The sequence below is a fragment of the Sphingobacterium populi genome (genome assembly GCF_001586775.1).
Taxonomy (GTDB): domain Bacteria; phylum Bacteroidota; class Bacteroidia; order Sphingobacteriales; family Sphingobacteriaceae; genus Sphingobacterium; species Sphingobacterium populi.
Genome location: NZ_LQXS01000004.1, coordinates 171,190 through 286,532, shown reverse-complemented (window position 1 = coordinate 286,532; position 115,343 = coordinate 171,190). Strand labels below are relative to the sequence as shown.

The window sequence follows — 115,343 nt, the reverse complement described above, 5'->3', positions numbered from 1 at the left end:
AAACGCCACGCTATAGACAATAACGTTTTGCTGGCCTGAATAGTTGGTGCAGGGCGACCCATTAGCACACTGATATCGGTTAGCAGATCGCGCGACGATACATTTTCACTGTTTAAAATGAAACGCTCGCCCGAGATATCGGAATTCATCAGCCAGATCATCAGGCTAGCGACATCTTCGACATCGACGATACCAACGGAGCCGAGTGGATAGATTTTAAGTCCTTTTTTCACTTGGTCGAATAAGGCGTTGGCAGCAACTTTACCTTTCCCCAATCCGACGCCCATGATGATTGACGGATTGACAATCACGGCGTCTAGTCCTTCTACAATACCGCGCCACACTTCCATCTCTGCATCGTGCTTTGCGCGTGAATACAAGGAAGTTTTTCGCGTCATCTCCCATTTGGCCTCTTCATTAAGCGGTTGCCCATTTTTGTTGGGCCCCAAAGCGGCAATCGAACTCACGTGTACCAAACGCGCTTGATGCTCTAGACATAGGTTGACGATATGTGCGGTGCCTTCGACATTGACTTGAGCGATCTGCATGGCGTCACCGGATTGATTCGAAATCAGTGCTGCACAGTGATACACCGATTTGATGTCCAGAAATATTTCTTTCAATGCGAAATAATCGGTAATATCGGCATCCACCCATTGGATCAATGAGGAGGCCTTTAGTGCATCGGGTATAATGGAATGCGCGCGCTTCACGGCGATTACACTATGACCTGCATCGATCAAGTTTTTGATCAGTACGGATCCCAAAAAACCGGTTCCTCCAGTTACTAAAATCATCTTCTAATTAGGTGTTTGACATTGCGATTTTCAAAAGTATAGTAATTATACATAGTATGCAAATGCTTATAAGGCGCACTAAAAGCGAAGGAATAAATGCATCTTTGTGGTAAACAAAAGCTATTTATTCACGTAAGGCACTTTTAGCGATATTACATTCATGACTCTAGCAGATTTTTTTCAACCGATAATCTTGACTGAAATTACGTCTAAACCAGATTTTCTTAATTCACAATTGGGCAAAACCATGCTCCGCTACGAAGATCGTTTCCCAGATTTGGATGATGCTGAAACTAGACCGCATCTCGCGATTCTTGGTGTTGAAGAAGATCGGGCTTCGGTAAATAATCGCGGAGCAGCCAAAGCACCTAATGAAGTGCGCAAGCATTTGTACGAGCTGTATGAAGGAGATTATGCATTACGCGTTGCCGACTTAGGAAATATCAAGGCAGGTGCGCGCATCGAAGATACTTATGTTGCGCTGCGCCAAGTGGTGGAAGAGTTGGTGAAATTGGAAATCGTACCAGTCATTATCGGTGGCGGACAAGATCTTACTTACGCGCAATATACTGGCTATGAAAACCTGGAGCAAAAGGTAGAAGTAGCCGTCATCGATGCTCGATTTGATCTGGATCAGGAAAGTGATGAAAACACGACGTTAAACTCGACGACTTTTCTGAATCACATCATCTTGCATCAGCCAGATTATCTGTTTAGCTTGAGCAATATCGCGTATCAGACATATTTGGTAAGCAAAGAGTCGATCAACATGTACAATAAGCTGTTTTTCAATACGATGCGCCTAGGAGCTATCACTGGAAAACTAGATCAGTCCGAACCACTGATCCGCGCAGCGGATATGGTGAGTTTTGATATGGGCGCGATTCGCGCTTCCGAAGCGGGCGGCAATGCCAATGCTACGCCAAATGGATTGTATGGCGACGAAGCTTGTCAGTTAGCGCGTTATGCGGGCATGTCCGACAAATGTTCATCCGTAGGATTCTACGAATTCAACCCGACGTTTGATCCGATGGGACACAGTGCGATGCTGGTAGCACAAATGATCTGGTGCTTTATTGACGGCTTCTACTCGCGCAAAGGCGATGCGCCGATGTATCCTAAATCCAATTACATCATCTACCGTACGACTTTGGAAAGCGATGACTACGAATTGGTGTTTGTGAAGAGTAAAAAATCGGATCGCTGGTGGATGCAAGTGCCATATTTCGGCACCAAATCGGTGAACGAACGATTTTTCTTAGTTCCGTGCCGTTATGAGGATTATCAATTGGCCGTAGATGGCGAAATGCCGGATTTGTGGTGGCGTACGCATCAGAAGTTGCAGTAGGTGTTTTTATTCAAACTTTTTCTTGATAAAAAGTTTGGCAAAAATCAAGACTGCGTCCCTTACTGCGATCCATCCTCAGAAATCCTGAACAAAAAATAAACTCGCTGCGCTCAAACAGATTTTTGTTCTTCACGGATTTACTTTCGGACAGCTTCACGCAGTCGGAACGCTAGGTCGGTTTAATCTAACTGCTCAAATATAACTACTAATTAATACCCTCTCGCTACATCATCACCGCGTGGATCTGCACCGGTTTGCAATTTGCCGTTCGGCAATACAACAATATTCTCGACACGGCCGATGTTTCCACGTGCGTGGAAATGGTAACCGGCTTTTTCCAAACTTTGACGCGTTGCTGCATCAATAGCAGCATCTTCTACATCAATCTGATCGGGTAGCCATTGATGATGAAACCGCGATGCGGAAACCGATTCTTGCGCATCCATACCATAATCGATCACGTTGGTAATCGTCTGGAATACCGATGTAATAATAGTAGAGCCTCCCGGCGTACCGACGACCATATATAATTTACCGTCTTTCTCAACAATGGTTGGCGTCATCGAACTCAGCATCCGTTTGTTTGGCGCAATGGAATTGGCTTTACCACCAACTAAACCATATAAATTAGGCACGCCCGGCTTCACCGAGAAATCATCCATCTCATTGTTTAATAAGAAACCGGCACCTTTCACCCACACGCCCGCACCGTAAGCGCCATTCAACGTCGTGGTCAACGAAACCGCATTACCATCTTTATCCACGATGCAATAATGTGTGGTTTCTTCTGATTCATAACCGGCGAATTTGGAAGCCAATACTTCACTGCTTGGTGTCGCTTTGGCGAAATCAATTGCTTTCATGCGCGCTTTATTGCGGTCGTTGTCCATCAATTCTTTGAGAGGCACACGGTGAAAGTCGGGATCGCCCATATGCGTAGCGCGGTCGGCATAAATACGACGTTCGGCTTCAACAATCACGCGTACTGCAGAATCACTTTGAAATCCCCAATCGGTCAATGGGTACAACTCCACCGATTGCAATAAAGCGATGAGCGCAGCACCTCCGCTCGATGGTGGCGGCATAGAGATCACACGATGACCGCGATACATTCCTTCTACTGGTTTGCGCCACACGGCTTCATAATTCTCCAGATCACCTTTGCTCATAATACCGTTGCCGCGCTGCATTTCTTTCACAATATGATCGGCTGTTTCGCCTTTGTAAAAACCATTACGGCCTTCATTCGCTATGCGCTCCAAGGTGCTAGCGAGTTCTGGTTGTTGAAATATATCACCCTCTTTCCATGCTTCGCTGCGGATAATCGCGGCACCTTGCGCATTAAGTTTCGAAAAAAGCTCCTGATGCTCGTTGAATTCCTTTGCCTGCATGCTCGTGATCTGGAAACCCTCTTTGGCGAGTTTGATAGCTGGCGCCACGAGCGCTTTCCAATCCACCGAGCCATATTTCTCATGTGCGGCAACCATGCCAGCCACGGTGCCCGGCACTCCTGCTGCCAACTGCCCATAAAGACTTAAGTCGGTAATCGCATTGCCTTCGGCATCCAAATACATATCCTTATCAGATTTTAGCGGTGCTTTTTCGCGAAAATCCAAGGCATCTACGTTGCCGTCGTGACTTCTATACAGCATAAAACCGCCGCCACCAATATTTCCGGCATTTGGATACACAACGGCCAAAGCAAATTGTACTGCAATGGCTGCATCGACAGCATTTCCTCCATCTTTCAGTATTTGCACGCCCACATCGGACGCCAAGGGATGAGCGGCAACAACAGCTCCATGCTCGAATTCGTTGCTTTTTGTGGTGTGTTGATCGTTGCTCGAGTTCTGACATGAACTGAACAGCAAAAACACAATTATTAAGTGTGATAGTATTTTCATATACGTTGACTTCGTGCTAGTGTTTCGTTATTTAAGCTTCTCATTATTGGCATGCCGATCGGCATCCCGTATGGTTTTCTTTTCCAAGTTCTTTTGTAGCGCTTCTGTGAGATTAATGCCTGTTTGATTGGCCAAGCAGATTAAGACAAAAAGCACATCGGCCATCTCGTCGGCCAAGTTCACGTCTTTGTCCGAGGCTTTAAAAGATTGTTCTCCGTACTGCCGTGCCATAATACGTGCTACTTCGCCCACCTCTTCCATCAACATAGCGGTGTTCGTTAACTCATTGAAATAACGAATGCCTGTGGTATTGATCCACTCATCTACCTTTATTTGTGCCTGCTCGATCGTCATAGTTCTTGTGTTCTTATTTTTAAAAGTTCTCTTTGTCTTTGGTATTCATCATAATCGTTACCGGTCCATCATTCTCCAGACTGACTTTCATGTCAGCACCAAAAATTCCGGTCTGTATGGGCTGTCCTAGTAGGTCGCTAAACCGTTGAATCATATTTTCGTACATAGGCTTCGCCTTATCCGGCTTGGCCGCTCGAATAAAAGATGGCCGATTACCTTTCTTCGTCTGCGCATACAAAGTGAATTGTGATATAAGTAATAAGCCACCACCCACATCTTGTAGGGAGCGATTCATCAACCCTTGCTCGTCGGAAAAAATACGCATGCTGCAAATTTTGGCAGCCAGCCAGGCGGCATCTTCTTCATCATCTGCATCTTCCACCCCGAGCAATACCAATAACCCTTGTTCAATCGCTCCCGTTTGCTCACCATCTACATGGCATGCCGCGTGATTGACCCGTTGAATAACTGCTCTCATGAGTTAAAATTAGACAAATTTGCTCAAATGACACAGTGGTATGTCCTGACAGCTTGACACGCAACTTTTGCAGAAATCTGCCAGTACCGTAAGCTGCTTATGCAAAAATGTCTCCTAAATATGTAAATCATGCTTTGGCATAATTGGTGATACGACAAAAGTATAAACGTAAATAAAACATAAATAAATAGAATAATTATGGCATTAAGTATCAAACCTATCGGCGACAGAGTCGTAGTTGAGGCGGCTCCAGCAGAAGAGAAAACAGCATCAGGAATTTATATTCCAGATACAGCGAAAGAAAAACCTTCTCAAGGAACAGTGGTAGCAGTAGGAACTGGTAAACCAGATGAACCATTGACTGTACAAGTAGGCGATAAAGTGTTGTATGGTAAATATGCAGGTACAGAGATCACGTACGAAGGAAAAGAGTATTTGATCATGCGTGAATCAGACATTTACGCGGTACTGTAAGTTAAGTTTAAATCGATTATTAGTTTTAAAGTAATAGTAAGCAAGCAATGGCAAAACAAGTAAAATATAATGTAGAAGCGCGTGAAGCTCTGAAAAAAGGAGTAGATACGTTAGCAAATGCAGTAAAAGTAACTTTAGGACCTAAAGGTCGTAACGTAATTATCGAGAAAAAATTTGGATCACCAGCTATCACCAAAGATGGTGTAACGGTAGCCAAAGAAATTGAATTGAAAGACGCCCTAGAAAACATGGGTGCACAAATGGTCAAAGAAGTAGCGTCTAAAACTGCTGACCAAGCAGGTGACGGAACAACTACTGCAACCGTATTAGCTCAGGCAATCGTAGCGCCAGGTATCAAGTCGGTAGCTGCTGGTGCAAATCCTATGGATTTAAAACGCGGTATCGACAAAGCGGTAGCTGCAGTAGTGGGCAACTTGAAATCTCAATCTCAAGTCGTTGGCCAAGACAACAATAAAATCAAACAAGTAGCGTCTATCTCTGCTAACAATGACGATGTGATCGGTTCCTTGATCGCTGAAGCAATGCAAAAAGTAGGTAATGACGGTGTGATCACGGTAGAAGAAGCAAAAGGTACTGAAACTGAAGTAAAAACGGTAGAAGGTATGCAATTTGACCGTGGGTATTTGTCTCCATATTTCGTGACTAACTCCGAAAAAATGGAAGCCGACTTAGAAAATCCATACATCTTGATCTACGACAAGAAAATCAGCAACATGAAAGAATTGTTGCCAATCTTGGAGAAACAAGTACAAACAGGTAAACCATTGTTGATCATCGCAGAAGACCTAGATGGCGAAGCGTTAGCAACATTGGTAGTAAATAAAATCCGTGGCTCATTGAAAGTGGCTGCTGTAAAAGCACCAGGTTTCGGTGACCGCCGTAAAGCGATGTTAGAAGATATCGCAATCTTGACTGGCGGTACCGTGATTTCTGAAGAAAGAGGTTACAAATTAGAGAATGCTGAACTAGATATGCTAGGTCAAGCAGAGAAAGTGGTAATCGACAAAGATAACACGACTGTCATCAACGGATCTGGAAACGGTGAAGAAATCAAAGCACGTGTTGGACAAATTCGTTCACAAATCGAAACAACTACTTCTGACTACGATCGCGAGAAATTGCAAGAGCGCTTAGCGAAACTTTCTGGTGGTGTAGCTGTACTTTACGTAGGTGCTACTACCGAGGTTGAGATGAAAGAGAAGAAAGATCGTGTAGACGATGCATTGCACGCAACTCGCGCCGCGGTAGAAGAAGGTATCGTAGCTGGTGGTGGTGTTGCTTTCATTCGTGCAACAGAAGCTTTGGCTAACTTAAAAGGTGACAACGAAGATGAAAATATCGGTATCGATATCATCCGTCGTGCGATCGAAGAGCCACTTCGTCAGATCTGCTTCAATGCAGGTATTGAAGGTGCGGTAATCGTACAAAAAGTAAAAGAAGGATCTGGTGACTTCGGTTACAATGCGCGTACAGATGTATTCGAGAACCTAATTGGTGCTGGTGTTATCGATCCAACTAAAGTATCTCGTGTAGCGTTAGAAAACGCAGCTTCTGTAGCTTCTATGTTATTGACTACAGAGTGTGTATTGGCAGACGAGCCTGAAGAAGCTGGTGCTGCTGGTGGCGGCGCTCCTGCGGGCATGCCAGGCGGCATGGGCGGCATGATGTAAGCCAACAATTTAGGTTAATTATAATAGTGCAAAAGCCGGATATCTATATAGATATCCGGCTTTTTGCTTATGGTAGCATTCGTAAGGATTGCTTATTCCAACTTCATGGGATAATCATCCAAAGTATCTTTACCCTGATTATTAAAAACAGCTTTCATCATTGGAAAACCTAAAGACCAGTCACCAGCGATTTGGTAGATACCAAAGTTTATTGGCAGCTCCTGACCAGGTAATTTGATTTTAGAGAATTCGTCTGCTATTGATGCCGCTCTTGCATAGTTCCCATATTCGGTAAATCCATTTCTGACATAATCTCTACTTTCATCATATCCATTTATGGCACGTTGTCCATTGAGTGTGAAGTACATCTGCGAAGGTTGGAAGTAGTCTTTATTTAGCTCATAAGCTTGTAAGATCATTGCCTGATTCCAATTATACGCTTGAAAGAAAATATAATCAAAATACTCATGAGCGGCCGGAATGATCTCCATTGGACGCCGACCTCTGTCTACGATTAAAAGCTTATCCGTGCCCGATTTAGGACCAAAATATTTGGACAATGCCTTAAACACCGCAAGACTATTAGATATATTACCACGGTCATATCTTATGGATCTTCTATCCTCAGATATTGTCGCATTGTATACTCCAAAAGCACCTATTTCCTCTTCAAGATCAAAATCAATCCCATCTAAACCCCATTCGTCAATTACTCTTCTTTTTACCGTAGCGGCAAATATCTCTGGTTCCGTTATTGCACCTAAAGCAAATGCTTCATTAATCACTTTGCCCGGAAAACCATATTGAACTGGCAGCGAATTCGGATCACTTCTATCGAGATAAGGTGTTGAATCCATAATCGTCGCCACAACTTTAATACCTCTCGCTTGCAATCGTTTTGCTCCAGCTAAGATATCAGCCCACGTAAAATCTTGCATCGTAATGTGTGAAGTATCAAGCGCCACTTCTGGCCTCGGATCCAACTCTAGCAAAAATAAGTTCACAATATTAACACCATCAGGCACCGAATCTAAAGGCATATGGATGGTATTAAATCCTCCCCACCATGCCATGTACTGTGGCAAGCTTCTGTCGAGATTAATGTTGCTACTATCGTCAGGATTTGGTTGCGAATCAATCGTATTCTTATTGCACGATTGAGCAAATAACATCATCATACTTCCTGCTAAAAGCAGAAGTCGGCTTTTGAATTGTCTTTCCATGGTTCATTGAATTAGGTTTAAATAATGTTAATTTAAATAAATTATTTTAAGAATAATTTATTTCTATTTGTTAAATATTATTATTCATAGAGAAACAATTCAAACATTTCACTCTTCTGAACGTGCCATTCTGCAACAAGGATCATCACTTGGTAATAGATCATTTTTAGGCCAATGATCTAGAATAAAGTTAGGTGCGAGAAAGCTACTATTGGTATCATCGCAAGCTTTATACATAGTAATCCTTCGTCCAGAAGCATTGGCTTTTGGTAAGCAGGCTTCCAAACGAAGGATTATTCATTTTGAATCGTATCAGAATCGTATCACACTAATACAATTATTTAATCTAGTAATCAGGATTTTGAACCAATACTCCCATGCTACGATCGATCTGACTTTGTGGTATAGGCCACAAGTAGAATCGGTCTTGAAAATTGTACCGGATGATCCCGTCTTCTACCGCATTCAATACTTCGCCAGCAATTCGCCATCTCTTTAGATCAAAGTACCGCGTGCCTTCGAAGGCAAGTTCTAAACGACGCTCCAGGCGAAGCCATGTTCTGAATTCATCTTTTGAAGACGTCGATTCTAGATTGGCTAATCCAGCTCTCGTTCTTATCGCATTTATTGCAGCATAGCATTCTGGTGTAGGGCCACTAATTTCATTTTCCGCTTCTGCGAAGCTGAGTAAAATATCTGCATAACGAAACATCACCCAATCCTGAGCACTTCTGGTCGAATAATCGTACGGAATATTCTCGGGTGTTAAGAACTTCTTGACGCCATAGCCTGTCGGCATATTGTTCGATGGTAAATGCGTCCTACCTGTTCCAAAATCTACTACATTTTGAAAAATAGAAGCTTCTTTACGCTCATCTCCTTCTTCAAATAAAGCCACAAAACTAGGTAATGGACTTACTGCAACCCAATCTCCATACCACTGATCCATTGCAGTAGCGTTATTAGGAGCTAAAAACTTTACAGAAAAGATGATTTCCGGATTTCCCTCCTGCCGATTATCACGAAATACATCGTGAAATACGGGCGATAATTGATATCCGGCAGACATTATTTCTCTTGCCAAATCACGCGCTTGCGTCAAGACAGCGACTTTTGGTGAGCCATCACTATTATAAGCGGTGTACATCAACACCCGCAGCTTCAGTGCCTGAGCAGAAGACTTTACCACCCGACCATTTCCCTCGGCATAGGTAACTCCTGGCAGTAACTCTATAGCGCGATCCAAATCTTGGTAAATGAAGTTTAAAATCTCTTCTGCACTTGCTTTTGGTTGCACAAAATTGTTGAGGTCTAGCGCTTGCTCTACCAATGGTACATCGCCATAGCATGCATACAGCATATAGTAATAATATGCACGCATGAATTTGGCTTCTGCCTCGTATGAGATAATCAGATCTGCTGGTAGGAAATCACCATCATATTCATTCAACTTGCCCAAGAAAATGTTTACTCGCGCAATTCCAGCATACGCGTTAGAATACACGTCTGATATAAAACCTCCTAATGATGGTGCTATCTCGCCAGCAGCGATATCCCGAGCTCGGTTAGAATTGTGCTGACCATATGCGTTATCGGTGATCAGATCCCAATCAGGCGATCCGTAAGAGAATACCGGTGTTTGTAATCTGCCATAAATAGCCGTCATAGCCATATCAAAATCATTTCGGGTATTCCAAAACTGACTAGCCGAATATTTATCCAATGGCTCGCGATCAATGCTACAACTCGCAAGGAGTAGTCCAATAACTACGAATACTATATATTTAAATTGATACATGGTTTGCTTTTTTAGAATTGTACATTAACACCAAATGAATAGATTTTATTTTGTGGATACGTCAAAAATGTGCCGCTGCCACCGCGCTCTGGATCCAATCCCGGATAGTTGGTCCAAGTAATTAGATTATCTCCTGACACAAAGATCCTCAAGTTTTTAAGACCGATAGTAGCAAGTGACTCTTTCTTAAATGTATAACCCAAACTCAAATTCTTCAAACGTAGATAACTAGCGTTGCGCAAGAAATAGGACGATGGGCGAGAGAACTTTTGCGGCGAATCCCACCCAAAATATATCCGAGGCATCGTGGTCGATGGATTATCCTCTGTCCAACGGTCTCTAATATCAGTTGTCGGTGCAGATCCTTGTACAAAAGGCATGATGCCCCAATTGTTTATAAAAATATTGCGCCCTTGCACTCCCTGAAAAAGCACATTCAAATCAAAGTTTTTCCACGAAACACTACCATTTAATGCGTACTGGAACCGTGGGAATGCGCCGTCCATATGCACCCGGTCATTGTCATCAATTTTGCCGTCTCCGTTTTGATCACGGTAAATTAAGTCGCCCGGCAGCGTATTGTCATTATACTGCTTTGGTGCGGCAGCGATTTCGTCTGCATTTTGAAATATGCCTACAACCTCCAACATATAGAATGTGTCCCATGGTCTGCCGTTTTCCTTAATCGTCCAATTTCCAATCTCTGGAGCGCCAAAATTCATTACAGTATTTTTGAAGTGATCGATGTTTCCTCCAAACGAATAGCGCATTCCATTGAATAGACCAGACCTAACTTCGTCTGATAGTTAACCGCAACTTCAAATCCCCTGTTACGAACGGTACCTGAATTGACAAATGGAGCACCAAGACCCACAAGATCAGTGAATTGAATATTTCTTAAAATATCTCGCGTATCTTTCTGATACCAATCAAAAGTGACATCCAGACGATTAAAGAGTCGCAGATCTACACCAACGTCATAAATGGCGGTTTTTTCCCATGAGATTGCTCGATTAGGTAGGTTGCCTTGAGCCACTCCCGGTGACAGTTCTGCATTGTTAAAGGAATAATCTCCTGTAAAGTCATAAAGATCCTGATACGGATAAGGGTAATCGCCATTTATGTTGATGTTCTGATTCCCGAGCAATCCATAAGAACCGCGTATTTTCAGTTCATTTAGCCAATTAAAACTGGCATTGTCACGTATAAAGGATTCTTGCGAAACTCGCCACGCACCCGAGAAAGATGGAAAAATACCCCATCGTTGATCAGAACTAAATCTTGAGGATCCATCGTACCTAAAATTTGCCTCAAATAAGTATTTGTCGTCGAAACTATAATTGAGTCGGCCAAACAAAGATTGTAAAGCCCATTCGTAGGTAGAACCATCATTTCTTAAGACCGAAATTCCTCCGGCATTGAGTTCCCTCAAAGCACCACCATAAAAGTTTTGTCTATAACCACCGAGAAATTGATTTTGGTTGGCTTCGTAACTATAACCTACCTGTGCTGCGAGTGTGTGCACATCATTGAATCGGTCTTCATATCTCAGGTATGAGAATAAATTGGTATATCTATTTTCACGCCGTCTTTTCTGCAATCCGAGCTCTCCTACATCTAAGTTGGTGGCGAATTCTCCTGACTGGAAGTTGTACAATGGCACAGTTGGTCGCCAATCCGACTCATTATCAAAATCGCCTACAATCGCCGCCTTTCCATACCAATTTATGTTTTTAGCAATCTTGGCATCGAACCATCCTTGAATGTTTACTGAATAATCTCGGTTCTTGTAAAAGACTTCATTATCTATGATCGCTAACATGTTTTTATTGTTCACCTCAAAGTCATAAGCTTTATGCACGTATCTGCCATCTGGCAGTTGTGGTGCGTATGTAGGTGCTTGCGACATCGCACCTACGAATGCATCCTCACCTCCTTGTCTTGGCCTTTCCGTATTACCTTGCTTAGCACTAATATTACTTCCTATCTTTAGCCAATCATTTACTGATGATGTCAAATTTAGGCGCATATTATATCTTTCATAGTTAAAACCCATAAAGACTCCTGGCTGATTGACGTATCCCATTGATAGATTGTATTGTGTTTTCTCTCCGCCGCCATTGACACTCAAGTTGTGCTGCTGCACAAATGCGGGGTTAAAAAATATATCCAACCAATCTGTATTTGGATATTTATTAAAGTCAGTTGCGTTTCGGTATAGGTCGATATCCTCCTGAGAGTACAAGCCCCTAGTGATGCCGGTGTTGAGTTTGGCCTCATTGAAAAGTTCCATGTATTCGGCAGAATTAGTAATCAAGTCGAACAGCTTTGTTGGCGTATGCACAGCTAGATTATTGCTGTATTCTACAAATGTGCGGCCAGCAACACCACTCTTTGTAGTGACCAAGATGACTCCATTAGCGGCACGAGAGCCGTATATAGAAGCTGAAGCAGCGTCCTTTAATACCGATACGTTATCGATATCGTTCGGGTTTAGGTCTGTCAGGCTACCTTCTACGCCATCAATTAGCACCAATGGATTGTTCCCCGCTCCACTAAAAGTTCCTTGGCCACGCATGCGAATGGTTAGATTTTCGTTGCCTGGCTCTCCGCCACCTTGTACAATGCTTAGTCCTGGAACCTGGCCTTGTAGCATGGCACCAGCATTGGTAACAGGACGACGAACCATGTCTTCGCCATTGACTGTTGCTACTGATCCTGTCAAATTGGCTTTCTTCTGTGTACCAAAACCGACCACAACAACCTGATCTAATGTTTCGGAAGATGCTTCCAGTACGATAGTAAGGAAGGATTCTTCGGATATGGTGATCTGCCTATCTTGATATCCTACTGATTTAAAAGTCAGCACATCACCTATGCTAGCATTAATCGAGAACGAACCTTCTCCGTCGGTAGCAGTAGCGACTGTGTTACTTGAGGACGTCACAGATACACCTTGAATGCCTACACCATCCGCGTTGGTCACTCTACCGCGAATGTTTTGTTGTACTACATCTTCATAGATAGCATCTGACGATGCGTGCTTAAGGTGAGACAAATCATACCCAAATACCACACTATACGGTGTGCTGATGGATAAGAAAGCCACGGCAATACCGCGTAGGATTGCCTGCCCCCTTTTCAGGGAGTATTTTGTACTCGTCATAATATTAATTGTTTAGGTTTATTTCGTTTGTTTTCTTATAAGGTTCAATCGATCATTAGTTCGTGCTTTTTAATTTGGTTTTAGAGATGTGGTAGACTTTATTGGTTTTTGTTGGGAATTCGTAGACAAAGTACTCGTCCTCTTGGCGCATTACAGGGCGCGCTCCTTTGATCCTGATTGGTGTTTTGGTACGCAGTATGCAAGTTTCTCCAGCCAGAGATTTCACTTTACCACTTACGAGCTGAGCATCTGCCCATATGATATCTAACTCAAAATTTCCTCGTGCTTTGATGCCACTTATTTGCCCAGCATTCCAAGCTGTAGGTAAGGCTGGCAGGAGATGTATTTCCCCCAAATGGCTTTGGACCAACATTTCCATCATTCCGGCGGAAGCACCAAAATTCCCATCAATTTGAAACGGCGGATGGGCGTCAAAGAAGTTGGGATACGTGCCGCCAGTTCCACGATCATTCGGGTCGCAGTAACGCAGAATCTCGCGCACCATTTTGTATGCGTGATCTCCTTCGTGCAATCGGGCCGCGAAGTTGATTTTCCACGCTTTGCTCCATCCAGTTCCTTCATCGCCACGAATGGCAAATGACTTGGAAGCAGCAGCAGCCAATGCTGGAGTTTTCAATGGAGAAATATCGATCCCTGGATGCACACCATACAGGTGCGACAAATGACGATGATGCGGATCTTCTTCAACATACTCCTCGCTCCATTCTAATAACTGGCCTTGGCTACCAATTTTGTATGGAGATAGTAGACTCATTTTTTTTGATAGCGTATCTCTAAATTGCTCATCTACGTCTAGAATTTCGGCAGCCGTTATTACATGGTGGAATAAATCTCGTATGATAGCCATATCCATCGTGGTGCCCTCAGACACGGCCACGCGCTTCCCTTCGTAGATGAATAGATTTTCTGGCGTGGTGGAGGGCGATGTGACCAACAAACCGTCTCTCTCGATCAGCCAGTCTACACAAAAAAGTGCCGCTTCTTTCATAACAGGATATGCTCGATCTTTCAGATAGCTCTTATCCATGGAAAAGGCATATCGCTCCCAAAGATGCCGAGATAGCCAAGCGCCACCCATATACCAATTGGCCCACAATGGATCTCCACCACCGATATCTCCAACGGCATTACTCAAAGCCCATATATCAGAATTGTGATGTGCTACCCAACCTCTTGTCCGGTAATATTCTTCGGCAGTTGACTTACCCGTAACGGATAGATTTTCTATAAACTGTAGCAGAGGCGTATGCAATTCCGATAAATTGCCCATCTCGGCTGGCCAATAGTTCATCTGCGTGTTAATATTAATGGTATAATTAGAACTCCATGGCGCTCTTAGCTCCTTATTCCATATTCCTTGTAGATTGGCCGGAGCTCCGCCAGCTCTCGAAGAAGAGATCAATAAATAACGACCATATTGCAGAAAAAAGCGCTCTAATTCCAGATCCTTATTTCCTTGACTATATCGCTTAAGCCTATCGTTTGAAGCGATCAATGACAGGTCCTTTTCACTCTTGTCTGATACAAGATCAAAAGTCAGACGGTCAAATAAACTGCGATAATCCTTTACATGTGCCTCTTTTAATTTCTTATACCGCAGCTTTTGTGCGCTACTTAGGTACTTTGATGTTAATTCTTTCTCATTCTTCCCATCCCGATCTGGGCACTTATCAAATCCGTTGAAACTCGTTGCTGCCGTAAAATATAGCACGACCTCAGATGCTTCTTTTACCTCTATGCCTTCGCTCGTTGCGGTTACTTTGCCATCTGTAGAAGCGATGCTGAGCCGACTATTGAAGCGCATGCCATTACATCCGGTGGTATCGTCCCAAAGGATAGGATTTCTTCCTTCTTGGTTATAATAGGATGGATCCACTCTTGCTGGAGCTTTTCCCGAAAAAGATAGGTTATGGCTATCATCAGCAGCTGTTTGGCCTCTCAGCTGACTGGATAATGCGAAGTGTAAGTTCAGCATTCTTGCTTTGTCGGATTTGATACGTACCGCCATGACGTTGGCTGGGTTGGAAACAAAAATCTCTCGTTCGTACTGCACTCCATCTTTTCGGTATTTTACCGTAGATAAGGCGCTGCCGATATCCAATTTTCGAGAATAATCCTCCACCTCACCGTCTCCTACAAAATGTTGCTTGATGTGCAGATCTCCTAATGGCAAAAAAGACTCAGAGTAATGTCCTTGCATTTTGCGCGTCAGATCATTTGCCAAAGAATAATTCTTGGCCGCTAGTGCCTCGCGGATGGGGTGCAAATATTGATAGGCACCTGGATTCACTCCACTTTTTCTTGGACCACCCGACCAAAGTGTACTTTCGTTGAGCTGTATGAGTTCATCTTGTACCTTTCCAAACACCATAGCGCCTATTTTGCCATTTCCTACTGGCAGCGCTTCTACCCAATGTTCGGCAGGCGCATCATACCATAGCGTATTAGAGGTTTGGGAAATGCCCGATAAGCTATTCATCATAAATGCTATCGTACACACGATGCATTTGATCATATTGGCTGTTGAATGGTAGGTATATCTCATATTTCAGATGTGGATAGTTTCCGTAGATCTTGCAGAACGCCGGACAAGGTTTTTAATGATTAGTGGAATCGGTTGGTAGATGGATAATTATTGCAGATACGCTTTTTGGTATTGCACAGGTGTTTTGCCTTTTATGTTTTTGAAAAATAAATGAAAACTCACAAAATTGTTGAAGCCAACCTCATAACAGATCTCTTTAACGCTTAAATGCCCTTCAATAAGTAGTCGACAGGCGTTACCAATACGTATTTCATTGATAAATCTAGAATAGGTCTTACCAGTCTTTGCTTTAAAAAACTTACAGAAAGCACCTCGACTCATTTTAGCGACCTCAGAAATATCATCTAAGTTTACCCGACTGTGATAATGGTTTAAGGTAAAATTAAAAATGGCTTGCATGCGATCCATTTCAGATTTTACCAATTGATTATTGAATCCCTCAGAGGCAAGGATCTGTTGATCGCTACTTTCGGAAATTAGCAGCAGCGCGTCCATCAAATTGAAAATCTTACGACTATCGGATCCTTGCGCAATAGCTTCTATAACGCTAGTAATGCGCTCGTCGCTGGCCGTTTCAATTTGTATTCCTCGTTTTGCTTTATCAATGATCTGTTGCAGCGCTCTGTTTTCGGGCAATGCCAAAAAATCCTCCCCCCAGATATTATTAAAATGTACTACGTAAACTTCTAATGGTTGGTTATCAATATCCTTAAAATACTGCTCAGCATACTGCCAATAATGGGGTAGATTACTTCCTACCAAAATGACGTTACCAGCTTTGAATGGTCGCACATCGTCGCCAATGAATTGCGTTCCACTGCCCTTTTTTACGTAAATTAATTCTAATTCCGCGTGGTAATGCCATATGTTATTTACATCTGGTGTCTTATCGATCCTAACACTAAAGGAACGCTCAGGAGTAGACGCTAATTTTAAAAGAAATGGCTTCATTAGGTTTATAGCATTTTACCAAAAATAATTTATTCGCCCATAATAAGAATAGACATAGGCATAAATGATAATATCATTTAATAATAGGACAATTTCGTGAAATTTTATCGCTAAGGATTGCCATTATTTTGTGTCAGCTATCTTACCTATGTATAGCAATAACTAATCAGTGTGCTCAATTTTTTAATCATGAAATACCTAATCTGCGAAAAACCTTATAAACTGTCGATATCTGAGCAAACTATACCTCCACTTGAAAAGGGCGAATCCTTGCTAAAAATAAAACTAGCGGGCATCTGCGGTACCGATATTCATGCGTATGAAGGCACGCAGCCTTTTTTTGACTATCCTCGAATTTTAGGGCATGAGCTATCCGCAGAATATGTACGCGGATCAAAAGCCAATGTAGTCGCTGGCGATCATGTCACTGTGATTCCATACTTTCATTGTGGTGAATGCATCGCGTGCTTGCATGGTCGTACGAATTGTTGTGCGAACATTCGTGTATTTGGCGTACATATCGATGGCGGATATTGTGAATACATTGCGATAAAAGACGAATATATCGTCGAAGGCAAAGGCCTTCCTTTGGACAAATTGGTATTGGTTGAACCTTTGGCTATTGCTGCTCATGCCATTAAGCGAGCCCATGTCACGAATCAAGATACGGTACTAATTATTGGCGTTGGACCGATCGGTGCAGGATTACTTAATTTCGCCCAAATTGCCGGCGCACAAAAGGTAATTGCAATGGATACCAATACCAAAAGACTTAAATACGCCAAAGATAACCTACAAGTCGATGCCATTATCAACCCGAAGGAGGAAGATGTGATGGCGGCACTTAAGAACATCACCAATGGAAATATGCCAACAGTAGTCATCGATGCGACAGGGAACCACAGCGTACTGCAAGATGCATTCGCATATATCGCACATGGAGGTCGATATGTAATGGTTGGTATTCAGAAAAATAATTTGACTTTCAGCCATCCTGAATTCCATAAGCGCGAGGCTACATTGATGAGCAGTCGCAATGCCACATTGCAGGATTTCAATTATGTAATAACCTGTCTAAAAGAGGATAAAGTTAATGTGCAGAATTATATCACCCATTACCTACCATTTGAAACCGTAACTTCCGATTTTGAGTCTCTTCTGCGTGCCGACACCGATGTACTCAAGGCTGTGATAGAATTTGATCGTAATAATTAAAGAAAAAAAAACATGCAAGACCTCTCTCGCCAAGTCGTAAATAAGGCCAAGTTGCCTATCAAAGTTGTACAGTTTGGTTCAGGCAATTTTCTGCGTGGATTTGCAGATTATATCATCGATGCATTGAACGACGACGGATACCAAGCGGGGATCGCCGTCGTGAAGAATCGCCCTGGCTTGAGCATGCTAGATTTGCAGCAGCAAGATGGTATTTTTACCTTATTCACAGAAGGAATCAAAGATGGGGAAGTTTTTAGCGATCAGCGCGTAATAAGCGCTATCAGCACGGTGGTAAACCCGTATGATGATTATACTGAATACCTCAATCTTGCGACCGAACCTGCCTTAAAGTTAATTGTTTCGAATACCACAGAAGCAGGTATTTATTTTGACCCAGCAGACAGCGCTTTGGACAATACTCCGCATCAATGTTTTGCCGCAAAGCTGACCGCTTTGTTGCATAAAAGATATATCTGGTGTAATGGTGCCACTGACAAAGGCTTGTATATTCTTCCGTGCGAATTAATAGAAAACAACGGGACGGTGTTGCGTGACCTTGTACTGCAATATGCCACACTATGGCACTTAGGTGAAGATTTCCATAGTTGGGTGGCACAACATTCAAAGTTCTACAATACGTTGGTAGATCGCATTGTATCGGGCTATCCCAAAGAAAATGAAATGCAATATCGCGCAAAACTGGACTATAGCGATAAGCTGATCACGATCTGTGAGCCGTACCTTTTCTGGGGTATTGAAGGCGATGCATCACTTGCCACTCATTTTCCGTTTCGCCAGTTCGGAGATCAGATTGCTTTAGTAGATGACCTCTCTCCCTATCGCATTCGCAAAGTACGTATCCTCAATGGGGCACATACATTGATGGCACAGATAGGACGATTGCGAGATCTCGAAACAGTTGGGCAGTGTATGGAAGATTCTTTTACGCGGCATTTTATCACGCACGCCATTGAAAGAGAGATTCTACCTACAATAGCGCTTCCAAAAGAGGCTCTTCAGCAATATACCGATGAAGTGATTGACCGTTTTAAAAATCCTTTCCTTCGGCATTATCTTGCAGATATCGCGCAAAATACGATCTTGAAATTCAAGACCCGATTATTGCCTACGATCATCGACTACATAGAGATACATACCGCGTATCCCAAGCATCTTCTTTTTGCTTTAGCCGCATTAATACATCTGAGTACACAGAATGAGAATAGCGTAGCAGACTCTGGTTCTACAAATTCGGAAAAGAATTATGAGGATATTGTTTCCTGTTTTATTTTGGAGCATGATTTCTCCGGGCGCCGCCTCGAGCAAAATAATTTTTTAACGCCATTGGCTCATGCACTGATGCTGATCGGCACGGTTGGCCTGCAAGATGGCTATCAGCGCTTTTGCCGATAGATCATTATTTATCTGGATAAAATGGTCTATAAATCAGAACAATCGGTGACGTTTGAATCGTATCTTGGCTGTGATTTAATAAAGAGAGCTGAAAAGTAATTTCTTTGCCCGCCGGAAGAGTCAAGATGCGATCAATATCTTCTTCCAAAATAATGTCGCGAAAATAACCTCTTGAATTCCAATTGGTAGGTCGGGAGATGTTTTCTTCTGTTTGCACAATAGCAGATAGTGGGCTGTATTGCGCAGACCCATATAGCAATGCTGTTTTTTCACAGACACCGAGTGGCATAGCGTTATCTAACTTATACTTTATTTCCGTACCGCTCGCGTTGTACATTTCGCGCTTGCTGTTCAGCACCAAGGTGTCAAAAAGAAGTTTATAGATATCGTCATCATTTGCACATTGGTTATAAACAATTGGAAATGGCTCGGGCGGTTCTGGTATAATCTCTGGGTTATTTGTACTACAAGATGCTATTAGGCATAGCAATACACTACAAACATTCAAAGTCAGCTTTAAGGCTGATATATTGTATTTCATGGCTTTCATAATCAGTAAGACTGAAGTTATCATATAAAATGATTCTTCGAAAATAGCTTAAAATGTGTTTAAACTAGCAAACTAAGCACATTAGTTACACAAATCTAGCTGCACGTAGCTCTTATACGTACCTATTCACCCAAAGATTCACTACAGTGGCGAGTCCAATAAAGAGAAGTAATCAGTTTGGAAAAATTTGTAGCCCCGAGCAGAATTCACTTTGCTATAATGGTTTTTTGCTAGCAGTAGAGTATTAGGAAATGCAAAAATTTTATTAAAGCATAAAATTTTAAGATTTCCAATTGAACACCCGTCAGCACTCGGTGATAAAAGAAAAGTTTGTATGAGATTTTGTATGTAAATTTAAACATCTAAAACTCTAACCAATTATGATGGATTTCATTAATCGCTTATTAAAAAATCTGAAATCAGGAAAACAAGAAGATAAAATTATTGAAGAAGACAAGCTGTTTCCCTTATCCGCTATTGATAATGCCGAAAATATCGATTTCTATCAGAAATTTCTTGACCAAGCAATAGTATCTAAACAGAAAAATAAAATTAAAAATATCGCACTTTCCGGTATTTACGGAGCAGGAAAATCCACTATAATCGACACATATTTAAAAAACAGACCAAATTTAATTCCACTACGAATTTCAATCTCAAATTTTAATGGTACACCTGAGATTAACCAGATTGAACAGGAAATATTAAATCAAATATTCTATCAAAATAGTTTTGAAACGCTTGCGCAAGATTTTAAGAATTTTAAACCTATTAATAAATGGTATATACTTTTCATTTCCACCCTGTTTTTAATATATCTAATTAGCATTTTCATTATCACTGAGGTCAAAAAAACTTTTGTTATTGAAAGTATTTCAAACACGATCCAAGAAAAATTTATACCTTATATATATTTTACATCAATAACTATAGCAACATTAGGATCCATAATCATAATATATCATTTAATCATTTTCTTGAAGAAAAGATCTATTAGCAAAATTGGTTTTCAGGGACATCAGTTAGAGATTAAGGACACAAACAACTCCATATTAAATCGCAACCTAAATGAAATAACTTACTTCTTCAATAACAACAATTATGATCTAGTAATATTCGAGGATTTAGATAGGCTTAATCAAACTGAAATTTTTGACATTTTAAGAAATCTTAATTTTATTATTAATAGCACACCAGATAGGAAAAATAATTTTGTAATATTTCTATATGCCATAAGAGAAGATATCTTCAAGCCAGAGGAGAGAGTCAAATTCTTTGAATTGATTATACCTGTAAAACCATATTCCAACATAAACAATTCTAGACAAAGGCTAGTTGAGTGGAATGAAAATTTAAAACTTAACCTTAGTAAAAAAACTATCAATAGTATTTCTCCATTTCTTACAGACACACGATTAATTAAAAATATAATTAACGAATTTCTAATTCTAAAGAATGGAATTTCTAATTCTGTGTCTGATAAGGAAAATAAAATTTTCGCACTAGCTTTTTATAAAAATTTAAATCCTGGTGATTTCAACCTATTAGCCAAAAGAACTGGTCTACTCAACTTCATATTATCATTAAAAAGCACAATAATTGATTCGTTAGTTGAAAACTATGAAGAAAGTCTTAATAAGAAACAAAAAGACATAGAAGATTTTAAACTTAAAGGTTTCTATTCTTTAAAAGAATATAGACAATCTATTCTCTTCGAACACTTTCTTGAAAATGGCATTGCTTTACAACAAAATTTTGTAAACAGAAAAAATAAGCAGCCAATAAAAACAGACGAAATTATTTCAGAAACTTTTCTATATCTACTTTCAGAAGGCAATATTCTTGGCAATTCCTTTCCTGTGGTTAAAATTAGTAACGAAATAATTCAGGACTACGAATTAGCTAAGAAAATATTGAATGAAAACTCTCAAAAAGTAATTTCTGATTTAACATTAGAGATGAACGAATTGAACGCGGAAATTAACAAAATTCGTACACGGACATTTTCCGAACTTTTAAAAACACAACAACTGGACTGTACACATCTAATACACATAAAAATAGACGAAACAACAAAAGATAATGAGCCTAAGTACACAAGTGACGAAATTAACCTGTGTATATATTTATTGAGAGAAGGGTTGATTAATGAATTTTATAGAGAATATTTAACCAATTATAATGTTAACAATGATAATGAATTTAGGATTAGTCTATTAACACATTCCGATACAAATCAGTTTTTGTCACTAAATGATCCCAAGGATTTAATAGCAGAAATAGATTTAGAACATTTTGGTTCAATATATATATTGAATGCTAGCATTATTAATTACTTGCTTTCTAATGAAAAATTATACTCAAGGCAATTAAATCTAATGGCAAGTGTATTCGACGACAAGCAATGGAAAAAAACATCACCTTTTGTTTATAACTATCTTGAAAATCAAGAAAATGAAGTTGGATTATTTCTGAACTACTTACTCTACAATAACACAAATTTGTATGAAGAAATTATTCGAAATAAAAATTTGAAATCAATTAAGCAAACTGTTTTAAACTCATGTAGAAGAGAAACATTCGAAAAATTGACCTCTTCCGACGTCTTTAATAATGAATTCAATAGCGACACAATATTTAAAGAAAGTGCTATAAATAAAAGTCAATTAGAAATTTTACATGAGGTAGTTGAATTTAAATTAAAAAATGTTGATGAATCTTTTTCACCAACATTTTTAGAGACTATAAAAACCATATCTGCATATGAAATAAATATAAATAATATTAGAGGTTTTTTAGGTCATAGAATCGATGAATATGAATTTCATAACTCAAATTATGAATTTATAAAGCAGAATGATCAACAAATCTTCAATCATATAACCAAATATATTGACACATATATATGTGAGGTTTTCACAAAATTAGATAGTAAACAGATGTTCAATAATGAGCACAATTTTATTGAACTTATTAATAGTACTGAAAATAATATTGATGAAATACTAGCGCAGTCAGAAATAAGGATTTCGGATATAAACCTCATTAGCTCAATTAGTAAAGCTGAAAAAATAATTTTGGCAAACAAAGTAATTCCAACATTAAAACAATTATACTACCTATACTTTAATAGCGAATCTTTTGAAGATTTATCATGTGAGTTTATTAATCAAAACATGGAGAGCATCAAAGATTTAACTATAGAATTAATTAAATCAAAAGATGAAAATAAAAATGAAATTTTGAACATAATATTAAATTCAAATGAGTTGAATATAGCATCATATCAAAAATTTTTAACGAACCGCACTATAAAGTCATTACAATTGAGTCAAATAATAGATCACTCAAAAATTGAAGATGTCGATAAATTAAAGTTATTAATCCGCAAAAACCTCATACCTTATAGTATAGAAAATATTGAAAATCTATTAAGGAAAAAAGACGAGTTATTAATTTTCTATCTAGAAAAAAATCATAAAAAAATAATCATTCAAGGTAAGTTAGATTCACTTTTTGAGAAAATCAATGATGAAAATTTGGTGTTTAAAATTTTAGAATCAACTATACCAAATAATTTTAAACAAACATTCTTTATTGACTACTTCGAGACGTACAATATCCAAGGCTCTAAATTAATGAATAAAATTATAACTATGCTTATAAATGCAGAAACCAATGAGCATAGGGTAGATCAAGTTTTTGAAATTATTAAGTATAAGGTCGGATTTATATATCTAAGAATAGAATTGATAATGAAATATTGGAATCACCTATCAAAACAAAATATAGTTGATGGCTTCAACTCATTTAATGATGATTATGCGCGCATAGTAGATAATTTAGTTAAGAAGGGAAGCGTTGATAACAACATTCATAACAGTAAGTTGATTAATTTTTTGGACTCAAAGAATTTTTTAAAAATACGATCTACAATTAATAGAATCACTTGGACAAAAAATAAGAATACTATAAAATTTTAATATTGGACAGTATTCAATATTAGAATTAGATCAACCTCATTACTTAAAAACAAATTATTAAAATTGATTCAATAGGTAAGTCTACAATTAGAAATCCTGAAGCTTAACCAACACCATCATGCTATGCATGAGTATCGAAATAGAGAGCAACTACTTCTCAATCCTTCATCTCATTATTTACCAAATGAAGGATGTCTATGAAATTCCTTTTAGAAAAAACAAAATAGTATCTAGCAAATATTTCATTTCACCTTATCACAATAGAGCCCCTCTCCTTTCTCAATAGCATTGAATCATTCGATTACAATAATTCCTTTTTCACCTCTATCTCTCATTTACTTCTTTTATAATGGTGTAAACACCAATGAAGCTTTGAAATTAACTTATTAAATAAATACAATTTTATATAAATAACGACTATTTATAAAGAACAATTTTCACGACTAATTTTGAGATCTCATACAAGGTTATTATCATTGTAACGTATTGAAAAACAAATAAATATATAATTATTTATTATAAAATGTATTACAAATTAATAACTAAAAAATGGCTAAAGTAACACCAAAACTAGAGCAAAGGAAAGATCCTAAAACAGGGCAATTGCGGAGAAACGATGTTCTCATAATCTTAGATGTTGTATTTAACGCAAAAAGGCTATGGGTACAGACAGGCGTTAAAACAGATAGGGTTAATTGGGACTGTAAGAATAACAGAATCAAGTCTTCCGTTATCGATAGCGTAGAATCAAATGCTATCATTCAAAATAAAGCCAGGGAAGTTGAAAAGATAATTCTAGACGCTCAACTTAACAATACTGAATTATCAGTCGCATACATTCGGAATAGTCTTAACAAAATCAAAATAAGTATTAACAAGTCCTTCCATGAATTTTATGAAGAGTATCTAAGAAACCTTGAGATGAAGTGTGCGAAGAACACCTTAAAAAAGCACAGGACTTCGAGAGATCTACTCAACCAATTTTCCAAGTACTCTAAAATCCGCATACAATTTGAAGTTATTGATACGGAGTTCTATCAAAAATATGTTGATTTCCTTCTCAATCAAATGAAACACTCCAACGTCACTATTGCGAAATATACGCAGACCTTTAAGCAGTTTTTAAACTACTGCAGTGTTCGCGGATACAACAAGAACATGGTTTATAAGACTTTTACCTTCTCAGCTCGAGAACCAGAGATAATAGCCTTAAAAAAGGAAGAAATTATCGCAATCAAGAACTTAAACCTTGAATATAATAAAGCCTTAGATCAAGTTCGCGACTGTATGCTGTTTCTTTGCTTAACTGGTTTGAGATACTCTGATGCTTATAATTTGAAACGGAGCAACGTAGCGGACGGATTTCTCAAATACGTTTCTATAAAGACGAAAACTCCATCTAGCATCCCCTTGAATCCATCTGCTTTAAAGATAATCGCAAAATACAGCAACACCTTGTCTGATAAACTGTTGCCATTCATATCAAATCAAAAGATGAATGGACATCTAAAAGAGATCGGGATGCTTGCGGAATTGGATAGAGAAGTCATAAAAGTAAAATACTACGGATCTGAACGTAGAGAATTTCCTCGAAAACTATACGAAGTCCTGACGACACATATTGGAAGAAAGTCCTTTATCTCTTACCTCTTCAATCAAGGTATGGATTCAGAGCTTATTCGCTCCTTAAGTAATCATAAAAGTATATCATCATTTGCAAGATACAATAAGATCGAACCCAGCTTCCAAATGTCTCAATTAGTGGAGAAACTAGACCTCTAAAAAAATTTGATCATGTTGTTAACTATTAATTATATAAATAAATATTATAGAAATTTTAACTAAATTATTATGAACCAAAATATATCAGTTATTGAGGACTTCAAGGAAGTAACCCTAACAATCAAGTTTCCGATAGATGAAATGCTAAACACCTTATGTCGGATGTTTTACCATAAACTCAATGAATCCAATAAAGAAATTATGGAGGTCGTTAATGAGGCGGACGAAACGCTTTGTCGGCTTGCTGTATGCGAACTTTTAAATATATCGGAAACGACGATGACTAAGCGATTGAAGGACGGAAGCATTCCTTATTCTAGAGTTGGACGCAAGCTAGTATTTTCTAAAAAAGAGGTGTTGTCAGCTATTAAAAAGGAAATATAACTATGGATTACACGAACATGTTCCTTAAGAACTATACGAATTTAGAATTTGTGAGCCTGACCGACCGATTGAATCTAAAAATTGGTATAGATCAAGAAATTATAACGTTCTTTTATCAAAATCTGAAGTTCCAATATTTCCCAAACAGCAATTTATTAAGGATGAAAAATTCACTTCATAAGTTTTTTAACTCAATTGATGGTGATGGAAGTAAAAATAACTTAAATGATTTTACACTTTCGAATGCTAGATGCGTAGCGGAAATATTATCTGTGGTATATATAAATAGAGATATCGACGACTTCAACATTTCAGCGACATTTGAGTTCGGACTTAATGTTCAAGCTCCTACTACACCATTCTCCATAATTGAGAGGTATATGGCTTATCAAGTTCACAATTCGATAAATGACTTCACAACTTGCGAACCACGTAAGGGAAAGCCAATAATGCGTAAGTCACATTTATCTGATTATGACCTCAAGTTTTACGATAAGGGAAAAGCGAGCGATTTAGGAGGCTTGGATATATTACGCTATGAGGTTGTATTCAAGCAAATACGCAAGTTGAGATCGGTATTAGATGAACAGGATATAACCTTAACTACCATCTTGGAAGATCACAACTGGAAGAAACTTTGCGATTATATGATTGATGTATATAGAAACATAAAAAAGTCTCCTTTATTACTTGATGGCAGTTTAAACCTCATTGAGGTCATGAACCTACACATGTTTGGAAATAAAACTTTGAAGCAGGACCTAGCAAGACATTTATCCAAATCTCAATTTAACGCATTAATGAAAGCCTCTAAAGGGAATTATAATGAAGTCAGCGATTTAGAAGGCAATCTCCACAACGTTGTTGAGCGAAGAATTATTGAAAAATTAAACTATATATCAAGGTAAAAATACCGATTTCACCGTTCATCCGGATGGGTGAAACGAGAATTAATAACTTAAAAATAATTAAATATGAATATTGAATATAACAATGAATATATCGAAGAATGTGTAAATGATGTCCTAATTAAGAACAGAGTATATCTAAATAAAGAATTAAAAAGTAGTCGATCTAATTTTAATAAAATAATAGAGAAAGTAATTAAAATAATATTGCAAGAAAAAAAAGATGATGAGAGAATTTGTGAACCCGTACATCATTTAATGAAACAGAATGAATTATTAATAGCTGAATTTATAAAAAATGCGAAGGAGTAGAATTACATACGACCATATTAGCGACACGCCTTAATGTGCGGCACGTACGGCAGAATTCTTAAAAGATCGATAAAGATAGCGTCCGAAAAGAATTCTGCCGTATATAGTCTTTGTGACACATGAATTAGGCAGTTAGGCATCATTAAAAGAAAAAAGATCTTTTATGCTGATGTTGAAAGCTTGTGCAAAAAGATGGAGAGTAGTGACTGTTGGATTTCCTTCTCCTCTCTCTATCCTACCGACTTGAGATATCGGTATATCAATCAAATTGGCAAGTTCCTCCTGTGATAATTTTCGATCAGCGCGTAACTTGCTAAGATGCTTACCTAGGGCTTTATTAATTTCAACATTCTTACTTTTTACCACAATTGCAATGTGGCTTATTTTAAAATTTTGAATAAACGCATATATGCGCTATTTTTATAAATTATTCTTAACCTTTGATGAAAAAAATTCAAATACTTATATTATTCTCATTCTCTTTTGTGAGCTTTTCGTTTGCTAACCATTACAGAGTTACAAGTGAGAGAATTTCAATATATCATAAACCTAGTATCAGTGGGGAACTCGGATACCTTACAAAAGGATATGTTATAAAGCACTTGGAAAAATATGATGATAATTGGTCTTACGTTAGTGAAGATATAGTTCAGGGGTATATCAGTAATAACGGAATAGAAGAGATTCAACCTACTGAAGGTCAGCAACCCCAATATAGTAGCTTTATCCTCATTGCTTTATCTATTGCTTGCGCAGTATGGATATTAAGGCTACTATATGCAAGTGATCAGGGAAAAGAAATACAAAATCACAATGATTATATTGTGGAAAATAATACAAGATTCATATATAAATCAAAGAGTATAACAATTGCAATTATATTAACAACGCTATTCGGGCCTTTTGGAATGCTTTACTCGACATTAAGGGGAGCGATAACAATGATCTTATTACCGATCATATTAATAATCGCTACGGTTTTTGCCTTTGGTTTTGATAATGCATTTTTAAAAATAGTTCTAGCATCTAGTTCCATAATATTTTTTATTCTGTACTGGTTTATTTGTGTCATTTGGGGTGCTGTTGCGGCTTCAAATTCAATTAAGATTAAAAGAATGTAACATGAAGTGTATATCTTTTATTTTACTGATCCTTTTATTGAGCTGTTGCCAACAAATTGATAAATACAAAGAGGATAAAGCGATTCAGTTTGTTCAAGAAGCAAAATTTGGACAGCATAATCTTGCGAAATTTGGTCTTATTGGACTTTTTATTAATCCCAATTATACAAATTTAGACATGGCAAATTTGATCGCCGATCAAGACTCTGGCAATGATTATAAGTGGATTGCAAAAAAATCTAATGACAACAACAGCTATGACGTTTGCTTTTGTGAAATCGTAACTTCTAAGGGGCTAACTTGGAATGTAAATTTAGAAAGTAGAATAACCAAATTTACTTCAATATTAAAAAAGTAAATTTTGTCTTCGCGAAAGCCCTTCATACGTTCGCAAAATTAGGATAAAACTTTTATGTATGCATTGCGATTTCGATAAGGTAAACAATATAATTCTAGCATATCCAAGATCATTCAAAAACGACTTCAACAAGGTCTCTACAGTCATTGAAGAACTTATTTGTAAAATACCAAAAGAGATAAATATTCAATTGATCTTATCTTCAGATAAGGATTTGGATTTTATACATCAAAGAATAGACACTGACAGAAAGATTGAAACAATTATTATTAAAGATTGGGATGAAATTTGGCTAAGGGATTGCTTAGGCTTTATCAATGGTAATAAATTGGTAAAGCCTATTTACTTTCCAATGTATTGCGATTATCGGTATAGATGGAACTACTTCAAGAAAATAAATGTGCTGTCAAAGGAAGTTATAACCACATTGATGGGTAATGCTATAATTGATATTCCATTGATATGGGATGGTGGAAATTTAGTTAGCAATGGGGAGTATGGGCTATTAACATCCAAGGTTATTGAAGATAATCCAACATTTAATCGCTACTACATTGAAAGAATTATTGAAGATTATCTCGAAGTGAAACCTATGATTATACCACGCCAAAAAGATGATGTAATTGGGCATGTAGATGGGTATGCGTCATTTATTAACAAGAAAACATTAGCAATAAGTAAATATCCCAATATGCGGTTTATTCAAGAAGACAATGTCTATTTGGAAGAGTTCGTCTCTCAAGCTCAAAATCGTGGACTAAAAACAATACGGGTTTTTGACAGACCAGTAGATCAAAGCATTAGATGTAACTGTAAAAAGAAAAAAAGAAGCGGTTGCTATTCAGTATCGAAAGGGATATACATTAATAATTTAATACTGAATGATACTGTTATACTTCCCCAATATAGTTTGCCCACTAAAAGAGAAACAATTTTCTATAACCAAGCTAACAAGGAAATCTACGAGCAGGCAGGATATAAGGTTGAATCTGTCAATTGTGATCTGCTATCTCAATTTGGCGGTTCATTGCATTGCTTAAGCTTTGTATATTAGCTATTATGAAAATTAAACATACATGAACAAGTTTCTACTCGAATTCGAAAGGTTCACTAATGGTATACATAAACGCCTGGAAAAAAGGGAATACGACCAAAAAGCAGAATTTGATTTAGAAGATGAGCTTAAAAGAAGTTCTAAAAAGCATCATTATATTCCACGCTACTTTATAAATGGATTTACTGATAATGAAAATCTACTGTATATCTATGACAAACAAAGAGATGCAATTAAAAAAAATAAAATAGGTAGCGGAGGGATTTTTTACGAAGAGTATAGAAATAGCTTAGATTTAGGTAATAATAAATATATATCGATCTTCGAAGACATGTATTGCTTTTTTGACAATGAACTACCATCTGTTATAAAATTATTGAGATCAAATGTTGACTCATTTGATTATAAAACTGGAAGTGAAATAATAGCTTACATGAACATATTTATTCTTGATTTATTTTTAAGAAATAAAAATAATGATGCATTTTTCGACCAAGTCTTTGAAACAAGTACATTTGAATTCAGAAATAATGATTTAAATCAATACCACAAGGAGTTTAAGGAGATGTCTGGTATCAAAAAGTTGTTTCGATTAAAATTATTCACTACTTATTTAAACGAGATATTCAAGTATGATCCTAGACAAATTACAAACACTAAAGTCTTATCATTCGAAAGGGATCAAATCTGTATTGGCGATCAACCAATGCTATTTTTGAGTAATTCAGGAACACCGCATGACTTGTTTCATTCGCCACTAATTCTCCCAATTTCAAAATCCAAAATTTATTTAAGGAATGTATCAAGAAACATAAAATATGGTTATGAACAAACATCTGCTATAAATGGATTGATAATTGACCAATCATCTAATATCATAGCATGCTCTAATAGAGTGACCTTAGAAGACGGAATTAAGGCCTATAAATTCATGAAAAATAACTCAGAAGTTAGTGATTTGGTAAAATTGGGATTATTTAGTGATTTTAAAACTAGTTAGAGAAGAATTTCAACAATCTAAAATCACGAGAAAAAGCTTTAAATTCTCTATCTCCTATAACCTATTACGAATTATAACCACAAGATGTATGAGAATTTGTATGAGATCTTTTCGAGATCGCGCTCAAACCGAAGTAAATCGCGATTCTTCGAAAAATTTGTAGCCCCGAGCAGAATCGAACTGCTATCTAATGTTTAGGAAACACCTATTCTATCCGTTGAACTACGGGGCCAGTAGGCATTACAAAGATTTGAAAAATTAAGCCTATAAGCAAGTCAAACCGTCAATAAGTTATTTTAACTCACGATATCACTGCATTCAATGCTATTGTTTGCTAATTATAGATTATGTTGATATGTTATTGATAATTTCGATGGTGAAAGACTCCGATTTATGCCTACTTTTGTACATCGAAATTAAAACGAAAAAATTAATATTTTAACTATGAGCTTTACAGGCAAAAACTTCCCTAACATTACCGTAGACGCAATCGATTACATGGGAGATTATATCTCTTTGAATATTTTTGAAAAAGCACAGCAAGAGAACAAAAAAATTCTTTTATTCTGGTATCCAAAAGATTTCACTTTCGTATGCCCTACTGAATTGCATGCTTTTCAAGCGGAGGTTGCCGAGTTAGAAAAACGTAATACCATCGTGATTGGCGCATCTTGCGACTCCAACGAGGTGCACTTCGCTTGGTTGAATACTGCAAAAGACAATGGCGGCATCGAAGGTGTGGAGTATCCAATCATTGCAGATACTAACCGCAACTTATCAAGCGTATTAGGCATCTTAGAGATGAAAGAAGTGGAGCACCCAGAATACGGCACCTTAGTTGAAGGATCTGCTGTAACCTACCGTGCAACTTATCTGATCGACGAGACTGGTAAAGTATTCCACGAGTCAGTAAATGATATGCCTTTAGGTCGTAACGTGAAAGAATACATCCGCCTAATTGATGCATACACACACGTACAAAAACACGGTGAAGTATGCCCGGCAAACTGGGAAGAAGGAAAAGAAGCCATGAGCGCGACTCGCGATGGCGTTGCTTCTTACCTAGCAAGTAACTAAATAACAAAGCCCGCATTCGGCCTTTGAGTAGATTTTTCGGGCTGACTAGAAAGCGTTTCTGCAACAGTGACATTTTTAGTTGGCCCTTATTGTACACCATTAAGTGATAAAAGTATGTTACAAGAATTAGATACAGATAACCTGCAGGAGATCGTAAACAACCATGATACCGTCTTGGTTCAATTCTCTGCCTCTTGGTGTGGCAATTGCCGCATCATGAAACCAAAGTTCAAAAAACTATCTGGTGAGAATGAAAATGTGGCATTTGTGATCGTTGATGCAGAAAAGTTTCCGGAGTCAAGAAAACTGGCTAATGTAGACAACCTGCCGACTTTTGCTGCTTTTAGCGATGGTAAGTTGGTAAATCAAGTACAAACAAACAAGATTGATGGCCTAGTAGATTTATTACATGAAGTTACCAGTAATTAAGCACCTGACCAATTTCATCGCCGAGAATGATGTAGATTTCGTCTTGGAGACCATCGAAACGTTGGAATCACTGACAGAGGTATCTACGCTGAAAGACGAAGAATTAGATGTTATTGGTGAGTTGATCTCCAATATGTATGGCGCAGTAGAAGTAAATAAATTGATCAAAGAAGGTCAAGCTCCTAAAGACGCGATCAATTCATTCATGCAGCGTGTGATGGGTTCAATAGATCGTTAGTCCAGTTTTCCACAAATAACTGTGCATAACTAATTTTTTGTGGAAAAGTTTTTTCGCAGTATTTGCGTATAAATAACACATAATATCCTACTTTTATAGAAATGAAATTAATGCCTGATCCCGCTTTCATTCTATTATGCAAGAAGTATCAGGTTTAGTATCAAGGGTTTTAAAAGGATTTTTAATTGTTGGTAAAAGGAATCAAATAGCTATTTGATTCCTTTTATTGTTAATACACTTATTCATGCTGCGCACGTTTCTTGCCTTTCTACTGTTCATAATATGTGGCACTATTTTCAGCCAGACTATTACACCAAAAAATACGGCTCAGATCAAATCAGGATTAGAGAAACTAAATGTGTTAGGCTCGGTGCTCTATTTTGCGGCACATCCCGACGATGAAAACACCAAACTAATCGCTTGGCTAGCCAACGAAAAGAAATACCAAACGGCTTATCTATCCTTAACCAGAGGAGATGGCGGCCAAAACTTGATCGGGACAGAAATGGGTATCGAGCTCGGTCTGATTCGTACACAGGAGCTGTTGGCCGCTCGCCGTATTGATGGCGGGAACCAATATTTTAGCTCTGCTTATGATTTTGGATTTTCTAAAACGCACGAGGAAACATTTGATTTTTGGAATAAAGAGGAAACGCTGCGCGAAAGTGTATGGCTGATTCGCAAGCTTCGCCCAGATGTCATCATCATGCGTTTTCCGCCAGATCCTCGAGGCGGTCACGGTCACCATCAAGCATCTGCCATTCTTGCTCATGAAGCGTTCATTGCGGCAGCAGATCCTACTCGTTTTCCAGAACAGCTTGAAGCGTTGGAAGTGTGGCAAGCCAAACGCCTACTGTGGAATACAGCTAACTTTGGCGGACAAAACAACACTTCTGAAGATCAATTAAAAGTTCAAACCGGCGAATTCAATCCGTTACTGGGCGCTTCGTACGGCGAGATCTCTGCCCGCAGCCGCTCGCAGCACAAAAGCCAAGGCTTTGGCTCGGCATCCACGCGCGGCCAGAGCGTGGAGTATTTCGAACATGTAGCTGGAGCCCAAGCAAAGGAAACATTAATGGAAGGCGTAACCACAGATTGGTCGCGTGTGGCGAATGCTGGGTCGATCGGGCAGCAGATTGCCGATTTAAACAAGCACTTTGATATCAACGCACCACAGGCATCGCTGCCTGCATTGATTGCCGTGCACAAAAGCGTGCAAAAAATAGCAGACAAGCACTGGCGCACCACAAAAACGCAAGAAATTGAAGAACTAATCTTGGCATGTGCTGGCTTTCATTTCGATAATTATACCGTAAAACCAGTCGGTATCGTAGGCGAATTTGTAGACGTATTTCAAGAAATTATTGTGCGAAACCCAAATGTCACTGCCAGCATAGAGCGTATTGGCACGCAATCCATTCGCCAAGCGCTAAAAAATAACGTTGCCTTTCGCCATCAGTATCAAATTACACCGTCGGCTATTACGCAACCTTACTGGCTACGTAAACCTTACACGCTAGGCAAATTTGATGTGGAAGAGGCCGATTTCGGTGCAGCCGAAAGTAGCGATCGCCCACAAACGGAGATCGTGATTACGATTGACGGACTGCCTATCACGATCCAGCAGCCGATCAGACATCGTTTTGTTGATCCTGTTCGTGGCGAAATCCACAATCCGCTGCATATCCTTCCCAAGATAACGGCATCGGCAGCGCAGAGCGCGATACTATTGACCGATACAGCGCAACCGCAGAAAATACAAGTCACCTTTACAAGAAATGGTGGTGACGATCATACGAAGATCACGGCCAACGCACCTCCGGGCTTTCAAATATCGCCATCTACAACTGTATTAGAATTTGGCAAGGCCAGATCGGTCACGCAATCCTTTGATGTAATAGCTGCTAGCGGAAGATCCGCAAGTCCTTCCGATGCGAGGGCAAAAGAAATTAGCTTTGCGGTAGGAAAAGATACGATACGCCAGTATCGACTGATCGAATACAATCATATTCCTTCGCAAGCTTGGTTTCCTAAACTAACAATCAAAGCCGAAAAAGTAGATTTGAATGTCCCGGTGAAACGCGTAGCGTATGTAACTGGCGCTGGCGATCGTGTTCCCGAATCCCTGAGAGCAGTAGGCATAGTTGTCGATGTCATTCGCCCGGCAGAAATTTCTACGGTAAGTGCCGCGCAATACGATGCATTGATTGTGGGAATACGTGCTTATAATGTGCATGGAGATCTCACACAATACACACCGGCACTATTGCGCTATGCAGAGGCAGGCGGAACGGTGTTGATACAATATCAAGTTAGTGGCGGCGTAGTCGGAGCGGATATCGGCCCATTTCCTATCGCAGTTACACGCACACGCGTCACGGAAGAAGATGCCACGGTGAAATTCCTCTTACCCGACGACCCTTCCTTGCAAAAACCCAACAAAATTAGTGACATGGATTTTGCGAATTGGGTGCAAGAGCGTGGCTTGTATTTCGTAGAAGGTAGTGAAGATATGTATCGCAAACCGCTATCTATGCACGACAAAAACGAAGCGGCACACGATGGCTCATTACTGATCGCTCGACATGGAAAAGGTAAATTTGTATACACATCTCTGGCATTTTATGCAATTGCCTGCCGGAGTTCCGGGAGCTTACAGATTATTTGTAAATTTACTGGCGAAAGAAGAAGAATAACTCGCTATACAACGTACAATATCAACATGGAAAATACGAAAAACGAAAAAACAACCTTGCACAATTCTCTTTACTTAATCGGTGCCGTTATGGGCGCTATTATTGCTTTTGCATCGTCTGGAGCTCCTTTGAGCCTGGTTACAGGTGCGATCGGTGGATTGATCTTTGCGAGCATCTTTGTCAAATTTGTCATCCCGCACAAACCTAGTGATCGATAAGGGCCTACCTTCCTTTATTGGTAGTTGGCGTCGATTTTATTGGCTCGTGTGTATCTGGCTCATGATCAATATCGCATTGATGTACTGGTTTACCATCTATTTTGAATGAGTGCTCTCGATTGGATAGTGCTCATTCTTACGTTGCTGGGTATTGTAGCGTACGGAATCTACAAAAGTAGAAATGTTCAGAACATTGACGGCTACATGCTGGGCGATCGCGAATTGCGTGGTACAATGTAGGTTTCTCGGTAATGGCCACTCAGGCCAGCGCGATTACATTTCTGTCGGCTCCTGGCTTGGCGTATAGCTCGGGCATGAGCTTTGTACAATTTTATTTTGGCTTACCACTGGCCATGATCGTGCTGTGTGTCACGTTTGTTCCGATATTTCACCGGCTCAAGGTTTATACCGCATACGAATTTCTCGAGAAGCGCTTTGATGTGAATACACGTGTGCTTACCGCGTTGTTATTTCTTGTCCAGCGCGGCATTTCTACGGGCATTACAATCTTTGCTCCTGCAGTAATCTTATCAACCATTTTTGAGATTGATCTTACGCTAACCACATTGGGTATCGGTATTATGGTGATCTCGTACACCGTATACGGCGGCACTAAAGCTGTATCGTACACGCAGCTACTGCAAATGTCCATTATTTTTGGTGGTTTGCTACTTGCAGGAGTTTTGGTGGTGCATTTCTTGCCAGAAGAAATTGGCTTTGCCGAGGCACTGCATATTGCCGGCAAATCTGGCAAAACGAATGCGATCGACTTCAGCTTTGATCTCGACAACCAATACACCGTATGGACCGGATTGATTGGGGGATTCTTCTTGCAACTCTCTTATTTTGGTACAGATCAAAGTCAGGTCGGCCGTTATCTGACTGGATCTTCGATCCGCGAAAGCCGCATGGGGCTGCTAATGAATGGCGTTTTGAAAATACCGATGCAATTCTGTATTCTGTTGATTGGCGTTTTGGTATTTGCCTATTATCAGTATAACACGCCGCCTTTATTCTTCAACCAGGCTGAAGCCAAGAAACTGGAGAACAGTAGCTATTCTGCGGAATACCAATCCTTGATCACACAACACGAGCAAACAAAAGCCGCTAAGGCTGCTGATGTAGAAGGACTAGTAAAAGCGATGAAAGCGGGTGATATGAGGGCGGAAGAAGACTTTACTGCAGCGCTGGCTATACACAATCAATCGACCGATTCGCTTCGCGCACAAATGATCGATTTGCTACAGCAAAATGATGCCGCAGCAGACACCAATGACAATAACTACGTATTCTTATCTTTCGTCAGCGACGTATTTCCAAAAGGCCTTGTTGGATTGCTGATTGCCATTATCTTTTTAGCTTCGATGGGCGCTACGGCAAGTGCCATTAACTCTCTGTCCTCAACTACGGTAATCGATATCATCAAGCGATTTGTCCGCAAAACAGGCGATGATAAAACCTATCTGCGTATATCTAGATTCACGACGCTATTTTGGGGAATTTTCACGGTGATTATTGCCCTATACGCCAATCGAGTGGGTAATCTCCTCGAAGCGGTAAACATCCTCGGCTCGCTATTCTACGGCACGATTTTAGGCATCTTTCTAGTGGCCTTTTACCTCAAAAATATTGGCGGAAAAGCGGTCTTCATCGCGGCTCTACTTACAGAAGTACTAGTGATTGTTATTTGGAGACAAGATATCATCGCATTTCTATGGCTCAATTTAATTGGCTGTATCGGTGTGATTTTATTTGGCTACATCACCCAACTCTTCTTACCGGCACACAAAAATGTCGCGCAGTAGCTGATATACCCTTCTTTAAATATCATCTTTTTCTAACCATTTTGGTACGTTAGGTGCTTCGTAGTGTTGCATTTTGTGCAGCAGATCAGCAATATTATCCGACACGAGCAACATTTCTCGATTCTCTGGCTTTAGCAATCCTGCTATAACCATTTGCTCGATAAATGTGATCAGATGATCGTAAAAGCCATTTACATTCAGTATAGCGACCGGCTTACTGTGCAAACCAAGCTGTGCCCAAGTAATCATTTCGAAAAGCTCTTCTAAGGTGCCAAATCCGCCCGGCAAAGCGATGACGCCATCACACAGTGTGCTCATCTTCATCTTACGCTCATACATGGTCTCGACCACGATAAGCTCTGTAACACCGTGATGGCTAATCTCTTTGGCGTCGAGAAACTCGGGAATTACGCCAATCACTTTACCCTTCGCAGCCAATGCAGCATCGGCAACGGCACCCATAAGCCCAACTTTACCACCACCGTATACTAGAGTTATATTTTCTTTCGCCAAATACGCGCCAACCTGACGCGCACTCTCCGCCCACACCGCATCAAAACCAGGACTAGATGCACAAAAAACCGCAACACTTGTTATCTTCATAACTCAAATATAGATCTTTTTGGAAAGCCTCAAAAACAAAGAAGTCCTCCTTTATGAAGAGGGAGGATTTCTATTGTTTATAAGATACATTATGCCTATTGTGCGCGATCTCTTTCGTCGTTTCCTCCATCCGATTTGCGGATATTCTGTTTCAGATTTCCGAAGCGGAATGTGTACGTTAAACGTACCGTCTGCGTATCATTATATTGGCGGATATCGGCAAGGAAGGCGCCAAAGTTAGTGCTAATATTATTTCTGCTGGTACGAAAAATATCTGTGGCAGCCAGCTTAAGCGTGCTGCGAGGATCTTTGAAGGTATAGTTGACGCCTACATCCAAATTCCAACGACTATGAATTTTGTAGATATTGTACACAAATGGAGATGTATAGGCCAATGATGTTTCTGCCGATAACGACTTATTGATCTTAAAATTGTTCATATTATTTAGCTGAAACATAAAACCACCTTGATCTACAAATGATCCGGCAATAGGCCCTTTGAAATACATGTGTACCAACGTCATATTGTTATTGATGCTCCAAAAATTGCCCACCTTATATGGCGTATTGATATTCAAGTAGCTATTTACCTGGCGGCCAAGATTCTCTCGGATTACCCAAGATTGTTTCGTTTCTTCATCCTGCCCCATACTTTCGGTAATGGCATCGTTGGTAATATCACTACCCAAGGTGAAATTAAACATTTTCATCCACGTATAGTTCAAGGAGAAGCCATGCGTATATTGCGGCTGCAAGTAAGGGTTACCTCGCATGAAGGTGAAACGATCTATAAAGTATTCGAACGGATTAAGGAATCGGTAGTTTGGTCTAGAGATCTTCTTCGCATAGCTTAGAGAGATAATATTATTCTCGTTTAGCGTGCGTGTAACACTGGCAGATGGAAAAAGGTCAAAATAACGACGCTTCACATTGCTTTCCATGGTGCGAGATTCACCATTAGACATGGTCAATTCACCTCTAAGACCAGCTTTGATCGACCATTTGTTGATCTCTCTGCTATAATCTGCGTAGGCTGCAGCAACTTGTTCGGTATAAATAAAGTGATTCGGACGGCCGGCGTATTCCTGCCATACGCCATCTACACGATGTTCAAACTGCATATTGTTGTCCGAGCGCACATTACTATATTTTAATCCGGTTTCAAACTTATCTTGATTCTTAAACGGCTTGCTATAATCCACTCGCCCTACATAAATGTCAATATCTACTGGCATGGCGCTACGCTCAAACTCTGGATCATATAATAATGATCCTTGCGCATCGCTCATCAAATATTCATAGTTGATGGTATTGGTATTTCTAAAACGAGTCAAATCAGCATCCACGACCAGCTTTCCGCCAGAAGTATCTGTCAAAAAGGTATTGTTTAGGTTTAAGGAATAGCGATTAAATCCGGCACGCCCATAGGTATTAGAATTTAGCATAGAATCGATCGGTCCACTAGGGCGGCTCATCTCCGTGAAGCTGACGTTGTCCTCTGTTTCTCGCGAATTATTTGCAGAAAACTGCGCAAGTAAAGTGTTGCGTTCGGAGGTTTTTTGTTCAATACCAAATCGATAGGTATGTGCCTTGTCCGTCTGATATAAATCGGATGTTTGGTCGAATGCCGTTGGCTCTTCTAGCCCTACAATTCGGTAAATATCTAAATCAAATCGACGCTTATTGTGTAGGTAGGAATATGTACCGAATAAGGTAGTATTGTTTTTCTTGTAGTTCAAACTAGCTGAAGTATTTCCTCGGGCATAATTACCTTGCGCCAAACTTCCGATCAACGTACCATTGAAACCTTCGATCTTATTCTTTTTCAGCACAATGTTGATACTACCGGAAGAACCTTCGGCGTCATCCTTAGCACTACGGGTAGTCGCTACTTCGATATTTTTAATTTGCCCGCCATCCACTGATTTTAGAAATGAAGCCAACTGATCGCCAGTCATAAAAGTTTGTCGCCCGTCGATTGTCACGTTGATCCCCTCACGGCCCATCAAAAGAATATTTTCGTCTTTGTCGATGGTCACGCCAGGTGCACGTTGCAATACTTCTAGCGCGTTGTTTCCTGCTGCCAAAGTTGAATTCTCCACATCCATTATCAGTTTTCCATTACTACTTCTGATTAATGGCTGTTGGCCTGTCACAGCGACCGCTTCGATCGTTTGGCTTTCAGTCGTTAAGATAAAGGATGGCATTTCTACTGGCTTTCCCGCAAATTCAAAAGGTGCAGATTGTGCAGAAGCGTAGCCGATAGATCCTACTTCCAAATAATAGTTGCCATTCGGTACGTGGCTAATCTTAAAATGACCCTGAGCGTCTGTCAGCGCACTTTTTAGCAAAACTTTGGAATTGGTGGTCATCAGATAAACTGTTGCTCCCTCCAGCGCTTCCTCCGCCTCATTGAGCACCGCTCCTTGTATATGTATAGTTGTTTGTTGGGCAAATGCTTGATTCAATAGCGCAATAAGCGTACATGCCACTATAAATAGTATTCTAATCATTGGTGTTAGTATGTATAAATTGTATATTTCTATGCGTTAGACGCCAGCTAGGACTCGGATGTTACACCTTCTTCCTCATTTTTTTCATCTTTTTGCTCTTCGGGATTTGCGGTAGCACATTTCAAACCATTTTTAGTCATGATCCATTCGGTAGATTTGTGATTAATTCCCGGATAACAATCGTGTATCCACACGCTATTGCGCACTTTATAGTCCATATTATTCATAATGGTAACAGATGTGCCCACCGGCAAAAATACCTTCACGTCAATACGCTGATCGCGATAAACTTTTTTGTCGGTACTGAATAGAAAATGGCTGTCAAAAATCAAATTTCGGCCATCTTGCTTTACTTTGTACGCAATGTCGGAGGCATTATCCGAAGCCTGCTTGAAGGTGCGCCCTTTCGCTGTATAATTATATTGAATGAATGGCTTTTCTAAGGAATCAATGCTTTCGATCGTGATTGCTAGATCGTCACGCAAGCTGTAGCCTTCATCTATAGCTTTTATACGCCCTTTGCTGCGGTCTTCGTCCGAAGCATCAATCACACGTACATCACGCTCGGACAGTACAAAGCTTGTTGCTGGCTGGAGTGGTTTTTCGACTTTGATGGTACTTGTCTCTCTAAAATCGTGAGACGTGGATATGCTAAAGTAAATGACTGCAATAATAGACAGACACCACATGGTGAGTAGCGTGAGCGAGGCATAGTTATTCATCTTCGGCGCATTGAATAGCACGCGCAACAGAAGGTAGAATAAAGACATAAAAGGAATTGAAATCGCCAAAAAACCGGCCATTAGTGCAAAATATGCCTCTCTTGTCTCCATATTCAACAGCGGTGGAAACATGATGTCAGTATGAAAACCTGATAGATTTAACCAGCTAAATACGAATACGATAAAGAAACCGATCAGCGATATGCTAATAATAGACAATGCAAAAACACCTAAAATACGACCTATGACTCGAAGAATACGGCCGATCACACTTTCGACAGTGTGCTTGGCGCGCCCACCTGTATCGCGAGAATTAAGTGCTGGAAACTCATCTATCTCCTTCTCAAAGGATTTCTTAAAATTCTCTAAATTAGGCGCTTCTCCGCGCATCGCCATGCGATCTGCCCGACTACTGGCTAATGGCATTACCATCCAAAGTACGACATATAGCATAGCACCCGAACCAGCAAATAAGAAGAAAGCGAGGAAGATCACACGAACCCATTTCGACTCTATCCCGAAATAGTGACCCAATCCGCTAGCGACTCCGCCCAGCATTTTGTCGTCGGGATCACGCATCAATTTTTTAGCAAAATAAGAGGCATTCGCAGCAGAGATTTTTGGTTCAGCAGCTTGATCGACATGTTCGCTCGACGCTTTTTCTGCGGAATAATCGATCGGATCCTTCGTCGTCGTTGATTCATCTTCCAAAATACCTGCTTCAAAATCGCTCACGCGACCCATTTGTGCAATGACCTGATTGACATCGACAATACCAATCACTTCTTTCTTGCCAGAATGAATGCGTTCAGAAAACATTTCCGCAATGCGATTCTCAATATCTTCTAATATTTCTTTGCTATCTTCCGATCGGCCAAAGTGCCTTTTGATATCGATCATGTAAGAGCGAAGTATTTCATAGGCATCCTCCTCGATGTGGAAAACGATGCTGTTTATGTTAATGATTATAGTCTTATTCATGGTTTTAGGGTTTTTAAATCTTTATGTCACTTAAATTGTGCGGTGTTCTAACGAGGTTTCGACTGCAAAGAGCAGTTCCTTCCAGGTTACGTCTAGCTTCTTGAGTACGTCCTGACCTTCTTCTGTAATCTCATAATATTTTCTCGGCGGGCCAGAAGTTGATTCTTTCCAATTGTAGCTCAATAGTCCATTGTTCTTGAGCCTGGTGAGCAAAGGATATAAGGTTCCTTCTACGATCAAGAGCTCCGCTTTCTTCAACTCCGCTATTATATCTGATGCGTATATTTCTTTGCGAGATATAATCGAAAGAATACAGTATTCCAGTATTCCTTTTCGCATCTGTACTTGTGTGTTTTCAGCTACCATAACAATACAAAGATATATCTTTAAAACAGTACTTTGCAATACATAGTACTGTATAGATTGAAAAATAATTTATAAAACACTGAAGATCAGTTAAATAATTTTTTAAACAAATTTCTAGGCGAGGGTAGAATGTAGTTCTAAACCGATAAAAATCGTTAAAGAGCTTTTATCTTTACCAGATAAAGCCGACTTTTACAGCTATGCGTTTTATTCTAAGTTATTCTTGGGCATTCCTATGGAGCATCTGCATGCTTTACCTTATGTTAAAATCGCCAGGAGATTCGCTTCCAATACCTCTGTATGAGGGTTTTGACAAAATCGCGCATTGCGGTAGTTTTTTTCTTTTGGCTGCGCTGTTCCTATATGGTGCAGTAGCGCACACCAAGGGCATGGCTAGAAAATATGTCACGGCGTTTTGGGTGTTTTTGGGAACTGGTACTTTTGCTTTTTTTACCGAGTTTGCTCAATACTATTTTACCACCTATCGGCAGGCCGACTGGTGGGATATTTTTGCGGATGCCGTCGGAATTGGTATGGCATTATTTGCCTATTTATTATTTTATCGTAAGCGATTTTAGAAGATTCGCACCTGCCTTACAACAGTAATAACCATCTCGTAATACTAATCCGTTGTGATTAGATATCTTAAGCTCGTGCAATTGTTAGTACGGATACGGTGCAATGTAAACCATCAATAAGCACCTGAGCCGCAAAAGAGATAGTGGCACCCGTAGTGATTACATCATCAACTAATAAGATGTGTTTCCCGGTGTGTAGGCCGCTCCTGCCGGGCGGAATAGCAAACACATGCTCTACATTATTGTATCGATCTATCCGCGAATTGCGCGTCTGTGAGGCAGAGTTCACTGTACGAATTAATAAAGATGCATCGTATGGTATGCCTAACGATTCGCTCAAACCCTGTGCAAAGCTTTCGGACTGGTTGTATCCTCTTTTTCTCTTTTTGACTGGATGAATAGGAATCGGTACAATAAGGTCGATGTCTTTTAAAAATAGGCTATCCTTCAGTACAGCTCCATACATTTTGCCAAGATAAATGCCAATTTCTGGCTGATGCCCATATTTCAGATTGTGAATGATATGCTGTACGCGAGATGATTTGGAAAGTGTGAGCATGGAAGCAGCGTATTGGAATGTCACTTTCCCCCATAATTGTTTAGCTGTTTCATTGACCCGATCTACATGATGATTGGTCCTCGGCAGGTGGTAAAGACAGCTGCTACACAAAATATGCTCTTGATGGTATAATGCCGCATCGCAGCCAGCACATCGTTGTGGAAAGAATATGTGGAGCAAGCCATTCCAATATTTATCCAAATTGTGCATAAGAAATAAACAAATATGGCCTCGAAATACGATCTATTCTACTTCCTCGGCAGTTTTATCTTTAATAGCCAACTGACCGCAGGCTGCGTCGATATCTTTTCCGCGACTCCGTCTTACATTGGTGACAACCCCCTGGCTACGTAAGTAATCGGCAAATAAATCAATCTTATCAGCCTCGGCATTTACAAAGTCGGCCAACGCTATTGGATTATACTCGATGATATTGACCTTACATGGAATGTGTTTACAAAATTTTGCCAGATCCTTAGCGTCTTCTAACTCATCGTTGAAATTATGAAACACGATGTATTCGAATGTGACTGCGTTCTTGGTTTTGGCGTAATAATATTTGAGTGCTTCGGCCAATGCTTTCAGCGTATTCTGCTCGTTGATCGGCATAATTTCATTTCGCTTCTCGTCATTAGCCGCGTGCAGTGAAAGTGCTAGATTAAATCGCACCTCGTCGTCACCCAGTTTCTTAATCATCTTAGCGATCCCCGCAGTACTAACCGTTATCCGCTTGGCTGCCATATTCAGACCCGTCGGTGAAGTAATTCGCTCGATGGACTTCATCATGTTGGCATAATTAAGCAAAGGCTCGCCCATGCCCATATATACAATATTGGATAAGGGTTGCTGATAGTGATCTTCGGCTTGTTTGGCGATTAGCACCACTTGATCGTAGATTTCGTCTGCGTTCAGGTTGCGCTTGCGATCCATATAGCCAGTTGCGCAAAATTTACACGTCAAACTGCAGCCTACCTGTGAACTCACACAGGCTGTCATGCGCGAATCTGCCGGAATTAGCACGCCCTCAATCACGTTGCCATCATATAGCGTAAAGGTGCTTTTAATGGTCTTATCATTACTGATCTGTGATTGGCGTACCTGCGCTGCATTGATCGTAAAATGGTTTTTGAGATTCTCGCGTAGCGCCTTACTCAGGTTGCTCATCTCGTCAAAAGAGGTACACGATTTTTGCCATAGCCATTCATATATCTGCTTTGCACGAAACGCCTGCTCTCCCATCTCCGTGAGCTTAACCTTCAGTTGATCTACACTCAAACTTCTGATATCCACCAATTTTACATTATCCTTCACAAGGACAAAGATACAGAAAGCCTGCTAAACCTTTGACATTCTTCGCTAATTTTGATAAATTAGGACATTCACAAAACACACTACCATGAAAAATACATTGGCTTTACTCGCTCTTTCTGCACTGACCTATTCGGCTCAGGCTCAGCACAAACTAGAAAAATTGTGGGAATCCACCGAACAATTACCTGTCCCAGAGTCGGTGTTGCCGAATGCGCAACAATCCACTCTTTTGGTTTCGCTGATCGATGGAGGCGGCAGTGAAAAAGACGGCAAAGGCGGCGTAGCTGTATTGCATGCCAATGGCAAGATGAAAGATGCAACTTGGGTATCTGGCCTTCACGCGCCAAAAGGAATGGCCATGCACGGCAATCGCTTGTATATCGCTGATATTACAGATGTGGTCGTGGTGGATATGGACAGCGGAAACGTGCTTAAGAAAATCCCGGTTGCAGGCGCCACATTTTTAAATGATGTAACCGCTGATGCAGAAGGTCGTGTCTTTGTATCCGACACGCGCGAGCATAAAGTTTATCTGATCGAAAATGATCAAGCAAGTGTATACCTAGAAAATGCAAACAACGCAAACGGCGTACGAGTTATTGGAGATGCATTGTATGTATTAGCCGGAAAAGAATTGTGGAAAGTGGATAATGCAAAAAGTAAGACTATAATAACCGAAGACTTAGAGGAAAACGGAGATGGGCTAGAGCCAGTGGGCAATGGCGATTTCTTGGTGACGTGCTGGCCCGGCCTTATCTATTACGTGAAAGCGGATGGCACTTTAGAGCAACTGCTTGATGTACGCGGCAAGATGAACACCGCCGATTTAGGATATGATGCAAGCAGCAAAACCCTCTATATTCCGACATTCAATAATAATAGCGTAGTTGCGTACAAGTTGATTAAAAAATAAAGCCCAAGCCAGTTTCCACGATGTTGGATACTGGCCTTGGATCTAAAGGCGATTTGTTTCGGCGGTACTGGTAGTTGGCTTTCAACACGATATTCTCTTTCGTGTTGAAGTTAACGCCCAACGTAGTAATACTCAAATTGCTCTCGGCCCGAGGTAATCCTTGAAGAAATGGATTTACTTGTTGGTGCGTATTTAATCGCTCGTACCGGCCAAATAAGCTGAGCTTGATCTCATGAGAATCAAATAGAAAAGAAGAGCGGTGTGGCCGTTGTCTTGCCGGTCTGCGTCGCAAAAATGGCAATATATCGCTGCCTAACTCAAAAAGATAACCATACGTGTTGCTCCCCAGTACTTGACCATCCATACCAGAGTGCTCAGCTGTCTGTTGATATATTTTTTCCGTATCGCTTAGCGTACCATACGTGCCTAATGCGACAAAGCGGAAAGTGCGCCAATGATACGTCCCATAAGCAGTGGTTAAGTTAATTCTTCCATTAACATCTTCTTCCCGATAATTAATTCGGACAGATTGACCCTGACCCGAATTACCATAATATCCAGAAACAGAAAGCGTAGCACCTGGCAATCCGTGGTAATTAATCTGTGGGTTGATCGCAATAGAACGTGGCACTCCTAAACGAATTTCGCGTCCTTGCCTAATCCAGCTTGCTCCAATAAACTCTTCACTATTCAAACCCTGAGAAAAACCAAGCGCATAGCTCCAATCTTTGGAGATATTACCATAAAACATTGCCCCAAACTCAATCCATGTGGAAGGCGTAATGAGCCTCTCTACATCCGATCGATTTACAGAGTAAAACATCACGGGCTCATCATTATTGTTCACATATCCGATCGTTAGTGGATAAAATCCCAAACGAGCTTTTAAATAATCAGCATGTAAATAGTCTACAAAGGCCTCTATCAGAAATTCTTGGCTCGTATTGCCATCGCGATCGTGTAAGAATTCTACTTGAAGTTCAGAGTTCCAGATTAACTTGTCGGTAAGGCGATATCCAAAAAACATTGCATAGCGATACAAACCGGAGTAATACAGCTCCAAATCTCCGAGATCCGTGTTTACATTTTGTTGAAGAGGCACATAATTAAACTCACCAAAACCACCAATAGACCAGCGCTTCTCGGAGAAAAATATTTTCGACGCTGCCAATGCCAACCCTGGTTGTTGCTGGAAGCGAGGTTTTTCCAGCTCTAACGTATCAGCCTGTATTTCTAGCGTATCTGTTTGTACTTGGGCCAAAACTTTTGTACAGAAAAAAACTGCAGCTGTAATTGTGATAATACTGTATCGCATAAAAATTACCTCCTTACTTCAGATAAGTGAATTCGCGTGCAAAGTTAGCTTTTAATTACAAAAAATATCATGATTTGCGCAAAACAATCAAGATTAAAGCATTAAATTTCTTACAAATAAAAATACATACAAGCGATAAGGATTTTGAACAAAACAGTTGCGTAAAAAAATTCGCCACGATAACAGTCGAATGCACCATCACATAATTGGTTTTTTGGAAAAGCATATTGCTCCTTCGCACGGCAGGTTTGGCGATATATCTGTACAGTTGGTCCCAGCTAGGAATATACGAACCGTAAATCAATTTAACTGCTAAATGGATGCTATTCCATCTTCAGGGCGTCACCAAGATATATCCCGCACCATATACGCTATCTATCTTGATGCGAGATTCTTCTTTGAGCAGTTTTCGCAATCTGGATATAAATACTTCTAGACTTTTGCCGTTAAAGTAATCGCTATCTCCCCAAAATTTTAGCAAAATGTCTTTCTTGAGAACTAAGCTATTCTGCCGCTCTATCAGGAACGCTAATATCTCAGCCTCCCGTACCGTCATATTTTTCTGAACTCCATTTGCGTCTAACAATGCTAATCGATTCTTGTAAAACACCATATTACCTAGCACTACCATCTCATCATCTGGCGATTGCGACGATGCTTGGGAAGTAAAATGTAAAATATTTTGAATTTTTAGCATCAGTTCATCCATCTCAAATGGCTTTTCAATGTAATCAAACGCACCAAGCGCTAGTCCTCGTTTCCTATTTTCCTTGCCGGCCAGCGCCGTTAAAAATAAAAAAGGCTGTTTCGCGTACATTTCCTTTATTCGCGCGGCCATGCGGAAGCCATCTTCTTTTGGAAGCTGTACATCTATTATCATTAGGCGAAAAAGGAAAGAAAGGGTTTTGTCAAAGGCCTCTTCTGCGGATTTGCTCCAGATCACGGTAAACCCCTGATTGCACAAGTAGCGTGACAAAACTATCCCTAGTGCCGGCTCGTCTTCCACTAATAAGATATCCACTTGCTCTTTCATATTAGTTGTCTTTTTCGCGGTATAATGATTTCTATACGAGTACCTTTGTCCTGATCTGCTCCTGTCCCGTTGATTTCCCAATTCATCTTAGCTGCACATAAATGACTGTAATATAATCCCAAGCCTAGTCCCGATTTGCGGTGTGTACTACTCGCTCGATAGAACCGCTGGAAAATATAGGAGATTTCTTCCGGATTGATGCCTTCGCCGTTATCTTGTATACACAATCGCAACCTATCCGCTTCATCATCTTGCCAAAAGATCTGCACCTTCTTGTCCCGCTCATGGTTAAATTTATAAGCGTTGTCGATGACATTGTCTAGGATGCATAAATATAGCAAAGAGTCGACTAACGCATAGATGGGTTTGTCTGATTTTTGGTACGTGATATGAAGCTTATTCTCCATACGCAGGGTAATGTCGCGAAGCAAAACAGCTGTCAATTCATTGATGTCAGACATGTGTAGCTCGGGCTCCTGATCTTCTATCGTGATGGACATTAAGATCTGTTTTACATACGAGCGAAGTCGCAATCCCTGTCGCTCGATGATCGTACTTGTTTCTCTCAATTCTGCTTCATTCGCTTCTGCGAGCGGTAGTTCGTAAAGTCCTCGAGCTGCCACAACGATCGTCGTGATTGGCGTATTGAACTCGTGTCGGATATGTTGAATAAAGTCTTCTTTTAACTGATTTTCTTTACGTTGCCTCACCCAATTTCGGAACGTACGATAATTAATCATTATAGTTAGTACAATGCAAGCAGCAGACAGTAGCAACACGAAAGACATGTCGAATATCACATTGAGCACGCGATTGGGTCTATCAACATACAAGCTATAAGTAAATCGATAGTTGTGCGTATGCTCGCTATTGTTCACAGACAGTTGTAAAGCTCTATTTGCCGGCGATACGCTACTCAATGTGCCCGCAATTTTGGCTCTTGGATCGTCGGCTTTGGCTTGATAGATAGTTTCCCAGCCTTGTTCTGCGTTTTTTATTATTTCTAATTGATCAAAAGTAAGTCTATAAACAAAATCTTGATCCAATCGCTGATCTTTTAGAATGCGGTGATACAAGGAGTCAAAATTTTGATGCTGCCGTAACTGTTCTATGAGCACACGCACCACCCGATCCTTGGTATGCGCATAGAGTGCTGGATCTTGGGTAGATAGCAAATGTGGTAGTTGCGTTTCAAAATAGTGAGCAAAGATATTGTTGCCACCCGGGAATAGTTTCTCATTTTTTATGTATTGCCCATAAGCCGAAACCATGCTTTCTTTTTGGAGAGCATATAAGCTTTCGTCCTTTAGCTTATAGGTATTGTACACCAAAAAAAGTATCATAGCAGATAAAGCCGTAGAACTAAGCACCAATATCCATTTATAGATCTTCGGGTTATCAATCGCTTTCATATCTTAAAACTAGAATAATTTCTGTAGTTAGCGCGAGTATTAAGCTTTTATTAGGCTTTATTTAGGCTTTTATTAAGTTACAGTACTATGTTATTCGCCTAATTTTGATGTACTAAAATCAAATCGATTATGATCAAATCTTATACTATTACACGCCTAGCATTCCTCTTCACACTATTGATATCAACGCAATTGTACGGGCAAACGTCGACTCTAGAAACTCAATTGCGCAAAACCAATTGGATTTTGTCAACCTTGGGTTCGGGATGTTCATCCACTACGGTATGCCCACTTTTATGGATCAGGATTGGTCAGATCCCCATGCTGCTTTATCCTTGTTCGATTCGCCAAAGCTTAATGCAGAAATGTGGGCTAAAGCCGCTAAATCTGCAAACATGACATATGGATGCCTAACGACAAAGCATCATAGCGGATTTCCGATCTGGAATACTAAAACTACGGATTATAACGTGATGAAAACTCTACTAGGCAAAGATGTTGTCCAAGAGTTTGTAGATGCCTTTAGGGAGCAGAATCTAAGCGTGATGCTGTATTATTCTATTTTGGATATGCATCAGGGCATTCGCCCGAATCAAGTTACAGGGGAACATATCGAGTTAATCAAAGCACAAATCACCGAGCTCCTTACGCAATATGGTAAGATAGATGCATTAGTTATTGATGGATGGGATGCCCCATGGTCACGAATCTCGTACGACGAAATCCCATTTGATGATATCTATTATTTAGTAAAGGCAATACAACCTGATTGCCTAGTGATGGATCTTAACTCGGCGAAGTATCCGGGCGATTTACTTTTTTATACCGATATCAAATCTTATGAACAGGGCGCTGGCCAATTTATCTCCAAAGAGCATAACAAATTGCCTGCAATGGCCTGTTTGCCACTGCAACAAAACTGGTTTTGGAAACAAAATTTCCCTACTACCCCGGTAAAAGATGCAAAGAAACTAGTGCAGGAATTCATAATTCCTTATAATCAAGCATATTGTAATTTTATGCTAAATGTAGCGCCAAATGCCGAGGGAACAATCGACCAAAACGCCCTCGACGCTTTAGCAGAAATTGGCAAGCACTATTCGAACAAGACCAATTACAACGAGTTGCCTGCCTACGAATATCCTATTACCGGACGCAATATTGCCAAAAAAGCGGTCAGCAATAGCAGTTGGAGCGACGACATGAACATCATGGATTTTGCGAATGATGACAGCTTTAACAGCGCTTGGGTTTCCAATGCCGCCGATTCGGGCAAACCATGGTTCGAACTCACTTTTGATCGCTCTCAATCATTTAACACACTAGTCATTACAGAGCGTAAAGATTACCCTGCCAGTTATGAAATAGAATACCTTAAAGATGGCAAATGGCTAGCGATACAAGCCACTCCCTCCGTACAAGGCCGAATCAAAGTGTTTAGATTTGCTGATCTTATCGGAAACAAAATACGTTTGACCATCGAAAAAAACAGAACGCAAGCCGCCCTTGCAGAAGTGGGTGTCTACCACGAAAGAAGATAAACCCGAATATACAATAAACAAATAAAGCAATCCGTGTGTTGGATTGCTTTATTTGTTGTATCTGCATCTACTAAATATTACAATTTTTGACGTCGGCAAATCACTTGTTTACTTCGTTGCTTACATCATCAAGATTAAGCGGTCTGGTATACATTTCCAGTGAGCCGTCTGCTCTTGTTGGCCAAAGTTCTTTGGGTTTATCCCAATACAATTCCACACCGTTACCATCAGGATCGTTCAAATATATGGCTTCGGAAACTCCGTGATCACTAGCACCAGTTAATAGGTAGTTTGCATCTTTCAACCGATTCAAAATCATCGCAAGATCCTTTCGCGTAGGATACAAAATCGCCGTATGGTACAAACCAACTCCGTTGGGAGATGCCGGTGGATAACCTTTGCTATGCCACGTATTCAACCCGATATGATGGTGATAGCCGCCGGCAGAAATGAACGCAACTTGATCACCATACGTCATGGTGATTTCGAAACCTAATAAATCATGATAAAAATCGAGTGCGCGCTTTAGGTCTGAAACCTTTAAGTGAACGTGGCCAATGCGTGTCTGAGCAGGTATTTTGTATTTTTCCATACTTCCTTCTTTTATAGTTATTCCCTAAGGTGGGATGCCGGGTTAATAAAAATACTAGTTTAATCTTTAGCCAACAATCGCGTGATGTCTACTTTATTTGATTATATAGTTAAATCTTTACAGAGCAATATGCAAAAATACCACACCTTAGCCTGGCAAAGGTGTGGTATTTATTGTTGCCTGTAGCCTTTATAGTTTTTCTAATAGTGTACAAATTAAGGCGGCCATCTGGTACACAAATTTCAAGATCAATCCATACATAGCGCCCTAATTGTTTATCTCGAGTCGCACATCTTGACCGATATTGTCTTGGCGAAAATAATCCTTGTCGCCAGAAATGCGAAGTAATCCTACTTTATTCACTTCATTAGCCTGTGTGGAAGAAACGGCGCTCTTACCTGCAAGTTTTACATTTATCGTGTCAACGTGTAGGTTATGCGAATAGCGAAGTAATCCTTCCTGCAAATTAGCACGTATCTGGCCAATATGATAGTTGGCTAGAAACGCTCTAGACTTTCCTGATACGGATATTTGGACTTTGGGAACAACTCTGAGGGCAGTATCACCCTCTAAACGGTTAATAGGCATTAGCGAAAAATCACTCCCTTCTACAACACGTATGTGCATATCATTCATCAGATCTTCTGCAAACGAGGCGTGGATATTTACATCCTTGAATAACACTTGCTGCAGGGGTTGCGTTACTTCTAGTGAAATATATTTATAGTTTTTCCTGTTCAGAGACTTTACATAAAGTGTGTCATTCTTGACCTCAAATTTTAGGTTTTTCTGCGACGGCACCCACACCTTCGCAACTCCCGTCTTACTCTTAATGACGTCCATTGTAACACTTTCTGCTTTTCCTTCCAATTGGATATGATGGAAGTTTGCTAGATCATGACTGCCTCTATCTTTGCTAAAGTGTTCGGCCCAGAATTCCGACATAAAATCCATGGGCTTATCATTTTTATCCAACTTAATTAGCCCAAGTAGTTGTGGCATTCCCACGACTAGCAATAGCAGTGCAAGTGTACTTGCAAATACGATGTATGATGTTTTCATTTTAAGTTTCTTTAACGGTGGTTATAATAATCGATGACTTCGTCAATACTGATATCCAGCAAATCCATCGTACGAAATACAATGGCGAGCTCTTCATTCAGAAAATGATGTTTTCGCGTTTTCAAAATGTGTGCTTTGGCCTTATCACTGGCAAAAAATCCGATCCCACGCTTATTGTAGATAATCTCTTGCTGCTGCAAATGATCGTAAGCCCGCATCACGGTATTGGGATTCACTTCGAGATCTGCCGCCAACTCGCGTACCGATGGGATTTTTTCCGCTGAACGCCATTCCTCTAGCAGGATCCGATCCATCGCGTACTCCCCTATTTGGAGATAAATCGCCTTTTCATTAGTAAATTGCATATCAATAAATCTCCCTCTCTCTTAGTCTGAAGTACGTTGTTATGACGACGCCAAGCGCCACAAGTGCAAATAATATCATCATCGCACTCGGCGTAATTTCCGATTGATCAAATCGATAGTTGACATCTTTGAACAAGCCTTTTAATAGCATAAACATGACATAAAAAAAGCCCATTAGCATCAATGCAAACAGTGGGATGCTATATTTTCGAAAAAATATAGTGGCTAGTTGATACACACAAGTAAAGCCGAGGGATAATACAGTGGCGACAGCATAGATATCTCGCTGAGAAGTGGCAAAGTAGGTGCGATCTCCAAATTTAAAAAATAGATCTCCAACACTGTCTTTATATTCCGTGACCTCGGCAAGATAAAGGGATTTCATGATAGACGTGAAAGCCCAATCCGTCAAAAAATACAGCGTTAGAATGCTGAAAATAATGACAATATTTCCCGCCCACAAAGTCAGCATACGCTCACCACGACTTATAGGCGTCATTGTACCAAACACTGTTTTGGTCAGTAGCTTGAAATATGAAACAGTACACAATATCAAGTACAATGGAATGATGAATAGTATAATCTCTTTATTTTGCCCTCCTTGATAGTCTGCCAGTCTTTCAGCAAAGCCAATGCTGTCACTATATGCTCCGAAAAAAACGCGATCAAAGAGCGGTGTACCATACCAAAACATGCTGAGAATGAATAAAACCACGACCACAACGGGGATGCTCATGAGTTTGCCCTTATTGAGCAACCAATATTCGATAAAGCTCGTCTTCAATCGTTTATAATCTATGTTTTTCATATTAGGCAGTGGTTTTAGATGGTTTAATGCGGTTTACTAAATTAGGATCTGCAGACAAGGCGTTAAAGAAGAATTCAATGTCAAATTGACTCTGTTCATTCTGAAGATTCTCCATCAAGCTCAACGTACCATGCATACTTTGCTCAGTATAAAGTGCGCTAGATACATCGGTAGGATTATTAGACATATAGAAATGTTCCTGTAGTGCATAAATGCTTTCATCCAAAATCAGTTTACTATGGTTCAGCACCAGCAAATGATCGATCAAATGATGAATATCTCGGATTTGATGCGTTGATATAATCAGGATTCGCTCTTCTGTCACATATTTTGCTAAAATTTTGCGAAACTGTGTCTTTGAAGGAATATCCAGCCCATTCGTTGGCTCGTCCATGAGGATTAAATTGGCATTCGTCGCTAAGGCGAAAGCAATATTGACTTTCTTTACCTGACCAAAGGAAAGGCTCTTAATATTTTTCTCTGCATCGATCTGAAACGTTTGTAGCAACGTGTCGAAGTAGTTCGAATCAAACTTTGGATACAATGCGCCATAAACTTGCTCTATTTGACGAACTTTCCAAGCAGGCAATTCCGCATTGTCTGTCACAAAATAAGTGTCGGACAGAAAGCTTATCGCTCTTTGGCTAGGATGTGAATTGTCTACTTCAATGACTCCGCTTCTTGGAAATAGCAAGCCACCGATGTTTTTCAATAAAGTCGTTTTCCCAACACCGTTTAATCCTAGCAATCCGTAGATATGCCCTGGCCTCAGTTGAGTACTGATATTTTCCAGTATTGGAGCACCTTTACGATAATGATAGGAAACATTTTTAAGGTTAATCATAAGATCAGTTTTAGTGTATTAGTATAATAGTACACTGCAAATGTGATGATCTTATTTTTGATTTCCAAATAAATTTTTATTTGTCCTGAAAAATTTATTTGGAAATCAAAACACTATCCTTCAAATCATTACTCATTTGCGAGACGATTACGCATTGAGACGATTTTGCCGATAGCATAAATGAGCAAAACATTTAGACCAAAAAGGGGAAATAAAACGCCCAATCCGATGATAATTAGGACCAATCCTCTACTGGGAGCGAATGATTGAAATGAGCTGGCGAAGCTCAGTTTAGCGGGTTGCTTTCGGTATGTATATGCTATGATCGCAGATAAACTCAAAATCAATAATCCAGTCGCTACGAAAATCATCAGGTACCAATTCCACAAACCAAATTCGCCTTGATGAAAGGCCATCACCCAAAGTCTTCCTTTCATCATTATACCGATATCTTCCCAAGAGTGACTTATCAATATTTCTCCAGAATAAGAATCAAGATGTACACGCCGAATTTCGGCTAACTGATTAGTTTCGTTATAAATGCTGAATACATTTGTGGGTTTTTGGGGCAAATCGATAAACGTTCTCCCAACCAGATTTAATGCTTGCGCTTTCAAAACAACTTCGTCTAAAGTAATCGTACTCGCACGCGGAGTACTTGCCAAGCTCTTTCCACTCCATGTTGTTGGATAACCTGTGTTTGTCTTCTGTTGCAACCATTTAAAGTTGGCACCAAAAACATCTGTCCAGGGAAGTGCTCCTGCTAGCACAAGTAATAACAACAAGGAGAACCAAAAGCCAAGCAAGCTATGCAGATCGCGAAAAAAAAATACGTTTGCTCTGCCTGATACGCAGCATAAAAATCGCTCTCCAACCTCTTGCTCGGGGCCAGAATAGAAAAAGACCGGTAATGATGAGTACGACCATCCAGCATGCAACCAGTTCGACTAGCTTAGTACCAAATCCGCCCAACAAAAGTTCACCATGCAACTTGCGCACTCGATTCATATCCGATTCGGAGATATTAATTGTCCCATTTATTCTTTTGGAATACGGATCTAGGAATATTAATGATTTATCGGAAAATATTCCGGACGAAAATTCTGTTGCCTTATCAGTTCCTTGAGGAATAGCCATTGCGGTGGTGTTTCTGCTCCATTTTTCCTGAACAAATTCCCACTGCTGTTGATAACTCATCTTCGGCCGCCAAGTCTGATCGACCTGCATCAGTTGTCGTCTTTCTGGCGCTTCATATCCCTCTTTAAACAAGTAGATCAATCCACTTATTGCCAAGATAACGACTATCGGCGCAGACACAATACCTCCTATCACATGCCATTTAAAGATCCAAGGATATATATGTTGATTTCTTTTTCTCACGCTACTAATTAGATTTATTTTTCCCGACGAAGTTGTATTGCACGCCCATCACTACGATACGCGGCGCCCCCGGATTGTAAGTCGTACGATCTGCAGGATTGTTTCCTCTGGTTGCCGAGTGAGCGTACAGCTTATTTGTGAGATTCATGACGTTGGTATACACTTCTATCGCTTTCCAGCTATAGCCCGCCCTGAAGTTCAATAAATGATAACCCGCATAAGTAACGGTGTTAACTTGGTTTTGATAATAACTAGAAACATATTGCCATTCAAGCGCACTACGAAAACGTGAAAGCCATTTTGGATAGTAAGTGAATTCAGAATTCCATAACCATCTTGGTGCTCTAGGCATTTCGAAGCCTGCTAGGTTTTGGAGAGGATCACTGGGGTTATCACTGATCTGAAAATCTTCAAAACGGTGTAAGGCCGCGGTACCGCCAAAGCGAAACCAGTACTCATTGCTCGGCCGTGCATTCAGCCCAAACTCCACACCTCGGTGCAGCGTTTTTCCGGCAGATCGATAGTCATTTGTATTATCTTCCAATCGGATGTTTAGTATTTCATTTCTACCATTCATCTGATATAGGGACAGGTCTACGGAAACTTTTTGCTGGATAATGGCTGCCCAACCGCCTACTTCATAACTGTGAAAGTAAGCAGGCTCCAAATTAGTATAAAAGCTTACGGGATCCGTATTTGGTCTTGGACGAAAAATGGCTGTTAGGCCGGGAGGTGAAAAGCCCTGCGCATAATTGCTGTACAATCCGCGATTATTTCCTAGGTCGTATGTTACACCTATTTTGGGTGTAAATCGGCGATAAGTAATCTCCCCAGCACTCGCATCAATATTGTTAGAATAATCTAAACTCATTACATCATATCGCCCGCCTACGGAGAAACGAAGCTTATCAAACGGTTCGAAATCGTACTGCACATAGCTCGCATAATTGATAATATCAGCTTCATAATTGCCAATTTGAATATCTGGCCGTTTTTGCGCTATGGTAAACTGCTCGACAAACTGCCCTGTGGGGTCCAAGACAGCATCCAAGTCAATTCCATAAGCCCAGTAATCATTTTTCGTAAAATCCACCACCCCGCCCGCGATCAGTTTAGACTGCATAAAGTTGAAAGATTGGCTATGCTGTGCAACAACGCCATAGCTTTCAAAATCATTAGAATTAATCTCGCCTGTTGCGACTGTAGGGTTATTGATATTCCAGCGAATACGATAGAATGGGTTTTGCTCCAACTTATTATTTCGCTGAAAAAGCGTGATAAAGGACTTCGAATTTTCTGCCCAGTCATGCTCTAAAGTTAACCGCGAGCGGCTTGCTTCAGATTTTCTGTAGGAGAAGTCATTATTACTCACATATTGACGGCTGTAGAATTGCAGACTGTCAACATATCCTGCTGCTTGTGAGTAATAATCTCCATACATAAATGTACCAACTAATCGGGTTTTGTCCGTAAAATCGTACTCGGCTCTTGCGTTAATTACAACTTTGTCATAATCCGTTTGCTCCATCCAAGAATCGCGTTGTTTACTAGCCAATCCGCCAACGTATAAGCCAAATTTGTTCACGCGCCCGCCCGCGCCAAAATGGATGCGCCGATGCCCTAAGTGATCGGCTTGTATACCTATCGTAGCTGTAGGAATCGCTGTTGGTCTTTGCGTCATAAAATTAATAGCTCCACCAACTGCTTCGGGTCCATAAATAGACGATACTGGTCCTTTTACCACCTCAATACTTTGAATAGCAAATTGGTTTACTTCAATTAATGCATTGTGATTAAAGATTCCCAGCGGTCGTATCGGTATACCGTCTTCCATGTACAAGTAATACGCACTCTCGCCCATTGGCTGGCGAATAGACATGCCGTGCTCTTCATTGGTGTAGGGCGGCATAATTACACCAGGTGTCTTATTAATAAGCTCATACACATGAGTTGCTTTGGTTTCGTCAATTAATTTCGGGGAAAGCTTTGATATTGCTATTGGGCTTTGGGATCGTAGCGCTGCCTCACGAGTAGCAGTCACGACCATAGCCTGTAATTGTTGTTGATCGGCGGGCAAAGCCACTATAATATTTTTTGCCACTGGCAGCCGCAAAGTAAGATAACCGATGAAATCTACTATCACCGTGTCGGATATGGAAACATCTTCGAATGAAAATGCACCACCGAAGTTGGATAGAGTGGCTCGTGCTTGTCCGGTTGATAGTGTAATACGAGCTCCTGCGATAGGCTCATGAGTATCTCTGTCAAATACTTTACCGGTTACTGAAATTTTTTGGGCAAATAAAGGAATAGATAGTAGGCACATAATGGCCACCATTATATTTCGAAGAATCATGTGGATTAAAAAATAGTGATAATATGGAATACGCGAACCGTTTACTTCTTCATAATTAGTGAATATTAGCAAGATGGTTGGCGAGAAAGTACAGCTATTGTGGTTTAAGCAAGTACCTGTAGTGGTGGACGAAATATATTATCAAGAAATCCAGACTGATGACGATTTTTTAATTCTTCAATTGATCGCTTATAAACTACAAATGATGATCGAAATGGGTAATCTAGCTCATCATTTTGGGGATTGGAAAAGACTTGTTCTAATTTTTCAAATTTGGTCGATTCCGTCTTTTTATTTTCCGGTTCTGCTGTTTTTTCCAGTTGCTTAGCTAGAAAACATTGGCCATCACATCGGAGTTTCGGCTTTGCTTTGTTTATGCACTGCGTTGTAACGATAAAATCTTTATTCAGCTCAAACTCCACAAGTAAAACTACTCGCAAAATAGTTGGTAGCATAAGGCATACCAGAGTTAGTATTGATAAGATTTTCCTCAAAACTTGCTAATATCAGTTGCAGAGTATGATTGTTTACTTTAAAACAAATAATATTTTCTTGCAAAGATAGTTTTATGCGCCATATATAACAAGTCGACCGTGATATTATTTAAAAATAAAACTTCCTCTATTCTATCTAACTTGAACAGATATCGCGGCATAACGTCTGGCTACGCGGAGTTATTGAATACCGATACTGCGCTATACAAAGCCGACCCTTCCTCTTGATTACAATAGATCGCATCGGTGCAAAATATGCTTATACATATTTCTAGATCAGCTACTATACCACTACGTGTGTTTGACTGTAAACGAAAAAAGCTTGCAAATGATTTTGCAAGCTTTGGTATGATTTTAACCTTTCGGTTGGTAGCCCGTAGGGGAATCGAACCCCTGTTTCCAGAATGAAAATCTGGCGTCCTAACCCCTAGACGAACGGGCCATTCCTTTTTGGTGTTGCAAATATAAGGCTTTATTGAATTTGCCAAAATAAAAACCAACCCAAAAAAGTAACTCGCTAATAGTGAGAATATTTTATTTAAATAATATCAAATCCGATATCGGTACGGAAATATTTTCCTTCATAAAAGATTCGGCCTGCATCTGCTGTTGCTTGTTGCAAGGCTGTAAATAAATCGTCCTGCAAAGTAGTTACAGCAATTACCCTTCCGCCAGCTGTCACGACTTGGCCTGCCTCATCAACCGTCGTTCCGGCATGAAAGACGATTGATTCTTTAACATTTTCGATATTAGTGATCACCTTTCCGGATTCATAGTTGCCTGGATATCCGCCAGAAACCATCATTACGGTAACGGCTGTCTTAGGACTAACAGAAAACGAACGCTCTGCCAGATTGCCTTCGGCCACCCCAGAAAAAAGATCTAGCAAATCCGATTCGATGCGTGGCAATACAGATTCCGTTTCAGGATCTCCCAACCGCACGTTGTACTCAATCACATAAGGATCGCCAGCCGTATTCATTAATCCTATGAAAATAAAACCCTTATACGGAATTCCATCTTTTTTCAAGCCGTCGATTGTCGGTTTGATCACACGCTCTTCTACTTTACTAAGGAACGCTTCGTCTGCAAAAGGAACTGGAGAAATAGATCCCATTCCACCGGTATTCAATCCAGTATCGCCCTCGCCGATCCTTTTGTAATCTTTAGCGGATGGCAGTACTTTGTAAGTTTCTCCATCGGTCAATACGAAGACGGACAACTCTATCCCGGTTAAAAACTCTTCGATCACGACGGTGCTACTAGCTTCACCAAATTTAGCATCCGCTAGCATGGCCGTTAATTCGGCCTTGGCATCTTCCAATGTCTCACAAATCAACACGCCTTTACCAGCCGCCAAACCATCCGCTTTCAACACAATCGGAAGAGATTGATATTCCAAATACGTTAGTCCGTCGGCCAAGGTACTGCGATCGAAGGAGCGAGATGCTGCCGTAGGTATATGATGACGCGCCATAAATTGCTTAGAAAAGTCCTTTGATCCTTCTAATTGAGCGCCATGCTGTTGCGGACCAATAACTGGAATATTTTTTAGATCTTCTCTGGCTAGAAAATAATCATGAATACCTTTTACCAATGGCTCTTCTGGTCCTACGATAATCATATCAACCCCATGCTCTAAAGCAAATGCTGCGATGCCATCAAAATCAGTGACTTTTAAAGGCACATTATGACCATACTGCGTCGTGCCGGCATTTCCGGGAGCGATAAACAATTGACTTAACTTCGGGCTTTGGGAGATCTTATAGGCAAGGGCAGATTCTCTTCCGCCAGATCCAATGATTAAAATATTCATCTAGCAAATATACTTATCTAGCAGATAGTATCTAAATCCTTTCAGATAATAGTTCTCAATCAGCTTCGCTTGTTTGAGAAACATAAAATTGTATAGCCAACGACAATTGTGTAATTTGCTATCTCGAGAACCCAATTATTATGCTCAAAAAATTGTGTTTATGCATTTCTATCTTGTGGATCGGTTCGCTTCAAGCGCAAACCATAGAAGATCGTATTAGTGCTTCGAAAGAATACTATGCCAGCAATCAGCAAGAGAAAATATACATCCATACCGATCGCCAACAGTATACCGCCGGAGAAATCGTTTGGTATAAAACCTATAATACAATTGGCATCTCTAATATGCTTTCGATACTAAGCGGAGTTAATTATGTTGAACTAATCGATCCTAAAAATCGTATTGTCGCAGATCAGCGGGTTCAATTAGGACTTGGATTGGGAGCTGGCAGTCTAACTTTGGCCGATACATTGATCGAGGGAACGTATCGCCTACGAGCTTACACCAATTGGATGCGAAACTTTTCGCCAGATTTTTTTCGAAAAACGTTACAAATTACCAACGGTAGAACGGATAATACCGTGACTCGCACTTCGTTACGATCCGACGGCAAAGATTCTTTTGTCGGCGTACAATTAAACACACTGAGCGGTGATCCGCTTCCGAAAACCACCGTGCGCTACGAAGTGCTTGATGGTGACAAAACATTGCAAAAAGGCAGCGAGCGTACCGACGAACAGGGGCTCGTTTTAATCAAGGTCACCGATAAAAACAAAGACAAAGATATACAGCTATCCTATACTAACTTGGATGAACGCCCCGTCGTTAAAGTGATCCATACAGCCTCAATAAAACCGCAAAGCAATATACAACTGCTTCCCGAAGGTGGTCGGATTCTAGCTGGAATCATAAATAATATTGGCATAAAAGCTATCCGTTCGGATGGCCTAGGTGTGCAGGCGAAGGTCGAAATTTTGGATACAAAACAAGAGATTGTTGGCGTAGGCGAAACAAACCTCTTGGGAATGGGAACTATGGCTTTTCTTCCTTTAGAAGATGAAAATTATACGTTTCGCGCACATATAGATGGGGAAGAACCGCAGCAGATACCGACTCCAGTCATTTCATCCAGCGGTATGTCTTTTATGGTAAATAACCAACATCCGACTAAGCTTTTTGCTCAGATAAGCATTTCTGAAGATTTGCTGTCCGAAGAACCTGCCTACCTTGTTTTGCATCACTTCGGTAATACTTATTATGCTTCCCGCCAGAAAATGAATCGCAAAAACCTTGTTTTTAGTGCGGATAAAGAAATGCTGCCTTCTGGAGTACTCACGGTTTCGGTCTTAGACGCCAGTTTTAAACCATTGTTCGAACGGCCGATCTTCATAATGCAGCCAGATGATTGTATGACTATAGCAGTAAGTGTACCAAATAGCAAGATTGGGCTGCGCGAAAATGTTACTATAAATGCACTAATTGGCGCACAGACAGACACCACACGACTGGCTTCTCTTTCTGCATCGGTCGTCAACCTTTCGCGCCTAAAAGACACTGCAGATCTACAAACCAATATTTACAGTTCATTATTGCTTGAGGCTGATTTAAAGGGATATATAGAATCCCCCGGCTATTATTTTTCTCCGGAAAACCAAGCTGAAAAACTGGCTGACCTAGACAAATTATTGCTTACTCAGGGTTGGCGAAAGTTCGACTGGTCCGTAGAACCACAATCCCTAGATACGACCAAAACCTTTGAAGCCGAAGAAGGTTTATCCATTAGTGGCTTTACCAAAAAGCTAGGACGAAAAGCACCTGCGCCCTTATCGGAGGTACAATTAATATCTACCGACAATTACACTGATTTTATCGATACGTTGAGTTCTGAAGAAGGTTTTTTTCGTTTTAGCGATTTACTCTTCCCAGATAGCGCCAAGTTCCTGATATCTGCAAAAGATCAAAAAGGAAAGAATAATATTGATATCACTTTGAACGTACCTGAAACACCAGAAATACAAACTACCGCCGGTGCACAAAATGATTTAAACACCCTGTATTTAGAAGAATTGTTGGCGTCCAAACAATTTTTTCGCGAGCTAGAATCAAAAGGATTAATGCCCAACACCATTGATATTGCCGAAGTAGTCGTTTCTCGCAAAGTCGAAAAAGTTCCGGAGCATTCTCGGAATTTAAATGGCCCCGGCAATGCTGATCAGATCATTACTTGGGAAGAACTGCAGAATTACGCCACCATTGATATCGCACTAAATGGTCGATTGCTTGGCGTTTATTTTCAAGGAGGCATTCCTTACAACACCCGCAGCAGAAGCCCAATGCAGATCGTTCTTGATGGGATGTACGTAGAACCTGACATGCTGTCAACTATTCCAGTGATGGATATTGCCAGTATAGAAGTTCTACGCAATATAAATTATACCAGCATTTATGGTTCGTTTGGTGGCAACGGACTCATCGTAATCACCACAAAAATTGGCTCAGAAGGTCGAATGAATTATGTGCCCAAAGGAATTTTATCTTTCACTGCGAAGGGCATTTCATCTGCCAAGGAGTTTTATCGCCCACGGTACGAAGTCGAATCAGATCGAACTTTTACAAACGACTTAAGAACTACGATACATTGGGAGCCCTTTTTAACGCCAGATGAGAATGGAAAAGCTAGCTTTGAGTTTTACACTAGTGATGAGCCGGGTATCTACCGCATCATTATGGAAGGGGTTGGCTTGAATGGCAAAATTGGCCGTAAAGTATTGGATATGCACGTTGGCAAATAAAACCAAATACTTGCAATCAATCGATCCTCTAACTTGTTAATTAACAATAACCACCAATAGATTATAAACATGAGTGAATTTTTGAAGACCCATATAGACGATCACATCCTACATATTATCCTACATCGTGGCAAGAGTAATGCGATGCATCTCGAAATGATTCAGGAGATCCATCAAGCTTTCCAAGATGCCGAAAAAGATCCTGCAATAGAGGGAGTAGTAATTACAGGGCATGAAGGTTTTTTCACTTCTGGGCTCGACCTAATCACCTTGTACGAATACGATGCACAGCAAATGGAATCTTTCTGGCACGCGTTTATAGACCTTTTGTACCAGCTTACGGCATTTCCTAAACCAATGGTGGCCGCTATTTCTGGCCATAGTCCTGCCGGCGGTTGTGTACTTGCTATCGCAGCAGATGCGCGCGTGATGGCAGAAGGCGAATACATTATTGGTTTAAATGAAGTTCCTGTTGGTATCATTGTGCCACACGGGATATTTGATCTTTACAGCTTCTGGATTGGCGAAGCACAAGCCTACAGATTCTTGCTAGAAGGCAAACTCCTTTCTCCACAAGAAGCGCTTAGAGTCGGATTAGTAGACGAAGTCGTCGCACTCGATAAGATTCAACGCAGTGCCGTTCGTCATATCAAAAAGTACACCCAGCTGGAAAAAAATGCGTGGCAACGTACTAAGCTTAACCTGCGCACGCGCGTACTGCAAAGCATGCAGGAGAATAAGGAACAAACCGTAGTAGAGATGTTGGCGCAATGGTGGAAGCCTCTACGCGAGCCGTGTTAAAAACAATCATTGATAATCTTAAAAAAAGATAATATGAATATACAAGGTGCACTACGTGACGACGCTCTGCAAGGCAAAACCATTGTCGTGACAGGTGGCGGAAGTGGATTGGGAAAAGCCATGGCTACTTACTTCTCCGAACTGGGGGCGAATATCGTTATTTCAAGCCGAAAGCTTCCCGTGCTCGAAGAAGCAGCTCAAGAAATCTCCAACAAAACCGGTGGAAAGGTACTACCTATCGCCTGTGATATACGCCAAATCGAAGAAGTCGAAAACTTGTGGCAACGTGCCGAAGACGAGTTTGGACGTGTTGATGTATTGCTAAATAACGCAGCTGGCAACTTTATTTCTCCGACGGAGCGCCTTTCGGCGAATGCCTTTTCGACCATTATCGACATTGTATTGAAAGGCACCAGCAATTGTACACTTACATTTGGCAAAAAATGGATCGAAAAGAAACAAACTGCTAACATCTTAAACATCGTCACAACGTACGCATTTACGGGATCGGGCTATGTGGTGCCATCCGCTGTTGCCAAAGGTGGTGTGCTGGCTTTGACAAGATCACTAGCAGTAGAATGGGGCAAATATGGCATTCGCAATAATGCCATTGCGCCAGGACCATTCCCAACAAAAGGTGCATGGGAACGATTACTTCCCGGCAATCTAGCCGAAGATTTCAGCTTTGAAAAAAGAGTACCTCTAAAACGTGTCGGCGATCATCAGGAATTGGCAAATTTGGCCGCGTTTTTGATATCAGATTTCGCGGGTTACATCAATGGTGAAGTCGTCACAATCGATGGCGGTGAATGGCTACAAGGTGCAGGACAATTCAACGGATTGGAAGCCATTACCTCAGATATGTGGGATGCCATTGAGCAGTCCATCCGGAAAAACAATAAGTAACTATGCGAAATAAATTTTTTCTTTTCCTGCTCATTTCCTGTTGCCTTGGTGCATCGTGCACAAATACTAAAACGCAAGAAAACTCAGAATCCATACAGGATTCGAATGTTTTTGTTGACCAGAGCAACCCAAGCGCCAATCTAAACGACGATCGACGTTTTGTCTCAGACATCGTTACCGCATTTATTAAAGCATATAATGAGCGAGATAACGAGAAAATAAATAGTTACATTCACCCCGAGGCAGGCATAATGTTTATCCATCGCCCAGGAGCCATGGATTGGTTTGAAAAAGTCTCAAAGATTGATTTTGAACGTCCTGTGCCATCTTACTACCCTTATGCAAATGCAGATCATACTTATCAAATTGAGTATGAGGTCGCTCCCAAGTACGATTGTGCATCAGAAAAATGGAACAAAATGGGCTTGTTTGTGGATCTGACGACGGCAACAAACTTATTAAATCCGATCGCCGCAAATTTGAACGAATTCGATGACGTACAGCTTGATACAGATTATCGTAAACAAATTCAATTGGCCGAAAAAGACAGCTATCGCGTCGTATTGACCACGCCTACGCCCCTTATTTTTCATGTAAAACAGTTTGGTGACAGGTGGTATGTCACGATTCTTGATCGTGGATATGCTGACTGTGGCGCTTAAGTGCTGCAGCAAGTAGTTAATCTGCCTTGAAAATTTTATATTTAGCCTTTTTATAATTGATAACAAAACTTATATATGTCTACAATCGATCTTGCTACCCAAGCCCGGGTAGATCGCTGGTTAACCGAAGAATACGATTCTGAAACTGTAGCTGCTGTACAACAGTTGATCGACACCAATCAGGATACCGAATTGGTAGATTCCTTTTACAAAGCGTTAGAATTTGGTACCGGAGGTCTTCGCGGCATCATGGGCGTCGGCTCCAACCGAGTCAATAAATATACGCTCGGCCAAGCGACGCAAGGTCTGGCGAATTATCTTAAAAAGCAATTTCCAGATCAAGCACTAAAGGTGGCGGTATCTTATGACAGTCGTAATAATTCCCAGAAATTAGGACACCTAGTAGCCGATGTGTTTTCGGCCAATGATATCGAAGTATTTCTCTTCGAAGAACTACGCCCTACCCCAATGCTGTCATTTGCTGTTCGGCATTTTGGTTGCCAATCCGGCGTGATGCTGACGGCTTCGCACAACCCAAAAGAATACAATGGCTACAAAGCTTATTGGAGCGACGGCGGACAACTGGTAGCTCCGCACGATAAGAATGTGATCGAGGAAGTCAATGCGATTCAGTCTGTTCGCGATATTAAATTTGATCGTAAGCCAGAAAATATTCACCTCGTGAAAGAAGACTTTGACGAGATTTATATTCAGGCTAACAAAGCGTTGAGTATTAATCCAGACATCGTAGCTGCACAGAAAGATTTAAAAATCGTATTCTCGCCTATACACGGCACAGGCATTACGCTAGTGCCCAAAATTTTAACAGCTTGGGGTTTCGAAAATGTACACATCGTGGCAGAGCAGGCAGAGCCAAACGGTGATTTTCCAACCGTCGTGTATCCCAACCCCGAAGAAGAAGAAGCGATGTCAATAGCCATGAAGCAAGGGAAAGCGCTGGATGCAGACATAGTGATGGCAACAGATCCAGATGCGGATCGCGTTGGGCTGGCAGTCAAGAATCATGCAGGCGAAATTCAATTGCTAAACGGAAATCAAATTGGAAGCTTACTAACGTACTATGTGTTATCTGCTCGTAAAGAGAAAGGCGAACTACACGGCAATGATTACGTAGTAAAAACGATTGTTACTACCAACTTAATCTCGGATATAGCATCTAGCTTCTCGGTAAAAACCGAAGAAACCTTGACCGGATTCAAATTTATTGGTGAAGTGATGACAAAGCTGGACGGTCAAGAAAGATATCTTGTCGGCGGTGAAGAAAGCTATGGCTTCTTAGTCGGCGACCTAGTACGAGATAAGGATGCCATCAACTCATGCGCATTCATAGCCGAAATGGCGGCTTACTTCAAAAGCCGAGGCAAATCCTTGTTTGACGTTTTAACGGAACTTTATACAACATACGGCTGTTACCAAGAAAAATTGATTTCCTTAACGAAAAAAGGAAAAGCCGGCGCAGAAGAGATTAAGCAAATGATGGCGGATCTACGTGCCAACCTGCCAACGAGCTTGGGCGGCATCGAGGTAAAAGAAGTTCGCGATTACCAAGCTTCGGTAGCTACATCTCCAGCAGATGGCAGCACGGCTGCCATCGATCTTCCTAAATCGGATGTATTGCAGTTTATCACGGCTGATGGCGATGTCATCTCAGCGCGCCCATCGGGTACGGAGCCCAAAATCAAATTCTACTGTTCGGTGAAAACACCGTTGGAAGACACCAAAGCATACGATCAAATAGCGGTGAAACTGGAAGAAAAGGTGACCCGCATCATGGCAGATATTGTCAAAAATTAATATCAGCTTTAAACAAAAAAAATTCATGACGGAACCTTGGAAAATCCTACAATCCGAATACATCATAAAGCGCCCTTGGGCAACATTGCGGGTCGACCAGGTGCAACTGCCCAATGGTGTCATTAAAGACGAATATTATATTTTAGAATATCCCAAATGGGTTAATATGGTTGGCTTCACTGAAGCCAACCAAATCATCTTTGCGCGGCAATATCGCCACGGTGCACAAAAAGTTCTTTTAGAACTTCCTGCCGGCGTGGTTGAGGATGGCGAAGAACCCGAATTCGCGGCGCGGCGCGAAATGATGGAAGAAACGGGATATGCTTTCGATGAAGTTACCGAAGTTTGTCAACTTTACGCCAACCCAGCAACCAGCGGAAATCTCACGTATACGTACGTGATGAAAGGCGGGCGCAAAGTGGCTGAGCAACAACTGGATGATTCGGAAGATATCGAAGTCGTAATCCTATCCATTGAAGAAGCCAAAAAACTCTTATTGGAGAATGGCATTGGACAAGCGCTACATACCTCCGCCTTATTCTACGTTTTGCACCACGAAGGGCTGTTTTAGGTAGTGGATTAGATACAAAATTAAGTCTATTAAGCGCGTAAGAATTTATAACTTTGCCGCCATGGGTAGAGAAATATACGAAACGAGGCGAAAAGCACTTAAAATAAACCTAACACCCGAGTTTTACGGCACATTTGCCGAAATCGGCGCCGGACAAGAGGTTGCCCGGAATTTCTTTGAAGCAGGCGCTGCTTCGGGCACCATCGCAAAAACCATGTCTGCGTACGACATGACGTTTTCCGACGCCATTTATGGAGCAGAAGAGTCTGGTAGATACGTGAGCCGCACTCGTCTTACTAAGATGATTAGTCGCGAATTTGCGCTGCTGGAAGAGCGCTTACATGGCGATAAATACGACAAACGTCTATTCTTTGCTTTTGCCAATACCGTTACTACCCTCAACTTCAGCAAAACCAATGACCCGCACGGATGGATTGGTATTCGCTTTCAACACGAGGTGGACAGCCCACCAAATGATGTAATTATCCATATTCGTCTGTTAGACAGCGACAATACTTTGCAGCAAAAAGTGCTGGGTATTATTGGCGTAAACTTAGTTTTTGCCGCGTATTACTATCGCGAAGATATTCAGACCTTAATCGAATCCTTAGTAGACAACCTGCCCACCGGATCGGTAGAGATCGACTTGGTAAAAGTTGCTGGACCTGTATTTGAGAAAGTTAATGAGCGCTTGATCAACCTCTATCTGATTGCCAAAGGGTTCTCGAAAGCAGCAATCTTTCGCGTGGACGGAAAGGCTGCTCAAGTCAAAGATTTTCTGTACAAAAAAGATATCATGATCCTACGTACAAAATATCGCCAAAAATCACTTCCTAACTTTGATCTATTCAATAGTGCTGTCGAGCAATTTAAGAAAAACACGAACGCCACAGATGAAACTCTGGTCGTGATCATTGAGGTATTGATGAGTAACGTATTGGATGAAGAAGTAAACTTATCTGATGAAGACTTAGAATACTTCGCAAAACGTGCCGAAGCGCTGTGTGCTACCGGAAATACCATCCTGCTATCAAACTTTACACGGAGCAATTACTTGGCAGAGTTCTTACACCAATTCAAACCGAAGAATATTGGTATAGCGACCAACATCTCCAACTTAAAAAATATATTTAATACCGATAATTATCAAAAAGAGAATTACACTAACGAACTGTTAGCGTACATATCGGGATTATTCAGTAAAAATGTAAAATTGTATGCTTATCCTTATCTGCAAGGTAAGGATCACGCTATTATCACGACCCAAAACATGCCAGTATCGCCCGAAGCGAAGCCTTTATTTGACTTTTTGACTACGAATCAATACATCATTGATGTGGAAGGATTTGACACCAAAGACGTGAAGACCTTAAAGTCGTAAAATTATAAAAATCAAATCATTACAGTTTTCGTGATCACCGCTAACAGCATGCTAAGGAACGTGACCAATACAATGCCCTTACCAAGCTGCTGGCAGTCGTTGCGATAGCAATACCACACGGCTATCATATTTCCCGTTAAGGCCAACACATACAAACCTATTGGCTTGCGCGGCATGATCTGTGCAATGATGTCTGTATAGCTGGTGAACACATATGCCATTATTGGCAATATTAAGCCCAAAACGATTCCCAGCAGCATACTATCTTTTCGCTGCATAATTATGATTTTGGAATATCAAAACTCCACGAATTCAGTTCCGGAATTACATGATGTGCTGTCATATCAAACTGCGTAGGAACGACGGAGACATAACCATTCTTCAATGCAAATACGTCCGTATCTTCACCACGGTCTTCCAATTGAAACTTGCCCGTAAGCCAAAAATATTCGCGTTGATGCGGATCTACTCTTTCCTCGAACTCTTCTACCCAACGGCCACCTGCCTGTCTGCAAATTTTGATTCCTTGAAGCTTTTGTACATTCGGGAAGTTGACGTTTAGCAGTGAATGCTTCGGCAATCCATTTCTCAATACTTGAGCGGCAATACCGCGCACATATGGGCGGCAGTGTTCAAAATCGGCGTCATACGAAAAGTCGTCCAACGAGAAACCGATTGATGGTATGCCTTCAATAGCGCCTTCTACCGCTGCCGACATCGTGCCGGAATACAATACATTGATCGAATTATTTAGCCCATGATTGATCCCAGAAACACAAAGATCGGGCTTACGGCCTTTAAATACTTTGTTGACCGCGAGTTTCACACAGTCCACCGGCGTGCCGGAGCACTTATACATTTCGGCTTTAGGATAAATATCCACCGCATCTAATCGTAATGGTTTTCCAATCGTGATGGCATGCCCCATACCAGACTGTGGTCCATCTGGCGCTACCACGACGACTTCACCTAGGTGTTGCATTTCTTCCATTAACACTTTTATGCCTGGTGCCGTGATACCATCATCATTCACCACTAGTATAAGGGGTTTTTGTTTTGCCATGTAGCGAATTTAGCAAGAAAAACCGTCGCTTTGCCAGAGGATCGGTAAGATTTTTGCAGTAGCTCTTTCGATCAAAACTCCGATGTGATGAAGAATTTAGGTTTGATGATACTAAGCGCCGCTCTGCTACTAAGCGGATGTAGAGGCGGTAAATATGCAGCTGCCGAAAAAGCATATGAACAAAAAGCTGCCGTATTTGCTAAAACGATAGCGGCACAACCATCAGAGAACCAATGGGATAAAGTGGCAGTCATTGACAAGAAGTGGGTCGCATCGGTTAATTTCGGAATTCGTAAACCGAATTATGTAATGATTCATCATACTGCGCAAAAATCGGTCAACGAAACCATCCGAACCTTTCAACTAGAACGCACGCAGGTAAGTGCTCATTACATCGTCGGAAGAAATGGTGAGGTAGTACAAATGGTTAACGATTATTTGAGGGCACATCACGCTGGCGCTGGTTTGTGGGGTAATGATACCGATCTTAATTCCTCTTCCATCGGCATTGAGTTGGACAATAATGGTACAACAGATCCTTGGCCTGATGTACAAATCGCTGCGCTAATACAGTTGTTGACAAGATTGAAGGAAAACTATAACATACCGCAAGCGAACTTCATTGGACATATGGATTTTGCACCTACGCGCAAGCCAGATCCTGCGAATTTCCCGTGGCAAAGGCTCGCAGAAGCTGGGTTTGGCTTTTGGTACGATAATGTGCTACAGCCCGCTCCCGAGAATCTAGACGTGCGGGCTGCGTTACGAATAATCGGATATGATATCAAGAATTTGGATGCGGCAATCACAGGTTTCAAACGACATTACATACCACAAAATGCTACTATAGCTACGCTTAACGATTACGAGCTATCAATTTTGTATAATATCTATTTGAAATATTTATATCTATAAAAAGCCCAAATAGTATATTGATCCCATCTCGGATAGAGACAACCACTAACTACACTTTGCCTATAACGGTATTAGCGGCTGTATAAGCCCTTTTTATCGATAAAGTCGGCCACCATGTCCGGAATCATAAATTGAATGCTCTTACCCTCTGAAATAGCTTTGCGGATGGCGGTGGAGGATAATTCCATCTGCGGCGTTTCGGTACGCGTAACCGATGGGTGATTTAGCAATTCACCGGCATCATATGCTGGTCGAGGGTACACTAAAATACTGTAATCGCGCAAAATAATATCGGCATTCTTCCATTTCTGGAAACTGGCCAAATTATCTTCACCCATGATTAAGGAAAAGTCGTAATCTGGATAACGCTCCTTCAGGTGAGTCAAGGTATCGATCGTGTAGGATGGTTGTGGTAGGCCGAATTCGATATCGGATGCGCGCAGCCGATCGCTATGTTGGATGGCCAGGTTGACCATCTCCAACCGATCATACATATTGGCTAAACTCTTTTTTTCTTTGAAGGGGTTCTGCGGCGATACCACAAACCATACTTCATCTAAAGTGGTGTAGTACGCCATGTGGTTTGCTATAATCAAATGACCTACATGAATAGGGTTAAATGATCCAAAAAACAAACCTATATGCTTACTCATCTCTTGTTACGACTTGATAAAAGGAATCACCAAACTCTCTGCTTGCTGGCAGGCTTCCTCCAGCTCAAAGTTATTCAGAATTACATCAAACTTATCCGCGAAACTCAATTCATGCTCCGCTTTAGCAAAGCGCTCTGTCAATTTTTCCTCGCTGTCTGTTCCTCTTCCCGAAAGGCGCTCTTTCAGAACCTCTAAAGATGGTGGATTGACAAATATAGCTAATGCCTGATCTGGAAATTTGGATTTCAGACGCAACCCACCTATCACATCGATATCAAATATCACGTGCTTACCTTCGGCCCAGATACGCTCTACTTCAGAGCGCAATGTGCCGTAAAATGTGCCGGAATATACTTCCTCAAATTCAATAAAGTTTTGATCCGCGATCTTATGCAGAAAATCGTCTTTGGAGATGAAGTAATAATCTTTCCCATCTACTTCCTCACCGCGTGGAGCACGCGTACTTGCCGAGATAGAAAAAGCCAAGTCATTAGGATATTTATTTAATAGATGCCTTACTATAGTCGTTTTTCCTGCTCCGGATGGCGCAGAAAAGATAATCAATTTGCCACTCATGCTATGCTTATAGTACGTTTAATAACTGTTCTTTGATTTTTTCCAGCTCTTCCTTCATCCGTACAACGATCTGCTGGATATGGGCATTATTGGCCTTAGAACCTAAGGTGTTAATCTCACGACCCATTTCCTGAGAGATAAAACCAAGTTTTTTGCCACTCGGATTAGGTGCTTTCAATGCGTCTAAGAAATATGCGCAATGTGTGTTCAATCGCACCTTTTCTTCGGTGATATCCAGTTTATCGATATAATAAATCAATTCCTGTTCGAAACGATTCATATCTACATTTTCTTTACCCACGGCGGTATCCATATACTGCGCAATTCGCTCGCGAATCAAAGGAATGCGATCACCATCTACCGCTTCTACCTCGCGTTGGAATGCCATAATGTCCTCCACGCGCTTCTGCAAATCCTCGCGAAGCACATTTCCCTCATCCAGACGAAATTGATTGAATTTTTCTATCGCTCGGTGAAATGCTTCAAACAAAACTTTGGCTTCCTCTTCATCCGTCTCGGCCTCGTTCGATCCTACAACGTCGGGCATTTGTAATGCTATCTGGAGCAACGGAGATTGCTCATCACCGACCGCATCGGCCAGATGCTTTAGCTGTGTATAATATTTTTTGAAAAGCGTCTCGTTGATCGTTGATGATGTAGCAGCTTGATCTGCATACTCAGCCGTTACTGTGATATTGACCTTTCCTCGTTCGATGAGCTTTCCACTTTCGGCGCGCAACGTCAATTCTTTATCAGAGATCTGCTTTGGCAAGCGCAAGCTCAGCTCTAAAAACTTCGAATTAAGGGATTTAATTTCTACAGTATACTTAACCGTTTGGTTTTCTGCCAAACCTGTACCGTAGCCGGTCATGGATTTTATCATACGCAAAGGTACGAAAACCTATATGAAAATTGATTGATAATCTCTCGAGCAAAAGAAGATATCGTGTATTAGCAGTAAAGATATCTATCAGTAATCATTACATACCCTCAGTTCGAGCCTTGCGAGATGCCATGCGCTCCTTGAAGAAACCATAAATGATCGGCAATACAGATACTAGGATGATCCCTAAAACAACTTTTTCGAAGTTATCTGCCACCACCGGAATGTTGCCTAAGAAATAACCGACTAAGATGATACCAAATACCCATACAAAACCGCCGATAACATTGTATGTAAAAAAGCGGCCATAATTCATATGTCCAATACCTGCCACAAATGGTGCAAAAGTTCTTACAATAGGTACAAATCGGGCGATAATGATCGTCTGAGGGCCATGTTTCTCGTAAAATTGATTGGTTTTCTCGATGTATTCGTCTTTAACGAGTTGTTTGTTGAACAACCGTAGGCGTACAAATCGATCACCGGCATATTTACCGATGAGGTAGTTGCATGCATCGCCCAATATTGCAGCGATAAACATCAGAATTAAACAGAAGTAAATGTTCAGTTGTCCCTGAGCAGCAAACATTCCTACAGCAAACAAAAGCGAATCTCCTGGTAAGAAGGGCATCACCACCAATCCTGTCTCCACAAAAATGATCAAAAACAAGATCGCGTAAATCCAATACTTATAATCAGCTATCAGCTGTATCAGATGATCGTCTATGTGTAAGATGAAATCAATGATTCCATATAAAAAATCCGTCATCGTAGCGGTGCTGACTAATTATTGTTTAACATGACCGGCATGACCAACATCAGTACATCTTCGCTCTCTTCTTTGAGGGCTGGGAACAATAATCCGGCACGATTTGGTGTACTCATCTCTAATGTCACTTCGTCCGAGCCAAGATTGTTCAGCATTTCTACTAAAAAGCGAGCATTGAATCCGATCTCCATATCATCTCCTTCGTACTGGCAGCTCAAACGCTCGTGTGCCTCGTTGGAGAAGTCCAAATCTTCGGCAGAAATATGCAATTCGCTTCCCGAAATTTTCAATCGTACTTGATGCGTGGTTTTGTTAGCGAAGATTACAACGCGACGCAAGGAGTTCAAGAAACTCGCTCGTTCTACGGTCAACTTATTAGGGTTTACCTGAGGAATCACCGCTTCGTAATCTGGGTAACGCTCGTCGATCAATCGGCAGATCAACGATACATGACCGAATTGAAAAAATGCGTTGGTATTATTGTATTCGATAGATACATTGATATCTTCCGAAGGCAATGAAGACTTCAACAGATTCAAGGCTTTTTTAGGCAAAATTAACGATGTCGGTTTTTCCGCACCAATATCTGTACGGCGGTAGCGCACCAATTTGTGCGCATCTGTAGATACAAAAGTAATCGACTGCTCCGCCAATTGCACATATACACCCGACATCGCCGGTCTTAGCTCATCGCTACTTACTGCAAAAATAGTTTTGCTGATGGCTTCTGCTAATATCGGAGCCGCGATATTCACCGTAGAGATATTGTCTACTACAGGTATTTTCGGAAAATCATCCGCATTCTCGCCACTCAATTTGTATTTACCATCTCCCGCGCTGATTTCAATAGCCATCGTGGCGGTATCCACGGAGAAAGCAACCGGTTGATCTGGGAGCGTTTTCAACGTCTCGATCAGGATCTTGGATGGCATGGCAACACGACCTTCTTCTTTGGCTTCAATTTGCAACGAAGTCACCATACTGGTCTGCAAATCAGTCGCCGAGATCGTTAGTTCGTTGTCTTTAATTTCGAACAAAAAGTTCTCCAAAATAGGCAAAACCGTGCTGCTACTAGATGCTCCGCTAATGGCCTGCAATTGCTTTAATAAAGTGGATGTGGATACGATAAACCTCATTTGTCGTTGGCTATTTTATACTGCAATAATACAAAAAGATTCCAACTTTCTTCCAAGCTTTTTTCGTTACTTTTGTACGAATCTGCTATGCGTTTTGAAAAAATTATAGGTCACGACAGCGTTAAACAACATCTCGTACGTACAGTGCAAGATAACCGGGTAAGTCATGCCCAATTATTTCTCGGGCCAGAGGGCTCGGGCTCCTTATCGCTGGCGATCGCCTACGCTCAATTTGTTAATTGTGAAGATAAACAGCCAAACGATAGCTGTGGCCTCTGTGCTTCTTGCCGCAAATACGAAAAACTGATTCATCCGGATCTGCACTTTTCCTATCCATTCTTTGCTAAATCATCTGGCGAAGTAGCCGTCAACTATATCGAAGCGTGGCGCCAAGCGCTGTCAGAAAATCCTTATCTGGGGATGAATACTTGGCGAGCGCAGTTTGACGCTCAAAACAAACAGGCGAATATCAATATTGCGGAGGTACACGATATCATCAAGAAACTCAGCTTTAAAGCATTCGAAGCTGAATATAAGGTGCTGATTATGTGGCTCCCAGAATATCTAGATACGCAGGGCAATGCTTTGTTGAAGCTAATTGAAGAGCCGCCTGAGAAAACTTTATTTCTACTGGTTGCAGAAAATCAGGATCGCATCTTGAATACCATCATTTCGCGAACGCAGTTGGTGAAAATAAACAAGCTGACGCATACTGATGTCAATCAATATCTTATAGAAAACAAGGGTATAGATCCGCTCAAAGCTGGCGAGATTTCTTTCCTGGCAGACGGTAATTTGCAATCTGCGATGGAATTGCTACAGAGCGATAGCAATGCCTATTTTGATCTGATGATCCAATGGTTGCGTTATGTGGTAACTGATACAGGCCTGAAGCTGATTCAACTAGCAGAAATTGATTTTCCAAAATTGGGTCGCGAAAATCAGAAAAACTTCCTGATGTATACCATCGGCATGATGCGACAAATCGTCTTGAAATCGCAAGGGTTGGAAAGTTTGATCTTCCTGCAAGACAAAGAATTAGATTTTATTACTAAATTTAGTGAAATATTTACTCTGGAACAATTAAGCGCAGGGATAGATCTACTGGAGAAAACGCATTACGCCGTCGAGCGTAATGCCAATGCTAAAATATTATTTTTAGACCTATCTTTGCAGTTGGTTTTATTGTTCAAATACAAAACGTTCCGCCAACAGGCGGACTCAATATATATATAGACATATGGGATGTGGAAGTTGCGCATCCGGCGGAGGTTGCGGAAGCAAATCTCTGGGTACAGTACCAGCAGGTTGTAATAACAACGGCACGTGCATGACCAGCGGATGCAATAAATTGGATGTTTACGATTGGCTGACCGACATGGATCTGCCTTCTAATTATAAACCGTTTGATATAGTAGAAGTGCGCTTCAAAGGCTCCAGAAAGGAGTTTTTTGTGAATAGCGAAAACCTTTATCTTGAAATGGGCGAAATGGTGGCCGTAGAACCTTCTACGGGTGGCTATGATATTGGCCACGTATCACTTACCGGTGAGTTGGTTCGTTTACAACTTAAGAAAAACCGCGTCAAACCAGAAGACGTGGCCAAAAAAGTATATCGCAAGGCTACGGAGAAAGACATCGAAAAGTTTAATGCCGCCAAAGAGTTGGAGTGGGAAACCATGCACCGCGCTCGGACTTTAGCATTGAATCTAGGTTTGTCCATGAAAATCTCTGATGTCGATTATCAAGGCGACAAGACCAAAGCGACATTTTATTACACGGCTGATGGCCGCGTCGATTTTCGCGAATTGATCAAGCGTATGGCCGAATCTTTCCGCATTCGGATAGAAATGCGACAAATCGGTATGCGACAAGAAGCGAGCCGCTTAGGAGGTATTGGTTCTTGCGGACGAGAATTGTGCTGTTCAACTTGGTTGACGGATTTTAAAACCGTTTCGACCTCAGCTGCGCGCTATCAAAATCTTTCGTTAAACACCTTGAAACTGGCCGGACAATGTGGCAAGTTGAAGTGTTGCTTGAACTACGAGTTGGATAGCTATATGGATGCCCTGAAGGATATTCCGACCGATATCGATCGCATAGATACAGAGATCGGCATGGCATACTTGCAGAAAACCGATATTTTCAAAAAAACCATGTGGTTTTCGTACCCGAAAGCAGAAAACTGGATTCCTCTGACCGTAGATAAAGTTCGTGAGTTTGTGCAAATGAACAAAGGCGGACAAAAGCCAGCTGAATTGCTGTATGTGGAGCCAGAAGAAACAAAGGTTAAACCGGTAAATTATGACTATGAAAATGTCGTTGGACAAGATAGTTTGACACGGTTGGATGACCGCAACAAGAAAAAAACGTCGTAAGAAAAAGCCAGCTAACAAGAATGGAACTGGTGAAGCCCCGCAAAAAGCTGCAGAAAACAGAACTTCGCGACCGCCTAGACAGCCACAAGCTAAAGCAGACAAAGTGAATTCTGCAGAACAACCGAAACCAAAAATAGCTGCTGCTGACAAAGCAGAGGGAGCCGCAAAACCGCGCCCAAAAAGACGCAACAACAATAACAGAAACCGCGATAGAAAAAATAATAATAACGATAGCAAGACCGAATAACATGCTAAATGCACAGAGCCTGATATATTTGAGCTTATGCTATTTATTGCTGTTGGCATCCTGCGATCCACACATCGCATACGAGAAAAATACCAGAATCGACGATTATAGCTGGAACAGAGATTCTGTAGCGCTTTTCACCACGCGCATTACCGATACTGCACAAGCATACGAGATCGCGGTAAATGTGCGGCATAGTAACTTTTATCCGTACACCAATCTGGTCTTTACTGTGCAACAACAGCTTGCTTCACATACAGATACGACCTATTCAGTAGAATTGTCGTTGGCAAAGGAAGATGGCCGTTGGATTGGAAAATCTGCTGGCAACTTGTATCATATTAAACACTCAGTTTTAAAAATGCACCATTTTTCAGATACGGGCGTTTATCACTTTTCGGTGCAGCATCATATGCAAGATCATCACTTAAAGGGCATTACCGATGTCGGTTTAGTAATCGCGAAACAGCCATGATCCGGGTGTTGCGCTGGCTTTTACTGCCGATCTCCCTATTATACGGCTTTGCTATCTGGCTACGTAATGTCTTGTACGATCTGGCCGTATTGAAAAGCAAAAGTTATCCTGTACGTAGTATTGTCATTGGTAATCTCGCTGTCGGAGGCAGCGGCAAAACGCCGATGACAGAATGCTTAATCCGTTGGTTTGATAAGGAATATTCTATAGCAACATTGAGTCGTGGTTATGGCCGCAAGACAAAGGGTTTTAGATATGTGCAAATAGATGATCACGCAACACAGTCGGGCGACGAACCGTTGCAATTCAAGCGGAAATTTCCGCACCTCACGGTAGCCGTTTGCGAAGACCGACGTACAGGCATCGAAACTTTAATAGACGATCACAATTTAATCCTGTTGGACGATGCCTATCAGCATCGGCGTGTAGCTGCCAGTTGCAATATTTTGCTGTTTGAGTTCAATTCCTTACTTGGCCCGGTTATTCCACTACCCACTGGTAATTTCAGAGATTTATTACCTCAGGCAAAAAGAGCGCATATTATTGTAATCACTAAAGTGCCACAAGGTGTGACTGAGCAGCAAAAATGCGCTATCACACGTCGGTTGCGCAAACATAGTGAAGCGCCTATCTACTTCGCTTCGATTGCTTATGGCGCACCTAAAGCGCTTTCTCGACCGAATAATTTACACTATCCAGAGGTAGTTGATTTACAAAAACAACACGTACTGTTGGTAACTGGCATTGCAAACCCGTCGCCGCTATCACATTATTTGCGGCAGCAAACTAATGTAGTTGAAAGTATTGCCTTGCCAGATCATCACCTGTTTACTTCTACAGATTACGCACGTATTCGATCTGCTTACGATGCTTTGAAAATGCGAGGAGATACGATTCTCATAACAACCGAAAAGGATGCGCAGCGTTTATCTCTCGATAAATTGGCCGAAATTCCTAGCTTTTACATACCCATCACCTTTGTTTTCGATGCCGAGGAACGCATCCGTCAGGATGTAATTAACATACTGGAGCGATATAGTGTAAATTAACCTTAAAGGAAGTTAAAAACTGTTGGTTTTTATATTATCTAATTTGTATTCTCCACTTTTGTTAAAAGAAAAAAGGAGAAATATTATGAAAAATTTAATGATGGCATTAGCGTTATTAGTAGGACTAAACGCAGCACAAGCACAAACTAGCAATGACACAAACAAAGATGGTCAGAAGCGTAATCGCGCGAAGATGGAACGTAATGGTTTTAGCAAGGATCCAGAAGCGCGAGCAAAGGCCAAATTGGAACATCTTAATAAGGAGCTAAACTTGACTTCATCGCAAAAAGAATCTATCCACAAACTGTTATTAGACCAATCTAAAAATGCGCAAGCTCTTTACAATACTTCGGATGGTAAGAGAGACGCTGAGCGCAACAATATGAAAGAACTGAGAGCGCAAACCGATCGTAAGATAGAGGCTTTGCTGGATAATAATCAGAAACAGAAATATGCCGAACTACTTAAGAAGCAAGCTGAACGAAGATCAACCGATGGTAAACGCAGTGGAGCAAAATGGGAAGGCCGTAAGCGTTCTTAATTAAAATCCATTATATAACAAAAGCCCAGAATTAACAATTCTGGGCTTTTGTTATATAATGGTATCGTACTTATTTTATTTTGCCATATAATGGCAGCTTCACGGTTGTGCTGATCTGTACTTTGTCTTCTAAGCGGATATCGTTAGAAGACGCACCTACCATTATATGAAAGCTACCCGCTTCCATGACGCGTTCCATCTTAGGATTGATAACAGAGAGATCTTCTGGCTGTAACACAAAAATCACTTGCTTCGATTTTCCTGCTGCCAAGTGTATACGATCAAATTTTTTCAACTGTTTGATAGGTTGTACGGTAGAAGCAAATTCGTCGCGCACATATAGTTGCACAACTTCGTCACCAGAAAGCGATCCTGTGTTTTTAACTTCAAAACTAATCTCAAGGCTGCCATCTGCCTGATCCTTTATTTTTAGATCGCTATAACCAAACTCAGTAAAGCTCTTTCCATATCCAAATGTGTACAATGGCGAAGCTAATGTTTCTACATAATCATGCCCTTTAGGCACTTTTTTATTATAATAAACTGGCAATTGACCTACCGAACGTGGCACCGAGATCGGCAATCTTCCTGCTGGATTATAATCTCCAAAGATGACATCGGCAATGGCATTTCCACCTTCTTGACCAGGATACCAAGCATTCAATAAGGCATCAGCATGTTCATGTGCCCAATTCATATTGAGTGGTCTGCCTTGGATGTAAACGACAATCATCGGTTTACCAGTTTCTTTGATCGCTTCCAGTAATTTTATTTGGTCACCCAACAAATCCAATGTAGATCGATCAAAACCTTCACCACTTTCCATATCGCTCAGTGATTTGGCATCGGCTACAGCCGCTCCAGTTTCGATGTATTTGGTTTCAAAATCGCGTGCACTTGATCCTCCGACGACGACAATTGCGACATCAGATTGCCGTGCTGCCTGCACTGCTGCCGCAATATCAGACTGCGTCGTATCACGAATGGCTGTTCCCTTCGCATAGATTACCTCTGCTGAAGGAACTTTCGCTTTCACACCATCTAACACCGTACGGATTGCAGTACGCTCTTGTGGTGCTGTATAATCGCCCAACTGATTGTAAGGAGTATTGGCATTTGGACCAATAACCGCAATTTTCTTGATCTTCTTTGCGTATAGTGGCAATACATTGCTTTTATTCTCAAGCAAGACGATAGATTCCTGAGCTGCTTTGCGTGATACAGCTACGTGTGCTTTGCTTCGTACTTCGCGTCCGGCGGCTTTGGGATCGCGGTAGGGGTTTTCAAACAAACCCATATCAAACTTCAAACGAAGTACGCGTGCCGCGGCACTGTCAATCTTGGCCATAGCGATTTTTCCGGACTCAATCGCATCAATCAGCTCTACAAAAGGACGTGCACCTAAATCGACATCCACTCCGGCATCTAATGCCATTGTTCCGGCTTCTTGCAAAGATGATGCTACGCGGTGACTAGAATATATACCATCTATACTTCCTAGATCAGAAACGACAAAACCATCGAAACCCCAATCTTTGCGTAGCACATCAGTCAATAAATAACCATCTGCCGTACATGGAATACCATCAATGGAGTTGTAAGCCGTCATCACCGATAATGCACCTGCTTCTACAGTTTTGAAAAACGGTGGCAAAAAGCTTTCGTGCAATTCTCGCTGCCCGATGATGGCACTATTGCCATTATGGCCGCCTTCAGGTATTCCGTAAGCGATGAAATGTTTGATTGTGGAAATTACGGAAAATGGATTTTTTAGATCGCCTGCACCAGCTCCTTTTGCCGCCGCAGCGCCCATTGCACCACTCAATACGGGATCTTCGCCGTAGGCTTCTTCTACACGCGACCAACGTGGATCACGCGAAAGATCTAAAACTGGGCCGTAACCAATGTGCCCGCCTTGAAGACGAACTTCTTTGGCCGAAACCGCCGAAACTTGCTCTTGTAATGCAGGATTCCACGTAGAGGCCATACCAATTCCTGTCGGGAAAACCGTAGTGCCAATAGCCATATGACCATGTGGTGCTTCTTCTGCGATGAAAATTGGAATTCCCAGACGAGTTTCTTCCACGGCATAGCGCTGCATGGCGTTGGCTGCTTCAGCAGCTAACGCAGGTGTTAGTCCATTTTCAAGCGTTTTCTGTGTCCAAGGATCTGCACGAAAAACTGCCCAAAACATACCTACGTGCTGCTTATCCAACAGATTTTTGTATTTATCAGAGTACGTTACTGTATTTCCTTCTTTGGTATACATTTCCCATCCGAGTGGGCATAATAGTTGACCTACTTTTTCCTCTAGCGTCATATGACTCAATAGATCGGCCGTACGCTCGTTGGTACTAAGGCGAGCATCTTTATAAAGAAATTTTTCTTGTGCTATACTGGAGGTAACATTAAGGCACAAACCTAAACCGGCAATAAGCAGTATGTTTCGAGTTTTCATAAACATAATAAAAGGTATTAGCAAACGATATGCAACCGTTTGCATTGAAATTTTGTCGCAAAATAAGCATTATCAACTTAAAATAAAAAGGCGCCAAGTTGTTACTTTGGCGCCTATCTAAAATTCGTAGCTTGGGATTATGAAGCTTTTAGCTTTTTCTGTATGTCCTGCACGTATGTTTTGAATTTTTTGTCTGTTTCAATAAGATCTTCTACCGTCTGGCATGCATATATCACAGTAGAGTGATCTCGCCCACCAAAGAAGTTACCAATAGATTTTAGTGAAGATTTAGTATGGTTTTTGGCCAGATACATTGATATCTGACGCGCTTGTACGATTTCACGTTTTCTTACTTTGGATTTCACCATTTCAACTGGTACTTCGAAGTACTCACATACTAACTTCTGGATATAATCCATCGAGATCTCCTTGCTGGTATTCTTCACGAAGTTCTTTAGCATGGACTTCGCAAGGTTTAGATCGATTTCTTTTTTATTGAGGGTGGATTGTGCCAATAAAGAAACCATTGCACCTTCTAGCTCACGCACACTATTATCGATCTGATTAGCCACAAATTCGACAACATTCTCCGGCAATTCAATCCCATCCGAATACATTTTCTTCTTCAGAATCGCCATTCTGGTTTCTAAATCCGGAATTTGTATATCCGCAGAAAGTCCCCATTTGAAACGGCTCAATAAACGCTCTTCTAAGCCAGACAAATCCTTTGGCGGTTTATCTGACGTCAGGATAATCTGCTTGCCAGACTGGTGCAAATGATTAAAGATGTGAAAGAAAATATCCTGTGTTTTTTCTTTCCCGGCAAAGTTGTGCACGTCATCCATTACGATCACGTCCATCGCCTGATAGAAATTTACGAAATCATTGATGGTATTGTTTTTCAATGAATCCACAAATTGCTGACAAAACTTCTCACAAGACACATAGATTACGAGCTTATCTGGAAGATTCTTCTTGATCTCGTTTCCAATAGCTTGCACGAGGTGTGTTTTTCCTAGACCCACATCGCCATACACCATTAATGGATTGAAGGAAGTGCCGCCCGGCTTATTTGCTACTGCAAAGCCTGCTGATCTTGCAAGACGGTTACATTCTCCTTCTATAAAATTATCGAAGGTGTAATTCTGATTCAGTTGCGGATCTACTTGTAGTTTTTTCAATCCTGGAATCACAAAAGGATTCTTGATATTTTTATTCAGCGCTACAGGCACAGGGATCGACTGATTTTTTCCTTCTGCACCATTACCGTTAGATGGTATATTCGTCGTAAAGGGAATACTGGTAGATGATTTTTCAACTACGATATTGTATTCCAACCGACCTTGTTCTCCTAAGAACTTCTTGACTGTTTTGCGTAGGATACCTACATAGTGCTCTTCTAACCATTCGTAAAAAAACAAACTAGGCACCTGAATAGTCAAAACGTTTTCTTCAAGACGTATGGCCTTCACAGGCTCAAACCATGTTTTGAAACTCTGCGCAGGAATGTTGTCTTTTATGACTTGTAGACAGCTATTCCATACGCTTGTACACGTTCTTTCCATTCGTAAATTGTTAATAACTTGAAAACCAATGATTGACAAAAAAGCTGTTAAAAACTTTCTCTTACAACGAAGATGACGATTTTTTCTGAGCTATAAAACTAAAAAGATAAAAAAATAATAACTTATTATAAATCAGTAACTTAATGTATAAAAATAGCTTTTGTTCTACAAAAAATCATGTCAATATTTTTTTATTAACATCGTTTTTGTATGGTCATTTATTTGAAAAAAAATACGCTTTTCAGCACGGTCAAAGGAGCTCTTGTGGAAAACTTTAGGCGTTAGTAAAATACGTTAATAACCAGAGGCAGAATGCACCTCTGGAAAATCTTTTTCAGTAAATTAGAAGCAATTATCCGACCAAAGTTTGGGTTTTGTGGCCGGTCATAAGTTTATTTATTTCTTCTGCTATAGCAGCAGCATCATATCGGCATATTTGCCAAAGTTCTTCTTGATCACCATGTTCTACTATATCATCAGGGATGCCTAACCGCACCACTTGTGCCTGATAATTATGCTCGGCCATGAATTCCAATATAGCAGATCCAAATCCTCCCATCAAACAACCATCTTCGACAGTTATAATTTTCTGAAATTTGGAGAATATCTGATGCAATAGTTCTTCATCTATTGGCTTGACGAAACGCATATCGTAGTGAGCCGGATGTATAGCGTCTTCGCTTACCCGTTTGAATGCCTTGATGACTTCATTACCAATATGACCAAAACTTAGTACAGCGACTTCTTCGCCATCGCAGATCTTATGCCCTTTACCTATTGGGAGCTCTTGAAAAGGTTTTCTCCAGTCTGGCATAACGCCAGATCCACGCGGATAGCGAATGCTAAATGGTCCTTTATCTGGCAATTGTGCGGTAAACATCATATTCCGTAGTTCTTCTTCATTCATTGGCGAAGCAACTATCATATTTGGAATACAGCGCATATATGCAATATCATAAGCACCATGATGTGTGGGGCCATCTGCTCCTACCAAGCCAGCTCTGTCAAGACAGAATACAACGTTTAGGTTTTGCAACGCTACGTCGTGTATTACTTGATCAAAAGCGCGCTGCATGAAAGAAGAATAAATATTACAAAACGGTACTAATCCTTGCGTCGCCAATCCTGCACTGAAGGTGACAGCATGCTGCTCGGCAATACCCACATCAAAAGCACGATCAGGCATGGCTTTCATCATAATATTCATCGATGAACCACTTGGCATAGCGGGTGTGATTCCCATGATCGCATTATTGGATTCAGCCAATTCTACTAATGTATGTCCAAATACGTCCTGATATTTTGGTGCCTGAGGTTTTTCAAATACGGTTTTCTTGATTTCTCCCGTTATTTTATCGAACAAACCTGGAGCGTGCCATTTGGTTTGGTCTTTCTCAGCTAGTGCATAGCCCTTGCCTTTCACGGTGATTGCATGCAGGAGCTTTGGACCAGGAATGTGTTTAAGATCTTCGATGGTTTTGGTCAATTGATGAATATCGTGCCCGTCTACCGGACCAAAATATCTGAAATTAAGGGATTCAAATAAATTGGCATTTTCCCATAAAGTTCCCTTAATCGTTTGTTGAAGCTTTTTGACCCAGCCATAAGCATTTGGTCCATTTTTAGAGATTTTAGCCAAAACACTAACCAAATCGTCTCTAAATTTATTATAACTCTTAGAAGTGGTAATATTGGTAAGGTATTCTTTTAATGCGCCTACATTCGGGTCGATAGACATACAATTGTCATTCAAAATGACTAATATATTTGACTTCTCGATTCCTGCATGATTAAGGGCTTCAAAAGCCATACCGCCTGTAAGTGCACCATCTCCAATAATAGCCACATGTTGTCGCTCATGCTCTCCTTTGTAAGCAGAAGCAACGGCCATTCCTAAAGCAGCTGAGATGGAAGTAGACGAATGGCCGACGCCAAAAGCATCGTATTCACTTTCAGATCTTTTCGGAAAACCAGATAATCCACCTAGAAGACGATTGGTATGAAAATTTTCTCTTCTTCCAGTCAGAATTTTATGTCCGTAGGCTTGATGCCCCACATCGAATACGATTTGATCGTAAGGTGTATTGAGCACATAATGCAGCGCCACTGTTAATTCTACAACGCCCAAACTAGCGGCAAAATGTCCACCATTTTCGGACACTATATCAATAATATATTGCCTCAAATCAGCGCAAAGCTCCTTTAAGTCAGCCTCTTCTAATTTTCGTAAATCGGATGGAAATATGATATTCTTTAGTTTAGACCCAATCTCTATGCTCATAAGGGAATATTGTTGACAATAGATTACAAAGTAACAAACTTATTAACAATATACATAGATAAAAGTTTCAGTAGATCGTCTGGTGGCTATGCATACAAGTAACCATTAAAGATCAAGTATAAATATCATTTTAGCTGATCTAGAACTTCTTTCAAGTAGCTATAATGTTTCTTGGATGGTATATCGCTCAATTGCCGTACGGAATTAAATCCTGCTTTTAAAACAGACGCTTTTGCATGAGCAAATTTATTGATTAGATTATCAAGATTATCATCTTCTAGATAGCCATCCACAATCCCCAAAGACAACGCTTCCTTAGTAGAGAAATAATCGGTGTTTAAACACAATTGCAAAACCTTCTTTTCGGGTACTACTTTGAGCAAACTGGCCATTACTTGAAAAGGAAACAAACCTAAATCTAATTCGGGTAATTTGAAACGTACCTCTGGCCTGGCTAACACATATGTACAACCCAATATATATAGAAATCCACCAGCGATTACATCTCCTTCTACCATCGCGATCGAAGGTTTATAAAGATTAGCTAAAACTTCACCTAATGAAATATCGATATGTGGGATTGATTCATTTTTTACATCTAGATTTTCATCCCGAAATGTTTTGAGATCCATACCAGCACAAAAGACAGGTCCCTCCGCCGAAAATAATACCACCGTAATCTCCTCATCTTGATTGATTAGTTCGACAACATGTGCTAGTTCGCTAATAGTAGCGGGTGTAAAAGCATTTCGCTTAGCAGGACGAGCTAGGATCACATGAAAAACATGCCCTTCTTTTCTGGTTTTTATGTACTGATATGAAACTTCCATAGCAAGATTTATGTGCTAATACGGTGTTACTAATTTTTGGAATGCTGTGATGATTGGTTGCAGTTCATCAATAGAGCTTTTTTCGAAACGACGTAACAGCAATTCGGTTGGTATATTTCCTACTAGATTATCTTGTGCAAAAGGGCAGCCACCATATCCAAGAATAGCTCCCTCAAACTTTCTACATCCTGCATCATACGCAGCATCTATCTTTCCTAATGCTTTCTCTGGTCTACTATGCAGATGTATACTAGGCTGGAGATCCGGGAAATGTTGATTAACCAGAGTCAACACATCCGTGATGCAATTTGTTGAGGCTTCTGCGGTAGTATCTGCTAAAGAAAAATTTGTAATGCCGATATTCTGTAATTGTTGTATCCACTGTACTACTAGCTCCGGATGCCATGGATCATCATAAGGGTTTCCAAATGCCATAGAAATATAAATAAGCATTTCCCTATTTTTTGATGTAGCAAGTTCCTGCATGAGTTTTACTCGATCAAACGATTTTGAGATACTACTATTTGTATTACGCTGTTGAAATGTTTCAGAGATCGAGAACGGGTAACCCAGATAATCGATGATATCAAAATTCAAAGCTTCAAGAGCGCCACGCTCATTCGCTACAATAACTGATAATTTGGTCTCATTTGTTTTGTACAGACCTGCAATTACAGTAGCAGTATCTGCCATTTGCGGTACCGCTTTGGGAGATACAAAACTTCCTACATCAAGGCATTCAAAAATGTTACTAGATAGCAGAAGGTTGATATAATCAATCTTCTGCTGTACAGGAATGTGTATGTCCAATCCCTGAATGGCATCACGTACACAATCAATTATTTGAATATCCTTATACGACATCTTTCTTTATTTCTCGCGCGATGACCATTTTCTGAATGGCACTTGTGCCTTCGCCGATGGTACACAACTTTGCATCTCTAAAATACTTCTCGGCAGCAAAATCCTTGGTAAAGCCGTAACCTCCGTGAATTTGCACACTTTCATTAGATACTTTGACCGCCGTTTCTGAGGCGTACAATTTGGCCATTGCGCCCGCCTTAGTTACCTTCTCACCCTGATCTTTCAACTGGGCGGCGTGCTGTACTAATAGCTCGGATGCTTGAATCTCTGTGGCCATATCTGCTAATTTAAACGATACATCTTGAAATTCGAAAATCGGCTTATTGAACTGCTCTCGCTCTTGTGCATATTTCAAAGCACATTCATATGCGCCTCGTGCTATTCCTAATGACAGTGCTGCAATAGAAATTCGCCCGCCATCCAACAATTTTAATGCTTGTACGAATCCTGTACCGATGTCGCCTATCATCTGGCTTTTGTGTACGCGGCAATTGTCGAAAAATAAACTCGCTGTTTCGGATGCGCGCATACCTAATTTGTCCATCTTCTGACCAGCTGTAAATCCAGGCGTCCCTTTTTCTATAATGAATGCCGAAACGCCATGTTTGTCACCTTTCTCTCCCGTTCGTACCATCACGACAGCTACATCTCCGGATATGGCATGTGTGATAAAGGTTTTATTGCCATTAATCACATAATGATCGCCATCTAATACTCCAACGGTAGAAAGTCCGCCAGCATCCGAACCAGATCCCGTTTCCGTCAATCCCCAAGCGCCAATCCATTCGCCTGTGGCAAGCTTAGGAAGGTATTTTTTCTTTTGTTCTTCGTTGGCAAAAGAAAGAATATGATTAGTACATAATGAATTGTGCGCTGCGACAGACAGACCGATAGATCCGCAAACCTTAGATATTTCGTCGAGTACGACGATATATTCCTGATAGCTTAATCCTGCCCCTCCATATTCTTCGGGTACAAGAATACCCATGAAACCGTATTCACCTAATTTCTTAAATAGCTCGATAGGAAATTTCTGGGGTTCGTCCCAAGCCATGATATACGGTTTGATATGCGCCAGCGCAAAATCCCTTGCACTTTGCTGTATCATTAGTAATTGTTCTGTGTCAACTGAATTTTTCATCATAAAATTTTGCTTAGGCTCACAAAGGCTGTGATAAATACTTTACAAATATTATAAAAAACAAATTAAATTTTATGATATTTATACAAATTTAACAATACAACCAGTTGTAAATTAGTATTTCATTAGATAACACATAGTATGGAAAACTTATTGTCTGAATTCCGAAAAAAGTTAGAAATAGTGCATTTGGGTGGTGGGATCAAGAAGATAGAAAAACACCAATCTAAAGGAAAAATGACTGCTTGGGAGCGCGTGCATTATATATTGGATGCCGATAGTGAGTACGTAGAAATCGGAAGTTTTGCAGGCGAGGATTTGTATCCGGAGCATGGCGGTTGCCCAAATGGTGGCGTAGTCATCGTTTTAGGATATATACAGCAGCGATTGTGTATCGTGGTTTCTAATGATGCGACGGTAAAAGCGGGTGCTTGGTTTCCCATTAGTGCCAAGAAAAATTTGCGCGCGCAAGAAATTGCCATGGAAAATCATTTGCCAATTATCTACTTGGTAGATTCGGCTGGTGTATACCTGCCGATGCAGGACGAAATATTTCCAGACAAAGAACATTTTGGACGGATTTTTAGAAATAATGCCAAGATTTCGTCCATGGGTATTCCGCAAATATCGGCCATCATGGGTTCCTGCGTAGCAGGTGGCGCATATTTGCCGATCATGTCAGATTATGCTTTGATCGTGGAAGGTACGGGATCGGTATTTTTAGCTGGTTCGTATTTAGTGAAATCTTCGATCGGTGAAGTGATTGATAACGAGGCATTGGGCGGCGCGACAACGCACTGCGAAATCTCAGGCGTGACGGACAATAAATATCCGGATGACAAAAGCTGTCTGGATGCGATTCGTGGTATTGTGGATAAGTTTGGTCATCAAGATAAGGCACATTTCTCGCGCATTGCGGCAGCAGAACCGGCGCAGGACGCGAACTACTTGTACAAATACTTTCCGCAGGACAGATTAAAGCCTTATGATATGCATGAGGTGTTGAAATGTATTGTGGATAAAGATAGTCTGGAAGAATATAAAAGGGATTACGGAAAAACCATTATCTGTGCGCTAGCGCGTGTAGATGGTTGGGCGGTAGGTATCGTAGCCAATCAGCGGCAGGTGGTAAAAGCTAAAAAGCCTGGAAATGCGACCGAAATGCAGATGGGCGGTGTGATTTATTCGGATTCTGCGGATAAAGCGGCCCGATTTATCATGAATTGTAATCAGCAAAAGATTCCTTTGGTATTCTTACAAGATGTGACCGGTTTTATGGTAGGATCGCGTTCGGAACAAGGTGGAATTATTAAAGACGGCGCAAAAATGGTGAATGCCATGGCTAATTCTGTCGTACCTAAGTTCACCTTTGTGCTCGGAAATAGTTATGGCGCAGGAAACTATGCTATGTGTGGAAAAGCGTATGATCCACGATTGATCTATGCTTGGCCAACGGCACAAATGGCCGTGATGAGTGGCGCTTCGGCCGGAAAAACCTTATTACAAATTCAAGAAGCTACGCTGAAAGCACAGAACAAAGCGCTGACGGAGCAAGAAAAAGAAGCATTATTAGAGAAAATCAATACTACCTATCAAAAGCAATTGAGCCCGTATTACGCAGCAGCACGCTTATGGGTGGATGGAGTGATCGATCCAAAAGACACGCGTAAAATCATTTCGATGGGGATTGAAGCAGCCAATCAAAATCCGACAATAGAACGCTACAATGTTGGCGTTATTCAAACTTAGAATTTAAGAAAGTTAGTATCAAAAAAGATAAGGCTGTATTTTCAAAAATACAGCCTTATCTTTTTTTATCTTATCTGTTAGCACGATGCATTATCTACTTAAAAGCATTCCAGCCTTGCGCTTGCAAAGGATGTACTTTACCCGATTTAGAGATCATCTGGCAGCCCGCTGATGCTTCCGTCATGTGGCCGATTACGGTGATATCCAATTGATTTTTGACCTTGTCATAATCTGCTTGTGGAATAGTAAACAATAACTCATAATCTTCCCCCCCACTCAATGCACATATAGTTGGATCTAAACCAAATTCTCTGGCCGTCTCATACGTCATCGGATCCAACGGAATTTTATCCTCATAAATCGTACAACCTACATTTGATTCTTTGGCAATATGAAGAATCTCCGATGCCAAACCATCCGATACATCGATCATGGCGTTGGGTTTAATGTCCAGCTGCCGCAATAACTCGACGACGTCGCCGCGAGCATCCGGTTTTAGCTGACGTTCAATAATATAGTCCTTTCCTTCCAGATCAGGCTGAATATTAGGATTTTCCAAGAAAATCTGTTTTTCACGTTCCAGCAATTGCAAACCGACGTACGCACCACCCAAATCGCCAGAAACACACAACAAATCGCCTTCTTTAGCGCCAGAACGGTACGTGATATCTGCTTCATCGGCATAGCCAATACTGGTTACCGAAAGTACCAATCCTTGGTGACTCGCCGAGGTATCGCCGCCAATCAAATCAACATTGTACTTGTTGCAAGCCAATAATACACCTTCATAAATCTCTTCAACAGCTTCCAACGGAAATTTGGAAGACATTCCGATCGAGAACGTGATCTGCGAAGCGGTACCATTCATGGCATATATATCACTCAAATTGACTTGTACTGCTTTGTATCCCAAATGTTTCAGAGGCACATAGCGCAGATCAAAATGAATATTCTCTAATAATAAATCTGTAGAAATTAAAGTTTTTTTGCCTTCGAAATTAAGTACAGCAGCATCGTCGCCGATTCCTTTAACAGAAGACGCTTGCGTCAATTGTACAGATTGCGTTAAATGTGCAATCAATCCAAATTCTCCTAATTCTTTGATATCTGTCTTTTCGCTATTGTCAAACATAGTATTCGTGTAAAAGGTGAACTTATAATCCCAGACGCTCAGAGATTTCAAGCATGCGCTCAATAGGTTGCTGTGCACGCTGTATTACATCATGCGGCAGCACGATTTCTGGCAATTCGTAGTGCAAACAATTGTACAGTTTCTCCAATGTATTCAGTTTCATATGCGGACAATCGTTGCAAGCGCACAGATTATTCGGCGGAGCCGGAATAAATATTTTGCTCGGACTGGCCTTTTGCATCTGATGCAGAATGCCTGATTCGGTAGCTACGATAAATGTATCTGCCGAATTTTCAATCGTATATTTAAGCATTCCTGACGTAGATCCGATGTAATCGGCCTGCGCTAGGATATGATCTTCACATTCGGGATGCGCGATAAATTTAGCCGTTGGATATTCGGATCGCAAACCATTGATTCTATCCTGAGAGAAAATTTCATGTACCATACAGGCTCCATTCCACAGTACAAGATCTCTGCCCGTCTTCTTTTTGACGTAGGCTCCAAGATTACGATCTGGTCCAAAGATGATCTTCTGCTCTTTGGGCAAGCTTTCCACAATTTGGACAGCATTGCTGGAGGTACATACGATGTCGGATAATGCTTTGAGCTCAGCAGTACAATTCACATAAGTAATTACCAGATGATCAGGATATTGCTCCTTGAATTTGGCAAATAAGTGAGGTGGGCAACTATCTGATAATGAACATCCTGCTTTCAAATCAGGTAATAATACTTTCTTCTTCGGGGACAATATCTTGGCCGTTTCGGCCATGAAATGTACACCCGCAAAGAGGATTACATCGGCTTCGGTTTTCGCTGCTTGCTGCGATAAACCTAAGCTATCGCCGATATAGTCCGCGATGTCTTGTATTTCACTATCTTGGTAATAATGAGCCAAGATTACGGCATTCTTTTCTTTCTTCAGACGCTGAATTTCGTCGATCAGATCAATCGATGGATCGATAGGTTGATCGATGTATCCTTTGGCTTCCAAAACAGTATCAAAAGTATTATCCATTTTCTCTTCTATGCAGGGTTGATGATGTGTCGTATGACGTAGCAACAAGACAAAAGTAAAGAAACAATTTCAAACGAAATCCACATTCCCTTTTTTCAATAATTAATAAAGAGTTTTATATAAAATGATCTTATTGTTTATTAGTCTGTGGAAAATGGGGATAAGTGATTTAATATTTTTAGGGGAGATATGGTTATTTTACTTTATCCACAGCTTATCCACAATTTGAACTATAGATTTAAGCTGATTATCAGATATCTAATTTTTGGTCTTTTATTTTTTCCATGTTACGATGTGAAATCTTTGTTGTTTACATTTTGTTAATATTGGAGTGATGATCTGGTAATATGTTTTCACAAAAAGTGTAGTTTACCGTCATAATGTGGAATAAAATAAAGTTTTACTTTTCCCTCCACGGTTTTTCGACATGTTTTCCACATTATTTGTTAATTTGTTGCTCTATTTTACTTCTTGCATTGATGTCTGAAAAGTTTACTGATTTCTTAGTTGTAGGTTCTGGAATTGCTGGTTTGAGTTTTGCATTGAAGGCAGCTACGTTGGGTAAGGTTTTGATCGTTACGAAATCTAATGAAGATGAATCGAATACAAAATATGCGCAAGGTGGTGTAGCAGTGGTTATTGACGCGTCAGATAGCTTTGCTGATCATATTGCAGATACACTAATAGCAGGAGATGGTTTATGTGATCCTAACGTGGTGGAGCACGTAATTAAGGAAGGCCCCGATCGTATTGCAGAACTGATCGCTTATGGAACTAGTTTCGATAAGGAAGAATCTGGTAGTTATGATTTAGCCAAAGAAGGCGGACATTCGGCTCACCGAATCTTGCATTATAAAGATATTACAGGTTATGAGATCGAGCGTGCACTGCTGGAGCGTGTTCACGCGCATCCTAATATTGAGATTCTCACGCACTATTTCGCTGTAGATTTGATTACTCAACATCATGTTGGTATACATGTGGATAAACGCTCTGATGATATTGCATGTTATGGTATTTATGCATTGAATACGGCTTCGGGCCGTGTGGAAAAAATTCTTTCTAAAGTAACTTTGATGGCGAGTGGCGGTGCCGGCCATGTGTATTCGAGTACGACGAACCCAACCATTGCTACAGGAGATGGTATTGCAATGGTCTATCGTGCCAAAGGCAAAGTGCGAAATATGGAATTCATTCAGTTTCATCCGACTGCGCTTTTTAATCCTTCAGAATATCCAGCTTTTCTTATTTCTGAAGCAGTGCGTGGTTTTGGTGGTATTTTGCGACGTGCTGATGGCGTATCCTTTATGGAAGAATATGATGAACGTGGTTCACTTGCACCTCGAGATATCGTAGCGCGAGCGATTGATTTGGAGATGAAAAAATCCGGTTTGGATTATGTATATCTGGATATTACACATCGTAGCAAAGAGGATATCCTTGCACATTTTCCCAATATTTATGCACAATGTTTGCGGATTGGTGTCGATATGTGCACAGATTTTATTCCGGTGTCGCCAGCAGCACATTATTTATGTGGGGGAATTATGGTAGATGGCCATGGTGCTACCAGTATTCAACATTTGTACGCTTGCGGTGAATGTGCCTCGACTGGTTTGCATGGCGCTAATCGTTTGGCATCCAACTCTTTATTAGAAGCTGCAGTTTATGCACATCGTATTTTCAAACATGTGGAAAACACGTATGAAGAGCTAAATTATAGGCATGATATCCCCGAATGGGACGATACGGATACTAGTTTGTCCAACGAAGATATTTTGGTAACTCACAATCTTAGAGAAACCCAAAAATTAATGAGTGATTATGTTGGTATTGTTCGATCTGATTTTCGCTTGGAGCGCGCTATGCGAAGATTGTGGTTATTATATGACGAAACTGAATCTTTCTACAAGAATACACGTTTATCTGTAAAACTATGTGAACTGCGCAATGTTATTCAGGTAGCTTATTTGGTTGTAAAGTCCGCAATGGCACGTAAGGAAAGTCGTGGTTTGCATTATACGACAGATTATCCTGACCACGCGGCTGAATTACGAGATACTATTTACTAATTTTTATATTATTATTATGTCAGCTATTATATTGCCTGTAGGAGATAAAGTGCCAGATATTCCTCTTGATGCTTTTTTGGCGCCAAATTGTACTGTTGTTGGCGATGTTTCTATTGGCTCGCATTGTTCAATTTGGTTCAATGCGGTGGTACGTGGCGATGTGAATTATATAAAAATTGGTCATTATACCAATATTCAGGATAACGTCACTATTCACGGTACGTACGAGCGGAATGGTACTGATATTGGATCATACGTTAATATCGGGCACAATGCCATAATACATGGTTGCGTGATCCATTCGCACGTATTGGTTGGAATGGGCGCTATTGTGATGGATCGCGCAGTTTTGCAAAGCCACGTAATCATTGCTGCTGGAGCAGTTGTTTTAGAGAATACTGTTTGTGAGTCTGGTTATCTCTACGCTGGTGTGCCTGCAAAGAAAGTAAAGCCACTCACGGATGAGCAATTGGCTTTACTAGACAAATTACCGCATAATTACGTACTGTATAGCTCTTGGTTTAAAGATACAGATGAGTCCGACTAACGGACAGTAAAATTAACGTCAATAGTTTCGTTTTGTTCCCAATTAGCTCGAATAGTAAATGTTCTATCAAGATACCAAATTGGTTCTTGTTTAGTTAGCGTCCATACATCGGCAGGATCCCACTTCCCGTTCCTATTTCTGTCCCAAATGACGCGTATACTATATTTTCCGGTTGGGTATTTCGTGTAGTTATGTTGATGATTTGAAGACAGTATATCAGTCTCAAATTTCTTTTCTTTATTTTCTGATATTAATTCTATTACGTACTGTTGTGTGGAATCTAGACCGTTAAACGTTAAATAAATATCACCGTAGCTATCAGCCTCGTTCATCGTAAATTGAATTTTTTCCTCTTTATTGGTTTCACCAAAGTAACCCTGCATTGCCCCTTCTTCTAGCGTAATTTCGTAGTTTCTTTTCGGACGCCAGTTGTACCTGATATGATATAATTCTTCACGAATACTGTCTGCTTGTAACTGAAAATTACGTCTGGGTATAGAATCTTCAATAAGAATAACTTTTGATTTATCTACTTGTTGTAGTGGCGTCGATGCTGATAATTGGATGTGTTTTACACGATCTACTTTATTTGTAATACTAAATTTTGGTGTGATGTTTCTTTCTAGTTTTAGATTTCTAGGCCTACGAATCACTGTGGTATCTTTAATACCAGTTTTATCAGATACTTCGAATTTTAGCGAATCAAATTCAAGATTTGGAAGATATATTCTAACCGAATCATTCGTTGGAGTAAATCGAGGTATGGATTGATCATTCAATACGACAGGATCCAAAAATCTGATCATCGGTTCTTCCAGAACTTTATTAAACACCAGGAGTGCCATACCACTACTTTCGAGTTTTCTTTCGAGTATCTTAAAATCAAGTGGATTGCCTTTACTAAGCTCTAGGTGTATACCCGATGTATCTTTTCGCAATACAATACTATCCCGTAGGAATCCAATCCATTCGTCTGGTGAATTATAAGTACGATCGTTATTCTGTTCTTTAATGGCGTAAATTCTGTATGTATCTTCTTTTAAATTACGCAGTGTGAATGTTCCTGAAGTATCCACGGTAGTAAAGATGGAAGCTTTTTTCTTTCCAAAAATTGAATCTCTACTGGTGGGAATCAGAATGACATTAATGTCTTTGTCCTTCTCTGGATCAAAATCTTGTGTGTAGCCATTGCTCACTGATCCAGATATTGACAAAGAATCTAGTTCTGGCCCTGTCGAAAACACATAAGTATAATTGAGTATAGGATTACCTTCATTAAAATCCACTAAGCCTTTACCGAGATTTATGGTATAAGTAGTATTTTCTTCCAAACTATCGGGAAGTTCTATGTGCAAATTTCTTTTGCGAATTTTATAAATGGCAGGTATATCCAAATCTGGTGATATACTGAATTCCTTTTGTTGGTTTGTAGTTTTTACAAATTCATCAAATGTGATTTGAATTTTTCGTTCGGTAAAATTGGTTGAAAAATTAGCAGGCAGTTCAGCTACGACACTTGGTGGTATGGAATCTTTTGGTCCACCAGTAGGCCGCGACATGTTGGCACAGTGCTGAAAAGAAAGCAAGATGGTGATAGAAAGCATTAGTAAACTAATGTTGTTGCTTAATACGCTTTTTATGCGTTTTAAGCGATTTTCACGGCTTTTGGATAGCGTACTCATATTTTTTAAAATAATGCGTTAAATCAGCTTATATTGCTTCCTAAAATATTTTATATAAAACTTTGATTATCAATACTTTATTAAATATGAACCATTAAAATGCTAATATCTGCCGGTGATACCCCCGAAATGCGCGATGCTTGACCTAAAGTACGCGGTTTTACATTGGCTAACTTTTGGCGAGCTTCCGTAGATAGAGAATTTATTTTTGAATAATCAAAATCCTGGTGAATTTCTTTATCCTCCATTTTTTTCATCTTATTCACGATCTCCATTTCTTTTTCGAAGTAACTATCATATTTCACTTTTATCTCAGCTTGCTCAATTGTTTCGGTGTCGAAGTTTTTCAAGAAAGTGTTGAGATTACTGTCAACGGCTGCGAGACTTTGTATATCGACTTGTGGCCGACTTAGTAGATTGAATAGTCTAGTTTTTTGATTAATCTCTGTTGAACCCCATTCCAAAAGAGCGGTATTTACTTCATCAGGTTCCGAACTTGTATTGCGCAAAAATTGTACAATACGGTCCGATTCCGATATCTTTTGTTTTACCCTTTCCAATCGCTCATCGCTTATTAGACCCAATTTATGGCCTATCGGTGTAAGCCTAATATCGGCATTGTCTTGTCGAAGCAATAGGCGATGTTCTGCTCGAGAGGTAAACATTCTATAAGGTTCATCCGTACCCTTTGTGACAAGATCGTCGATTAAAACACCAATGTAAGATTCTGATCTCTTTAATATCAATTCCTGTAGATCATTGATGCGTTGGTGGGCATTGATACCAGCTACGAATCCTTGCGCTGCCGCTTCTTCATACCCCGTTGTACCATTTATTTGGCCTGCGAAAAATAGGTGTTTAATACGCTGAGTTTCCAACGTTAGGTCAAGCTGCATCGGAGGAAAATAATCGTATTCGATGGCATAACCTGGCCTATACATTTTAGCTTTTTCGAAACCAGGAATGCAGCGAAGTGCTTTGAGCTGCACTTCCTCTGGTAAGGATGTGGAGAAACCGTTAACATATATTTCTACCGTTCTAAAACCTTCCGGTTCGACAAAGATTTGATGCCGATCCCGCTCAGAGAATCTGTTTATTTTGTCTTCTATGGACGGGCAGTATCTTGGTCCTAAGCCTTTAATACGGCCTGTGAACATAGGCGATTGTTCAAACCCTGTTTTCAGTATTTCGTGAACATCTGCATTAGTATAAGTGATCCAGCAGCAGCGTTTTTGCAAAGGGCGCTGCACTTCTGTATAGGAAAATCTACCGGGATTGTCATCTCCCCATTGTTCCTCCATTTTTGTGTAATCAAGACTTCTGCCATCTATACGTGGAGGAGTTCCGGTTTTCATTCGGCCAGACTCGAAACCTAAGGTTACGAGTTGTTCAGTGAGTCCAGTTGCAGCTTTTTCTCCCGTTCTACCACCACCGAATTTTTTTTCGCCGATATGTATTGTACCGTTTAGAAACGTACCGTTAGTTAAGATAACAGCATCAGAAGAAATACTAATTCCCAAAGATGTGATCACACCTTTCACAGTATCGCCTTCTACTATTAGTTCTTTAACGGTATCTTGCCATATATCTAAATTTGGAATGTCTTCTAGTTGCCAACGCCATTCTTCGGCAAATCTCATTCGATCATTCTGTGCTCTTGGACTCCACATTGCTGGACCTTTCGAGCGATTAAGCATTCTAAACTGTATAGTAGATTTATCGGCAATAATTCCCGTATAACCTCCCATAGCATCAATTTCACGAACTATTTGCCCTTTTGCTACGCCTCCAATTGCGGGGTTACAGCTCATTTGAGCAATAACACCCATATTCATTGTTATTAAAAGTGTTTTTGAACCTAGGTTAGCTGCCGCCGCTGCTGCTTCGCAACCCGCGTGCCCCGCACCTACCACTATGACATTATATTTATCAAACATGATTCTTTTACTGTGTTCCACGTGAAACATTACTGATATGTTCCACGTGAAACGTTATATTAGTTCGGCTAATTCGATCCAACGCGCCGATTTATTATCTAATTCGTTTTTTAAGCGATCAATATCTTGCGCTATTTTGCTTAATTCGATATGATCCTCCACTTCCATTAGTTTTCCCGAAAGTGCTGTAATTTCATCTTCAATTCGCTGTATATCCGTCTCAAGCGAATTGAATTCAATCATTTCTTTGTATGATATTTTGCTTTTGGTTTGTGTAGTTTGAGCTGGCTTTTGCTGATTTGCATCCTTTGATTTAATATTTTTCTCCTCCTTTAGCCGCTCGTCCTGTTCAAATTTAAAGTCAGCATAATTTCCATTATACAACTGTACATGTCCGCTGCCATCAAATATGAATAATTGATCCGTAAGTTTATCCAATAAATACCTGTCATGTGTGACCAATAATAAAACGCCTGGAAAACGCTCTAGGAAATCTTCAAGAATATTTAAAGTATCCATATCAAGATCGTTCGAGGGCTCATCCAATATCAAAAAGTTTGGATTTAGCATCAAAACACGCATTAATTGCAATCGCTTACGCTCTCCACCACTTAGCTTAGAAACCATTCCAAATTGTTTCTCTGGCGGAAACAAAAATTGTGTTAAAAGTTGGGAGGCGGTGATAATTCCATCCTTGCCCATGTCTATATGCTCCGCAACATCCTTTACAACATCAATAACGCGCTGATTTTCTCTGAAATCTAAACCGCCTTGTTTGTAATATCCAATAACAGTAGTTTCTCCAGTAGATATGTGGCCATTATCTGGTTCGAGTGATTTCGTAATTAAATTTAAAAACGTAGACTTTCCACTTCCATTCCTACCAGCCAATCCTACACGATCACCTTTTTTGAAAGTATATGTAAAATCAGTTATAATAGAAGAAGATTTAAATGATTTGCTCACCGCGTCGATCTCCATAATTTTAGATCCCTGACGAGAAGCCTGCATCTTTAGTTGCACTTTATCATGTTCCGTAGGGCCTTTACTTTTATCTTGCAAATCGTAAAATGCCTCTATTCTAGATTTTGATTTTGTACCACGTGCTTTAGGTTGGCGACGCATCCATTCCAACTCTTTTTTCCATAAATTGCGTGCTTTGTCTGCGCTAGCCACTTGAGATAAATGTCTTTCGGCCTTTTTCTCAACGAAGTTTGCATAATCGCCTTTATAGTGAAAAACTTCTCCCCTTTCCAATTCTCGAATTTCTTGGCAAACGTGATCCAAGAAATAGCGATCATGAGATACGATCAATACGGTCTTATTGCCAGAAGTTAAAAGTTTCTCCAACCATTCTATTGTTTCAATGTCCAGGTGGTTAGTAGGTTCATCCAATATATAAACATCGGGTTCGTCGATCAACAATTTAGCTAGCGCAAGTCGCTTTTGCTGCCCACCAGACATGGCTGATATCTTTTTATCAAAATCCGATATTTGTAAGCGATTTAAGATCGTTTTAATCTGATGCTCATATTCCCACGCATTTAGCGTGGTAAGTTCATCAGAGATGCGCCCAAGCTCATTAGCATCGCATTGATCTAGCTCTATCAATCGCTCATATTCTTTTATAAGCTGCTGTTGCTTGTTGTCCGCACTGTATATAAAGTCTTCAATCGTATTAAGATGTGCAAAATCTGGCTCTTGTGGCAAATATCCAATTCGAATACCGCGTTCGGCGACTATCGTGCCTTGATCTGGTGACAATACGCCAGCTAATATCTTAAGTAGGGTGGATTTGCCAGTGCCATTTATACCTACCAATGCAACTCGATCGCCGGACTGCAGGCCGAAGTGTAAATCACGAAATAACCAGCGATCATGAAATGAATGACTTAACTTTTCTGTACTTAATATGCTCACGCTAGTTCTTTTATTTGTGCGGTATTGTAGGTATATACTCCCTGTTGGTTGACTTTCGCTGTGTTAACCAAAGCTTGGGCAATAGTTTTACCCGGTATACTTCTGAATTTTTTAAGGCCCCCGATGAGTAATGGATTGAGAACTTTGAACAACCAAGTAGCAAATAGTTCGGTCGGTCTACTATCCGGACGTTCGCCAGTGATCAGCGCTGGACGCATAATATGTGTCTCGTCAAAATTAAGCTTAATGATACTTTCTTCCAGCTTCCCTTTCATGCCAACATAAAAATTGCCTGAATTTGCGTTGGCGCCAATGGCAGAAACCAAGGTGAATTTGGTTGCACCGTTTTTTAAGGCTAAGCGAGCAACTTTCATCGGATATTCGTAATCGATTTTAAAATAATTTTCCTTATCCGGAGTCTTCTTTGCTGTAGAGCCTAAACAGCTGAAAATGTGATAAATAGGTATATCTTTAAGCTTAGATTCGATGGTGTCATAATCGGCATGAATTTGAATTAATCTTTCATGCTCAAATGGAATTCCACGTCGGCTTACCGCATAGATTATATCATACGTATTTTGCTGTAAAAGCATTTTTGTGGTGTGCAGACCTACCAGTCCGCTCGCACCCAAAACTAGGGCATGTGACTTTTTTGTTGACATAATATCTAAAATGTCAAAAGTACACAATAATTTTGCAAGAGATAGTTAAATCTCCTTAAGAGTATTCATATGATGCTTAATATGACATTTTTTTAATCAATCAGTTGAGCACAAAGTCAGCAATCAGTATAAATCGTGGAATAGCTATAGCAAATAATTCGCCGTCAGAAAGACGTTGCATCTCATAGAAACCCTCCATATATCCCATAGCGCTTCTAAGATTGCATCCAGACGCATACTGATGAACTTGGTTTGGTTCTAAAATTGGTTGTTGACCAACAACTCCTTCACCATCCACTTGCTTATGCTCTCCTATCGCATCAAATATTTCCCAGTGTCTTCTGAGCAATTGCAGTGTCTCAGCGCTCTGATTTTCTATAGTTATACGATATGCATACATATAATGTAAATTATCTGGATTAGAGTATTCAGGCTGATATATAGACTCTACTGATATTTTGACATCTGATGTAATTTGGCTAACCATAAATTGAAGAATTAATATGTTTTACTGATTATTTCTTTGCTCCATATCCATAACCATACCCGTAACCATATCCGTAACCATATCCGTACCCGTAACCATATCCGGCACGACCTTTCCGAATACCATTTAATACTATACCCATATTGTTTAATGTACCTTGCTGATAGATATTTTCAATTTCCGGTAATTGTCTTTTATCCATCTTACCAGCACGAATAACAAATATGGTCAGTTCTGATATTCTATTTATGATTGAAGAGTCAGCTACAACACCTACAGGAACGTTATCTACTACTATGTAATCATATTCTTCTTTTAGCGTTGCTACTAAACTGTCTAAGCGATCACTCAGTAGGAGTTCTACAGGATTTGGAGCGATTACTCCAATTGGAATTATATCGACAATACCCGAGATTTCATTCTTATAAAGAATATCTTGCAGTGATACTGTTCTGTCGGCAAGATAATGACTAACTCCCTTGTTTTTGGGTATATTAATTTTGGCACTTAAAGTTCCTTTACGAAGATCTAAATCCAGCAGCACGACCTTTTTCTTTAAAAAAGCTAAACTCGTGGCTAGATTTATCGCACAAAAAGTTTTACCTACGCCTTCTGTAAGTGATGTCAAGGTAATTACTTGTTTGCTCTTACCATTTGACATAAAGTCGATATTTGTGCGCAGAATACGAAAGGTTTCTGTGACAGGATCTGTGGCTTGTTCGCGCACGACGACATGCACATTTTTCTTATTATTCTTGGAAAAAGGTATTTCTCCTAAGAAAGGTGCAGTTAATGATTTTTCCAAATCTTTGCGATCGCGCACCGAGGTATTCAAAAATAAAATTAACAGTAGTATTGCGGTAGGAATAGCTAATCCGATTCCGACACCAATTGCTATTTTTCTAATTTTCTTAGGAGAAACAGGACTATCACTTCCCGATGCGGGATCAATGACACGAATATTATCATCAGCAGTCGCCTGATTAAGGGCATTCTCTTCTCGCTTATTTAAGAGTAGAATATATAATTCTTCTTTGACTTTCTGATTTCTTTCGATACCCAATACTTGCCGTTGTTTAGCTGGCATGGAGATGGCGTCTCTTTGTGCCATTTCCATGTCTCTTTGAGCATTTTGCACCCTTATGCGCAATCCGTTAATAGCATTGTCAACAGCACGCTCAATATTTTGTCTATTATAGCTTAAAGACTGCTCGATATCCTGTACTACAGGATTATTGGAGTTGTTGCCTTCTAGTAATCGATTTCTTCGTAAAAGGGCACTATTATAGTCATTGATGTGGCGTTCTACGTTTAAGTCTGCTAATCCCATATTTGTTGGTATGAGTCGATCAGATCTGCTAGCATCGTAAATATAATCTCGCATCATTTCGGCGAGGCTCAATTGTGTTTCGAGTTCGCGACTACTATTCAAATAGCTTCTACTTTCAGTGATATACATGCTAGCGGCGTCTTTAACATCCATGCCACTATTATCAATTTTTATACGCTCTAGATCCGATTCTACTGTACCAAGATCTTGTTCAATTATAGCGATGCGTTCTCGAATGAAATCGGCTGTGCTAACGGCAATTCTGTTCTTTTCTTCTATGGTTTGCTCGTTGTATACCTCTACTAAAGTTTTAATAAGGTCTACAGCCCTTTTTGGAGAGTGATCCTCTAATGTAAGTTGCAACAGACCGGCATCTTCTTCGATCTGTGAGATATTCATTCTGGAAAGAAAATACGAAACCATACTCTCTCTTGGTACTTTTGTTACCGAGATTTCTTCACCAAAAAAAGAAGGTTTATAAAATTTGCTAGGAGATATTGTTAAAAGTCCTAGAGGTGTTTTCGTTTCAACATTTAATTTAACTTTTTGACTATGAATGATATCATCTTTGTCAAGCAGAAGAAAATCTACAGTATTTGAATCTCTCGGTACAATGGTCATTGATGCCCGGGCTTCCGTATCAATATTCGAAAAGCTGACTCGAATTGGTGAATCTTTATACAGCTCGATATTGCGTAATCCTTCGGTTTTCGAATAGGATATATCTCCCTGAATTTCAGCAATCGTATGACGCATCAACTCTTTTGATTTTAACTGCAGCACTTCGCTAGCAACACTGATAGTATTAATCATCGAGCTACGTGTAAAACGAGCTGTCACGTTGGTATTCTCAGGAGTTTTAACCATTAAGATGGCCGACTTACTGTATACAAACGGAGTCTTACTATATTGATAGTAATAATAGCCTCCAAAGAATAATACGGAAAGAAGAAACCACTTCCAATGAAAAAAAAGATACTTCAGTAAGTCAAGTACATTGATCGACTTATCTTCTGATTCTGTAGTATTTTGATCTTTTAGCATAAAAAAGACTATCGATTTATTAATATTAAAATAGTGATTACTAATCCAGCAGAGCTAGTAAGTAAACCCATGTATCGTAAAGTATTATTTTCTCTAGCGGATGGAACTGGTCCTTTAGGATGTACGTAGACAATATCATTTTGCTGAAGAAAGAATGTCGGAGAATTAAAAATATTGCTTGATTCTATATCATTCATATACATTTTGCGTACGCCGTTTTCTTCACGAATGACACTCACCTTATCTGGAACCGCATTCGCAGTCAGTCCTCCCGAACGAGCCAATGCATCGAGCAAAGTGATGCGTGTATCCGGAATATCTAAAATACCTACGGATTGTACTTCTCCCATCATCGTGATTTTAACGTTAATTAATTCAACTTTAACGATGGGTTCCGCAATAAGCTTTTTATTTACCAAATTTTCCCAAATTAAATCTCTCACACCGTCGATAGTAAGACCTTCAATACTGAGTGGTCCAATGATGGGATAATTAATTTGGCCATCAGTATCTACTAAAAACGTATTATTTGATTGACCAGAGCGGATATTGGCCTGCCCATCAGAGTCAATACCATAACTGCCAATATCTAGATTAAACGGAGCAGCTAATTCTGGATTTTTGGAACTTACTGTTATACTTAGACGATCATTTTTTTGAATCCGTATAGGTGCGGCAGCGACAGTGGGATATGCCACACCCTCCTGCATATCCTTAACATAGACTACTTTCTTGGCTATGATACAAGAATGCAATGAAAAAAGAGAAATTAAGGCCGTAAAGATTAGGTATTTTTTCATGTACTTTTATGATTTAAGCTTTTTCAATTTCAGATGCACACAACTGAGCGGCCTCTTCTGTAGGCAGACATTCCAGCTCCCCTATAGGTACATTCGTTACGATATGTTCTACCAAATCTGCCATGCTGCTAAATAGATCTTGATTCCAACGTAATGCCGAGCAGCTAGGCAATAATGCGATAAAGGCAAATTGTCCTGTGTGCCAACTCATTTTGTTGAACGGGGCTTGTTTAAGTCTCACAATTGCTCGCAAATCTACACCCACATTTCTGTAGCAAGGTGTTTTGCCACTCCATGGTGTGCCATAGATACGAACCTTGCCATCGTTCTCAATTTTGACAGCGGGGTTATCATCATTCAGGAGCTTTGATCCAGAGATATATTTTTTCCACAGATTACTATGTGTGCTCTTGCCAGTTCCGCTTTTACCTAGAAAAGCGAAGCCTTCTGACCCTTTTTCGATGACTGAAGCGTGGATTAAGATCGTTTTGTACAATAACGCAGATTGAGCAAAAGTTACCATTAATAGCCAACTTATGATTTCGATGGGCGCCACTGAATCGTAGACCCAATGTACAATTGATTGAGAAAAATCCTTCTTACTTGTCATGAACCAAGTACCTGGCGAATGTGCGCTCATGATGGTGGTAACGTATTCATCCGGCATTTCAAAAAATTTGAAACGGTTGCCCCATACAATGGATATATCACTTAAAAGTTTGGCTCCAGTTGGCGGCTTATCAAAACGTTCTTTGGTGATGAGTACTCTACTTATCGGCTTGCCAGCCAAAGCTGCATCTGTTCGAAAATCTTCGAAACTCGGCAGAAAACTATCAATATCAAGGCCCGTATCAGATTGCACTTCGAGCGTTAAGTTTGCGATAGTGTAGTAGAAAGATTGGAGTACAGAAGGCTTTTGGTTAGTTTCGTTCTTCATTTTTAGTTAGTGCAAATAAACCGATGTATCACAACGTTCCGCTAATTTCAAATCATGCGTTACAAATATCAAAATTTTATTTCGTCCTTCAGAAAATAAATGTCGTATTAATTGGCTTGATGTTTCATCATCTAAAGCGGATGTCGGTTCGTCAAAAAGCCATACAGGTACCTTTTGTATCACAGCCCTAGCAATAGCAATTCGTTGCGCTTGTCCTTCCGATAAGCCATATCCTGATTCACCTATAAAGGTATGTATTCCTTGCGGCAAATCATGGACAAAATTTGCACATGCTACGTTCAGCGCTTGATTAATTTCTTCCATTGAAATCGATTGGACACCCATTATATTTTCCCTTATGGTGCCTGTGAATAAGGAATTTCCTTGAGGAACATAAGCAAAGTTTGAACGATAATTTTCCTGTAATACATGTGCTTTATCCTGTCCATCTTCGAGCAAAATTTTTCCACTGTCGGGCGAGCATAAAGCCAGCAAAAGGCGCATCAATGTAGTTTTGCCCCGTCCACTGCTCCCTAATATTGCTAATGGTTTGCCCCTACTAACTTGAAAAGATAAATCATTTATGACATTAGCTTCTTCATATTTAAAAGAAACTTTATCAAAAGTTATTTTTTGAAGTGTTTCTAATTTTATCGGAGAAGGTAATGTTATTTTTTTTCATTGAAAAGTTCAAGAATACGATCTAAAGAAACTCTAAAACGAACAAAACTAGGAAAAAAGGCCGCAGCTGAAAGTATAGGATTCTGAATGCGACCTACTAATTGCAGAAAAGCAGTCATTGTTCCAAATGAAATCTCTTGATGGTGTAGGCGATAAACTCCCCAAATAAAAGCAATCAGATATCCAGCACTCATAGTAACGCGTACAATCGTATTACTGATCAAACTGAAGTTGATTTGCCGCATTTTTAATTGAAGAAGCCGACTTTGTTCCTGCTGAAGCTTGCTTGCTCGGTAGCCAAAAAGACCAAGTGCTTGGATAATCATCCTGAATCGCAAATTTTCTTGTACGATGTTTGCTACAGCACTGTCTGCCGCTTTTGCCTCTTGATTCAGAATTCTCATCTTCTTAAAATAGATCTTGGAGAATAAGAATAGCGGCGTGATGAAAAGTATCATAGCGGCTAAAACTGGATCCATACTCCAAAGAAAAAATAGAGAAGCCAAGAGCTTTATTATAGTAATTGCAAATGATATTGCGGAAGAACCGATCATTTGTATCACTTCTTTACTATCTTCTTGAAGCCTAAGCATTAGATCACCAGTATGCCTTTTTTTTATCGAAGCCCAACTAGATGACATCTGCTCTTTGGTCAATGTGTTTTGAAGCTCAACACTCATTCGCAACCGTGTATTCTCATCAATCCAACTAGATGCAGCACGAAGTACTACACCTCCCACTGCAGCAAGCACAATCAACAGCAATATGGGAGCGATCTCCTTTTCAAAATCGGCAGTTGCACGATCAATAGCTACTTTGGACCAGTAAACGAAAAGAAGGGACAGGGCTATTCCAATAAGTTCTAACACAAAATATAACGACAACCTTACTCGATACCCTTTTACAAAGGTTCTAATCCAGTTCGTATGCTGTCGAAACGTATAAGTCATGGACGACGGTTAGTTACTAAAACGTGAATAAAAGTGTACAAACGGAAAAGATGAAGCTTCCATACGTGCAAATGGAAGATATTTGACCATATTTTTCCAGATCCGCAGATCTACTACTTTGCGACTACCGTCTGAAGTGCCTGTTGCATCTGCCGAAAAGCCAAAATTACCTGCCTCCCATACATCCTGCATCATAGTTTCTGCAAAAGAATGCTTACTGTAAGGAATAGGTACTCGATCTTCTGGTAAACCTAGGTATTCTACAAGAAGACCGTGCAAGACATTGACAAATTTAAGCATTCCAAACTGCCGATATACAAAGCTCAATTTTGAAGAATCTAGTTCTTCTTTGAGCGAATAACATACACGTGCGGCATCGCAAAGCTGTCTCAAACCTATTCCATAGGCCAATAGATGCTTTAAGATGTGAACAGTAACCGAAACATGCATGAGTAAAGCAGAAGGTAAGTTCCAACAAACACCATGATGCCTAACGGATTGCGAGATCGAAGCTTCGGATTTATAAAGACTCTTCGTATACTTTAATTTGAAGGGGTTGTGAATATCGATCATCCTACGATGCAACTCAACCTCGGTATTATTCCAAATGGCGTACGTACTAAAACCAGGTACGGATTTTATAGACACGCCCTGATCAGATAACAGTTTTCTAGCTAGATTGTAATCCTGTTTGTTATTAAAAAACCAATCAATATCTCCTGGAAGTCTAACTCTTGGCTTGTCGTAATAACGTGCTACACCTTGGCCTTTCAAAAGAAAGGGATGCAATCCATGATTAGCAAAGAAATGTGTTTGGGTACTCACTTGCTCATCCATCCAATCATTGCGCTGTTCAATTTGTTCTACACGCACTGTCCAGGATAAAGCCAAAGATCGAGGAGGTAATAAATGATCAGGCAAAGTAATTAAGCCTTGATAGACAAGTCCTTCAACGGTATGACTTAGTGCGATGTGAAACAGATCGTGCCATTGTTTAGAAGACAACGGAAAATCTTCAAAATCAGCCACGGGGCTATTCCAAAGACCTGATCGCAATAAAGTAAGAAATACACGCCGTGCTTTCACTATTTGTTAATAATTTTCGTCAAGTAATTTTTGAGCTACAAAAATGTCGAGCAATTTCTGAATATCTTTATTGGCTTGCTCTTCCGTAACGTCGTATTCCTCCACCAGTTTTTTTACCATATCCTCTTTAGAAAATTCTTGAGGATGCAGCTCTTCCCACAACCAAGCGGCTGTTTCATTTAAGGTATATACTTTTGAGAGATCGACTTTATCTTGACCAGGTTCTACAATAATATAGTCTTTTCCTATTTTTCTTAATTTTAATTCTTTTCTTAACTTCATGGGTTTATTTTACGAATAAACAATTTGATCCAGACTCTTCTAATAGGTCGTATATAATACCACAATTTTGCATAGCACAACATGCGTGATGTGTAAAGCGGAATGTCTTTTTTGTCTCGAGTAGCTTCACTAAGAAAGCCAACAACAGCATTACGATCTACTTTTTCTATTTGTACTAAATTGGCATCACCCGCCAGGAAAAGAAACTCTTTATCTATCCGAATGACACGGTGAAGAATATACCCTTTTTTATAACGTGCCAATACGATATGGCCGGCTTTCAAATCTTTGTCTTTCAGTGGTTTTATCGTGATAAGGTCACGTTCTTTTAAAAAAGGACTCATACTGGAGCCTCGTACCGAAAAAACGACATCCTTACCATCATCAATATACTCTTGTACATGTTGGAAAAAAAGATGGTTTTCGATGGTTTTCGATAAAGTTTTTGCCATAGAAAGAACCAGATTATCTTAATAACAAATCTACCTTTTTGTGCCGAGATGAGAAACAGCTTGTATTAGGCAACCTAAAATATCTATGCGCTTGTCGACGAATCGCTACAATATTGAGAATCCATTAGCAAGCAGTACTATTTTCATAAATAGCAATAGTTTTGTCTATCATGCGTTGATCGGTGAAAAACGTCTCATAGCGATCTAGAGAACCCCCGCTAATTTTTTGATATAAAGTTTCATCTTCGGCCAAAGTACGTATTGCACTGGCTAGAGCTTCAATATTTTCTTTCGCTACCACAAGTCCAGAAACTTTATCGGCATTTACCCAACTTACGCCAGAGCCTTCTATATGAGTAGAAACGATTGGCTTACCAAGAGACATGGCTTCGATTTGTACAATGGCAAAAGCTTCAGTCTTTTGAGTAGAGCTTAAGCAGAAAATATCGCAAATATCGTAGTAGCTGGGCACCTCATGATCTGGAATGTAGTCGATGAGCTCGACACGATGCTTAAGACCTAATGATGCAATCAGGTTTTGTAACTCTTCTTTTAAAGGCCCTTTGCCGCCAATTATTAGCTGAAAACTATCATCTAAAAGTTTCATGGCCTCGATCATATACTGATAGCCTTTGTACTCGACTAAACGACCCAGTGCAAAAATAATTTTCTTGCCAGCATATTTTTTTCGGATACTACTTGATATGCTTTTATCTGGTTGTAACGGCTCAACGCCTATCGGGATATAGGTAACCTTATGCTGCACATTTTGTAAAAAAGGAGATTCCTGCACATAGGTCGGCGAGGTTCCCACGATAATATCAGCACGTTTAATTATCCAATCTTGTAAAGGCTTGTACAACGCGAGAAGTTTCTTTTGTTTCACAATGTCGCTATGCCAATGCAACACAATTTTACCTTTATAGCCAGATAAAAATAAAGAAAGACAAGCCATTGGATCCGGATGATGAATGTGGATCACACTATAATGATGACAGATTTTGCGAAGCTGCGAAATCATAGACGGCGCAAGCATAGTCGATGCTAATTTTATTTGTGTAGGTACCACAAATACACGCGCATACTCGTTGATTTTTATTTCACCTGCCTCAAAATTTTCTGTACTGGCACACAGCATGTCACAGTATATATTTCTTTTGGATAGGCCGATCATCAAGTCGTACATTACTTTTTCGACTCCACCTCTAATAGGATAGAATTTTCCTACTTGCAAAACTCTGTATTGTTGATCGTTGATCTTAGTCATGTAATAACGTGTTAAATAGTGCGCCCCAACTGTGCGCTACCGGTTTTTCGATCGGGCTATTGGTCACTGTCTTAAGAAATGCTGTATCACCCTTTATAAGCTGTTCCATTTGAGAAGCTAAACTTCGTGCATTCTGCGGATCAAAGAAAGCAACCGACTGGCTCCCTGCGGCTGTCTCATGCGTGTATGGGAGATCTGCTAATAGCATGGGCTTATTAAATAAAGCAAATTCCGAAATCGGTAAACCCCAACTTTCAACTTTAGATGGAAAAATCATACAATTACTTATCGCGTAAATGTCAAATAGCGATTTTCTATCTACAAATCCACCAAAGTTAATCGTTTTGAGATGCCCCCATCTTTTGTACAACCATTTTGCATAAGCGTTTTCATTGCCTTTTACAGTAATGCGGATTTCAAAATTATCCACTCCTACCTTTTCCAGTATTTCAGCGGCGGCACATAGCACCTCGAAGTTTTTGTGACTATTGGGCGAAGCGGCGTATACAAATCGATATAAATCATCCGAAGACTGCTCAAAATTACCAATAGGAATTTGTTTCTCCTGCTCTGGCGGAGCGACGATAATTCGTTGTTTGTCAAAACCAAACATCTCTGACATGCCTTCTCTAAACCAAACTTGCTGTACAACCAGAAAATTATTTTGATGAATATTTGTACGATAAATGTATTTGGTAAAAACTGAAAATGCGGCAATTTTTGGTGAAAATAGCCAGTCATGCATTTTGCGTTTATAGAATGCATATGTGTTATGACAATATACTGCACGACGCTTCGCTATGACCGACGGACTGGTATCGTGCAGTGAAAACCATAAATCAATAGTACCAATTTGCTTAGAAATCGCTTTTAGACTTACGTATTCATACCACAAGCGGTTAATCCAACGTTTCTTCGGCCATTGCGTCTCCAAGTATTCGATATTGGGAAAATAAGCTAACTTTTTATCGAACACAATGGCAATAACACGATATGTGGGGTCATCAGTAGCCAACGAAGAAAGGTAAGACAAACAGTCTTTTAAAATAGTCAAAGTGCCCGCCTCTACTAAGTTTACCGCAGAAATAACTATGGTTTTTCTCTTTTTATCAGAGCTTTCTTTCATATTATTTGAAGTCAGGATGTCTGTTAACCAAAGATTCGAATAAAGATACCCATTGTTGCATAATTTTATCCTCTTCATAAAGATTTGACTGTTGGGCGGCATTCGCTCCAAGTCGAGCACGCAAATCACGATTACGAATAAGATCGATGAGTTTTGCTGCCATGGCGGCTTTATCTCCTGGATCAATAAGATATCCGTTAAGATCGTCCTTTATGATATCTCTAGGCCCACATTTGCAAGCATATGATACTAAAGGAAGTCCGCAAGCTTGTGCTTCTAGTAAGGCCATCGGCAAGCCTTCATATTTAGAAGTCATAGCAAGGATAGCACTATCGACATAGGCTTTCTCAATCTCACTTACTGGAGGATGCAACGTTACTGAACTGCTAAGATCAAGCTGATTTATAAGTCGTTGCAGTTGTTGCTTTTGTGGCCCTTGTCCATAAATTGTTAATTTCCAGTCCGTACAATCGTTTACAACCAGACACCAAATTTGTATTAAATCTTCAAAGTTTTTCTGTGCATCATAACGGCCGACGGCGATCACATTCTTACTTGTGACATCCGAGATTTTGTTGGGAACAAAACTGTTGGCATTTGGAATAACTTGGATATTTGGGAGTGCTCCCCAGTAACCTTTATCTTCTTCTGTGAGCACAACGAATCTACTGAACTGTTTAACCAAAACAAGATCCTTATGACTCCGGTATTTGTCGATCCACCTCCAAAGACCATTTCTGTTATATTGGAGCCGCTTATATCGAGAAAAGTGAATCTCCAAAACCTTTTTGCTACCGTCGGATAGCTTTGGAAGTATTGTAGCATCGTGATCAAATAGTGAAACGACAAGGTCTTGCTTCCGCTGATTTAGAAATGTGCAAAGTTTAGTTTTATGTCGAGCCTGTTTTAGCACATAAGAAATCAGTCTTGAAGGCAAACACTTTGTCAGATCATCAGTATAATTGATTTTTAAATCGATACAAGTTATGCGGTCGTCTAAGGAATAGTATGGCTTTCTGTTTTGCTGATCGGTAGTGATAATAGTCACCTCATGACCGATCTTGGTCAAATAATTGGCTTTATTAGCCAATACGCGCTCCATTCCTCCAGAATTAAACGTACCGAGGACGCAATACGCGATTTTCATATTTTTGGAATTGATGAGGTGTACGATCCTGTGTAAATTTATCTAAACAAAAGAACAAGGCATAAAATTGAAAGATATCCGTTGCCACTTTTACCCAAATCATAAAACTAAGCGCCATTAGTAGTAAAAACATGAAAGTATATTGTGGGTTGGCTCGCGCAAAGTAAGATGGTAGATAGACAAAAAAAGCAGCAAAAACACTAAAACCTATCAAACCACAGTACAAGATAAACCGACAATAACCAATATCTGTACTGTACACAAAATTGTTAAAAAGACCACTCCCGATCAGCCAGGTCTTTAAATCATTGGGCCAAACCCACATTTCTCGGTTAAGCTTGTCCGTCGAGTCCGTTCGCCATTCTCCTCGTTCAATCCAATTAAAGAACCCCTCAAAAGCAAATCGCAGGTATTTGTGAAAAGCTTCATTAGTTTGATAGAGGTAGGTACTTATAATAATAGCCAACGTGAAAAAAATGACGAATAAAGTAGCTAATTTGATGGCCTCTTGCGATATAATCTGTCGAAAGATCCCAGATGAAATTATAAAATAAACCACTGCACAGGCCAAACCCAATATAGTGGTACGAGAGATGATGTTTCCAACAATTGCAATGATAAAGAAAGAAATCAAAAGAAAAAGGATATAGGTTCTGTTCGCGCGAACCACTTTATCATGATTCAAAACTGCAGAGATAAAAATAAGCACGGCGGAGAATCGTACTCCAGCTGGATCCAAAGCTGCTCCTATGCCATAAAGACGATTTATTCTATCAAAAAAATCTTTGTTTTGCACCACAAACGAATCGATAAATAATTGTACACTCGGCATATTATCTATCATGATAGCAACAATACATTGGCAAGCACAAACGGCAGCAAGATAGAATGTGACGATTCTAAAGTTTACCTCTTGGTGAAAAACACGATATGCAGAACATAAACCGTATGCCCCCAAAAGCCAAGCGGCTAAACTAATAATATACGTAGCATACGCGTAATCGGAAGTGTTGTTGATGTCGGTAGAAATATAACAAATCAAAGAAAACAAGAACGAGTAAGCAATGGATCCCAGTATACCGGTAGTCATGCTAATCTTTTCTTTGCGTACACTATTAAATATTAAAGCAAATATTCCTAGACCTCCCATAAGAATCTTCGTATTGAGGGATTGAGGAATGAAGGTGAAACTAATCGGGAACAGAAAAAAACTTGTAAGAATACCCAGAACGATATAAGCCAGAATACGAATCATACTAGTTTATTTGTAGATAATACCATAAACCACACGGATAACAAAATAATAATACAACTTAATAATCCAAAAATGTTGAGAAACCGCAGCACGTTCTATCAAGCGCACGCGCCAAGAGACAGCAGTATTTTTTCCAGCGAAAACATTGGCTTCTGCAAACCAAGTCAAC

Annotated in this window: 100 protein-coding genes, 2 tRNA genes and 2 pseudogenes (2 of these 104 only partly in view); 38 read left to right on the top strand and 66 right to left on the bottom strand. The window is 40.4% G+C overall.

The window, feature by feature from the left end; genetic code table 11:
* On the bottom strand, positions 1-797 hold the 5' portion of the coding sequence (locus tag A0125_RS12120; RefSeq protein ID WP_066756500.1) for an NAD-dependent epimerase/dehydratase family protein. 178 nt of this gene lie to the left of the window's left edge; 797 of the gene's 975 nt are visible here — the first part of the coding sequence; it begins with the start codon at positions 795-797; its stop codon lies off the left edge, out of view.
* Between the two features lie 160 nt (positions 798-957).
* Here A0125_RS12120 and A0125_RS12115 point away from each other — a divergent pair, with 160 nt between their 5' ends.
* On the top strand, positions 958-2,145 hold the full coding sequence (locus tag A0125_RS12115; protein ID WP_066756498.1) for a formimidoylglutamase: 1,188 nt from the start codon (positions 958-960) through the stop codon (positions 2,143-2,145).
* Positions 2,146-2,354: 209 nt separating this feature from the next.
* Here A0125_RS12115 and ggt read toward each other — a convergent pair whose 3' ends face one another.
* Genes ggt through dtd form a run of 3 tightly spaced genes read right to left on the bottom strand, consistent with a single transcriptional unit; the run spans position 2,355 to position 4,881 of the window.
* Complete coding sequence (gene ggt / locus A0125_RS12110) at positions 2,355-4,049, bottom strand: gamma-glutamyltransferase (protein WP_066756494.1); 1,695 nt, start codon at positions 4,047-4,049, stop codon at positions 2,355-2,357.
* A gap of 27 nt (positions 4,050-4,076) precedes the next feature.
* Positions 4,077-4,403 (bottom strand): nucleotide pyrophosphohydrolase, encoded by a 327-nt coding sequence (locus A0125_RS12105; protein ID WP_066756491.1) that lies wholly within the window; start codon positions 4,401-4,403, stop codon positions 4,077-4,079.
* Between the two features lie 19 nt (positions 4,404-4,422).
* Positions 4,423-4,881 carry a D-aminoacyl-tRNA deacylase gene (gene dtd, locus A0125_RS12100; protein WP_066756488.1) on the bottom strand — a complete coding sequence of 153 codons (459 nt, stop codon included), beginning with the start codon at positions 4,879-4,881 and terminating at the stop codon, positions 4,423-4,425.
* A 198-nt stretch (positions 4,882-5,079) separates the two neighbouring features.
* Between dtd and A0125_RS12095 the strand changes: the two genes are divergently transcribed.
* Positions 5,080-5,355, top strand: a complete 276-nt coding sequence (locus A0125_RS12095) for a co-chaperone GroES (protein ID WP_066756485.1) — start codon at positions 5,080-5,082, stop codon at positions 5,353-5,355.
* A gap of 47 nt (positions 5,356-5,402) precedes the next feature.
* Positions 5,403-7,046 carry a chaperonin GroEL gene (gene groL, locus A0125_RS12090; RefSeq protein ID WP_066756480.1) on the top strand — a complete coding sequence of 548 codons (1,644 nt, stop codon included), beginning with the start codon at positions 5,403-5,405 and terminating at the stop codon, positions 7,044-7,046.
* 92 nt (positions 7,047-7,138) lie between these two features.
* On the opposite strand, the gene A0125_RS12085 is transcribed toward groL, so the two are convergent.
* The 6 genes from A0125_RS12085 to A0125_RS12065 form a co-directional block, all read right to left on the bottom strand.
* Positions 7,139-8,269 carry an EndoS/ChiA family endoglycosidase gene (locus A0125_RS12085; RefSeq protein WP_066756477.1) on the bottom strand — a complete coding sequence of 377 codons (1,131 nt, stop codon included), beginning with the start codon at positions 8,267-8,269 and terminating at the stop codon, positions 7,139-7,141.
* A gap of 346 nt (positions 8,270-8,615) precedes the next feature.
* Positions 8,616-10,067: a RagB/SusD family nutrient uptake outer membrane protein gene (locus A0125_RS12080; RefSeq protein WP_066756474.1), complete on the bottom strand. Its 1,452-nt coding sequence runs from the start codon at positions 10,065-10,067 to the stop codon at positions 8,616-8,618.
* A gap of 11 nt (positions 10,068-10,078) precedes the next feature.
* The gene (locus A0125_RS15890; RefSeq protein WP_197464869.1) at positions 10,079-10,789 is read right to left on the bottom strand and encodes a SusC/RagA family TonB-linked outer membrane protein; all 711 of its coding nucleotides are present in this window, start codon (positions 10,787-10,789) and stop codon (positions 10,079-10,081) included.
* Positions 10,789-13,233, bottom strand: coding sequence for a SusC/RagA family TonB-linked outer membrane protein (locus A0125_RS12075; protein ID WP_197464868.1), 2,445 nt, complete (start codon positions 13,231-13,233; stop codon positions 10,789-10,791). Before A0125_RS12075 ends, A0125_RS15890 begins: the two co-directional genes overlap by 1 nt.
* A gap of 55 nt (positions 13,234-13,288) precedes the next feature.
* A complete protein-coding gene (locus A0125_RS12070) occupies positions 13,289-15,799 on the bottom strand; it encodes a glycoside hydrolase family 95 protein (protein ID WP_197464867.1) in 2,511 nt (836 codons plus the stop codon).
* 87 nt (positions 15,800-15,886) lie between these two features.
* On the bottom strand, positions 15,887-16,750 hold the full coding sequence (locus tag A0125_RS12065) for an AraC family transcriptional regulator (protein ID WP_066756471.1): 864 nt from the start codon (positions 16,748-16,750) through the stop codon (positions 15,887-15,889).
* 189 nt (positions 16,751-16,939) lie between these two features.
* Between A0125_RS12065 and A0125_RS12060 the strand changes: the two genes are divergently transcribed.
* Complete coding sequence (locus A0125_RS12060) at positions 16,940-17,965, top strand: zinc-binding alcohol dehydrogenase family protein (RefSeq protein ID WP_066756468.1); 1,026 nt, start codon at positions 16,940-16,942, stop codon at positions 17,963-17,965.
* A gap of 12 nt (positions 17,966-17,977) precedes the next feature.
* Positions 17,978-19,378, top strand: coding sequence for a tagaturonate reductase (locus A0125_RS12055; RefSeq protein ID WP_066756465.1), 1,401 nt, complete (start codon positions 17,978-17,980; stop codon positions 19,376-19,378).
* A 4-nt stretch (positions 19,379-19,382) separates the two neighbouring features.
* On the opposite strand, the gene A0125_RS12050 is transcribed toward A0125_RS12055, so the two are convergent.
* Positions 19,383-19,919 (bottom strand): hypothetical protein, encoded by a 537-nt coding sequence (locus A0125_RS12050; RefSeq protein ID WP_156472533.1) that lies wholly within the window; start codon positions 19,917-19,919, stop codon positions 19,383-19,385.
* Between the two features lie 389 nt (positions 19,920-20,308).
* Between A0125_RS12050 and A0125_RS12045 the strand changes: the two genes are divergently transcribed.
* From A0125_RS12045 to A0125_RS12025, 5 genes are all read left to right on the top strand, one after another.
* On the top strand, positions 20,309-23,911 hold the full coding sequence (locus A0125_RS12045; RefSeq protein ID WP_066756459.1) for a YobI family P-loop NTPase: 3,603 nt from the start codon (positions 20,309-20,311) through the stop codon (positions 23,909-23,911).
* Between the two features lie 549 nt (positions 23,912-24,460).
* Positions 24,461-25,693, top strand: coding sequence for a site-specific integrase (locus A0125_RS12040; protein WP_066756456.1), 1,233 nt, complete (start codon positions 24,461-24,463; stop codon positions 25,691-25,693).
* Between the two features lie 69 nt (positions 25,694-25,762).
* Entirely contained in the window at positions 25,763-26,077 is a 315-nt protein-coding gene (locus A0125_RS12035) for a helix-turn-helix domain-containing protein (RefSeq protein WP_066756453.1), read from the top strand.
* Between the two features lie 2 nt (positions 26,078-26,079).
* Positions 26,080-26,985, top strand: a complete 906-nt coding sequence (locus A0125_RS12030; protein ID WP_066756451.1) for a hypothetical protein — start codon at positions 26,080-26,082, stop codon at positions 26,983-26,985.
* A 66-nt stretch (positions 26,986-27,051) separates the two neighbouring features.
* Positions 27,052-27,297, top strand: coding sequence for a hypothetical protein (locus A0125_RS12025; protein WP_066756447.1), 246 nt, complete (start codon positions 27,052-27,054; stop codon positions 27,295-27,297).
* Positions 27,298-27,429: 132 nt separating this feature from the next.
* Here the strand turns inward: A0125_RS12025 and A0125_RS12020 are convergent, their stop codons facing one another.
* Positions 27,430-27,663 carry a helix-turn-helix domain-containing protein gene (locus tag A0125_RS12020; protein ID WP_066756444.1) on the bottom strand — a complete coding sequence of 78 codons (234 nt, stop codon included), beginning with the start codon at positions 27,661-27,663 and terminating at the stop codon, positions 27,430-27,432.
* 77 nt (positions 27,664-27,740) lie between these two features.
* Between A0125_RS12020 and A0125_RS15885 the strand changes: the two genes are divergently transcribed.
* From A0125_RS15885 to A0125_RS12000, 4 genes are read left to right on the top strand one after another with little or no spacing between them, the layout of a single operon-like run.
* Positions 27,741-28,418 carry an SH3 domain-containing protein gene (locus A0125_RS15885; RefSeq protein ID WP_066756442.1) on the top strand — a complete coding sequence of 226 codons (678 nt, stop codon included), beginning with the start codon at positions 27,741-27,743 and terminating at the stop codon, positions 28,416-28,418.
* Position 28,419: 1 nt separating this feature from the next.
* On the top strand, positions 28,420-28,776 hold the full coding sequence (locus A0125_RS12010; RefSeq protein ID WP_066756440.1) for a hypothetical protein: 357 nt from the start codon (positions 28,420-28,422) through the stop codon (positions 28,774-28,776).
* Between the two features lie 58 nt (positions 28,777-28,834).
* Complete coding sequence (locus A0125_RS12005) at positions 28,835-29,830, top strand: agmatine deiminase family protein (protein WP_066756437.1); 996 nt, start codon at positions 28,835-28,837, stop codon at positions 29,828-29,830.
* 22 nt (positions 29,831-29,852) lie between these two features.
* Positions 29,853-30,830, top strand: coding sequence for a DUF4238 domain-containing protein (locus A0125_RS12000; protein ID WP_066756434.1), 978 nt, complete (start codon positions 29,853-29,855; stop codon positions 30,828-30,830).
* 160 nt (positions 30,831-30,990) lie between these two features.
* On the opposite strand, the gene A0125_RS11995 is transcribed toward A0125_RS12000, so the two are convergent.
* Positions 30,991-31,062: transfer RNA gene (locus A0125_RS11995), tRNA-Arg, on the bottom strand.
* Positions 31,063-31,274: 212 nt separating this feature from the next.
* Here A0125_RS11995 and A0125_RS11990 point away from each other — a divergent pair.
* The 5 genes and pseudogenes from A0125_RS11990 to A0125_RS11970 all read left to right on the top strand — a co-directional run bounded on the left by A0125_RS11990 (position 31,275) and on the right by A0125_RS11970 (position 37,293).
* Positions 31,275-31,907 (top strand): peroxiredoxin, encoded by a 633-nt coding sequence (locus A0125_RS11990; RefSeq protein ID WP_066756431.1) that lies wholly within the window; start codon positions 31,275-31,277, stop codon positions 31,905-31,907.
* A gap of 114 nt (positions 31,908-32,021) precedes the next feature.
* Positions 32,022-32,336, top strand: a complete 315-nt coding sequence (locus tag A0125_RS11985; RefSeq protein ID WP_066756428.1) for a thioredoxin family protein — start codon at positions 32,022-32,024, stop codon at positions 32,334-32,336.
* The gene (locus A0125_RS11980) at positions 32,317-32,574 is read left to right on the top strand and encodes a DUF6952 family protein (protein WP_066756425.1); all 258 of its coding nucleotides are present in this window, start codon (positions 32,317-32,319) and stop codon (positions 32,572-32,574) included. Before A0125_RS11985 ends, A0125_RS11980 begins: the two co-directional genes overlap by 20 nt.
* 244 nt (positions 32,575-32,818) lie before the next feature.
* On the top strand, positions 32,819-35,488 hold the full coding sequence (locus A0125_RS11975; protein WP_066756423.1) for a PIG-L family deacetylase: 2,670 nt from the start codon (positions 32,819-32,821) through the stop codon (positions 35,486-35,488).
* A gap of 105 nt (positions 35,489-35,593) precedes the next feature.
* A pseudogene (locus A0125_RS11970) lies at positions 35,594-37,293 on the top strand (sodium:solute symporter).
* A gap of 15 nt (positions 37,294-37,308) precedes the next feature.
* Here the strand turns inward: A0125_RS11970 and A0125_RS11965 are convergent.
* The 4 genes from A0125_RS11965 to A0125_RS11950 all read right to left on the bottom strand — a co-directional run bounded on the left by A0125_RS11965 (position 37,309) and on the right by A0125_RS11950 (position 42,478).
* Positions 37,309-37,896, bottom strand: a complete 588-nt coding sequence (locus A0125_RS11965; RefSeq protein ID WP_066756420.1) for an LOG family protein — start codon at positions 37,894-37,896, stop codon at positions 37,309-37,311.
* 95 nt (positions 37,897-37,991) lie between these two features.
* Entirely contained in the window at positions 37,992-40,409 is a 2,418-nt protein-coding gene (locus A0125_RS11960) for an outer membrane beta-barrel protein (RefSeq protein WP_066756417.1), read from the bottom strand.
* Positions 40,410-40,456: 47 nt separating this feature from the next.
* Complete coding sequence (locus tag A0125_RS11955; RefSeq protein ID WP_082785022.1) at positions 40,457-42,112, bottom strand: PspC domain-containing protein; 1,656 nt, start codon at positions 42,110-42,112, stop codon at positions 40,457-40,459.
* A 30-nt stretch (positions 42,113-42,142) separates the two neighbouring features.
* Positions 42,143-42,478: a PadR family transcriptional regulator gene (locus A0125_RS11950; RefSeq protein ID WP_066756411.1), complete on the bottom strand. Its 336-nt coding sequence runs from the start codon at positions 42,476-42,478 to the stop codon at positions 42,143-42,145.
* Between the two features lie 200 nt (positions 42,479-42,678).
* Here A0125_RS11950 and A0125_RS11945 point away from each other — a divergent pair, with 200 nt between their 5' ends.
* On the top strand, positions 42,679-43,056 hold the full coding sequence (locus A0125_RS11945; RefSeq protein ID WP_156472531.1) for a VanZ family protein: 378 nt from the start codon (positions 42,679-42,681) through the stop codon (positions 43,054-43,056).
* Between the two features lie 67 nt (positions 43,057-43,123).
* Here the strand turns inward: A0125_RS11945 and A0125_RS11940 are convergent, their stop codons facing one another.
* Together A0125_RS11940 and rlmN are read right to left on the bottom strand one after the other, a co-directional pair.
* Entirely contained in the window at positions 43,124-43,825 is a 702-nt protein-coding gene (locus A0125_RS11940; protein ID WP_066756405.1) for a ComF family protein, read from the bottom strand.
* Between the two features lie 33 nt (positions 43,826-43,858).
* Positions 43,859-44,926, bottom strand: coding sequence for a 23S rRNA (adenine(2503)-C(2))-methyltransferase RlmN (rlmN, locus tag A0125_RS11935; protein WP_231863223.1), 1,068 nt, complete (start codon positions 44,924-44,926; stop codon positions 43,859-43,861).
* Positions 44,927-45,011: 85 nt separating this feature from the next.
* Between rlmN and A0125_RS11930 the strand changes: the two genes are divergently transcribed.
* A complete protein-coding gene (locus A0125_RS11930; RefSeq protein ID WP_066756400.1) occupies positions 45,012-45,839 on the top strand; it encodes an SMP-30/gluconolactonase/LRE family protein in 828 nt (275 codons plus the stop codon).
* Here A0125_RS11930 and A0125_RS11925 read toward each other — a convergent pair.
* The 3 genes from A0125_RS11925 to A0125_RS11915 all read right to left on the bottom strand — a co-directional run bounded on the left by A0125_RS11925 (position 45,829) and on the right by A0125_RS11915 (position 49,599).
* Positions 45,829-47,100 carry a hypothetical protein gene (locus A0125_RS11925; protein WP_197464866.1) on the bottom strand — a complete coding sequence of 424 codons (1,272 nt, stop codon included), beginning with the start codon at positions 47,098-47,100 and terminating at the stop codon, positions 45,829-45,831. The two genes, A0125_RS11930 and A0125_RS11925, sit on opposite strands and share 11 nt — an antisense overlap.
* A gap of 388 nt (positions 47,101-47,488) precedes the next feature.
* Positions 47,489-48,187, bottom strand: coding sequence for a response regulator transcription factor (locus A0125_RS11920; RefSeq protein ID WP_066756391.1), 699 nt, complete (start codon positions 48,185-48,187; stop codon positions 47,489-47,491).
* Entirely contained in the window at positions 48,184-49,599 is a 1,416-nt protein-coding gene (locus A0125_RS11915; RefSeq protein WP_066756389.1) for a sensor histidine kinase, read from the bottom strand. The genes A0125_RS11920 and A0125_RS11915 overlap by 4 nt, the downstream gene beginning before the upstream one ends.
* A gap of 239 nt (positions 49,600-49,838) precedes the next feature.
* Here A0125_RS11915 and A0125_RS11910 point away from each other — a divergent pair, with 239 nt between their 5' ends.
* A complete protein-coding gene (locus A0125_RS11910) occupies positions 49,839-51,140 on the top strand; it encodes an alpha-L-fucosidase (RefSeq protein WP_197464865.1) in 1,302 nt (433 codons plus the stop codon).
* 100 nt (positions 51,141-51,240) lie between these two features.
* Here the strand turns inward: A0125_RS11910 and A0125_RS11905 are convergent, their stop codons facing one another.
* The 11 genes from A0125_RS11905 to purD all read right to left on the bottom strand — a co-directional run bounded on the left by A0125_RS11905 (position 51,241) and on the right by purD (position 60,857).
* Positions 51,241-51,732 carry a VOC family protein gene (locus A0125_RS11905; protein ID WP_066756380.1) on the bottom strand — a complete coding sequence of 164 codons (492 nt, stop codon included), beginning with the start codon at positions 51,730-51,732 and terminating at the stop codon, positions 51,241-51,243.
* A 267-nt stretch (positions 51,733-51,999) separates the two neighbouring features.
* Positions 52,000-52,794 (bottom strand): hypothetical protein, encoded by a 795-nt coding sequence (locus A0125_RS11900; RefSeq protein WP_156472530.1) that lies wholly within the window; start codon positions 52,792-52,794, stop codon positions 52,000-52,002.
* Positions 52,795-52,805: 11 nt separating this feature from the next.
* Positions 52,806-53,159, bottom strand: a complete 354-nt coding sequence (locus tag A0125_RS11895; protein ID WP_066756377.1) for a GntR family transcriptional regulator — start codon at positions 53,157-53,159, stop codon at positions 52,806-52,808.
* A gap of 1 nt (position 53,160) precedes the next feature.
* Positions 53,161-53,967, bottom strand: coding sequence for a hypothetical protein (locus A0125_RS11890; RefSeq protein ID WP_066756375.1), 807 nt, complete (start codon positions 53,965-53,967; stop codon positions 53,161-53,163).
* A 1-nt stretch (position 53,968) separates the two neighbouring features.
* Positions 53,969-54,811, bottom strand: a complete 843-nt coding sequence (locus A0125_RS11885) for an ABC transporter ATP-binding protein (protein WP_066756373.1) — start codon at positions 54,809-54,811, stop codon at positions 53,969-53,971.
* A 128-nt stretch (positions 54,812-54,939) separates the two neighbouring features.
* Positions 54,940-55,617 (bottom strand): PepSY domain-containing protein, encoded by a 678-nt coding sequence (locus A0125_RS16425; RefSeq protein WP_066756370.1) that lies wholly within the window; start codon positions 55,615-55,617, stop codon positions 54,940-54,942.
* Between the two features lies 1 nt (position 55,618).
* Entirely contained in the window at positions 55,619-56,191 is a 573-nt protein-coding gene (locus tag A0125_RS16420) for a PepSY-associated TM helix domain-containing protein (RefSeq protein ID WP_066756368.1), read from the bottom strand.
* Positions 56,192-56,195: 4 nt separating this feature from the next.
* Positions 56,196-58,547, bottom strand: coding sequence for a TonB-dependent receptor (locus A0125_RS11870; RefSeq protein WP_066756571.1), 2,352 nt, complete (start codon positions 58,545-58,547; stop codon positions 56,196-56,198).
* 104 nt (positions 58,548-58,651) lie between these two features.
* Positions 58,652-59,002, bottom strand: coding sequence for a hypothetical protein (locus A0125_RS15615; RefSeq protein WP_156472529.1), 351 nt, complete (start codon positions 59,000-59,002; stop codon positions 58,652-58,654).
* 406 nt (positions 59,003-59,408) lie between these two features.
* Positions 59,409-59,483 (bottom strand) — tRNA-Glu (locus A0125_RS11860).
* 96 nt (positions 59,484-59,579) lie between these two features.
* On the bottom strand, positions 59,580-60,857 hold the full coding sequence (gene purD / locus A0125_RS11855) for a phosphoribosylamine--glycine ligase (protein WP_066756364.1): 1,278 nt from the start codon (positions 60,855-60,857) through the stop codon (positions 59,580-59,582).
* Positions 60,858-60,997: 140 nt separating this feature from the next.
* Here purD and A0125_RS11850 point away from each other — a divergent pair, with 140 nt between their 5' ends.
* From A0125_RS11850 to A0125_RS11820, 7 genes are all read left to right on the top strand, one after another.
* The gene (locus A0125_RS11850; protein ID WP_066756361.1) at positions 60,998-63,649 is read left to right on the top strand and encodes a hypothetical protein; all 2,652 of its coding nucleotides are present in this window, start codon (positions 60,998-61,000) and stop codon (positions 63,647-63,649) included.
* 69 nt (positions 63,650-63,718) lie between these two features.
* The gene (locus tag A0125_RS11845) at positions 63,719-64,450 is read left to right on the top strand and encodes an enoyl-CoA hydratase/isomerase family protein (protein ID WP_317038815.1); all 732 of its coding nucleotides are present in this window, start codon (positions 63,719-63,721) and stop codon (positions 64,448-64,450) included.
* Positions 64,451-64,483: 33 nt separating this feature from the next.
* Positions 64,484-65,356, top strand: a complete 873-nt coding sequence (locus A0125_RS11840) for an SDR family oxidoreductase (RefSeq protein ID WP_066756359.1) — start codon at positions 64,484-64,486, stop codon at positions 65,354-65,356.
* A 2-nt stretch (positions 65,357-65,358) separates the two neighbouring features.
* The gene (locus A0125_RS11835) at positions 65,359-66,018 is read left to right on the top strand and encodes a hypothetical protein (RefSeq protein WP_066756357.1); all 660 of its coding nucleotides are present in this window, start codon (positions 65,359-65,361) and stop codon (positions 66,016-66,018) included.
* 75 nt (positions 66,019-66,093) lie between these two features.
* On the top strand, positions 66,094-67,833 hold the full coding sequence (locus A0125_RS11830) for a phospho-sugar mutase (protein WP_066756353.1): 1,740 nt from the start codon (positions 66,094-66,096) through the stop codon (positions 67,831-67,833).
* 25 nt (positions 67,834-67,858) lie between these two features.
* Positions 67,859-68,404 carry an NUDIX hydrolase gene (locus A0125_RS11825; RefSeq protein WP_066756350.1) on the top strand — a complete coding sequence of 182 codons (546 nt, stop codon included), beginning with the start codon at positions 67,859-67,861 and terminating at the stop codon, positions 68,402-68,404.
* 61 nt (positions 68,405-68,465) lie between these two features.
* Positions 68,466-69,785 carry a nicotinamide mononucleotide adenylyltransferase gene (locus tag A0125_RS11820; RefSeq protein ID WP_066756347.1) on the top strand — a complete coding sequence of 440 codons (1,320 nt, stop codon included), beginning with the start codon at positions 68,466-68,468 and terminating at the stop codon, positions 69,783-69,785.
* A gap of 11 nt (positions 69,786-69,796) precedes the next feature.
* Here the strand turns inward: A0125_RS11820 and A0125_RS11815 are convergent, their stop codons facing one another.
* Together A0125_RS11815 and surE are read right to left on the bottom strand one after the other, a co-directional pair.
* Positions 69,797-70,063 (bottom strand): hypothetical protein, encoded by a 267-nt coding sequence (locus A0125_RS11815; protein ID WP_066756344.1) that lies wholly within the window; start codon positions 70,061-70,063, stop codon positions 69,797-69,799.
* A gap of 2 nt (positions 70,064-70,065) precedes the next feature.
* The gene (gene surE / locus A0125_RS11810; protein ID WP_066756340.1) at positions 70,066-70,848 is read right to left on the bottom strand and encodes a 5'/3'-nucleotidase SurE; all 783 of its coding nucleotides are present in this window, start codon (positions 70,846-70,848) and stop codon (positions 70,066-70,068) included.
* Between the two features lie 87 nt (positions 70,849-70,935).
* On the opposite strand from surE, the gene A0125_RS11805 reads away from it, so the two are divergent.
* Positions 70,936-71,763, top strand: coding sequence for an N-acetylmuramoyl-L-alanine amidase (locus A0125_RS11805; protein ID WP_066756337.1), 828 nt, complete (start codon positions 70,936-70,938; stop codon positions 71,761-71,763).
* 71 nt (positions 71,764-71,834) lie between these two features.
* Here the strand turns inward: A0125_RS11805 and nadD are convergent, their stop codons facing one another.
* The 5 genes from nadD to dnaN all read right to left on the bottom strand — a co-directional run bounded on the left by nadD (position 71,835) and on the right by dnaN (position 75,780).
* Entirely contained in the window at positions 71,835-72,416 is a 582-nt protein-coding gene (gene nadD, locus A0125_RS11800; protein WP_066756334.1) for a nicotinate (nicotinamide) nucleotide adenylyltransferase, read from the bottom strand.
* Between the two features lie 6 nt (positions 72,417-72,422).
* Positions 72,423-72,992 (bottom strand): guanylate kinase, encoded by a 570-nt coding sequence (gene gmk, locus A0125_RS11795; RefSeq protein WP_066756331.1) that lies wholly within the window; start codon positions 72,990-72,992, stop codon positions 72,423-72,425.
* A 7-nt stretch (positions 72,993-72,999) separates the two neighbouring features.
* Positions 73,000-73,875: a YicC/YloC family endoribonuclease gene (locus A0125_RS11790; RefSeq protein WP_082785020.1), complete on the bottom strand. Its 876-nt coding sequence runs from the start codon at positions 73,873-73,875 to the stop codon at positions 73,000-73,002.
* Between the two features lie 97 nt (positions 73,876-73,972).
* Positions 73,973-74,644, bottom strand: a complete 672-nt coding sequence (locus A0125_RS11785) for a DedA family protein (RefSeq protein ID WP_066756325.1) — start codon at positions 74,642-74,644, stop codon at positions 73,973-73,975.
* Positions 74,645-74,658: 14 nt separating this feature from the next.
* A complete protein-coding gene (dnaN, locus tag A0125_RS11780; protein WP_066756322.1) occupies positions 74,659-75,780 on the bottom strand; it encodes a DNA polymerase III subunit beta in 1,122 nt (373 codons plus the stop codon).
* A gap of 87 nt (positions 75,781-75,867) precedes the next feature.
* On the opposite strand from dnaN, the gene A0125_RS11775 reads away from it, so the two are divergent.
* The 5 genes and pseudogenes from A0125_RS11775 to A0125_RS11755 all read left to right on the top strand — a co-directional run bounded on the left by A0125_RS11775 (position 75,868) and on the right by A0125_RS11755 (position 80,469).
* A complete protein-coding gene (locus A0125_RS11775; protein WP_066756319.1) occupies positions 75,868-77,016 on the top strand; it encodes a DNA polymerase III subunit in 1,149 nt (382 codons plus the stop codon).
* A gap of 94 nt (positions 77,017-77,110) precedes the next feature.
* Positions 77,111-78,404, top strand: a pseudogene (locus A0125_RS11770) (PSP1 domain-containing protein).
* Between the two features lies 1 nt (position 78,405).
* Positions 78,406-78,879 carry a gliding motility lipoprotein GldH gene (locus A0125_RS11765; RefSeq protein ID WP_066756316.1) on the top strand — a complete coding sequence of 158 codons (474 nt, stop codon included), beginning with the start codon at positions 78,406-78,408 and terminating at the stop codon, positions 78,877-78,879.
* Complete coding sequence (gene lpxK, locus A0125_RS11760; protein ID WP_156472528.1) at positions 78,876-79,928, top strand: tetraacyldisaccharide 4'-kinase; 1,053 nt, start codon at positions 78,876-78,878, stop codon at positions 79,926-79,928. The genes A0125_RS11765 and lpxK overlap by 4 nt, the downstream gene beginning before the upstream one ends.
* 85 nt (positions 79,929-80,013) lie before the next feature.
* Positions 80,014-80,469, top strand: a complete 456-nt coding sequence (locus tag A0125_RS11755; protein WP_066756312.1) for a hypothetical protein — start codon at positions 80,014-80,016, stop codon at positions 80,467-80,469.
* 70 nt (positions 80,470-80,539) lie between these two features.
* On the opposite strand, the gene A0125_RS11750 is transcribed toward A0125_RS11755, so the two are convergent.
* From A0125_RS11750 to A0125_RS11725, 6 genes are all read right to left on the bottom strand, one after another.
* Positions 80,540-82,927: a glycoside hydrolase family 3 N-terminal domain-containing protein gene (locus A0125_RS11750; protein WP_066756564.1), complete on the bottom strand. Its 2,388-nt coding sequence runs from the start codon at positions 82,925-82,927 to the stop codon at positions 80,540-80,542.
* 137 nt (positions 82,928-83,064) lie between these two features.
* Positions 83,065-84,492, bottom strand: coding sequence for a chromosomal replication initiator protein DnaA (gene dnaA / locus A0125_RS11745; RefSeq protein ID WP_066756309.1), 1,428 nt, complete (start codon positions 84,490-84,492; stop codon positions 83,065-83,067).
* Between the two features lie 352 nt (positions 84,493-84,844).
* Complete coding sequence (dxs, locus tag A0125_RS11740; RefSeq protein ID WP_066756306.1) at positions 84,845-86,773, bottom strand: 1-deoxy-D-xylulose-5-phosphate synthase; 1,929 nt, start codon at positions 86,771-86,773, stop codon at positions 84,845-84,847.
* Between the two features lie 125 nt (positions 86,774-86,898).
* Positions 86,899-87,603, bottom strand: coding sequence for an enoyl-CoA hydratase/isomerase family protein (locus A0125_RS11735; protein ID WP_066756304.1), 705 nt, complete (start codon positions 87,601-87,603; stop codon positions 86,899-86,901).
* 15 nt (positions 87,604-87,618) lie between these two features.
* On the bottom strand, positions 87,619-88,467 hold the full coding sequence (locus A0125_RS11730; RefSeq protein ID WP_066756302.1) for a beta/alpha barrel domain-containing protein: 849 nt from the start codon (positions 88,465-88,467) through the stop codon (positions 87,619-87,621).
* Positions 88,457-89,611, bottom strand: coding sequence for an acyl-CoA dehydrogenase family protein (locus A0125_RS11725; protein WP_066756300.1), 1,155 nt, complete (start codon positions 89,609-89,611; stop codon positions 88,457-88,459). Before A0125_RS11725 ends, A0125_RS11730 begins: the two co-directional genes overlap by 11 nt.
* A gap of 138 nt (positions 89,612-89,749) precedes the next feature.
* On the opposite strand from A0125_RS11725, the gene A0125_RS11720 reads away from it, so the two are divergent.
* The gene (locus tag A0125_RS11720; protein ID WP_066756293.1) at positions 89,750-91,357 is read left to right on the top strand and encodes an acyl-CoA carboxylase subunit beta; all 1,608 of its coding nucleotides are present in this window, start codon (positions 89,750-89,752) and stop codon (positions 91,355-91,357) included.
* A 94-nt stretch (positions 91,358-91,451) separates the two neighbouring features.
* On the opposite strand, the gene thiL is transcribed toward A0125_RS11720, so the two are convergent.
* Together thiL and nadA are read right to left on the bottom strand one after the other, a co-directional pair.
* Positions 91,452-92,489 carry a thiamine-phosphate kinase gene (thiL, locus tag A0125_RS11715; protein ID WP_066756290.1) on the bottom strand — a complete coding sequence of 346 codons (1,038 nt, stop codon included), beginning with the start codon at positions 92,487-92,489 and terminating at the stop codon, positions 91,452-91,454.
* 22 nt (positions 92,490-92,511) lie between these two features.
* Positions 92,512-93,510 carry a quinolinate synthase NadA gene (gene nadA / locus A0125_RS11710; protein ID WP_066756288.1) on the bottom strand — a complete coding sequence of 333 codons (999 nt, stop codon included), beginning with the start codon at positions 93,508-93,510 and terminating at the stop codon, positions 92,512-92,514.
* 479 nt (positions 93,511-93,989) lie between these two features.
* Between nadA and nadB the strand changes: the two genes are divergently transcribed.
* Together nadB and A0125_RS11700 are read left to right on the top strand one after the other, a co-directional pair.
* A complete protein-coding gene (nadB, locus tag A0125_RS11705; RefSeq protein WP_066756287.1) occupies positions 93,990-95,582 on the top strand; it encodes an L-aspartate oxidase in 1,593 nt (530 codons plus the stop codon).
* 16 nt (positions 95,583-95,598) lie between these two features.
* On the top strand, positions 95,599-96,129 hold the full coding sequence (locus A0125_RS11700; RefSeq protein ID WP_066756284.1) for a gamma carbonic anhydrase family protein: 531 nt from the start codon (positions 95,599-95,601) through the stop codon (positions 96,127-96,129).
* Here A0125_RS11700 and A0125_RS11695 read toward each other — a convergent pair.
* The 18 genes from A0125_RS11695 to A0125_RS11610 all read right to left on the bottom strand — a co-directional run.
* Positions 96,126-97,733, bottom strand: coding sequence for an Ig-like domain-containing domain (locus A0125_RS11695; protein WP_231863222.1), 1,608 nt, complete (start codon positions 97,731-97,733; stop codon positions 96,126-96,128). The two genes, A0125_RS11700 and A0125_RS11695, sit on opposite strands and share 4 nt — an antisense overlap.
* Positions 97,734-97,891: 158 nt before the next feature.
* Positions 97,892-99,748, bottom strand: coding sequence for a tRNA uridine-5-carboxymethylaminomethyl(34) synthesis enzyme MnmG (gene mnmG, locus A0125_RS11690; RefSeq protein WP_066756274.1), 1,857 nt, complete (start codon positions 99,746-99,748; stop codon positions 97,892-97,894).
* Positions 99,749-99,802: 54 nt separating this feature from the next.
* A complete protein-coding gene (locus tag A0125_RS11685; protein WP_066756272.1) occupies positions 99,803-101,668 on the bottom strand; it encodes an ABC-F family ATP-binding cassette domain-containing protein in 1,866 nt (621 codons plus the stop codon).
* The gene (locus A0125_RS11680; RefSeq protein WP_066756269.1) at positions 101,665-102,330 is read right to left on the bottom strand and encodes an NAD-dependent epimerase/dehydratase family protein; all 666 of its coding nucleotides are present in this window, start codon (positions 102,328-102,330) and stop codon (positions 101,665-101,667) included. The genes A0125_RS11685 and A0125_RS11680 overlap by 4 nt, the downstream gene beginning before the upstream one ends.
* A 100-nt stretch (positions 102,331-102,430) precedes the next feature.
* Positions 102,431-102,817: a Co2+/Mg2+ efflux protein ApaG gene (gene apaG / locus A0125_RS11675; RefSeq protein WP_066756266.1), complete on the bottom strand. Its 387-nt coding sequence runs from the start codon at positions 102,815-102,817 to the stop codon at positions 102,431-102,433.
* Between the two features lie 28 nt (positions 102,818-102,845).
* Positions 102,846-105,191, bottom strand: coding sequence for a GumC family protein (locus A0125_RS11670; RefSeq protein ID WP_066756263.1), 2,346 nt, complete (start codon positions 105,189-105,191; stop codon positions 102,846-102,848).
* Positions 105,192-105,199: 8 nt separating this feature from the next.
* Entirely contained in the window at positions 105,200-105,991 is a 792-nt protein-coding gene (locus A0125_RS11665; protein ID WP_066756260.1) for a polysaccharide biosynthesis/export family protein, read from the bottom strand.
* Between the two features lie 13 nt (positions 105,992-106,004).
* On the bottom strand, positions 106,005-106,928 hold the full coding sequence (locus A0125_RS11660) for a hypothetical protein (RefSeq protein WP_066756257.1): 924 nt from the start codon (positions 106,926-106,928) through the stop codon (positions 106,005-106,007).
* 6 nt (positions 106,929-106,934) lie between these two features.
* Positions 106,935-107,513: an ATP-binding cassette domain-containing protein gene (locus A0125_RS11655; protein ID WP_262507300.1), complete on the bottom strand. Its 579-nt coding sequence runs from the start codon at positions 107,511-107,513 to the stop codon at positions 106,935-106,937.
* Between the two features lie 83 nt (positions 107,514-107,596).
* Entirely contained in the window at positions 107,597-108,559 is a 963-nt protein-coding gene (locus A0125_RS11650) for an ABC transporter transmembrane domain-containing protein (RefSeq protein ID WP_082785018.1), read from the bottom strand.
* Positions 108,560-108,568: 9 nt separating this feature from the next.
* Positions 108,569-109,645 carry a nucleotidyltransferase domain-containing protein gene (locus A0125_RS11645; RefSeq protein WP_197464862.1) on the bottom strand — a complete coding sequence of 359 codons (1,077 nt, stop codon included), beginning with the start codon at positions 109,643-109,645 and terminating at the stop codon, positions 108,569-108,571.
* A gap of 6 nt (positions 109,646-109,651) precedes the next feature.
* Complete coding sequence (locus tag A0125_RS11640; RefSeq protein WP_066756246.1) at positions 109,652-109,927, bottom strand: PqqD family protein; 276 nt, start codon at positions 109,925-109,927, stop codon at positions 109,652-109,654.
* On the bottom strand, positions 109,924-110,379 hold the full coding sequence (locus A0125_RS11635; protein ID WP_066756243.1) for a S24/S26 family peptidase: 456 nt from the start codon (positions 110,377-110,379) through the stop codon (positions 109,924-109,926). Before A0125_RS11635 ends, A0125_RS11640 begins: the two co-directional genes overlap by 4 nt.
* A gap of 124 nt (positions 110,380-110,503) precedes the next feature.
* Positions 110,504-111,646, bottom strand: coding sequence for a glycosyltransferase (locus A0125_RS11630; protein ID WP_066756240.1), 1,143 nt, complete (start codon positions 111,644-111,646; stop codon positions 110,504-110,506).
* Positions 111,639-112,772, bottom strand: a complete 1,134-nt coding sequence (locus A0125_RS11625) for a glycosyltransferase (protein WP_066756237.1) — start codon at positions 112,770-112,772, stop codon at positions 111,639-111,641. The genes A0125_RS11630 and A0125_RS11625 overlap by 8 nt, the downstream gene beginning before the upstream one ends.
* A 1-nt stretch (position 112,773) precedes the next feature.
* Positions 112,774-113,919, bottom strand: coding sequence for a glycosyltransferase family 4 protein (locus tag A0125_RS11620; protein ID WP_066756229.1), 1,146 nt, complete (start codon positions 113,917-113,919; stop codon positions 112,774-112,776).
* Positions 113,885-115,174: a hypothetical protein gene (locus tag A0125_RS11615; RefSeq protein ID WP_197464861.1), complete on the bottom strand. Its 1,290-nt coding sequence runs from the start codon at positions 115,172-115,174 to the stop codon at positions 113,885-113,887. Before A0125_RS11615 ends, A0125_RS11620 begins: the two co-directional genes overlap by 35 nt.
* Before the next feature lie 6 nt (positions 115,175-115,180).
* On the bottom strand, positions 115,181-115,343 hold the 3' end of the coding sequence (locus tag A0125_RS11610) for a glycosyltransferase family 2 protein (protein WP_066756226.1). 830 nt of this gene lie beyond the right edge of the window; 163 of the gene's 993 nt are visible here — the last part of the coding sequence; its start codon lies off the right edge, out of view — the gene reads right to left on this strand; its stop codon occupies positions 115,181-115,183.

Bases quoted from the DNA above. Each gene is read 5' to 3' on its own strand.
- A0125_RS11955 (WP_082785022.1), bottom strand. From the start codon at position 42,112: ATGAATAAGACTATAATCATTAACATAAACAGCATCGTTTTCCACATC.
- A0125_RS15890 (WP_197464869.1), bottom strand. From the start codon at position 10,789: ATGAATTTTGGCGCTCCAGAGATTGGAAATTGGACGATTAAGGAAAAC.
- apaG (WP_066756266.1), bottom strand. From the start codon at position 102,817: ATGGTTAGCCAAATTACATCAGATGTCAAAATATCAGTAGAGTCTATA.
- A0125_RS11720 (WP_066756293.1), top strand. From the start codon at position 89,750: ATGGAAAACTTATTGTCTGAATTCCGAAAAAAGTTAGAAATAGTGCAT.
- surE (WP_066756340.1), bottom strand. From the start codon at position 70,848: ATGGCAAAACAAAAACCCCTTATACTAGTGGTGAATGATGATGGTATC.
- A0125_RS11835 (WP_066756357.1), top strand. From the start codon at position 65,359: ATGCGAAATAAATTTTTTCTTTTCCTGCTCATTTCCTGTTGCCTTGGT.
- A0125_RS12000 (WP_066756434.1), top strand. From the start codon at position 29,853: ATGAACAAGTTTCTACTCGAATTCGAAAGGTTCACTAATGGTATACAT.
- A0125_RS11635 (WP_066756243.1), bottom strand. From the start codon at position 110,379: ATGGCAAAAACTTTATCGAAAACCATCGAAAACCATCTTTTTTTCCAA.
- A0125_RS12075 (WP_197464868.1), bottom strand. From the start codon at position 13,233: ATGACGAGTACAAAATACTCCCTGAAAAGGGGGCAGGCAATCCTACGC.
- groL (WP_066756480.1), top strand. From the start codon at position 5,403: ATGGCAAAACAAGTAAAATATAATGTAGAAGCGCGTGAAGCTCTGAAA.
- A0125_RS11840 (WP_066756359.1), top strand. From the start codon at position 64,484: ATGAATATACAAGGTGCACTACGTGACGACGCTCTGCAAGGCAAAACC.
- A0125_RS11870 (WP_066756571.1), bottom strand. From the start codon at position 58,547: ATGATTCTTCGAAATATAATGGTGGCCATTATGTGCCTACTATCTATT.
- A0125_RS11620 (WP_066756229.1), bottom strand. From the start codon at position 113,919: ATGAAAATCGCGTATTGCGTCCTCGGTACGTTTAATTCTGGAGGAATG.
- A0125_RS11915 (WP_066756389.1), bottom strand. From the start codon at position 49,599: ATGAAAGCGATTGATAACCCGAAGATCTATAAATGGATATTGGTGCTT.
- A0125_RS11825 (WP_066756350.1), top strand. From the start codon at position 67,859: ATGACGGAACCTTGGAAAATCCTACAATCCGAATACATCATAAAGCGC.
- A0125_RS15885 (WP_066756442.1), top strand. From the start codon at position 27,741: ATGAAAAAAATTCAAATACTTATATTATTCTCATTCTCTTTTGTGAGC.
- A0125_RS11950 (WP_066756411.1), bottom strand. From the start codon at position 42,478: ATGGTAGCTGAAAACACACAAGTACAGATGCGAAAAGGAATACTGGAA.
- A0125_RS11805 (WP_066756337.1), top strand. From the start codon at position 70,936: ATGAAGAATTTAGGTTTGATGATACTAAGCGCCGCTCTGCTACTAAGC.
- A0125_RS11640 (WP_066756246.1), bottom strand. From the start codon at position 109,927: ATGAAGTTAAGAAAAGAATTAAAATTAAGAAAAATAGGAAAAGACTAT.
- A0125_RS11750 (WP_066756564.1), bottom strand. From the start codon at position 82,927: ATGAAAACTCGAAACATACTGCTTATTGCCGGTTTAGGTTTGTGCCTT.
- thiL (WP_066756290.1), bottom strand. From the start codon at position 92,489: ATGTTTGACAATAGCGAAAAGACAGATATCAAAGAATTAGGAGAATTT.
- A0125_RS11695 (WP_231863222.1), bottom strand. From the start codon at position 97,733: ATGCTTTCTATCACCATCTTGCTTTCTTTTCAGCACTGTGCCAACATG.
- A0125_RS11765 (WP_066756316.1), top strand. From the start codon at position 78,406: ATGCTAAATGCACAGAGCCTGATATATTTGAGCTTATGCTATTTATTG.
- A0125_RS11945 (WP_156472531.1), top strand. From the start codon at position 42,679: ATGCGTTTTATTCTAAGTTATTCTTGGGCATTCCTATGGAGCATCTGC.
- gmk (WP_066756331.1), bottom strand. From the start codon at position 72,992: ATGAGTGGCAAATTGATTATCTTTTCTGCGCCATCCGGAGCAGGAAAA.
- purD (WP_066756364.1), bottom strand. From the start codon at position 60,857: ATGAATATTTTAATCATTGGATCTGGCGGAAGAGAATCTGCCCTTGCC.
- A0125_RS11625 (WP_066756237.1), bottom strand. From the start codon at position 112,772: ATGAAAGAAAGCTCTGATAAAAAGAGAAAAACCATAGTTATTTCTGCG.
- nadD (WP_066756334.1), bottom strand. From the start codon at position 72,416: ATGAGTAAGCATATAGGTTTGTTTTTTGGATCATTTAACCCTATTCAT.
- A0125_RS12060 (WP_066756468.1), top strand. From the start codon at position 16,940: ATGAAATACCTAATCTGCGAAAAACCTTATAAACTGTCGATATCTGAG.
- A0125_RS11850 (WP_066756361.1), top strand. From the start codon at position 60,998: ATGCTCAAAAAATTGTGTTTATGCATTTCTATCTTGTGGATCGGTTCG.
- A0125_RS12080 (WP_066756474.1), bottom strand. From the start codon at position 10,067: ATGTATCAATTTAAATATATAGTATTCGTAGTTATTGGACTACTCCTT.
- A0125_RS11815 (WP_066756344.1), bottom strand. From the start codon at position 70,063: ATGCAGCGAAAAGATAGTATGCTGCTGGGAATCGTTTTGGGCTTAATA.
- A0125_RS11820 (WP_066756347.1), top strand. From the start codon at position 68,466: ATGGGTAGAGAAATATACGAAACGAGGCGAAAAGCACTTAAAATAAAC.
- nadA (WP_066756288.1), bottom strand. From the start codon at position 93,510: ATGGATAATACTTTTGATACTGTTTTGGAAGCCAAAGGATACATCGAT.
- A0125_RS11960 (WP_066756417.1), bottom strand. From the start codon at position 40,409: ATGATTAGAATACTATTTATAGTGGCATGTACGCTTATTGCGCTATTG.
- lpxK (WP_156472528.1), top strand. From the start codon at position 78,876: ATGATCCGGGTGTTGCGCTGGCTTTTACTGCCGATCTCCCTATTATAC.
- A0125_RS11940 (WP_066756405.1), bottom strand. From the start codon at position 43,825: ATGCACAATTTGGATAAATATTGGAATGGCTTGCTCCACATATTCTTT.
- A0125_RS12025 (WP_066756447.1), top strand. From the start codon at position 27,052: ATGAATATTGAATATAACAATGAATATATCGAAGAATGTGTAAATGAT.
- A0125_RS12040 (WP_066756456.1), top strand. From the start codon at position 24,461: ATGGCTAAAGTAACACCAAAACTAGAGCAAAGGAAAGATCCTAAAACA.
- A0125_RS12010 (WP_066756440.1), top strand. From the start codon at position 28,420: ATGAAGTGTATATCTTTTATTTTACTGATCCTTTTATTGAGCTGTTGC.
- A0125_RS12045 (WP_066756459.1), top strand. From the start codon at position 20,309: ATGATGGATTTCATTAATCGCTTATTAAAAAATCTGAAATCAGGAAAA.
- A0125_RS11885 (WP_066756373.1), bottom strand. From the start codon at position 54,811: ATGATTAACCTTAAAAATGTTTCCTATCATTATCGTAAAGGTGCTCCA.
- A0125_RS11725 (WP_066756300.1), bottom strand. From the start codon at position 89,611: ATGATGAAAAATTCAGTTGACACAGAACAATTACTAATGATACAGCAA.
- A0125_RS11665 (WP_066756260.1), bottom strand. From the start codon at position 105,991: ATGAAAAAATACCTAATCTTTACGGCCTTAATTTCTCTTTTTTCATTG.
- A0125_RS12115 (WP_066756498.1), top strand. From the start codon at position 958: ATGACTCTAGCAGATTTTTTTCAACCGATAATCTTGACTGAAATTACG.
- A0125_RS12085 (WP_066756477.1), bottom strand. From the start codon at position 8,269: ATGGAAAGACAATTCAAAAGCCGACTTCTGCTTTTAGCAGGAAGTATG.
- A0125_RS12065 (WP_066756471.1), bottom strand. From the start codon at position 16,750: ATGAAGCCATTTCTTTTAAAATTAGCGTCTACTCCTGAGCGTTCCTTT.
- A0125_RS11985 (WP_066756428.1), top strand. From the start codon at position 32,022: ATGTTACAAGAATTAGATACAGATAACCTGCAGGAGATCGTAAACAAC.
- A0125_RS12070 (WP_197464867.1), bottom strand. From the start codon at position 15,799: ATGAGATATACCTACCATTCAACAGCCAATATGATCAAATGCATCGTG.
- A0125_RS11790 (WP_082785020.1), bottom strand. From the start codon at position 73,875: ATGATAAAATCCATGACCGGCTACGGTACAGGTTTGGCAGAAAACCAA.
- A0125_RS12055 (WP_066756465.1), top strand. From the start codon at position 17,978: ATGCAAGACCTCTCTCGCCAAGTCGTAAATAAGGCCAAGTTGCCTATC.
- A0125_RS11660 (WP_066756257.1), bottom strand. From the start codon at position 106,928: ATGAAGAACGAAACTAACCAAAAGCCTTCTGTACTCCAATCTTTCTAC.
- A0125_RS11785 (WP_066756325.1), bottom strand. From the start codon at position 74,644: ATGACGGATTTTTTATATGGAATCATTGATTTCATCTTACACATAGAC.
- dnaN (WP_066756322.1), bottom strand. From the start codon at position 75,780: ATGAGGTTTATCGTATCCACATCCACTTTATTAAAGCAATTGCAGGCC.
- A0125_RS11670 (WP_066756263.1), bottom strand. From the start codon at position 105,191: ATGCTAAAAGATCAAAATACTACAGAATCAGAAGATAAGTCGATCAAT.
- A0125_RS11965 (WP_066756420.1), bottom strand. From the start codon at position 37,896: ATGAAGATAACAAGTGTTGCGGTTTTTTGTGCATCTAGTCCTGGTTTT.
- A0125_RS15615 (WP_156472529.1), bottom strand. From the start codon at position 59,002: ATGCTACCAACTATTTTGCGAGTAGTTTTACTTGTGGAGTTTGAGCTG.
- dtd (WP_066756488.1), bottom strand. From the start codon at position 4,881: ATGAGAGCAGTTATTCAACGGGTCAATCACGCGGCATGCCATGTAGAT.
- A0125_RS11615 (WP_197464861.1), bottom strand. From the start codon at position 115,174: ATGATTCGTATTCTGGCTTATATCGTTCTGGGTATTCTTACAAGTTTT.
- A0125_RS11630 (WP_066756240.1), bottom strand. From the start codon at position 111,646: ATGACTAAGATCAACGATCAACAATACAGAGTTTTGCAAGTAGGAAAA.
- A0125_RS11735 (WP_066756304.1), bottom strand. From the start codon at position 87,603: ATGGAAGTTTCATATCAGTACATAAAAACCAGAAAAGAAGGGCATGTT.
- A0125_RS11890 (WP_066756375.1), bottom strand. From the start codon at position 53,967: ATGAAAAACATAGATTATAAACGATTGAAGACGAGCTTTATCGAATAT.
- A0125_RS11980 (WP_066756425.1), top strand. From the start codon at position 32,317: ATGAAGTTACCAGTAATTAAGCACCTGACCAATTTCATCGCCGAGAAT.
- A0125_RS12050 (WP_156472533.1), bottom strand. From the start codon at position 19,919: ATGAAATACAATATATCAGCCTTAAAGCTGACTTTGAATGTTTGTAGT.
- ggt (WP_066756494.1), bottom strand. From the start codon at position 4,049: ATGAAAATACTATCACACTTAATAATTGTGTTTTTGCTGTTCAGTTCA.
- A0125_RS11775 (WP_066756319.1), top strand. From the start codon at position 75,868: ATGCGTTTTGAAAAAATTATAGGTCACGACAGCGTTAAACAACATCTC.
- A0125_RS11730 (WP_066756302.1), bottom strand. From the start codon at position 88,467: ATGTCGTATAAGGATATTCAAATAATTGATTGTGTACGTGATGCCATT.
- dxs (WP_066756306.1), bottom strand. From the start codon at position 86,773: ATGAGCATAGAGATTGGGTCTAAACTAAAGAATATCATATTTCCATCC.
- A0125_RS11845 (WP_317038815.1), top strand. From the start codon at position 63,719: ATGAGTGAATTTTTGAAGACCCATATAGACGATCACATCCTACATATT.
- A0125_RS11905 (WP_066756380.1), bottom strand. From the start codon at position 51,732: ATGGAAAAATACAAAATACCTGCTCAGACACGCATTGGCCACGTTCAC.
- A0125_RS11990 (WP_066756431.1), top strand. From the start codon at position 31,275: ATGAGCTTTACAGGCAAAAACTTCCCTAACATTACCGTAGACGCAATC.
- A0125_RS11930 (WP_066756400.1), top strand. From the start codon at position 45,012: ATGAAAAATACATTGGCTTTACTCGCTCTTTCTGCACTGACCTATTCG.
- A0125_RS11975 (WP_066756423.1), top strand. From the start codon at position 32,819: ATGCTGCGCACGTTTCTTGCCTTTCTACTGTTCATAATATGTGGCACT.
- A0125_RS11920 (WP_066756391.1), bottom strand. From the start codon at position 48,187: ATGAAAGAGCAAGTGGATATCTTATTAGTGGAAGACGAGCCGGCACTA.
- A0125_RS11830 (WP_066756353.1), top strand. From the start codon at position 66,094: ATGTCTACAATCGATCTTGCTACCCAAGCCCGGGTAGATCGCTGGTTA.
- A0125_RS11650 (WP_082785018.1), bottom strand. From the start codon at position 108,559: ATGACTTATACGTTTCGACAGCATACGAACTGGATTAGAACCTTTGTA.
- mnmG (WP_066756274.1), bottom strand. From the start codon at position 99,748: ATGTTTGATAAATATAATGTCATAGTGGTAGGTGCGGGGCACGCGGGT.
- A0125_RS12030 (WP_066756451.1), top strand. From the start codon at position 26,080: ATGGATTACACGAACATGTTCCTTAAGAACTATACGAATTTAGAATTT.
- A0125_RS11700 (WP_066756284.1), top strand. From the start codon at position 95,599: ATGTCAGCTATTATATTGCCTGTAGGAGATAAAGTGCCAGATATTCCT.
- A0125_RS11755 (WP_066756312.1), top strand. From the start codon at position 80,014: ATGAAAAATTTAATGATGGCATTAGCGTTATTAGTAGGACTAAACGCA.
- A0125_RS11900 (WP_156472530.1), bottom strand. From the start codon at position 52,794: ATGAAAACATCATACATCGTATTTGCAAGTACACTTGCACTGCTATTG.
- A0125_RS11895 (WP_066756377.1), bottom strand. From the start codon at position 53,159: ATGCAATTTACTAATGAAAAGGCGATTTATCTCCAAATAGGGGAGTAC.
- A0125_RS12005 (WP_066756437.1), top strand. From the start codon at position 28,835: ATGCATTGCGATTTCGATAAGGTAAACAATATAATTCTAGCATATCCA.
- A0125_RS12105 (WP_066756491.1), bottom strand. From the start codon at position 4,403: ATGACGATCGAGCAGGCACAAATAAAGGTAGATGAGTGGATCAATACC.
- A0125_RS11680 (WP_066756269.1), bottom strand. From the start codon at position 102,330: ATGTCAACAAAAAAGTCACATGCCCTAGTTTTGGGTGCGAGCGGACTG.
- nadB (WP_066756287.1), top strand. From the start codon at position 93,990: ATGTCTGAAAAGTTTACTGATTTCTTAGTTGTAGGTTCTGGAATTGCT.
- A0125_RS12035 (WP_066756453.1), top strand. From the start codon at position 25,763: ATGAACCAAAATATATCAGTTATTGAGGACTTCAAGGAAGTAACCCTA.
- dnaA (WP_066756309.1), bottom strand. From the start codon at position 84,492: ATGGAAAGAACGTGTACAAGCGTATGGAATAGCTGTCTACAAGTCATA.
- A0125_RS12095 (WP_066756485.1), top strand. From the start codon at position 5,080: ATGGCATTAAGTATCAAACCTATCGGCGACAGAGTCGTAGTTGAGGCG.